We start from the raw sequence: 115,343 nt of genomic DNA on the forward strand, positions 1-115,343 counted from the left end.
ACCTAATTTGACTGCTTCAATGCCCGCATAGCGACGACGATCTTTTTCTGACAGTGACTGGTAATAACGCTGCATCTGGACTTCGATTTCAGCAGAATAGGACACAAGCATTGGTTCTCTGAAACTACCTATTTTTTAGGCTATCCTACCTGTGCAAATGTGGATACTATAAAATCCTTATTCCTAACAAGGAATCTCTACCAACCACGCCTCTGCGTTCTCAATCAGCTCTCCAATTCCGGCTAAAATGCTGCCATAGCAGTCACTATGGGCCAATCCCTCATCCGCCTATACCCACACTCCACGGCAAAAGCCAGCCAGGTCTGCACTGCCGCTGCCTTGGTCTCAGCCTCACTCAACTTGGCAATAAACGCTTCGTGATACCGTCGCTTACCCCAGGCCTCTGCCAGGTGGGCTGCTGGCCATAATCTGCCATCACCCGATCCACTGCTCCGTACCCGGTCTCGTACTGTAGACAGCCCAATTAACCGCTGCCCACCATTCTTTTTAGAGACAAAGAATCCCTTAGCCGGACTTGCTCGATAGCACTCACGCCTTAGCTGTCGTTGCATCTGCCCCAGTTGCTCATGAACTACCCCAGCAAAGAGATCGGTCGTAATGCCATCCACCCCCGCCGCCGGACTCCCCCGCTGAACTAGCCTCCAAGCCGCATGAAGGTGTTCTAAATAAACCTGCATGTATTTCTCCTTGTTAGTTGACAATTGCATCGTGCCAACTACCTACCTGAGGCCATACCTGAGTTAGGTGAAAAGTCGCCTGAGTTCATGCCTGAGTGGGAAGGAAGAGGGAGAGCGGATGACGGAGGATGGAAGACGGAGGGTGGAGGGCGGCAAGTTGAATGCTGAACCTTCGAATTCTAAAAAAAGCTAGAATAATAGACCGATGCAGCCAGGCGAACTCTGATGGTACAGGCTCCTTCTCAACCGCTTCTACTCCAGCTCCCTGATGAAATTGCTTTACAAGTGACCCGTGAGCAATTTGCAGCTCTGGTTGCTGCAAATCGGGATCTTAGGCTTGAACGCACTGCTACAGGACACCTAATTGTGAATCCACCCACTGGTGGCGAAATCGGCCATCGTAATCTCAGCATCACCGGGCAACTCAGTGTTTGGTTTGAAGCAAATGATACCCTCGGAAAGGCATTTGATTCATCTACTGGATTTGCTCTGCCTAATGGTGCAAATCGTTCTCCGGATGCGTCTTGGGTCCGAAAAGAGCGATGGGAAGCGCTCACTCCTGAACAGCGTGAGGGCTTTGTTCCTTTATGCCCTGACTTTGTTGTTGAACTGCGTTCTAAAACAGATAGTCTTAAAGATCTCCGAGAGAAGATGCAGGAATATATGGAAAACGGTTCACAGTTGGGCTGGCTGATTGATCCTAAAAATAAACGAGTAGAAATTTATCGTCCGGGTCAGGTGGTTGAGATATTGGAGAATCCCAGGAAATTATCAGGAGAGAAGATTTTGCCAGGATTTGTACTTACATTGAAGCGGATCTTAAACTAGGGAGCCAGAAGTCCGGAGGCTAATCAAACTTTTGTTAAACCAGCTGCTAAATCAGTCTCCCTCTTCCCTCTTCCCTCTTCTCTGATGCCCCGTTCCCTTTGTATTCTCCTGATCACCGTCCTTGTCGTGTCCCTGACGATTGGTGGCTGAGTCATCTGGAAGATTGGCAACGGTCTGCAGATGAACAGACAGCAGCGTTAGATATGAGATCGCTACCTGGTCGAGGAAATGACTGAAGGTACTCAGCTGCTGCTCAAACAACACAACCTCATCCGTAGTGTTTCCCTAGCTCACCTTAAACAATTGACATTTGATGAGGTGTAACCTTTTGCAAGATATGGCAAAGTATTCACCACTACAAGGCGTTGCATTTTCTGTAACCCAGCCAAATACTTTTGTATCCCTTCATATGCTGGACATGACGAGCAAAAGGATAGCGAATAATGGTTGCACGGCGTTGGTTATTAGGATTGGGCGCAATGGCACTCGTGGGCCTGGCCCATCAGGCCGAGGCGAATTTAGCTTCCGATCCGTCTGAAGTAGCCAATGTGCCAGTTATATCACTGGAGGAGAGTCCTCGCATTGTTCGCCGTCAGCAATTTGAAGACTACCGTCAAGTAATCGAACGTACGCGCTCAATGATCCATGACCAGCCCAGTCAAACCCTGGCAGATCGTTGGGGTTTGGATATCCTGGATGTCACTTGGGAAGATACCGGCCGCTACGACAACTCTGCGGTGGGTCCCAATATCAGTGATATGACCATTCAGATCCAACAACAAGATCCTGATACTGGCGACTACTCTCTACATTTAATGCCTGTAATTCGCTATCCCAATTTTGCGGATCTGACTGGGGATGTACCGATCGACCAATTTTATGTTTTGACGGGTAATGAACAAGGTAATGAACTAGAGCGGGTCTCACTTAAAGAAGTTCTGGGAGATTTACGCGACTATCTCAGTGAGCCAGGTTCATGGGCAGGTTCTGAAACCTCCCTATTAGCAGACCGTGATAGTCATGTGCTGGTTAGCGCTCAGGCGGCATTCTTGCCAATTCCTCAAGGTAATGAGGCGACTTTTAATCCTGTCCTGTTTAATTACCAGTCTTATCCTGGTGATCCAGCTGTCCTCACCTTGTTGGTGACCCGTGAAGGGACCAGTGTGACTGTTATCGATAATCAGCGAGACGGATTCTCGGCTGGCCGTACCTGGGGGCAGCGTTTGTTTTTTAACAAAAATGGTGAACGTGCTAGCCTGACGGGTCAGCGCCTGAGTGATTTTCAATCGGACGCTAGTGATGTGAGCCAACCATCCGAGCAACAATCTGCTAATCCTGAAGCTGAATCAGCCGGGCTGAATATGGTGATGCTAATTCAGGTGCCTCTCAAGCAAAAGCAGCCATTTTTACCGGCTGCACCCATGGCAGATGCTGTCATGCTTGAATCAGCCGCCATAGACTCAGTGCAGTACCGTAGTAATGTAGAGGCGGCTGTGATTGGTCATGGTGAAGTTGAAGGCCCCTTTACCGAAATCGATAATCTCGATATTGAGCGGGATCCTGATTTTCCTGTTCGTGTTACCGTCCAGTTTTACAAGGCCACCAGTAACGGTGTCGTGTCTGCTGACGATATGCGCGAAATCCATGAACAGATCCAAAAGGTCTATGACAATGCGGACTATGTGGGCAGTTTGGTACTAGATGGTCGCCAGGATCGACCCACTGAGTATGACGGTGAGCATACCCAACCCGATGACTGGTGGGAGAGATTTTGGGAGCATTCCCGTGAGCGTTTAGGTATGAGTGAAGAAGAAGCGAGAGAACTCTTAGAAAGGCTGCGACAGGAGTAAGCGTTGAGTGCCCTGTTTTGAGTTGTTGCTCTGGATAGGCTCTATGAACTAGTAATGTGGCTTTTACTCAGGATACAAAACTCAAAATTTGCGCTTTTTTTGCTGCCGTTGTTCGGTCAACCCGACTGAATCTTTATGGACGCTCTCAGTTTCCCTTTTGTAAGCTAGAAAAATACACCCCAATCTGGTTGAGTCATGGCTGCTATAGTGCCTTCCCACCGAGTTCAGAATCGAAAGACCACTAGCTATCTTCTGTGGGTAGGGTGGGTATTTGGTGTGGGTGGGCTGCACCGGATTTACAATGGCAAAATTGCGTCAGGTCTTCTGTGGATGGTGACCTGGGGATTTTTTGGGATTGGTCAGCTAGTGGATCTATTGTTAATCCCTGACATGGCTGAACAACGTCACCGTAAGTTATTTGGTGATCAACCTTCTGAGTTTGACCCGCAGTCTGTTGTGGCTGCAACAGTGAGCAAAGATACGCTGTCGGTAAAGCTGTTGCGTTTAGCCAGATTGCACGGTGGCCAGATTACTGTGACTCAAGCCGTGATGGAAACTGGACAATCATTTCAAACGATTGAAACTGAGCTTATGGCTATGGTCAAGTCTGGGTATGTAGATGTTACGAATCGTCCTGACTCAGGTGTGGTGGTGTATGAGTTTCCGGAATTGATGTAGGTCTACGATAGATGTTAGAAGGCAATCAAGGAGATTGCCTCATCTTTGATGCGATAGCTGTTCTTAGCTACTGGCCAAACAATAGACCTTTAACCCAATCTTTTCCTTGCTCAACGACTTCAGCACCCAGGATAAAGATGGATGCTACCAAGCCGAAGGCCAGGGTGCAGATTGTCAGCCCTGCTAAGCTAATTGCACCGTCGTCATCTAGTAAACCAAAGCCAATCACAAAGATGCCGATGGCAGGCAGGGTGTTGGTGCCTGGAATGGGAATCATCATGCAGATGGACATGAGCGCGATCGCAATTCCCAAAACGAAACGTCCCACCGGGCTGGTGCAAATGATAGACAACCTGGGTCGGGAAATAGCCTCAATTTTTTGCAGCCAGGGTAATCCTTTAGTGATAAACCCAGCGACTTTAGACCGCTCAAATCCCTTGGCCATCCAACCCTCTGGCATCCATGGCTTGGCCCGACCGATGATCAACTGCACGGCCAGCAGCAACATGACGATGCCAAACGGAATTGAGTAGCCCGGTGCCGGCACTGGCAGAGCTGATGGCAGCGATAATAAGACAAACAAAAAGCCGAATGTCCGTTCACCACCCAGGGTGAGAAGCTCATTCAAGGTGACTTCATTGTTTAATGTTGCCACTTCCGCTGCTGCGGTTTCATGGGGGGTGGGCGTCAGCGAGGGGGCATCTAAAAAATAACGCTGAAGTTCAGCGGATAGTTTAGCCATAGCGAGTCAATTTAGAGGTTACTTATAAAAGATTCACCAGAGATAGCGCAGGTCTGGAGGAAGCGAATTATGAGGGTTGAGTTTGTGCTTTTGACCCAGTCTGCCCCAGAAGGCCATGCCTACAGTAAACAACCAAGCGCCAAAACCTCAAATTACCCATTCCCAGCTTCTGCATGTTGACTAAGCAATATGCCACCAGGTTCCATCAGCTAGCTTAGCTGTATTCATTAGCCGCTGAATAATTTGTCAATGACTAACTCAATGACTAACTAGTCTAGGGCGTTTGGTGGATTTGGTCGCAGAATTGTTGGACGGCTTGAATGGCCTGCGATCGCAAATTTACCAGGGGTTTTGCAAACGGTGGCTGCCAGGCTGACAGACCCCATAGATCCGATGTGACCAGAACTTGACCATCGCAGTGAGGTCCGGCCCCAATGCCAATGGTGGGGATACCCAGGGTTTGGGTAATCGTTTTAGCCACCTCATGGGGAATATGCTCTAACACAATGGCAAATACCCCGGCGCGTTCCAGAGCCAGCGACTCCTGCAAAATTCGCTCGGCGTCTTCTGCTGTTTTGCCCTGTTTTCTAAATCCACCAAACTGGTGCACCGATTGAGGTGTCAGGCCAACATGCCCCATAACCGGAATCCCAATTTGGGTCAAACGTGCCACTGTGGCCGCCATGGCTGGCTGACCACCCTCCAGTTTGACGGCTTGCGCCCCTGTCTCTTTCATCACTTTGCCGGCATTGGCTAACGCCTGTTCCGGGCTGATTTGATAGCTTAAAAAGGGTAAATCCACCACCATGAATGCCTCAGACACGCCACGGCGTACGGCTTTAGCATGATGGATGATTTCATCCAAGGTTAGTGGCACTGTCGTGTCGTATCCCAACACTGGCATGGCGAGGGAGTCACCTACTAAGGCAATGTCCACGTCAGCTGCATCTACAAGCTGCGCAGAAAGATAGTCCCAAGCTGTCAGTGCGGCTAGGGCAGGCCCCTCGTCTTTCCTACGGGCTATCTGAGAAACCGTTATGGTCATGGCTAATCACACTGTCGTCATGTTTGGTCGGCTGGTGCCGATAGATGGTTAAACCATCCCTTCTACAATTAGGCCACAGCTAGACCATTTCGAGGCTAGGACGAACAATTTTATGATGTGCTATTTGGCCAAGACCAAGCGCCTATTCTGGCAATACCCTCTGACTAGCAAAGGCTTCATGGGTCGATGCTCGGCCAGTCGTCAGGCTGACCCAGCCTAGCCCTTCTGTCGTGCCCACCCAAAGTTTGTCGCTCACATCAGTTGCGATCGCCAGCACATGACTTGACGGTAAATTGGGCACCTGGCTGACAATTGCCCCATTGTAAGGATTGAGCTTAAACAAACCATTCTCGGTGCCAACCCATAGGCTTTGCGTATTATCAAAGGTAATGTCAGTGACACTTCTGCCACGCATTTGCGTGACAGAGCGCAGCAGTGCGCCAGTATTCGCATCAAACACAAATAGCCCCTGAGATGTCCCCACCCACAGCTGACCCTGGGGGCCAGTCGCCATACTTTGAATGGAACTCCCCGGCACATTAGAGACGCGGTTAAGAATAAAGGCGCTGGCTGTATCTACACGGACTAGTCCTGTGAGCGTCCCCACCCATAGCTGACCTGATTGATCAAGACTCAAAGCATTAGCGCTCACACCGGGTAGTTCTTGTAGCGTAGTCATCAACAGGCCCCGATCCGGGCTAACCATCGCCAGTCCTTGATCCGTACCCACCCACAAAAAACCTCGGTCATCAATCACCATATCCAACACCCGATTGGAGGGTAAGCGAAAGTTCTGAGCGGTAATTTGATTAATCCGTGGATCGACCCTAACAATACCGTTGTAAGTACCCAACCAAATGCGACCTACTTTGTCTTGGGTCATCGCATCAATAAACCGATTAGGCACGTTCACCTGAGATTGAATCACGCCTGTAGCTGGATTAATGCGGGCTAGGCCTTGGTGAGAGCCAACCCAAAGGCTACCCGTGAAGTCTGACTGGAGTGCTCCGACTCGAAAACTAGTGGCTAGCGGACTAACTTGAGAAGGCCGATCTGAGGGTAATGGGGTGACCCTTGGCGGTGGATCGGTATAGATAGGAGTACGGTCTGATTCTTGAGCGCCAACCGGTAGAACCATGCTCCCCAAGAGGGTTGCACCTACGGTCATTTGAATAAGGTGTTTAGCAGAAACCACAGTGACGTCTCCAATAATCCGTTAGCCAACAATTCATTTGCGCTGCAATACTCGTCAGCAAATAGCCTGGTGCCTTTAATAACTTGCCCAGGGGATTATGTCAATCTAAATTAGAGTACGCCAATCATTAGTAAATCTAAAAACTTTATTAGAAGAGAAAAGACTTTCTCAACATCCATGGAATATTAATTTTGTAGAAAGGGTGCTATGTGCTAAGCCTGTGCTGCTTTCAAATCGCCACATTCTGTATAAACAGGCTCATCTTTTGAAAACTTAATGCTAATGAACGTAGATTCATAAATAAAAGTTATGAATCTATACAGAACTTCCAAAATGCTACTTATCAGATCGCTGATAGTATTCTTAAAGCATTAGGTATTTCTCATTACCTAAGGGAAATAAGGAGAACAGTCAATTTGGCTGTCTGGCAGTTTTTGCTGCTCGATACCATTTTTGAACTCAGCCGCCTCAGGAGCTAAACCTTGTCCACGTCTAGAACTGACGTTTTGTCGTGGAGGAAGCGCCAGGTTTCAACTTGGACGTGGTTTGGTGGGTCTTCGATAGACTGCCCCTTTAGGCGTTGCGACAGTTCTAAACCATCTAGTTTGATTCACAGGAAGGGAGATATGTCTTACTCTCAGACGTCGACGCAGTCGAAGGCTGGTTATAGCGCTGGTGTAAAGGATTACAAGCTGACCTATTACACCCCCGACTACACGCCTAAAGATACCGATATTTTGGCCGCTTTCCGGATGACTCCTCAGCCTGGAGTTCCTCCTGAAGAGTGTGCAGCTGCTGTAGCTGCAGAATCTTCCACAGGTACTTGGACTACTGTGTGGACTGACCTTTTAACCGACATGGATCGGTATAAGGGTCGTTGCTATGACATTGAGCCCGTACCTGGTGAAGATAACCAGTACATTTGCTATGTTGCCTATCCTCTCGATCTGTTTGAGGAAGGTTCCGTTACTAACCTGTTAACTTCTCTGGTAGGTAACGTATTTGGCTTTAAGGCCCTGCGTGCTCTACGTCTGGAAGACCTACGCGTTCCGGTCGCTTACCTCAAGACTTTCCAGGGACCTCCCCACGGTATTCAGGTTGAGCGCGACAAGCTGAATAAGTATGGTCGTCCTCTACTAGGTTGCACCATTAAGCCTAAGCTCGGTCTATCTGCTAAGAACTATGGCCGTGCAGTATATGAGTGCTTGCGTGGTGGTCTTGACTTCACTAAGGATGATGAGAACATTAACTCTCAGCCTTTCCAGCGTTGGCGCGATCGCTTCTTGTTCTGTGCTGATGCCATCGCTAAGGCTCAAGCAGAAACTGGCGAAATCAAGGGTCACTACCTGAACGTAACCGCTGGTACTTGCGAAGAGATGCTGAAGCGGGCTGAGTTTGCAAAGGAACTCGGTCAGCCCATCGTTATGCACGACTTCCTGACTGGTGGATTTACAGCTAACACTACTCTGTCCCACTGGTGCCGCGATAATGGTCTGCTGTTGCACATTCACCGAGCAATGCACGCCGTAATCGACCGTCAGAAGAACCATGGTATTCATTTCCGTGTTCTAGCTAAGTGTTTGCGGATGTCCGGTGGTGACCACATTCACACGGGTACTGTGGTTGGTAAGCTTGAGGGTGACCGCGCTGGTACTCTTGGTTTCGTAGACCTGCTACGTGAGAACTACGTTGAGCAAGACAAGTCTCGTGGTGTTTACTTCACCCAAGACTGGGCTTCCATGGGCGGCGTTATGGCAGTAGCGTCCGGTGGTATCCACGTATGGCATATGCCTGCTCTAGTTGAAATCTTCGGTGACGACTCCGTACTCCAGTTTGGTGGTGGTACTCTGGGTCACCCCTGGGGTAACGCACCTGGTGCAACTGCTAACCGTGTTGCGCTTGAAGCTTGTGTTCAGGCTCGTAACGAAGGCCGTAACTTGGCTCGCGAAGGTGGCGACATCATTCGCGAAGCTGCTAAGTGGTCTCCTGAGCTGGCTGCAGCTTGCGAACTTTGGAAGGAAATCAAGTTCGAGTTCGACACTGTTGATACTCTCTAATTGCTAAGGCTAGAGCAGTAGTTGATGCGATCGCTAATCCCTTAGCAATGCCAGCATTAATATAAAACTGCTGCTCTGGTTACCGCATCGGCTGTTTGAAGCTGCTTTAATGCCTTTGATGCATTGAGCTAACCCATGGATTTAAAGCGAATTGCGAAAGATACGGCTAAGACGCTAACAAGCTATCTCACCTATCAAGCGGTTCGCATAGTCATGGGACAATTGAGGGAGACCAATTTACCTCGCTCCTACTGGTTCAACGAGTTTGCCACCCGAGATAGATTGCAAGATGGAGAAGCCTTTATCGCTGCACTGATGCAGGAGCAGGCTGATCTAGCAATGCGGGTAATGACTGTACGTCAGCACCTGGCTGAAGAAGTTACTGAATTTCTGCCAGAAATGGTGCTGACCGGCATTCAGCAGGCAAATATCGAGCATCGTAAACAGCATTTAGAGCGTATAACTCAAATGAGTTCAGAAGAGCTTCGCAGTAATACAGCTGATGGAGAATCCCAGTCTGATTAACCAACGTTGTAAACAGATACTACGAGTAGATTATGAAAACTCTGCCCAAAGAGCGTCGTTACGAAACGCTTTCCTACTTGCCTCCCCTCAGTGATGCTCAAATCGAGCGTCAGATCCAGTACGTTCTAGAGCAGGGTTATTTCCCTGCCATTGAGTTTAACGAGGATTCTGATCCTACGGCTTACTACTGGACCATGTGGAAGCTGCCTTTGTTTAACGCCAATAATACTCGCGAAGTACTTGATGAAGTTCAGGCGTGCCGTTCTGAGTATCCTGACTGCTTTATCCGCGTAGTTGGTTTCGACAACGTGAAGCAGTGCCAAATTCTCAGCTTCATCGTTCACAAGCCCGGTTCTGGCAGCAGCTACCGCTATTAAGTTTGATTGGCTAGAAGTCATCAATCTTTGAGAAAGGGTAGGGAGTTCAATTGCTCTCTACCCTTTTTGTTGATTTATCAGGGCTTTTAAACTTATTGCTTTAAACCTTGATAGCGCTGGGTTCGGCGGTGGCGGCAATAATGCGATGACAGCCAGATTCTGGATAGGCCCAGCCGCAGTAGCATTCTTTAGGGTTGCCCCAACAGAGGCCCAGGTATAGCTCACTGCGAGTGGCGCTAATATCGGCCCATTCCGTTTCTTGGATATAGCTTTCAACGGTGGCGGCATCAATTTCTATAGGATCATGACCGGCTGCCCACAGCCTTAACCCTTCACTAGAGGTACGCCAGAATTCAATAATGCTCGTTTTAGCAGCGGCTAGGGTTGCTTTATCGGCTGGAATTGCCGTTAGGTTTGGATGAATTTCTGGTAGCCGAATAGTTTGGCCCTTGAATGTGCAAGGATGCCACACGAGACCAGATACATTGTGTTCCCGTTGGTACTGATGAATCTGATCGCGAAAATCTTTAAGGGCAAAGACTTTACTTAGTTTGTCAGCGCCAATAGCTTTAGAGACGACGGGGTTAGCTAAGCGATCATCGGTGGATAGTAAGACTCGTTCTCCGCGCCAGGCGGCTTTGAGTTCTTGATCGAGGATGTCGATAAGTTCCTGGGTGGTGTAGGTCATTACTCTACCGGGCGGCTTGATGGCATTTTAGCAATGGTTGCTGGCTGGTGCCGTAAAGTAAAGGACTTGTTCAGGTATTGGGGTGAAAGGGAGTAGGCAATAGAGTAGGGGCTGGCCTTGTGCTTGCCCTCGCCATGCCCTGGACACTAGGCAAGCGGGGCTATAGTGTCCCTAAGGATTCGATGAGTAGCTCGTATATCCCTGGTGTATTCACAGAGGCGGCTACTTCTACATTGGGTGTTTTGTCTGTTTGTCCCCACCAGTCGATGACGGTGCGTCCTAAATTTTCTGGGCTGATGGTGTCAACAGTGGTGTAAGTGGGTCTAAAAGTAAATAGCTCTGGTTGTAGCAGATGGGCGATGACACAGGGATCGTGGAGCGGGGCCCCAGGCATACCGTAACGTTCGATATCTGAGGTGCCGTAATGGCTCAGGAGGTCGGCGGCGGCGATACCAACAGGGGTATTGAGTTGTCTAAAAGCGTCTAGATGTTTAGAGGTGGTGAGGACTTGATGTGTGGTATCGAGGGTAATCAGTTTAATGGGAATGCCTGCACCAAATACAATCTGGGCTGCATGGGGATCGACATAGATATTAAATTCGGCGGCAGGGGTCACATTGCCGTGGGTAATGGCACCACCCATGGCAATGATGTGGTCAATTTTCTGGGTGATTTGAGGGGCTTGGATGAGGGCAACGGCGATGTTAGTTAGTGGCCCCAGGGTGGCTAGGGTAATGGGTTCTGTTGCCTGTTGCAGAGTGTCGATTAAAAATGCAACAGCGTGTTGCACCATTAGTGTTGCCTTTGGTTCAGGTAGCTTTGTTCCTTGTAGACCGGTGGCTCCATGGACATGGGCTGCAGTGGACAGGGGCCGTAGGATGGGCCGAGGGCAACCTGCGTAAATTGGAATATCCACCTTTGTCAGGGCACAAATCTTGAGGGCGTTTTGACTGGTGTAATTTAAGGGGACATTGCCCGCAACGGTTGTGATGCCAAGGATATTGAGTGCTGATGGCTGGGCGATCGCAAGTAGCAGTGCGATCGCATCATCTACTCCCGGATCGCAGTCAATAATAATCGAACGGGGCATAACAGGCGGTAGTGAGATGACAGTAAGGAAAGCGGGGACGGCAAAGTTGCATGTTGATGATATACGCTAGCGTGGTAACGCAGCTTCTATGGAGCTTAGGCGCATGCAGTATCTCCCTCCTCGCTTTGTCAAATTATTAGGATTTACCCTGTGCTTGTTGTTGGCCAGTTGTGCAGGCAGCCCGCTGGGGGATTCTCTGGAGCAAAACCTGGAACCCGATCCGCGTTTACTAGAGGAAGAATCTGCGACTGAGGAAGAACCTGCAACCGACGAGCCAGTGGGTGCTTCAGATACGGAGGCTGAGTCAGCGCCTGCTAACCAGTCTGAGGGTGAGGCCAATGCTGAGGCTGAGGCAACGGAGTCTGACACGCCAGTCACGCCTACCTTTACCCAAGCGAGCTACACCGATATTGGCGAAGCACCGGAGGAGCTGCAACAGTACGTTGAGGACTTAGTGGCTCTGGATGTACTGCTGCTGATCGATGTCAATGCGGATGACAATGTTGAACGCAATCCCAATGAGTTTTTACCCAACCAAATCATTACACGGCGGGAGTATGCCCGTTGGCTGCTAGCCGCCAACAATCGATTCTACGGCGATCAGCGCACCAAAAGAATTCGTCCAGCGGTCGAGAGTGCTCAGCCCGCCTTTCAAGATGTGGGTAAGACCAACATTGATTTTTCGGCAATTCAGGGATTAGCTGAAGCGGGTATTATCCCCAGCCCGCTGAACGGTAATACGACATCCCTAAAATTTCGACCCAACGCCCCTTTAACCCGCAAGGATCTGATTCTTTGGAAGGTGCCGTTAGATACCCGCTCTGCACTGCCAGAGGCGACTGCGGCGGCTGTGACAGAAGCTTGGGGATTTCAAGATGCTGGTAAAGTTGATCCCGCTGCTCTCAAAGCCATCCTGGCTGATCACAGTAATGGAGAATTTGCCAATATTCGTCGAGCCCTGGGGTATACCACCCTGTTTCAGCCTGATAAGGGAGTAACCCGTGCTGAAGCGGCGGCTGTTCTATGGCGGTTTGGCAACAGCACCGAAGGCCTCACTGCTGCTGAGCTGTTGGCAGCAGATGAAGCTCAAAGCGCTAACCAACCACCAGATACGAATTCAGAACAGGCTGAATGACTTGATGAATTTTCAAGTAGATTAGGTTATAAGAGGGTGCTCAATCAGGTAAGCCATCAATTGAGGCATGCTCCAAGCTATCCGCACGTCAGTCTTCCTGTGATCTTGAAGATGACAACATTTTCCCAATACACCCATGACGTGGGAGAATGAAGCCCGTTTATTTTGTCAGGACAAAACGCTGTGAAGGCCATTGTAATTGGTAGTGGTGGGCGCGAACACGCCATGGCATGGACATTGTTACAGTCACCCAAGGTGACTGCAGTGGTGTGTGTGCCAGGGAACGGTGGTACGGCTACGCTGCCCGGCTGTAGTAATTTGGCCATGTCTGTTGATGATGTGGAGGGGATTGCTCGTTTTTGTCTGGTGCAAAATATTGGTTTAGTGGCAATTGGGCCAGAGCAGCCGTTGGCTGATGGGGTGGCAGATGGCCTTAAGGCTCAAGGGATTACGGTATTTGGTCCTGGCCAAGACGGTGCCCAACTGGAATCTAGTAAGGCCTGGGCGAAGGCGCTAATGCAGGAAGCTGGGGTGCCCACAGCGGCGAGTGCTGTGTTTAATAATGGTGAGGAGGCAACGGCCTATGTGGAAGCTCAGGGAGCTCCTATTGTGATCAAAGCTGATGGCCTGGCGGCTGGTAAAGGGGTGACGGTGGCGATGACCCTGGCAGAGGCTAAGGATGCGATCGCCAACATCTTTAGCGGTCAGTTTGGCACAGCTGGTAGCCAGGTTGTCATTGAAGAATTTCTAGCTGGTCAAGAAGCATCGGTGCTGGCGGTTACCGATGGCCTGACAATTCGTCCTCTACTGCCGGCCCAGGACCATAAACAGATTGGTGACGGTGATACTGGCCCTAACACGGGAGGCATGGGGGCTTATGCCCCCACTCCAGTTGTCCCCCCGGCACTGATGGAGCGCATTCAAATAGAAATCCTAGAACCGACGGTACAGGCGCTGCGAAATCGAGGTATTGACTACCGGGGAGTGGTTTACGCAGGGCTGATGATTACCCCCGAAGGGGACCCCAAAGTGATTGAGTTTAACTGTCGTTTTGGTGATCCCGAAACCCAGGTAGTGCTGCCATTGTTAAATACGCCTTTAGAGCAGATTATGCTGGCCTGCTGTGAGCAGCGGTTAGAAGACTTGCCCCCCTTTGAGTGGAAGTCGGGCTATGCGGCTTGTGTGGTGATGGCTGCTGAAGGCTACCCCGATAAATATCCTAAAGGAATGGTCATTGACGGTATTGAGGCAGCTTATGATACCGGCGCTATGGTGTTTCATGCCGGTACTCAGCTTGAGAAAGGGGTGCTCCAATCCAACGGCGGTCGGGTTTTAGGAGTGACGGCCCTGGGTGATGGCTTTGAAACTGCGATCGCAAATGCCTATAGTGCGATCGCAGCCATTCAGTTTGATAATGCTTACTATCGCCGAGATATTGGCCATCGGGTTAGGGATCAGTTTTGAGGCATGAATTTTGAATAATGAGTCGGGATTTGCCGAGGCTCTTAACCTGCTGGGATTTTGGTTACCCTGAACTTAACCCTAAGCACTTAACGTTCAAACCTATCTACAGCCAAACTCTATTGCCCATTCCTGAGCCCATTGCCCATTTGGGGATTCATGTCACAATAGCGTTGAGCGGGTTATGTAGTTTGAATGGTTGAGCTGTTTCAAAAAATTCGGACCCTGATTGCCGACTGGTGGAAAGACTTTACCCTCCAGACTCGGCTGATGGCAGCGGCCACCTTGGTTGTGTCTCTGATTATGAGCAGCCTGACATTTTGGGCGGTGAATACAATTCAGATGGATGCGCGTTTAAACGACACCCGATTTGGCCGTGATTTAGGCTTGCTACTGGCGTCCAATACGGCTCCTCTGGTTGAATCCCAGCAGCTGGATGAGCTGGCCTTGTTCTCACGGCGCTTTATGGAGAGCACATCGAGCATTCGCTACATGCTCTATGCCAATCCAGATGGTTCCATTTTCTTTGGCATTCCCTACTCTGATTCGGCGGTCCAAAACTCTCTGACCCTCAGCCGCCGCATGCAGCTCCCCGAAAACTACCTCACGAGTGTTGATCTGCCCATGGTGCGGCAGCATCTAACCCCGGCGGGTGAAGTCACTGATGTTTTTGTGCCGCTCAAATCGAAGGAGCACTATCTTGGCGTTCTAGCATTAGGGATTAATCCTAATCCAACGGTCGTAGCCTCTTCCCACCTTACCCGTGACGTCACCATTGCAGTGTTTGTCTGTATTTGGGTGATGGTGATTTTAGGGGCTGTGTTTAATGCTTTGACCATTACTCAGCCAATTAAAGAACTGCTAACTGGGGTCAAAAATATTGCGGCGGGTAATTTTAAGCAACGGATTGATCTCTCCCGTGGTGGTGATGAGCTGGGTGAGCTGATCCAAAGCTTTAACTACATGGCAGAACGGTTGGAACGCTATGAAGAACAAAACATCGAGGAACTAACGGCTGAAAAAGCCAAATTAGAACGTCTTGTTTCTACGATTGTCGACGGCGCTATTTTGATCGATGCCAACATGGAGGTGGTGTTAGCCAATACGGCGGCTAGTCGTATTTTTGGGTGGGATGCACACCTGCCGCCCGATGGTAATGTGTTGCAGCATTTGCCCACTGAAGTGAGGATACAAATGACGCGACCGCTATACCAGGCGGCTAAGGGTGATTCCTCAGAAAGTCAAGAGTTTCGCATTGCCCTGACTGAACCTAGCAGTCGTACGATTCGTGTCCTGTTAAATTCTGTTCTAGACCAGTCGGGAGCAACCGTTAAGGGGATTGCTCTCACCATTCAGGATATTACCCGTGAAGTGGCGCTCAATGCGGCTAAAAGTCAGTTTATTAGTAATATTTCCCACGAGCTGCGGACACCGCTATTTAACATCAAATCGTTTATTGAAACTCTCTATGAGTATGGGGATGATCTATCTGACCGGGAGCGGCGGGAGTTTCTAGAAACTGCCAATAATGAAACCGATCGGTTGACACGTTTGGTGAATGACGTGTTGGATCTCTCACGGTTGGAGTCTAATCGTCGCTATCAGTTCTCGGCATTAGATATTCATCAGCCGATTGAACAAACCCTGCGTACCTATCAGCTCAATGCCAAGGATAAGGGGATTGAGCTAATTCAGGAGATTGAGGAAGGGTTACCGCCGGTATTGGGTAATTACGATCTAATGCTGCAGGTGTTTGGCAATTTGGTGGGCAATGGTCTGAAGTTTTCTACGGCAGGTGGCTGCGTTGCGATTCGGGCCTATCGGGCTCCATCCACTGTTGAGCACCTGGACTTTGCAGGCAATGTCCGTATCGAGATCTCCGATACGGGGATTGGCATTGGGCCTGAAGACCAAGAGGCGATTTTTGATCGCTTCTATCGGGTAGAAAACCGTGTTCATACCTTGGAGGGGACTGGACTGGGGTTGTCTATTGTCAAAAATATTATTGCTAAGCACAGCAGTAAAATGTACCTGGTCAGTGAGGTGGGCCTCGGGACTACGTTTTGGTTTGATTTAGCGGTCTATGAGGCACCGCATTCAACGCCAGCAGTCGAAGCAGCTGTGGCAGATCAAGGCCAAGAAGAGGGTGCGATCGCACCCGTCGCCGCTCAGGCTACACCAAAGGAGTCAACCTAGCCCACCAGTGGGATAAGGATGACCAGACTCCCTGGTCGCGGATAGAAAAGTCAGATGAATTTAACCATTTAGGATTAATCGCTGCAGGCTTGACTGCGATTCCGTCGGCAATTGCTCTGCTGTCTAATCCTAAGGATTGAGCATATCTTTGCAGAAATCCCTTGACGTAGATTGCTTCGGGGAGCTGCACCCAGCTGCCTGTTTCAATGGCTTGCAATTGTTGAGGCTGAATATGGGTGCGCTTAGCTACCTGCTGTAATGACAACCCCTGGCGTGTGCGGATGGCCTTTAAATATCGCCCCACTTTCATCAACTGACGCTCTCGATAGTCCACACCCTGATGGTTTTCTACTGCCTTAGGAAAAACGCTCATCACTTTACAAATGGATACAACACACCTGGGAGTAGTGTATTGATCCCACTTTTCTGAATCAAGACAGTCCCATACTCTTTTTGCACCATAGAGTGTCTTCAGCAGCAGCAGTGATATTGCATCAAAGGCACTCTTGAGCTGATGGCCAATGGATCAATGACTGATTTAGTCAGGATTTCAGCATCTGGACTGGCTTACGTCTCAAGGCTCCATTGCTTTGATTACAATCAAGACTAGGCGTAAATACGTACAATTTATTAGCAAAGCATGACAAAAATAATCCGAGTACTCTAGGCGTAATTGCTGAGGGTAGCCATCGCCGCGATATATTAAACACCCTATCAATCTGAGTCAAACTACCAGTGGTTATTCCATAATCAAAGCAGGAGAGGAGTGGACAAGGATTCTTGTCTATGAGGTTTGTTATGGCCTTTTTTCCCTCTTCGGTACAGCAAGTATTGCAACAACGAGTTTCGCAGCTATGGCAGCGCCGACGCCTGCCGCAGTTAGCCCAGCGTACCTGTGAGCTATATCTCGATGCTCAGGGACCCAGGGCTCAAACCCACTGTCGAGAGATTTTGCAAACTCAGGTAAAGCTCGATTCTCAGAGCTTACAGCGATTTTTTCGCACAGAGATTGGTGAGTCACTGTTAGACAGACTCAGCCAGCTCATTGAGCTGCCCAATGATGCTGCAGGCCGTCACGCACTTGTTCAGCGCATTACCAAAGCGGACCAGCTGTCGATTATGAGTTTGCTATATCAGATTGCTGGTAATTTGCGGACCGATCGTCTGTTGGAGACAGCCCAGCAAATTGATCTGCTGCTCCAGACCACTGATCAGCTGTTGACTCTGCTTAAAACACTGATGTTGCAGGAATCCGTGGAACAGGAAGTACCTGCCGTTGATCCTCGGTTGCCGGGTCCCTGGGGGATACGCCAAAAAGTATTGCATTTACAGCGGCGCTCTCTACAGCCATTTCAGGTTTTTCTCTATGAACCTGTGGGCGATGTGGCCTGTCCTGTGCCCGTGGTGGTGATCTCCCATGGATTGGCAGCTAATCCCCAGGCCATGACTCACTATGCCAAGCATCTCGTTTCCCATGGTTATCTAGTGGCTGTTCCTCAACATCCAGGCAGCGACACCCATCAGGTGCAGAGCCTGCTGACGGGGAGTGTTGATGAGATTTTCTCACTACAGGAATTTTTTGCGCGTCCCCATGATGTCAGTGCTCTTTTAGATGAATTAGAACGTCGTAATGGCCGTGAGTATGATGGCCATCTAAATCTGACCGATGTAGGTATCCTGGGCGAATCATTTGGAGGCTATACAGCTTTAGCTTTAGCTGGTGCCACTATTGATTTTGAGGCTTTAGCTCAACGCTGCGAAAGCGTATCCGATAGTCTCAATGTGTCGTTGTTATTGCAGTGTCGAGCCCTGTCCCTATCGCCGACGGTTAAACCACTTCAAGATCCTCGAATCAAAGCAATTTTTGCGGTTAATCCCATTGGCAGCGGTCTGTTTGGAGCCGAAGGGCTGGCCTCCGTCACAATTCCTACAGTGATTGCCACTGGAAGTAGTGATAAAACTGCACCGATGGCGTTAGAGCCCTTGCAGATGTTCCCACAGCTGGCTAGTCAGGAACGATTTTTAGCTGTCATTCGCGGTAAATCCCATGTGCATGACCTGAGCAAATTGTTGTCTTCTTTGAAACTTGCTAATCAGAGCGATTTGCCCACCTTGAAGCTCTCGCCACCCATTATTGATAGTTACCTTTGCGGATTAAGTATTCTATTTTTTAAGCAACATTTGCAGCAACCAGACACCGCCAGTCTAGCGCTGTCTGCCTATTCCCGTTCTATTAGCCAGGCACCTTACGATTTGCATCTTATTAGTGCTAAATCTGCTCCTGCTTTACAGCCTGTTCTCAATGATTTTCAGCAGCGTCTGGCCCAGCTCAAATGGCAAACCATTACCGCCCAGTATCAAGATGGTCTATTTACAGCGGCTGATGGCTTAAGTCTCTACTACCAAAGCTGGTTACCGACATCGACTGTGAGGGCAACGGTGATTTTGCTGCATGGATTAGGGGGACACAGCGGCCTATTTCAAAATGTTGTCAAAGCCCTATTGCCTGAAGGGTACGCCCTTTACGGATATGACCTTCGAGGACATGGACGCTCCCCAGGCCAGCGGGGTCATATTAATCGATGGTCAGAGTATCGCAATGATCTGGCTTATTTGATTGCTATGGTGCAACAACAACATCCAACGGTTCCCTGTTTCTTAATATCCCATAGTTTAGGTAGCATTGTTGCCCTGGAATATGTGCTACACAGACAGATGAATCTAGGAGAATCCCACAGTACACCCTATCCAAAAATAAACGGTATTGTCGTGGCATCGCCTCCCTTTGGGAACCATGCCACCACTGACTTGCGGTTAAAGATTGGCCAACTTTTATCCTTGAGCTGGCCAAGATTTTCCATGTCCTTAGGATTAGGCCATATTCTGCCATCGCGAGATCGCTCGATTGTCTTGGCCTATGCCCATGATCCACTTAGACACCAGCGAGGCACGGCCCGATTGGCGACAGAGTTTATCAAAACAATCAAGTTTCTCCGTACTCATAAAACATATCTGACACTGCCGCTCCTTATCCTCCATGGTATGGCCGATAAAGTTGCTGATCCGAGCGTGAGCCAAGAGTTCTTTGAAGGGCTGCCCCAGAGGAATAAAACCTTTATCAGTTATGAAGGGGCCTACCATGAACTCTATAACGAAATTAATCAGACGGAGATTATGAAGGATATTAATAATTGGCTAGAAGATCATGTCAAAACAAATTAATGTTGGATTTCAATAACTATTAGATAAGGTCTTAATATTACAGCCATATTAAGACAACGCCTGTCTCATGGGCGATCCCACTATAATAGATGTATCGAAAGCTCAGCTAAACCAGCTAAGCTTACTTAAACAGCTTAGTTCACGAAAATCATATTGCTTAGTTAATTAGCTGAATGCTTGGCTTTAGGTTGCTATTTATCTGGTTACTTTTTCTTGTTATTAAATAGTTTACCTGAGTCATAGCCTGATGAGAAGTTACGACTTTAATCCCGTAAATGACTCCTATATTGGGTCTTTTTTCATGGATGTTTTTATATAGAAAATGCCATTTGACATGCGGGTGAGGCTGAGACTGATTGATGAGCGCTCTGAGTAGATTACCTATGGCTGTAGCCAGTAGTGGGCCGATGGTTCTGCCTTTATCCACTCTTCTCTGTTCCAGACAGGACTGTAGGACTGCTTGAGTAATTGCTCTGGGGTGATATCGATGGGATTCTCCAATTTGTTGAGGCAGAGAGCTGTGGTGCTCTCTTTAGGTAAATGGTTGATCGATGCCCTCTGTGCTGTTTGTTGTATGTTGCGCCAGCAACTAAGGGAGCTGTCCAACTTCACTACACCATTCCTGACTTATTGGATATGGGCTGTGCCTATGCTCCTATGCCTGTGCTACATCAGTGGACTGTCCATGGATGGAAAGCCTACACCTACAGTGAGTTTCGCACAGCTGCAGAAGAGCTGGCGCTGGGTCTGAATTCTGAAAGACTAACCTGGGCGAATGATGACCATGAGTTAGCGCGAATTGGCTTGCTGCTAGAGAGCGATATCCATTGGGCGTTAGTAGATATGGCAGGTGCGATCGCGCATCTAGTTACTGTGCCCATTGATAAGGGGCAGCCTGCAGATACTATCGGCTGGATAGTTGCCGATGCTGACCTGAAGGCCTTAGTTGTCTCTACCTGGAAAACGCTAAAGCGCTTTTATCATCAGGTACAGCAGGTCAAGCTGATAATTGTTGTCGAGGAGGCTTCACCGCCTGTCTGGGCATTATCACAGCCTGAAATTAAGACACTCACAGAGATTCGTCGTCAGGGACACCGGCTCTATTCGGCTGAGGCCATTCAAGCTTTGAGGCAGCAGCTTCATCCCGATGATTTAACCACCATTGTCTATAATCCCGATGCTAGCGGTCATGTCAAAGGGACGATGTTAAGTCACCGCAGTCTGACCGGCAATATTTGGGCAGCGTTTAGCAGCATGCCAGGGCTGATGCCAGGCACACCGGAAGTCGCCCTATCGTTTTTACCCCTGAACCATATTTTTGCTAGAGCCTTTCTCTACGGTCATTTTGGCTTTGGTCACCATATTTATTTCTCGTCGCCCAAACGGGTCTTCTCTCATTTGGCGACTGTTAAGCCGACTATTTTTATCACGGTGCCACGGCTGTTAGAAAAAGTCTATGAACGGGTTAATAGCCTGCGGCAACAGTCTCAGGGGCTCAAACAGTACTGGCTAAACTGGGGGTGGCATCTGGCTCATCGCGCCGATCTTCGGCGCGATGGCTGGCGTCGTCTCCGACCCTGGTTACTTGGTCATAGCGTTTTTAACACGTTGCGTCGGGCCTTTGGGGGGAATATGCGCTATCTCCTGTGTGGTGGAGCGGCGTTGCGGTCGGAAATTATGACCTTTTTTAATGGCATTGGCATCCCGGTTAAGCAGGGCTATGGCCTGACGGAGACAAGCTCTGTCTTGACCTATACTCGCGATCGCTGGCTGCGCTCGGGGACGGTTGGGGTGCCCATCCCTGGTGTCGAAATGCGGCTGGCGGCTGATGGTGAAGTTCTGGCGCACAGCCCTTACACAATGACAGGGTATCACCATGATCCAGAGGCTACCGATGCCGTAATTGACGCCGATGGCTGGTTCCATACCGGGGACTTAGGGGAATTTTCGGTGGATGGGCTGCTGACGCTCCACGGCTGTAAGAAGGAGTTATTTAAGCTGTCCACGGGCAAGTATGTCGCTCCTGCCGCCATTGAGGCACAGTTAGAAAAGTCACCCTTCGTAAAACGTGCCTTGCTGGTGGGGCCAGGGCAGAAGTTTTGTGGCGTGTTAATGGTGCCTGAGGTGAGAACGCTAAAGCAGTCTCTGCAGTCTCAAGGTGACAGTTGGGCTAGTCGGGAGCTGCCGTTAGAGGAGTTGTCGGATGCTGGAGGGGGGGCTGATGTAGTGCGATCGCACTATCAAACCCTCATCGATCAGATCAACAGTCAATTGCCAAGCTGGTCAACCATTAAGCGGTTTGCTTTGGTCAATGAAAAAGCAGGCACCAGCCGTCAGCAGCGTTATCAGCTTTACGCTCAGGAGGTTGAATCCCTTTATCAAGAGGCTGAGCCAGGCAGGCAGGTGCGGCCCAGCAGGTTTTCTCGTTTGTACCAGCGGTGGAGGCGTTGGGGTAACTGGTACCGCCATGACCAGCGGATGGCTTGATTTGGTCTTGTTGGGTTGTGTGAGGCCTAACCCAACCTAGGTTCTGTTTTTTGTGGGCGAGGCCCACCCCATATTTACCTTCTTTTGAGGAGATCCACCATGACTTTTCTTCCTTTCAAAACGGCTGCTGTGCTAGGGGCTGGCATTATGGGTACTCAGATTGCCGCTCATTTGGCTAATGCAGGGCTACAGGTGTTGTTGATGGATTTGCCTGCTCCTGAGGGTAACAAAAATGCAGTGGTAGAAGGTGCCTTTAAGAAGGCAAAAAAGCTATCACCGCCCATATTGTTCACGCCTGATGCTGGGCATCGGATTGAGCTAGGTAACTATCATGAACACTTTGCTCGTCTAAGTCAGGTGGATTGGATCATTGAGGCTGTGGTTGAGCGGTTGGATATTAAGCAACAGCTGATGGCTCGACTAGAGCAGGTAGTGCGTTCAGATGCTGTAATTTCCACCAATACCAGCGGTTTACCTATTGCACAGATCGCAGAGGGACGTGCCTTAGACTTTCGGCAGCGGTTTTTAGGAACTCACTTCTTTAACCCGCCTCGCTACTTAAAATTGTTGGAGCTAATTCCCACAGAAGATACTGATCCAAAAGTTGTACAACTGATAGAGTGGTTTGGTCGTAGCTATCTCGGCAAAGGGGTTGTTGTTGCCAAAGATACTCCCAACTTTATTGCCAATCGCATTGGTTTGTTTTCAACCTTTCTCGGTATCCATGCCCTGACTGACGAGGGGTACTCTATTGAAGAGGTGGATACATTGACAGGCACATTAGTAGGGCGGCCAAAATCGGCCACGTTTAGAACAGCAGACCTGGTGGGTCTAGACACTCTGCTCCATGTGGCTGAGAATATTTATCCAGCCATTCCCCACGATGAGCAAAAGGAAATGTTTAAACTACCGTCTTTGCTAAAGACTTTAGTGAAGACCGGCTCACGGGGAGCTAAGTCGGGACAAGGATTTTATAAAAAGGTAGGTAAAGAGATTCTCTCGGTGAATCCCAAAACCTTTACTTATGAACTGCCACGCCAATCTGATTTACCTGAGCTGGAAACGGTTACCCCCATATCTCAACTTATCGATCGAGTCAGGGCGCTCTACGCCTTGCCTGACCGGGCGGGCGATTTTTTCCGAAAACACACGATCGCCCTATTGAGCTACAGCGCCTGTCGGCTACCAGAAATTGCCGATAGCCCTGTGGATGTTGACCGGGCGATGCGCTGGGGGTTTGGCTGGCAGCTAGGTCCGTTTGAACTATGGGATGCCATTGGGTTTCACAAAATACTCTACGACATGCAGGCGGTCAATTTGCAGGTGCCGGAGTGGGTTAGCGAAATGGCCGCTACAGGTGAAGGGCACTTTTATCGCAGTCCCCACGGTGTTCCCAGTAATTTGCTGATGGCCAATGCCGTGCTGGGGCCGATGGGGGCACAATCGGTGACACAGCCTGCGGATGAGCTGCATCTACCGCTGATTAAAACTGCAAAGAGTAAGGTGTGGGAGAACCCAGAAGCGGCTTTGTTTGATATGGGTGATGGGGTTGTGCTCTACGAGTTTCGCTCTAAAGGGAATACCCTGAGCACGGCTGTTGTCGATGGGTTGCAGACGGTCTTAGATTTGTTGGCTCAAGACGATCGCTACCGCGGGTTGGTCATTGGTAACAACAGTGCTCATTTCTGCGGTGGTGCCAACCTGGTAGAAATGGCGACGGCTGCCCAGACAGGTAACTGGCAGATGATTGCTGATTTGTTGGTCAAATTTCAGACGCTGCTGCAGCGCGTGCGATACTTTCATAAGCCAATTGTGGCAGCTGTGCAGGGACGGGCCTTGGGGGGTGGCTGCGAGCTGGTGATGGCCTGTCCCCACGTGGTGGCAGCAGCTGAGAGCTATATCGGCCTGGTGGAACTGAGTGTGGGGCTAATCCCCGGTGCGACGGGCACAACACGCATGGCTAAATGGGCGTCCCAGCAGGCTGTTAGTGGATCTGTTCAACACATTCAGCCTTTTTTGAACCACGTGTTTAAGACGGTGGCCACGGCAACTGTGGCAGGCAGTGCCTATGAGGCAATTACACTGGGCTTTTTGCCAGCCAACACTCACATTGTGATGAACAATGACCAGCGTCTTTATATCGCTAAAGAAAAGGTGCTGTGTCTGGACCGGGCAGGGTATCGTCCTCCTGTTCATGACAGTTTCTGGGTGTTGGGTCAGCAGGGACGGGCTGTGCTTGATCACATGGCCTACACCATGCAGCAGGGCGGTTTTGCCAGTGACTATGATCGGTTCCTGGCGGGACAGCTGGCCTATGTGATGACGGGAGGGCAGTTGACGGCCCCGGCCCGAGTGTCTGAGGAGTATTTATTGGGGCTGGAGCAGGAGGTCTTTTTGCCGTTGTTGCAACAGAAAAAGACACAGGAAAGGATTGTGCATTTGTTGAAAACGAAGAAACCGTTGCGTAATTGATGATTTGAAGGTGTTTTTTGGGGCGGCTGGATTGTTTGTTGTTGCTTTGAGATTGATTGGAGATTGATTGGGGATTGATCCAGACTGTTGGATTTTGTGATTTTGGTTTGGTTGAGAATTTGTCGGAGTTTTGTGGTTTTGATTAGTTGGAGGGTGTTTGGTTTTGTGGCTCAACCCAACCTACGTTTCATTTTTTGGAGAACATTATGCAAGACACTTATATTGTTGCGAGTGTGCGGACGGCGGTTGGGAAGGCTCCGCGCGGGGCTCTTCGTCATATGCGACCGGATGATATGGCGGCAGCGGTGGTGCGTGGTGCGATCGCAAAACTCCCGACTCTATCCCCAGACCACATCGAGGATGTGATCATGGGCTGTGCCATGCCTGAGGCAGAACAGGGGTATAACCTGGGCCGGGTAGTTGCCCATCGGGCTGGTCTGCCACCTGCTGTACCGGGGATGACGGTCAATCGGCTGTGTTCGTCGGGTTTGCAAACCATTGCCATGGCTCACCAGGCGATTAGTCTGGGGCAGGCGGATGTCATGGTGGCGGGGGGAGCGGAGTCCATGAGCCTGATTCCCATGGGGGGAGATCGTTGGAGTCCTAATCCGGTCATGATGGCTGAAACGCCTCAGGTTTATGTGTCGATGGGGCTGACGGCTGAAAATGTGGCGCAGCAGTTTGAGATTTCGCGCTCAGATCAGGATGCTTTTGCTTTGCGATCGCACCACAATGCCCTCAATGCGATCAAATCTGGTCGCTTCAATGACGAAATTATGCCCCTAACCGTGACGGAAACGGTTTACAAAGACGGCGATGTCCACACCGATGAGACCCAATTTGCCATTGATGAAGGCCCCAGGACCGACACTAGCCTGGAAGCGCTAGCAGCCTTACCGCCTGTTTTCCGTCGTGGTGGTAGCGTCACAGCCGGTAACTCCTCCCAGATGTCGGACGGAGCAGCCGCGACCATTCTGATGAGCGCCGCCAAAGTGCAGGAGCTAAATCTGACTCCCATGGCCCGGTTGCTAGGGTTTGCGGTGGCTGGTGTACCGCCTCAAATTATGGGCATTGGCCCGGTGGAAGCAGTACCCAAAGTGCTAGAGCAGGTCGGCCTCAGTCTGAAGGATATTGGCCTGATCGAGTTAAACGAAGCCTTTGCTTCCCAGTGCCTGGCGGTAATTCGGAAGTTGGGTTTGAACCAGGACATCATCAATGTGAATGGAGGTGCGATCGCACTGGGCCATCCCCTCGGCTGCAGTGGTGCGAAACTAACAGCAACATTGCTCCATGAAATGAAACGCCGCCAGATCCGTTACGGTATGGTCACCATGTGCGTTGGGGGTGGTATGGGGGCTGCCGGTGTGTTTGAAAATTTGTTGCTCTAATTCATAGAGAGTGACAAAACAAGATTAGGCTTAAGAAGCATAGGGTGATGTTTGTTACCAATAGTGCTTAAACAAAATTACAGATTCTTCTTCATGGCGCTGTAGGGGCATTCCATGGAACGCCCCTACAAGTCGGGGTAAATAATTATGGCTCTCTTGACCGTTGGTTTAATTGTTGGCTTATTCGGCCTGTTTGTTGTGCTGGCATATATGAACGTGCCAATACTGGCTTGGTTTGCCTATGGTGCCTTAGTGTTGGGCGTTGTCCAAGCTCCGGTTTGGCTATGGTGTCTGTTTGGCATGATAGCCATTGTTTTTAACGTGCCGTTTATTCGCCAGGTGGCAATTACAGCACCCATTGTTAAAGCAATCCGATTCTTTAAGCTGTTGCCAGCCATCTCAGATACAGAGCGGGCCGCCATTGAAGCAGGTACCGTGTGGGTGGATGGCGAGCTATTTTCCGGCAAACCCAACTTTAAGCGGATTCTCGCCGAGCCCTACCCTGCGCTTAGCCCTGCAGAACAAGCGTTTGTCGATGGCCCAGTGGAGCAGGTATGTCGCATGGCCACGGACTGGGAGATTCACCAGCGCAAGGATTTACCCCCAAACGTGTGGGCCTATCTGCGGCAGGAACGCTTCTTTGGCATGATGATTCCGTCGGAGTACGGCGGTCGCGGCTTTTCCAATACAGCCTATAGTGCGGTGATGACCAAGCTGGCATCGCGATCCTTTACCCACACGGCGACAGTAGGGGTAACCAACTCTCTCGGCCCAGCTAAGTTGCTGCTGCGCTACGGTACTCCTGAGCAAAAGCAGCGCTATCTACCGAAACTGGCTACGGGTGAAGAAATGCCCTGCTTTGCCCTGACTGAACCAACGGCGGGGTCCGATGCGGCCAGTTTGCAGTCCAGCGGTACGGTGTTTAAGGGCAAAGACGGTGAGCTGTATCTGCGGTTGAACTGGCAGAAGCGATACATAACCTTGGGTGCGATCGCAACCCTTATCGGTCTAGCTGTTCGCCTCCGCGACCCCGATCATCTCCTGGGCCAGGGCACCGATGTCGGCATCACCTGTGTGCTAGTACCTGCAGACACTCCCGGTGTGCAGCTGGGTCGCCGTCACGACCCCATGGGCGTACCCTTCTACAACTCTCCTATCGCTGGTCGAAATGTAGTGCTACCCGCTAGCCAGATTATTGGTGGTATAGAACAGGCTGGCAAAGGTTGGACCATGCTAATGCAAAGTCTCGCTGCTGGTCGCGGTATTAGCTTCCCGGCCACCGCTACAGGTGTGGCGAAGCTAGTCTCACGGGTGACCAGTGCCTACAGTATAGTGCGAGAACAGTTTGGCCTATCCATTGGCAAGTTTGAAGGTGTCGAAGAACCCTTAGCCCGGATTGGTGGTCTTACCTATCTAATGGATGCAGCCCGGCTATATACCTGCGGTGCTGTGGATCAAGGTGAACAGCCTGCAGTAGTATCTGCCATTGCCAAGTATCAGTTTACCGAGCTGTCCCGCCACATCATCAATGACGGTATGGACATTCTTGGCGGTGCCGGTATCTGCCGTGGTCCTCGCAATCTGTTGGCCAACATTTACACAGCTACCCCCATCCCGATCACTGTCGAAGGAGCGAATATTCTTACCCGCAGTTTGATCATTTATGGTCAGGGTGCAATTCGTTGTCACAGTTATATTGTGGATGAAATTGCCGCTTTAGAAGACAACAATGTTGCCGCCTTTGACTATGCCTTTTGGCGACATGTGGGGCTGATGTTGCGGAATCTCACCCGTGCCAAGGTCTTGGGCTGGACCCATGGGCATGTGGTGAAGTCTCCTGTGCGAGGAGAAACGGCTCGCTACTATCAGAAACTAGCCTGGGCCTCTGCTACCTTTGCCGCCCTGTCAGATCTTGCCATGCTTACCTATGGCGGTCGTCTCAAGCGCCATGAGAAAATCACCGGGCGTTTTGCCGATATGCTCTCCTGGATGTATCTGGCGACAGCGACGCTGCGTCGGTTTGAGGCAGAGGGACGGCGAGAAGCTGATTTACCTCTGGTGCACTGGGCGATGAACCATAGCCTGGGTCAGGTACAACACGCTTTAGAAGGTCTGTTGGCAAATCTCAACATACCTGTGTTGGGCAGTCTCATGCGGGCGACTACGCTGCCCTGGTTCCGGTTAAACCCCATTGGTGTGATTCCTACTGATGCGCAGGGCCATGCGGTGGCTCAGTTACTCCAGTCTCCTGATGGACGTAATCATCTGACGAGAGGTGTACATGTGCCTACTGATGCGAAGCAGGCGCTGGGACGTTTGGAGCGTGCGTATCAGCTGTCAATTGTGGCGATGCCAATATTTAAGAAAATCAAAACGGCGTTGCGCAATGGTCAACTGAATATTACTCCACCTGTAGGTCGGGTAGAAGCGGCTCTGCGAGCTGGGGTGATTACGGGGGCAGAATCGGACCTAGCGACAACGGCAGAACGGGCGCAGCTAGATGCGATTCAGGTGGATTCGTTTACTTTGGCTGAGTATCAGCGCATCGGCAAAGAATATATTGAAGAGGAAATAGCAGAGGCTGAATAGTGGTCGTTTCTGATCTTTTGCTAGGTTTAGCGATCGCGTGGAAAAGGAAATTTCTGCTTGACACGTCCACGGCTTCATCATTCTTCTTCAAGTGACTTAATTTCAGCAATACTAGCTGGATTCACCACTCAGTTGGCCATAGCAACTTGCTCCAATGTTCTGTGACAAACCCTGAAAATCCGGCTTCATATGCTGTGAAAATGTCTGAGCAAGGATATAGAGAGTTTAATTGCTTGGCCCGTGCGTCAGGTGGAAGCCACAGTTTGTCATCTTTTAACAACAGCTCCTTCCACAGAGCTAACAACAGAATAGGTTCGCCTGTGAACATCAATGCCAACAAAGATCTTTTTGTCTTTGTTGCAATCAGCATTAGAGGATACAGCCAATAATATTTAATTATTAGCATTGGTTGGGATTTGTTTTGTATTTGGTCGTCTTCCCCAAGGTTTCAGCACAGAGATACCGATAATCACTGTAAGCAAGAGAACCTGTACTAAAGTTCCGACTAAAACTCCCTTAGCATCAAAGGTGTAGATAGGATTAGTAAACGCTTGTAACCCTTCTTGAGCGGAAATATCTTCGGCCGCGTTTCCCCAAGGGAAAAGCCAGAAAGTGCCAAATATTACTAGTCCAGTGGTCAAAAACCACTTAGAGATTACCCAGTAGAACTTAGTGAATCCAAAATTAGTAGTCCAACAGAGTAGCGTCGCTGTCAGCACTGAACCAATTGCAGCGGGAATCACGATGTAGTCATCGAGTAAGGTGATCGCTGAATTGATTGCATAAAGCGCATCTGCATTGACAGCTTTTGTGTTGCGAAGTGACAACAAGAACATGCTCAAAACGGCTCCAGTCCAAAGTGCTGCAAATCCTATGTGAGCAGATAAGATCCAGGTTTTTTGCTTGATACTTGCTTTTGGCATGGGTTCCTCCAAGAAAATCTTTAGGGTCAAGCGACTTCTGGCTTTGATTGATTGGCGAAAAACCAGATACTTAATATATTAATAGTTAATGTATTAAGTATTTTCCAAAATGGCAACCCCAGGAGGTTAATTTTTCCTACATCATATTGTCCATTACTCGATCCAGTAACGCTGAAAGACTCTCCTGTTCTGCCTTTGAGAAGCCCTCGGTGGCTTGATTAATCGTTTCCGCACCAATAGGTGGAAGAGTTTTCATTAACTGTTTGCCTTCATCGGTTAGCCAAATACGAACGATCCGGCGATCTCTAGGATCACGCTCTCGATAAACAAGGTTACGACTCTCCATTCGGTCAACGACTCCAGTTAGTGTTGCCCCAAGCTGTTTAAGTTTGTCTGCAATCCCAGAGGTTGACAGTCCATCCTCTTCCCATAAACAACATAGAACCAGGTAGTGAAATGGGGTTAGCTTATATGGCTCTAGCCGCTCTAGAAAATCTCGATACATTAATTGAGATATTAGTTTGACTTTGTACCCTATGTTGTAGGGAGCAAGGGCATGATGCCATTGCTCAAGAAACTTGGCTTTTGAAAAAGAATCAGGCATTACGCTCGAAATTTGCCCCCAAGTCAAATAGTTAACGCATTAACTATTCTATGCCGAATATCTCTCCGCCAACTTCGAATTCAATACTCTACTACTTAGCAGTACAACCAGCATCACCGGGCCGCCGTGAATGATGCTCTATTTTAATTGAATTTGCGGCTCCGGTGCATGCGCTTGCTCTGCCACTTTTCTACTGGAATTTTCACCTTTTCATTCAGAGTACGATTCCATTTCTTGTAGATAGGTTGTTAGCCCTCGCTAATAGGATCCACTATCGGTATAGCAAAGGCATTGCAGACTGTCTGAAGCGTAGCGAACAACGTTCTGAAATCATCAAACTCATCGTCATCTAAGGACTCACAATTCTCAGCAAAAGCCATTTTGTTGCCACAAACTTCGAATACATCGGTCCCAAGAATTCCATCTCCCTTTAGTCCATTAGAAGAAAGAATGTGGTTTCGAAAATAGTGTTCGATTGAAAGATATCGATGATTGATATTTGATTCTGTAACAAACTCTTCTCGCCCTGGAACTATTGGTAATAGGATTCCCCATACGGAAGCCGTGCGATGTTTTCGATAAGATGCTGTAATGCTCCAATCCTCAAACGCTTCCTTTTTTAGCCCTTTGAACTGAGCATTTCCTTTTTGATCATTATCGAACAGCCCAATGATTGCTCGTTCACTCGTTGTGGCTAAGAACTCAATGTTTCGACGCAATTGCTCTGCGCCGCCATCGCGTTTATCCTGATCAGCTTCTATGCCAGCAGTTTGAATATCGAACGGTGGTTCTGATCCTGTTCCGTATAACTTTTGCCACGCCACCCGCAGGATTTTTTTATCGCTGCGCCCCTCAACAACCAGCAACGGACGATGGGAATGCAACACAGCCGATTGCACTGATTCTCTGTAACGTATTGTTTCCTGGAATGCTGCGTAAGCAGAATCAAACTCGCTGAATTCCTCGACGGCAATTGGTTGTCCGTTTGGCATGCTAATGATTTGGGCTGAGTTCGGGGCAAATGCATCCTGTAGCCCAAGAAGAAACAGTGGTGAGTGTGTCGTAATAAGGAACTGCACACGTTCAAACATACGCAACAACTTTGGCAAGACCTTCCGTTGTAGATCAAGATGTAGATGGGTGTCTATCTCGTCAATAACAACAATGCCTGCCACATTTTGGATTGTCGAAAATGTGGCACCACTTCTATCGAAATCAAATAAGATTGTTGCAAACAGTGCAAATAAAGAACTTTCTCCGGATGACAGCGAGAAGATATTCTGAATGGTCTTCTTTTTCCCATTTCCAAACGTGATACTAATACCGATTTGGCGGTGGTGCTTATTTCCTATGACCAATTGCACCTGACTTTGCTCGTCAGCAAATATCAGCTTCAATATGTCAATGATCGCCTTGATTATTTGAGAATTAGGTCCATCAACATCCTGGCGCATCATCACGATCTCAGCTGGAGTGGGCGGTTCCTGGATATTTACCGGCACATTCTGAACTTCCGTAGTCAACTTGTCGAGTAGAACATTAAGTAACCAATCGCATGTCGCGGCAACTCGCCGTTGACAGAAAATTAGGCGCTCCGATAACCCTTTGATATTTTGACGTTGCTCAAATGTGGCATTACCGGAGAGATTTGTTTCGTTTAACCACGCAGGTTTTTCAAAGCGATTCGGCGGAAAATACAGTACGCAGCCGTCGGAAAATGCTTTCTTGACTACCGAAATATTTGCAGCAGTATTATCTGGGATTGGAATCTGTCTATAGTGGCTATCCTCTGACAGGGGGATCTGATTCCAAGACTCGAATGCCGGACAGTGACCTAGCTCTGCTTCAAATTTCTCCCGAGACCGATCGAGCACCCATTCTTCTATTTCAATGCCATCCGTGAACTGAACGAGAGTATGGTAATAATTTTGACCTTGATGAATGAACTGCCGACTTCGCAGACGATACACTTTACCTTTCTCAATTTCTGCATCATCAAAAACGCCAGCCTTCGTAACAACCATTCCATTCACGATCGTGGAGACTACCGTCGATTTACCTGAACCGTTTCCACCTACGAAGCATACCGGCATTGGTCGATCGTTGATAAACGGAAGTTCTCTTTCAAGATTGGGTACTGGTCCCGTGTACTGGATGGAAACTCGTTTCAAATACAATTGACAGAACTCCTTCCTCTAAGCCATGTGTACCAGCCGACATCGTACATTTAGAGGGAATAGTGTGACAAGGGTTCGTATCAACGTGGTTACTACAAACTTAAAATGACTGACGAACAAGATGGGTTTACGCAGTCATTAGCCTTTGTTGCGGTAGAACTTGTAATTCAGCAGCAGATCTGCGTGATAACACCCCTATTCATAGAACTTATACCGAATTTTTGCCATATAACTCCGGGAATCCAAGGTGTTATCCAGCACTTTTGACAGTTAAGTATGGGAAATAGGAATCTTATCCAGTACTTTTGACAGATAAGCACCCCTATGAGGGAGTTATACAGCATTTGCCATGGCACCACCCAAGCCGCCGCGCTTGCTAGATCAAGTTAGGGAAGTCTCTCGCTTAAAGCATTTCAGCCTTGCAACTGAAATCTTATATCCACTACATTCGAGATTTCATCCTGTTTCATAACAAGCGACATCCAAAGGATATGGGAGTGCCTGAAATTAGGACTTACCTATCCCATCTAGCGATTCACCGTAATGTGGCGGCATCAACTCAAACCGTTGCTTTAAGTGCCCTGCTGTTTTTGTATCGTCAGGTTCTAAATATAGAGCTACCGTACATAGACGATATTGAACGAGCTAGACGACCTCAGCGCTTACCGGTTGTATTTACCCGCTCAGAAGTAAAGCGAATTTTAACTAACCTAGACGGCATCCAACATCTGATAGTCCGTCTGCTTTACGGAACGGTCATGCGCTTGATGGCAGGGCTACGCCTACGTGTCAAGGACCTGGATTTTGATTACTACCAAATCACAGTACAAGATGGCAAAGGTCAGAAAGATCGTCGCACCATGTTACCCAATTCACTAGTTAATCCATTACAACAACAGTTACAAAAAGCTAAAAGCTTCCATGAACAAGACTTAGCGCTGGGTTATGGCACAGTAGAGCTGCCCTATGCGCTTGCGCGCAAATATCCTAACGCCCACAGCGAGTGGAAATGGCAATTTGTGTTTCCCTCCTGGAAGCGTTCCATCGATCCCCGTACGAAGATTGTGAGAAGACATCATGTGTATAAACAATCTATACAGCGGGCAGTAAAACAGGCTATTCAGCGTACTGGTATCACTAAACATGGTGGCTGTCATACGTTTCGCCATAGCTTTGCCACCCATCTCTTGGAAGATGGCTATGATATCCGAACCGTACAAGAGCTGTTAGGCCACAAGGATGTAAAAACAAACCACGATTTATACTCACGTGCTAAATTGCGGTGGACGGGGTGTGCGGAGTCCATGCCGTATTTAGCGGTTTTCCATGATGCATACCAAAAAGTGTGACCTAATGGCCACGGTTCACCCGTGAAAAATTAACTCAGCACCTCAAAAATGCTGGGTTTTCGGGTGTCAACCCAGCCTACAGCGATGAGCGATCGCACTCAACAACATAATCTCGATCAAACTTATCAAAAGAGAGAGGAATAGTAGAGATCATCCCACTGATTTACTATTATTCCGTTGTCGATTAGGACGTAACTTTTTACTAAAGAATTGAATGAGAATATCTGCAAAATACCAAGTCACAAGAAATGCTAGGCATTCGAGTGAAAAGCTGTGAAACTTATAGAACAACTCTGCAATCAGCAATGAAACAGTAATTGCAGGGACTTGTTCACTCAGTAATTGGCGAAAAGATAGTGCTCGAATCAGGGTATACATAGCCACCTCTTGAATCGTACATATAAGGTGTGTAAGGGGGATATTTCAGTCTTTTTCTCTTGATTTTCTAACTCTGCAACAAAAATGTGAGGATCTCATGAAGAAACAAAACAAACTGGCAAGATAGTAATGTCCTACGGTTCAGCATAACTTCGTTGCCATACTAGAGATTTTAGTCGACCACCGGCGGCGGACATAAATCGGGGCAGTCATTACGGATGGGTTCGTTTCGATCGTTCAAGGCCGGATCAGTGAGGAATTCCACTGGATGAATCTCGTTCCAGCCATGATCTAGATCAATTACCCAACGGCCAGTTACCGCTATGCAAGTGTTAGCCTGGATTGCTTCAAATTCATCTCCTGCGCCGCTGATAGTATCAATGAGATAACCCACTAGATGACCAATCAGAGCGCCGATGTAGGCTCCCAGGTAGGCAACAGCAGCAGCAATCAGAAAGGCAAGAATCACGCAGAGAAAGATAAAAGGGCCGCAGAACGCTGATGCAGCCAGTAGTGGTACGAGGACTGCTATGCTAATCGCAGCACCAATCGCAGCACCAATCATTGCACCAATGCATCCGGTTGTTTTAATAGCCGAATCAATTTCGCAGTGCAATAGGCCACGATTCTCGTCATTACAGCGTGGGTGCGTCGCATTATCAAAGACAAAACGGATATGGGCTCCGATGGGAATGAGGTCCCAAACAAAGTCAGGATCCCATAAAAAGGGAGCAAACCACACCCTGAAAAAATTTGTCCGGCCTGGATTGACGACTAATCCGGATGCACATATTTCCTCCTGATGTGCCTGCAATCGACCAAAAAACCGGGCCAGGCAGTATCCCCAAATGGCACCTGTAACCAGAATCCCGCCATTCCATGCTCCACCCAGAATCAGACTGCCTGTAATCGCTGAAGCGGCAGCCCCAGCGATCAGTCCTCCAAGTCCGCCGAGGCCGATGGCCGACTGGGCCGATCGGGCGTCGAGCAGTGGCTTGTCTCTGCAATTACCATTCATAATTAGCCCCTCCTATTAATTAGAAGTCATTGGGAGGATGTCGGCGCGATCGCATAGCCAGCAGAGGAAAAAGCCCACAGCAAATCCCAACATAGCCGCAACAATGTACCAGGGTAGGACTCCCACCAATACGATCACCCCAGCTGAGCTGATCAAGCCTGCCAGGCCACCAAGGATAAGTCCCAGTAGGGCAAAGGCTCCTAGGAGCTGCTCCGTGCGAGATAGCCCAACAAACAAGAAGGCTATGATACCGAGCACGATACCGAACAGAAGACCTACCATCAGGATGCTCCCAACGGGCTCGGCCAACTTCATGCCTGCATGGGCCATATACCCACTAACGCCGCCAGCAGTGAGCCCGATGAGTCCACATGTTATATGTTCACCCATTGCAGTACCTCCTCTCAGATGATCTGGATATAGTAGGTCACCCCACCAACCAGTGTTTCTGGCCCGTCAAGTGTCGGCAGTGCGTAGGCCGTCAAGTGGGAGATGTGGTTAACTCCAACCGGCACCGTGTCAGGGACATTCAAACCCAATCCCGACAGATGACCGTCAATGATATGGGATAGGGAATCAGGGAGTTCCCCTACCGGCAGAAAGTCATCAAAACGACCAATGACAATTTCGCTTTGGGGGAACCACTTCTCAGGACCTTCCTCTAAAATCAGAACCTTTATAAACCGCATGCCACTAAAGGGATTCCAGATCGGAAAAATCGGGCTTGAGCTGTTGCCCGGTTCCTGCATGTCGACGCGGACGATGTGCCAGCCTTGATTGTTGATGGTGTTTACATCATGGGGGTGTGATACTCTCGCCAGGAACGCTACGCTGGTGGTGGGGTTAACCCAGACGGTGTTTACAGTTTGAGCTGCTCCAGGTGGAATATTGACCAACGACTGTGATAAAGGAATGTGTGTTAGTCCCACCACTATCCCACCGATGCCAAAGGGCGCGAAGAAAAGCTCGACCCTAGTGTTGTGAGCCACAACGTCGGCTGAGCAGTTACGAACATCCACCTCAATTCTGTAAGAGCTACCTTCCTCAAGGCCAAAGGTAGAGCGAACGAAACCTCCTGTACCAACGTCAAAAAGGCGGATATTGATATTTTCCCACTTGATTTGTTCTGGGCTGGCTGTAAGTTCATCCTGTGAGTAAATACAGGGATCGGGCTTGCGCACTATGTTCTCAGGAACATTTATACATTTCGGATAGCGTTCCTTTACAGGAGGATTTTTCAATCGACAAATTTTCTGGAGTAGCGTCATAGTAAGACCCTCCTTGCGCATCGTTTCTAGATTGCCTATCTAGTGGTGGCTAGCAAAAGTCTGCAGCGATGCGTGATGCAATTTTTAAGTTTTTGGTCGATAAACCAGCACTTTGCTCAGGCAGGACACGCCAGCCTGTTTATCGTCTCTTAACTCTACGACAAAAAGATGAGGATCTTATGGGAAAATCAAAGAAACTACCAGGATACGGTGAAATTAATTGAGCCATAGGAAACGCCTTTTTTGTTTTGATGTGTGCTTATACCTGTTTTAGGCATCGGTCCCGTTGTTATGTATTCCCCTCACAAATGGGATAAATTGCTATGACTGATGCCGATCACTTTAATTTAGAACAAATTTCTCCAGAAAGAGACTTAAAGTCTTTATCTCAGTCAGATGTACAAAAGACTGATGAACTTTCCGAGGACCTGACTATCAGTCAATGTATGCGCCAGATTCAAGCCAAACTTGAGAAACAGGAATTACATCCCAAAGTTCAAGAAGAGCTTGCCATGCATTTGGTTATGTTGCAGGATGATCAATATAAGGACTGTCATGACACACTTAAGATGACGTCCTTAGCTCTGGTCAATAGCAACCTAATTCCATCTCAAGACTCTCATGGCCAGCAGGAAGCCCAGCCCAAAAATCTGGTGTTTGCTGAAGAAATACGAAAACGGATCAAACTGTCTAAAGGTCAGGAGAGTCCCTATCACAAGTTAGTTGCCGGGTTAAAAATGTTTTTATTCTGGTGTGTGCTGGTGCCTGTTGTCGGTATTGGCATGCCGTTTGTCATCCGAAACTTATTTGCAGGTTCTGGTGCGTTTAGCAGTATTGCTAAACAACAAAATATTTTACTAACCGATGTAAGTGAACAGCTTGAGCCTGTGAGCACTTATATTACTGAGGAAGATGTTCAACAGTCCCGACTCATTGCTTATTCAGCCTCTGTTAACCAAAGTGTTCAGAAACTGCTGGAACAAAGTAGTGTAGCTACGTTAACTGATAATCAACTTGAGACATTAAAGACATCTACAGCGACGCTGACAATGCTGCAGCAAACAATTGAATCAGCGGCCAATATTTCGGCAGAGCAGCGTACAAGTATTACGCAACAACTACAGGTGATCAATACTTTAATTACTCCAGCAACGTCCACGACCTCTGCTGCCGAACTAAAACAGCTGGTTTCAGTACCCGTTTCTGCCTCAGCTACACCTGCAGAACTCACACGACGATTAACCAGCATTACTCAGGAAATTGATCGTCTAGTGGCACAAAGTGATTTATATCGTGAACTACGCCTCAGGCAAGATGAGTATCAGACGATTCTTAATTCAGAGACAAATCGAGAAACATCCGGAGATGCGGGTGAACAAATCAATCGTTTAGGGCAAATCCAGACTAGGATTGCTAATGTAACAGCTCAATTGGCTGGAGAATTGCCCGCAACCCAGGCAACTGGAGCTAATGCAACGATAGAGGCCAATGGTGAAATTAGTGAGGGGTCTAGTCCAGTAATTTCTCCTCAGACGCAACTATTGGCTAGATCCCTGAATATCAACTTGCCTCAAATCGGTCTGGTTGTTGCGTTTGGTGCTCTGGGAAGTGTGGTTAGCATTATCGTTCGCTCTCAAGAAATTATTGAACGGGCTGAAACGGAGAAGAAAGATTTGAAGATTGTTGGGTTATCACGACCGTTTGTTGGTATGGCCTTTGCGATCTTTGTATTTGCCATCATTGAATCGGGTGTGCTGGGTAACTTTATCCAGCTGAAAGGGGCAGATTCTGTGCAGAATACTCACCTGTATATTGCGATCGCGTTTTTAGCAGGCTTTAGCGAAAGTCTGGTGCTGGGTGTCGTTGCCCGAACGGAAAGTTCTTTTCATCCTGGTAATGCCAGTCCGATCAGCCGGATAAAATAATGGCTGACTTGGGTTAAGTTTAGTCGACAAGACTGAATGCGTGATAGGTACTATGGGTATGTACTTCTTCCGTGTCAATTTATTAAAGCCCAAGGCTATTATTGGCTTCTAGCCAGTTCACGACAGCCTCTAGCGATCGCACCCCATAGTCTGCATAGTCTGACCATATAAATTCCCCTGCGGTGTCAATGTAGACCGTCGCTGTTCCAGCCCGCTGCCCGGCCATTAGATCAAACTTATAATCTCCTACCATCACAGCAGCGGTGGGTGCAGCCTCCCAGCTATTCAATAACGCTAAAATGCCATCCGGTTCTGGTTTGGGGAGATGGCAATCACGGCTGAGGACGAGGGTAGGATCAAAAAAGTCCATGAGGCCACAGGCTACCAGGGTTTCATGGGCAATATCCTTGCCGTTACGGGTGAGAATACCAACTTGTTTGCCCTGGGTACGGAGCAGTGCTAACAGCTCATGGGCACCTGGCTGGGCAGTAGCCTGACGTGCCAGTTCTAATTCAATTTCTCGGAGCTGTTCATATTTAGCAGCTGCAATCTCTGTAGGCAGCTGGCGTAGTGACTCTAGAATTGGCATCCCTACGGGTAGTTCTAAGGTTGCTCGAATTGCTTCAAAATCATGGATGCCTAAAGTCAACGTGCCATCCATATCAAACACCCAGCAGGTCCGATTGGCCAGGTTCTTGCTACCATTGAGCTGCATTGTACACTCCTGTTTAACTGTTGTTGTCAGTACGGCGATATTACTGAATGCCGTTGTTCAAATATTCGGTGAGGACGATGAGACAGTTGGCGATCGCACCTAAGTCCGCAATCTCATACCCATGGGTATTCTGTGTGGGAAAGCTCAAACAGGCTCCCTTGGGCACATGACCAAACTTCATGGCAATCGATGCATCACTACCAAACTGTGAGATCACCGCCTGCTGTAAGTTAATCCCAACTGTAGACGCGGCTGAGAGAATCTCCTGATTGAGCTCCTCATCATACAGACCATAGCTATCTTGAGCAAACAATACAGGTCGCGGACCGTCGGCAATTGGGTACTCCTTAGACAGTGGACAAATTTCTAAGGCGATCAGCCGACTTAACTGCTGTCGCTGGCTAAAATATAAGGCCCCAATCGCACCCACCTCCTCTTTGGCAGAGGCCACCAGATAAACATCCACAGGAGGATTTTTGACCTGTTCAGCCAGACCCAACAAAATAGCCACTGATGCTTTGTTGTCTAAGGTGTAGCTAGCAATATGGTCTCCCAAACGAAAGGGACGTTTGCGATGTTTGCCAACCACCATCCGTGTGCCAGCTCGTACTCCCGCTCTGATTAATTCTGGAGTCGAGAGTTTAGTCTCTACCCAGGCAGTTTCCCAGTAAACTGCCTTACCCTCTTGCTGAGACTTTTGTGGAGACTCATGGGAAACATGACGGGAGCCAAAGCTGAGAATGCCTGAGATCGTCTCTTTGTCCCCCAGCAGGTCTACTACCCCTTCACCATAGACCCAAGGGTAGGCTCCCCCTAGCCGTCTGACCTGTAGCCTGCCGCCAGATTCTATTCCTTTGACTAAAGCGCCAATCTCGTCCTTGTGGGCAGTGACGGCAATTGCTCCTTCACTGGTGCGACCTGGAATTTTGATAACAATGTTGTCAGCGTCGTCTTTCCAGTGGTCAACCCCAAGATTATCTAACCATTGTTGGATATAGCGATTGACTTCACCCTCCACACCACTAGGCGAATGACAAAGCACTAACTCTTCTATGACGCTAAAGAATCGGTCGGCATCCCAGGTACTCATGCTATACCTCCGCTTGCGATCGCACCAAACCCTGGACCAGATTCTCTAGCTTCTCCTCAGAGCAGCATTCAATCAGAGCCTCAAAAGCATCCAATAGTTTGGCAGCTTCATCCCCGTGCATCGGGCTGAGGCCCCAAATGTCTTGTGCCCAATCTTTGGGCGCTGTTTCTTCAAAAATTATCCGCTCTAATAGCTGTTTTGATTCCGCCTTGGACAGGGCCATAAAATTTGCTCACTAATGCAACTGTTTTATCCTGCCACAGGTCTGCTGACGGCGCGTTTTTTACAACCCACGCTACAATAGTTCAAGATTTTCGTACAAGGCAGTTAGCCATGATCGACCTTTATTATTGGACGACTCCCAACGGTCACAAGATCACGATTTTTCTCGAAGAAGCTAATGTCCCTTACACCATCCATCCTATTAATATTGGTAAAGGCGAGCAGTTCCAGCCTGAGTTTCTAAAGATTGCGCCGAATAATCGGATTCCGGCCATCGTCGACCAGGACCCAGTAGATGGGGGTGAACCCATTAGCTTGTTTGAGTCAGGAGCCATTCTGCAGTATTTAGCGGAGAAAACAGGGCAGTTTCTACCTACGGATCTACGCGGTAAAAATGAGGTGCTGCAGTGGTTGTATTGGCAAATGGGTGGTCTGGGTCCCATGCTAGGGCAAAACCATCATTTTTCTGGCTATGCTCCCGAGAAAATTCCCTATGCGATTAATCGTTATGTTAAGGAAACGGCGCGGCTCTATGGAGTGCTAAACCAGCGTCTGGCCGATCGTGAGTATGTGGCTGGTGCCTATTCCATTGCTGATATGGCCATGTATCCTTGGATTGTGCCCTATGCCAAGCAGGGACAAGACCTCAATGATTTTTCCCACCTTAAACGCTGGTTTGAAGCGATGGCCGAGCGTCCTGCGGTAAAGCGAGCCTACGATCAGGCTAAAACTGTGAATCCTGCACCGCAACCATTTTCAGATGAAGAGAAAAAATTATTGTTCAACCTGGAAAAATAGAAATCACTCGTAGGGGTAATCCCTTGTGATTGGACGCCTTGCCGGAATTTTTTGCGCCAGGGCAGGCACAAGGTCAGCCCCTATATAAAGGCCCTGCCATAAAACCATCCCATGGATGCTATCAGGCGATTCCATAGGTGAATTGCCTACAAGTTGTCAAAATGGTGTGGGTTACTCATTATGCACGCCATGGGTCAGGATCGCTTGGGGCAGCTAAAACCGTCGCAGTTGCGAGTGCTGATTGCGGTGGCGGATAGTGGCAGCTTTAGTGAGGCGGCCCTACAGCTGCAGTTATCGCAGTCGGCAGTGAGCTATGCCATCGCTACCCTGGAAGAAGAGCTGGGGGTGATGCTGTTTTCCCGTGGTCGCTATGGGGCTGTGTCAACGCCGGTGGGACAGCAGATTGTTGAGCGTTCTCGCCATGTGCTGCATCTGATTGCGGATATTTATCAACAGGCAAATTTGGCCAAAGGATTTGAGGGGGGGCGTCTACGGATTGCGGCGTTTCGCAGTGCGGCCACCCATATTTTGCCGGAGGTAATTGCTCAGTATTGTCAGCGGTATCCTGCGATCGCAATCACCATTGCTGAATACGATGACCGACCCGATGTTGAAGCGGATTTACGCAAGGGCAAAGCGGATGTCGGCATTACCTATCTACCCCATGCACCAGATTTAGAAGCCTCAGAACTAACACGGGATGAATTTGTGGTACTGTTCCCGCCCGATGCAGTTTTGCCTGCTCCTCTGACCTGGGAGGCGTTAACATCCCACCCATTGATTATGGCCCCTGATGGCGATAGCTGTGATGCCATGGTGATTCACCATGGTCGCCAGTATGGTGTGGAACTCAAGCCCAAGTATCAAATTCGCTCGGATGCCACCATTGTTAACATGGTAGCTAAAGGTCTAGGGGCGGCTATTTCGCCACGACTAGCCGCCGAACCGATCCCTGCGGGGGTACAGGTCTACAGTTTGCCAGAACCGTTCTATCGTATTATCTGTGTCGCGACATTGGCTGATGCCTTACTACCACCGCCTGTATTTGCCTTTATGGATCTTTTAAAGGAACTTGGCTGATGGGCCCTATTGTCTTCTATGGCTGTAGATCTGAAGCGTTTTGTTTTCAGAGCTGACTCAGTGAGACTGTGACTCCATAATCAAGAATCTCCTGTGCTATAAGAACGATGATGCTTATAAAAAATCTCCTAAACTAACGTTCAGGAGATTATTGACAGGATATTTAGAGACACTAGGATAAACTGTCAGGCTTAACCCAATCGGGTAAACCCTTTGCTGAAGATACTGGTGACCCTCTGTAGCAAGAGCTCACAAGTCCTAGTGTAACTCTAGGGTTTAGTTTCATCTATGAATGTATCCAATTGTATTGATGCTTTACATTGTCCAAAGGTAGAGTATTCTCGATTTTGATGATAAGTCAGTTTTCATAGTATTGCTGACAGGCTCTTTAAAAGCTGCTGGTGTTGGTCTGGGGTGCCAATGGTAATGCGGAGCTGGTGGGTCCTGCCGAGTTGGTGTATTGGACGTACCCAAATGCCCTGGTTTTTGAGGCAATTATGTAGCCTTTGGGCGTCTGAGTGGGTGGCTAGGACAAAATTGCCCTGGGAAGGAGGGACCTGAAATCCTAATTGTTTCAGGGCCACGCTCAGGAGCTTTCGATCAGTTTTGATCTGAGCTACACAAGCTTGTGTATAGGGTTGATCTGCGATCGCAGCAGCGGCAACACGGGTTGCGATCGCATCCACCCCATAGCTATCCTTCACCTTAAATAAACCCGCCAGCAATGGCGGCTGGGCAATGCCAAACCCAAAGCGAAGCCCTGCCAGACTATACCCCTTAGATAGGGTACGGAGAACCATGACATGCTCATAGGCTTTGACCAAACTGAGGGCGGAGCCTGCTGCAAAGTCCACATAGGCTTCATCAATGACCAAAACACCTTGGACTCTAGCGGCTAGCTGGTGCAGCTCTGCGAGGGGGATTTGATGGCCAGATGGACTATTAGGGGAGGCAATGAGTGTTAGGGCTCCTTGTGCTGCGACAATTTTATCAATTGGTAAAGAGGACCGGGTATCATAGCCAATCTCTACAATCGGGACCCCACAGAGTTCTGCCAAGGTGTGATACAGACCATAGGTTGGCGTTGGATAAACCACCGGACGTGTTCGATCCGCACAAGCTCTAATGACGATACTGAGCAGATCATCACAGCCATTACCAACAATGATCCAGTCTGGAGGAACACCTAAAACAACTGCAGCTGCCTGACAAAACTCCTGGGAGTAAGGATCAGGATAACGACGTAACCATTCTCCATCCAATGTTTTTAATATGGCTAAAGTCTGGGGTGATGGCGGATAGGGGTTTTCATTGCTATTGAGCTTAATAATGGATGTCTCGGGCGACAGATAAGGGCTGGGATTATGGCCAGCAACAGTGTTGATCAGCGGTTGAAAGTATTGCATCCGATTATTATATCCACGGCTATTTCAGCAATGATTTGATGGGGTGTGATCAGTGTTTCTGCCGAAATGTTTGAAGACCAAATGCTAGACGTATGAACCGTTTACCCTGTTGGGAATACTGTGGGTAATTAAAATAAACTCGCAATTACCGATAAGATTTTGTGCCTTAATCTCTAGGGCAACATGTTTTTTCAATTGTGTTGCCATAAATTCTGTTGTATGGGCTATCTACCGTGCCATCAAACTGTTCATGAAAGTCGCCATTGATAACGTTGTATTGATCAACAAGTTTTTAAAGGGAGAAGCCTCACTGCTGGCGAATCGAGAACTGCGCCTAGAAAAAGCGCTCGATGAGATTCAGCTTTTGACGACACAGGGACTCTTGTTGGCCAAAGGACGATTTACGTCCAATCTCCCAAATGTGATGATTCGCATCAGGTCTGACTATTGGGCCTTGATCCATCAACTTGCCATTGACGCCGGTTTGCTCCCACTCAATTTAGAAGCGGAGCGAGCAGCGGGGGCAACGTTTGCTCAGTACGATTATCACAGTGTGCCCGCGGGTTATCAGATTCATTGTCAAGCCGCCTCAGCCTTCTGGAAAACCTGGTGGGTAAACCACCGCAAGATGCAGCTGATGGACATCTTGTTGCTGTGTAATCGACGATGGTATCCGGTCAAACATATGCTGTGTGACACTGGCACCATCTATGTTAAGACCTGGCGAGGAGAACAAACGTTAGCACTCTCGGATACAGTGGTGTGGCTTGATCGGAATACCCAAGCGCGTCGACCCAAGATCACGGTACGAAAACACCATACACAGAATAAACTCCCTACCACGGAGTATCCCTACCACGATGATTTACGCACCACTCAGCTGAAATCTCAACAACCTAGAGTTCCGGCTGACCTGCAGCAGGTGATTCAGACCGATGACAATCGACTTATTGTCCACACTGTTTTGGGACCAGTGGTGATTGGGGGCCATAACCTGACCTGTACCCTAGCTCGCAAAATTACAAAAATTTCTTGAGAGCAGCCCTCGTGGCGACCGAATTTAGTTACTAATATCAATCCGACCGACGGATGTATTCGGGTAGTAAGCCGATAAAATTTCGTAGTATTGATAGCCTTGCTCGGCGAGATCCAGTGCACCGGTCTGGCTCATGCCATACCCACTGTGGGCATCATCGACAATACCCTGATTGGCTGCATATAGCGACTCAACGACGCCACCGCCATAGCTAATAAATTCGCCGGATGTATTATGAACAGCTTGTTGGGTAGAGTTGGCTTCAGTGGTGATGCCCTTATAGGCCTGGTAGCGCTGGGTATCATCCAAATCATAGGCTCGTCGCTGATGACGGATAGTATGCACGATGGCGTAGGAGCGAGCAGCTACGGCCTGGGCTTTTAAGGCTTCTAGAGACCAGCTGGCAGACATTTCAGCGCCAACTACACTGTACAAATATTCTTGGAGCATCACGTAGTTGATGGCCATGACGCCGCCATTTTGCCACAGTAGCAGCAGTCTGCCGCGATACCAGCGATCGCCGACGGCAACATACCCTGTGTCGGGTTCTAGCCAGACTGCAGTGGATACTGGTTGATCATTGATTAATAGACCGCGATCATTTGCACTGATTTGATAGCCAACTCCAGCTGTTAGAGACTGGATCAGTTGACCATCTGTACCAACCATAACGCCGCCTTGGGAGGCTGCTACTGTAACGCTGGAGGCCTGTCTGGTCAGGGCAACGCGCATTTCTGTATAGGTGTCAATCGTTGGATTGCTAGACGGTGCTGGGGGGAGGGCAGAGACTTTAGGCGGGGCCGGTGATGACGTCGTCTGTGCCGTTGGTTCTGGTTTAGTAGGCCTTGCTGCTGGACTCTGAGCTGGTGACGCTGCTGGTTTGGTGTCTTTATCCGGTTGGAGGGCACTGGTGGCAGGTTTATCGACCAGATTTTTGACGGTTTTGACCACTAACCACTGCCCCAGGGCAACCGCATCTGCTCGAATAAAGGGTTCGATTGGAGCCGGAGCGGCTGCATTTCTTAAGGCTTTGGATAGTGTAGGTTCAGAGACGGCTTTAGATAGGCCTGGCTCTGACGGGGTTACTCGTTCACGGGGCTGCTCAACCTTGGTGTTGTCGGGTATAGCTGAATTTTCAGCCTTGGCTAACTGACGATCTACTCCAATCAGTGAAGTGGCGAGGAGCACGCCAGACAGCAGTATGCGGGTGGTGTTGGCGAGTCTGGGGGACATGTCAGTCTAATAATAATAATTAAATCAACTAATTAAATTCAGCAGCCGGTGCTCAGACCCAGCCAACTATAAAAAATGGTCTATGTTTAACTGTTTGCAGCAATTATCCATTCAAAATAATCGTTTACATATGCCAATGCCCTCACTATATAGCTGTGTGCTGTGGTCGTTTTTGCTCAGGCCAGCCAGTTTCTTAGGATGCCCTGGGTGATGGTTCTATTGATCAGGTCTGACCTTCTACTTTAGTTGTATTTTGCTGGAGGGCTAATTGTCTGGCTACCCGGCGCTAGGAACAAATTGATCCCAATGAGTGATGGCGTTGATTTGGGGAGGGGCTGACGATGATGTTGTTCGTTCCGCTGAGCGGTCGAAGTAAATCGATTGCATTCCCAAACGCTTTGGCGTGATCGCATCGTTAGTCAGATGGTCGCCAATAAACAGTACTCTTTCAGGGGCTGGGTTTCCGGCCACTTCTAGGGCGATTTGATAAATGGCGTCACCAGGCTTGCGTTTGCCATACTCAGCGCTGTCTAGCACAAACTGGAAGTAATGCTTGAGGCCATAACGTTCCAGCATTTTGGCAGGCCAATGGGCCAGAAAAAAGTTTGATATAACCCCCATGGAGACTTTTCCCTGCCAGCGCTGTAGCATACTTTCTACCCCGGTCGGAAGCCTTAAGGTGGTTGGAAAGCACTCTATAAACTGTATTTCCATCTCATTGAGTACCCGCTCCACGATGCTGCTGCTTGCCCCTGGCCGGTAGATGGCAAGCAAATTACGAAAGCGCTCCTGCAGCGTTTGCTCATAGGGTTGACCTGCAATGTACTCCAGCCGCCACCGATGATAGTCGGTGCGTACGGCGTCAATATCTTGATAGAGCCCGGCGCTAACCAGGACCTGGTACATCGGTGCTAACCCTGCTTCACAGCCAGACGTATCAAAGTCGTCAACTAGGGTATTGAAACAGTCAAAAAAAATCCAGTCGATTGATGTGCTGAGGACCATAGTGAATGTTGCTGTTAATCCCGCTCTACCGAGAGTTCTTCACTAGATTAGCGCCATTGGGTGCCTTCTCCAGATAGAACGTGAATGGCAGACTAAGTCTCGACCAGGGCCTCAAACTGGGCAACACTCTGCTCGACAATTTTGAGGCTGGCTTCCCAAAACTGGGGGTGTGAAATATCTTGCTGCAGATGGTGGGTAACCAACTCTTCTGCTGTCATGCTGCCAGTGTCGCGCAAGATATTGGTATATAGCTCGTTAAAGTTTGCGCCATAGTGTTTTTGTTGGGCGTAGATCCCCAAGCTAAACAGATAGCCAAATAAATAAGGATAGTTGTAAAAACCGAGCTGAGAAATTGAGAAATGTAGTTTGGTAGCCCAAAACATGTCGTCGTATTCCGAGAGGCTGTCTTCGTACCATAACTGCCAACTATCAGCCATCATGGTTTTTAGCTTGGGTGCGATCGCAACTCCCTGTTTACGGGCCTCGACCAGTCGTTTTTCAAACTCAAACCGAGCTGGAATATTGAGTAAAAAGACGGCTGCACTCTGGGCATCTTGCCAAAGAATTTCTAGCTTTTGAGCGGATGTTTTTGCCTGCTGCAGTAGTGCATCACGTACTAGGGTCTCAGCAAAGATACTGGCTGTCTCGGCCAGGGTCATGGAGTAATAGGTGCGCATCAGCGGCATGTCACGCATTACCCAGTTATGCCAGGCATGCCCCAGCTCGTGGGCCAGGGTAATGACATTGCTCATGGTGCCTTCATAGGACATAAAAATGCGCGGTTCACGGGGCTCAGCAAACCGGGTGCAATAAGCCCCCGTAGCCCGATTGGGGGTGGGTTTTCCGTCAATCCAGCCCTTTTCAGCCATCATGACTGCAAAGTCCCCCATGGCTGGGGTGAGCTGGCGGAAGGCCTCGGCAATCAATTCAATGGCTGATGCAAAGGAAATTTCAGGCGTTTCCTCGGCTGCCGGGGCTGGAGCTTGCAGATCCCATGGGGCCATTTGGGGGATTGTTAACATCTGGGCCATTGCCTTTAGCGCTCGCTGCCCAATCTGTCGCTGCTGATAGGTGGTTTCCATCAGGGCATCAAGGGTGGGGCGCTTAATCCGGTTTTGGTGGCAGCTGCGCTCCAAATAGTGCAGTTCTCGAACTGTAGCTCGCTTCTGGGTTTCTTCAAGTCGCCAGCCATTAATGGCATTGAGAATAGTGGCTGCTGTTTCCTGGTGACCAATCCAGGCATTACGGATTGCCTGCCAGGCGGCCATGCGTGTCTCTCGTTGTGGGCTACCAAGCAAATTTGCTGCTTTTGCCAGCCCTATGGTCTCGCCGTTGACGGTGCATTTTAGCGTGCCAGCTAATTCTGTGTAGAGATTGCCCCAGGTGTGTAAACCATTAACTGCTAAGCCGGTAATCAGGTTTTCTTCGGCAACACTGAGTAATTGATCTCTGAGTTTGCGTTGATGAGTTAGCAAAAATGCCATTTCCATCAGTACTGGATCGACTACCAGGGTGGTGATAAATTCAGGCCGTACCCGATTTAAAAACACTTCCATTGGTGTCATGGCCTGACTTAGCTCTGAGCCCACCTGCTGTAGCGTTGGCATGAGAGTACCGGCATTGGCATCCTTGGCATCTACGCTCAGAGCTGATGTGATGTAGGTCCGTACATTGCTGAGCTGTTTGTTTAGGGCTGTGCGGGTTTGATGGATGTTGCGTAATGCCTCAATCAAGGGGGGAAACTCGTCTTCCGGCAAAGTTTCAGCTGTTTCAATATAGTTTGAAAACAAGGCGCAGGCCGATGCGAGCTGGGCGATCTGATCCCTGATGTGGGTAATGGTGGTAGCAATTTCAGGATCGTCGGTGCCTTTGAAGAAATGTTGGTTGTCCCAAGTTTGACGCAGTTGCAGCATGGTGATGATGGGGGCAGGTGGTCTTTAATTTTAATCGGCTGTCTGGGGGCTCGCTACCCCCAACGGTCTGCTTGAGCGCCTGGTTAGTTTTAGGGTTAACTGAGGATGAGACGTTTATTGCGATCGCAGTGTCTAACATTCAGCAGCTCTTAATCACTGGTGCTACAGGGGGTGTCGGTCAATTAGCCGTCGCCTATGCTCTCAAGCAGGGGTATCAGGTGCGAGCGAGTACTCGAAATATAGCTAAAGCACGCCCATTATTTGATGATCGAGTCGAGCTAAAACAGATTGATTTGCGACAGCCCGACACCCTGACCCCATCACTAGACGGGATTGATGCTGTCCTCTGCTGCAGTGGCACAACCGCGTTTCCCTCAGATAAATGGCAGGTCGATCTACCCTCCCAGCCCTTTGAGCAGTTGCTTACCTGGAGCCGCATTTTCTTAGATGCTGACTATCGCCAGCGCCATACCAAAAACTCTCCAGCAATTGCTGATGACCAGGGGGTGAAAAATCTCATTGCAGCGGCCAAAAACTCTTCAGTATCGCGCTTTGTGATGGTTTCATCGCTGGGGATAGACCGTAAAGACCAATTTCCCTTTAATTTGCTCAATGCCTATGGGGTACTCGATGCCAAGCAGGCTGCTGAGCAAGCCCTACGTGACTCGGAACTAACGTATACCATTGTTCGACCCGGACGCCTGATTGACGGACCCTACACATCCTATGACTTAAATACTTTGCTCAAGGCATCGACCGATGGTAAACAGGGCATTGTTTTAGGTCGTGGTGATCAGTTACTGGGGCAGACCAGCCGTAAGGATGTTGCTGCTGCTTGTGTGGAGTGTTTGCAGAACGCCACCACAGAAAAAACAACATTTGAAATTATCAATCAGGGGGAACGGCCAGTCAACATTGCTTGGCCAAAGCTGTTCACTGAAATGGCCCAGGCGGGTTGAGGAGATTCAGTCGTTTGAATAAGCATGCCAAAGCTGTCGCCTTGGCATGGAAATCACATCCGTTGAGATATTGCTAACGATCATAAAACATGGAGACAGAGGTGCTTCTATGGATCATGCAAATAAGGCATCAAACAGATGAGATTTAAGCATCCACAGTCTCTTCTTCTCGGCTGAAGAGACAGATAATAAGATCTCTGTGAGTGAGTTATTGTCGCCTGTACTACCTGGCGGCCTGTTTGAGTTCTGCTAAAATCTCCTCCGTTGGATTAGCCGCGTTCAGCGATGCGTTTGTGGCTGCGGTTACTGTGACCCAAGGTTCGAACTCATTGCCGTTAACCCAGGCGGAGTAATAAGTAATCTCTGTAGTTTCCGGGGTCAAGGATAACAGTTCAATCTCTCCTCGCATGGTTTGCCAATCAACCACATAGTTATAGCCACTGTAATCATCTGGCCCAATTCCTTGGGGGCCACCTCCCACATAATTTGTTGCGACCTGATCCCAGGGCCGTACAAAGCGTTGGCCGTTCCAGCTCCAATCTCCTCCAGGCCACCAAAAGTATCCATCCTCTGGGCTGTCTCCTGGGCTCACGTAGTAGTCTGCTCCCCGGTTGAGTTCGATAGTGATCCCAGGGGCGTAACTAATTTCATATCGCACTGAGGCATCTGGCGTGCTGATAGCGGTGTCCGCCAGCCATAGCACTTCTACAGGCTGATCGCCATCAAACTGACCCATTGGGGTTGCAGCTAGCAAACTGGCATACAAATCCTGGCTAGCTGGCACATCGACCATGGTGGTAAAGCGCCAGCAGGCCCAGCTATCACTGGTATCAATGGCGGCCCAATCTACCTCACATACCCCGTTGGCGGTAGCAGCCCACAGATTTTCACCCTCGCTCCAGAGTCGAGTGGGGATGGCTCCAATCAGCGGGCTATTGGCAACTGTATAGCTTTCAAGTGAGTCGTCGTCAGGACGATAGGCTACCAGCCCCTTGGCTGGCAGATAGGGATTGCCCTCGCCTGCAAATTGGGTGCCGAGCCAGAGAATGGTTTCATCGTTGGCTGTGGTCAATGCTAAGTCTGTAATTTGAGCGCTGCCCAGTTCGGAGGGTTGCCATAGGACAATCTGATTGGACTCAAGCTGATATTGCACCACTGTAGCGATACCGCTAGCCCCTTCGCTCTGTTCAAACCCAATGGACCACCAGAGGGCATCGGCGGTAACCGCTGTGCCAGTGATGGTGGGGACACCTGCACTAACGCCAAGTTCACGCTCGATAATGTCAGTATTGGTGTAAAGCACCTGGGCAGTGGGCTGGCTGTCTCCTGGTTTAATCAGTTCAAAGATGACCTGTTCTAAGTCATTGTCAGAGGCTGGTTCCTCATCCACCCACGCGGCATCCAGACGCACCCGTGCTTGATAGGGCTGATCTTGACTAGTAACGGTTTGATAGGCTGGGTCGCTCAGGGCTGCAAAATATGCGGCGTAGTCTTCTTCTTCGCTGGGCTCGGGTTCTAAAGCTGCTACACCCCAGGTGCGATCGCCTTTGCAAAAGGTAAAGCTGTAGCGACTGCCCTTGAAGGTCAGCGTGCTATCGGTCGCTTCTACCGCTGTTGGCCGGAAATTAAAGCGCTCAAACGGTAATTCGATATCTGTAGCAGGCTGCAGCGGTACCTGGCTATCCATTGGGTCACAAGCGGCAGCGGTCCCTGTGGCGTCAATGGCTTCGGCAGTTTCTGCTGAGGGAGCTGCTTGATTAACGGGTTGGCCTGGGGTGCAGGCACTAATTGCTACCTGACAAGTCAGTGCTGATGCGATCGCAAGACCCATATGTTTCCAACGCCAGATTTTCATAGATACCCCCATAATGAGCTATCAAGTTGCCTTGACTGGAGTAACAGGACTGCTCCTCCCCAATCATCTATAGGGTAGCGACTCCGACAACCGGCCAATACCTAGCCTCTCCACCTTTGGAAGTGGCACGGATGTAAGCAATACAAGCCAGTGACCTTTAAAAACAGCTGTGCGGATTTTAGATATTACTTCTAAAATCGTAAAAGTTCGCATTAATGTGACGATTACTACCTACGCATTCCCCTTTGCCAGCTGCCACCACCCATGACAGACTTTGACATTCAGGCCCCGTTTGAACCCAAAGGCGATCAACCCAAAGCAATTGACGGTCTACTTAGCTATGTCGAGGCTGGAGGCCAGTACCAAACCCTATTAGGGGCCACCGGTACTGGTAAGACCCATACCGTGGCTCGGGTGATTGACAAAGTCGGGCGACCCACCCTGGTTCTAGCCCACAATAAAACGCTGGCAGCCCAGCTCTGCAACGAGCTGCGGGAATTTTTCCCAAATAATGCTGTTGAATATTTCATTAGCTATTACGACTATTATCAGCCGGAAGCCTATATCCCAGTAACGGACACCTATATTGCCAAAACCGCATCGATTAATGAAGAAATCGATATGCTGCGCCACTCGGCGACCCGTTCCCTATTTGAACGACGGGATGTGATTGTCGTAGCATCCATTAGCTGTATTTACGGTTTGGGAATTCCGACCGAGTACTTAAAGGCATCAATCCCACTGCGGGTAGGGATGGAGCTGAACCAGCGCCAGGTACTGCGGGATCTAGCGTCGGTGCAATATACCCGCAATGATATTGACCTGGGGCGGGGACGATTTCGCGTTAAAGGTGATGTATTAGAAATTGGTCCTGCCTACGAAGATCGGATCATCCGAGTTGAATTTTTTGGTGATGAAATCGACGCCATTCGCTATGTGGACCCGGTAACTGGCGCAACGTTGCAGAGTATGGAAGCGCTCAATATCTATCCAGCGCGTCACTTTGTCACTCCTGACGATAAGTTAGAAGCTGCCTGCAACGGTATTCAGCAAGAACTGCGGGATCAGTTGGAGCTGCTAGAACGAGAAGGCAAACTGCTAGAGGCCCAGCGGCTAGAGCAGCGCACTAAGTACGATCTAGAAATGTTACGGGAGGTAGGTTACTGTAACGGCGTGGAAAACTATTCTCGTCACCTGGCTGGACGAGAGGCGGGTGCACCCCCGGAATGTCTTCTCGACTATTTCCCAGAGGACTGGCTGTTGGTGATCGATGAGTCCCATGTCACTATTCCGCAGCTACGAGGAATGTACAACGGTGACCAGGCGCGTAAAAAAGTTTTAATCGATCATGGTTTTCGGTTACCTAGTGCCGCCGATAACCGTCCCCTCAAGGCAGAAGAGTTTTGGCAAAAGGTCAGAAATTGTATTTTTGTATCGGCGACACCCGGAGCGTGGGAGCTAGAAATTTCTGAAAATAGGGTCGTTGAGCAGATTATTCGTCCCACTGGAGTGTTAGACCCCGAGATTTTTGTAAGGCCCACCACCGGACAGGTAGACGATCTTCTGGGTGAGATTCAAGAGCGGGTGCAGCGCGGTGAACGCACCCTAGTCACCACGCTAACAAAACGGATGGCAGAAGATCTCACTGAGTATTTTGACGAACATGGGGTGAGAGTCCGTTACTTACATTCCGAGATTCACTCCATTGAGCGGATCGAGATTATTCAAGATTTACGCAATGGTAATTTTGACGTGTTGGTGGGGGTGAATTTACTGAGGGAAGGGCTGGATTTACCTGAAGTATCACTGGTGGCGATTCTTGATGCGGATAAAGAGGGTTTCTTGCGAGCCGAGCGTTCTTTGATTCAGACCATGGGTCGGGCTGCTCGCCATGTGCAGGGACAGGCGATTCTCTATGCTGATAATTTGACCGATAGCATGGCCAGAGCGATTGAGGAGACTGAGCGTAGACGCGCTATTCAACAGGCCCATAACGAGAAACATGGGATTGTGCCGACGCCAATTGTCCGTCGCAAGAGTAATGCTATTCTCTCGTTCTTAGAAGTGTCGCGTCGTCTCAATGCTCAGGAGCTGGAGGAGGTGTATGAGCACAGTGACGATCTAGCCCTAGAGGATATTCCTGAGCTGATTGGTCAATTAGAGAAGCAAATGAAGGCAGCCGCTAAGGAACTGGACTTTGAAGAGGCAGCTAAGTTTCGCGATCGTATCAAACACTTACGTGAAAGGCTGCTGGGTAAACGCACCGCAGCTGATTGAGCAGCTAGAGCGCCGACTGCGTAGTTCTACATAGATAGTTGCTTATTGCTGGTGTAATAGCGATACAAAGATACCAGCATCACCTTCAGAGCCCGATTGAGTTCATTCGAGGTTTCCAAGCAGTGAGCCAAAATTGTTAGCTTACTTTCAAAATCACTGTAGGTAGGACAGTAGTCAAAGGTCTCTTCCAGCAAGTCGCGAAGCGTTTTGGTTTGCAGAATTTGTCGTTGCAGTGGGCTATCAGCATAGGGGCCATAAAGCACCGAATACAGCAGCACCCTTACCTGATTGGCGTCACACTTTTGGGTCAGGTCCTGTTCCAGGTTAGTCAGGCTGTTGGGGGTCGTAACCACAGGGACAGGAGCTGTCACATAAAGTGGCCGAAAGGCTCTTAAAATTTGCTTTGCGATGAGCTGGGCACTAGCCAACGACGACTGATGCTTTAATATCCTTAGCAAATTTTGTTTAAGCTCAAGCGGTGTAGGGGCCTGGCGATGAGCCAGCTGGACTAAGCTCAATAAGTCAGTGCTGGCAGTATCAGCAATTTTTCCAGGTCGCTGACCGAGATAGCCCAAAAAAGTCTTAATGACTTCTAGATTATCTGACTTGGATAATTCATTGATGACCGGCCTATATTGCTCTGACGTGGCCCGTGATTGTACCGATGCCGATAGATTAGCGACTTGTTGATCGGTGGATGGTGAGAGTTCAACCTGCGGTCGAAAGATAAAACGCAGATAGTATATGATGACGTTTGCGATCGCAGTGTACACCTTTTTTCGATTCAGGTGATTAGCCCGTTGATAAAGGCTTTCGCGACATTGACTAAGTGTTGAGTAACGTCCCAACAGGATCGTAATCAACGACTGCATTGGCACACTGTTTAATGCAGAAACCTCGTTCTCCCACGTCCCATAACAAACGCTAAATAAGAGTTTTTTAATTCGTAGATGCTGGGAGTGCTGTACTAGATTCTCTACCACCTGCTCGATCGCATCTTGCTTTGTAGCAAAGGTTGGTTGAGAATAGCTAATCGAAAGACCGTCAGGGGACATGGTATTTGGCGGCTGATTACGCTTGTATTAACCTTGACTAATATTCACATCTTAGGACTAAATTGGCTAGTTCAATTCACCGACTCTTGATTAGAGCACAGGAAATTACTACGGTCAGATGTTCATAACTTCATATCCTAGTATTTTCACGTAAGAAAAAGTGCGGTGGAGTACAAAAATTCAAAACAAAGTAATACCTAGGAACCTGCATAAACTACGGTTGCAAAAAAAAGAAAATATAGGTTGCAGTAATAAAGCCAGCCGTTCCAGAGAATATGGCGCTGTCTAAATTGTTTGCTCTGTTTCGGTATCAAATAAATGGATACGCTTGCTGTCGATCTGTAGGGTAACGGTTTCTCCAGGAACTAGAGAAGCCCTCGGATCGAGACGCGAAACAATCTCACTGCCATCGGCTAGGGTGGCATAAACGATTAATTCATGACCCATCAGTTCTACTACTGACACCTCGGCTTGAACATCTACTGGCATAATGCCAGGAGGTAAATAGTGGGGGTGGTAAATGCTTTCCGGGCGAATCCCCAGGACAACGGTCTGGTCGATATACTGACTGATGCTATCTGCATTTTTGGACAGGGGTAGGCTGAAGTTGGCCGCTTTGACCCAGAACTGGTTGTTGTCCCCCGTGACCTGAGCCTGTAAGAAATTCATGGATGGACTACCTAAAAAACCGGCCACAAAGATGTTGTTGGGCTGTTCGTAGATGGTCTGAGGGGTATCCACCTGTTGCAAAATACCCTGATTCATAATGGCGATGCGGCTGCCCATCGTCATGGCTTCTACTTGATCATGGGTCACATAAATAAATGTGGTGCCTAATCGTTTGTGTAGCTTGTTTAATTCAGCGCGTGCCTGGACGCGCAGTTTAGCATCCAAATTGGATAACGGTTCATCCATTAAGAAAGCCGATGGGTTGCGGACAATGGCACGACCTACAGCCACTCGCTGACGCTGGCCGCCAGAGAGTTGTTTAGGTTTACGCTCCAAGAGGGTTTCAATGCCAAGCTGCTGGGCGGCCTGCTGAACTCGCTGACGAATATCTGCTTTGGGGACTCCCTGGAGTTCAAGGCTAAAAGCCATATTGTCAAAAACACTCATATGGGGATACAGCGCGTAGGATTGAAATACCATGGCGATGTCGCGATCCTTAGGCGGTAAATCATTTACCCGACGTTCATTAATATATAGATGGCCGCTACTGATGGTTTCGAGTCCGGCCAGCATACGCAGCGATGTCGTTTTACCGCAGCCTGAGGGACCAACCAGGACTAAAAATTCGCGATCGCAAATTTCCAGGTTTAGATCCTTGACGGCAACGAAGCCATTGTCATACTGCTTAGTAACACGTTCGAACCGAACATTTGCCATCGCTTTTCGTTTCTGCTGGGTTGCTCTCACCCCAAATAGTAACGGCAATCATGATAAATAGTAATGAAAGTAAATAAACCCAAGCGGAAGAACCCCAAGGCTATGGCGGAAAAATCAACCCTGTTTAAACAGGTGGAATCCATGGTGAATACCATTATGGGGGTGCGTACGGAAGACGAGAAACAGCTGAATGCTTTGCCGAATGGTCAGGCTGACTGGAAGGCGATGGCTATCTACATTGCGGGAACTCTGGCCCAAATTGGGCTGATGCTCTTGAGTTTGTGGGGACTGCAGCAATTGACTCAAAGTTGGCAAGGGATGCCCCGAATTGGCGTTGCGATCGTATTTTTTACGGTGGTAGCTATTCGTTCCCGTCTGTTCTCTCCCCTCAACAATGCCCGCACTCGCACCACCTACAGTCAGGTCGAACGACCTGGCTGGGCTCCCCCACCCATCGCATTTCCCATCATTTGGATGAGTATTGGTGTTTTGCGCGTGATTACTGCCTACATGGTATGGCAGGCTTTAGGGCAAACATACTGGACATGGCCCCTAGCAATCTTGATGATTCATCTAGCCTTAGGGGATACATGGAACACTATCTTTACCGTTGAGGGGCGACTGGGGTTAGCAGTACCGGTTGTCATTTTTGGCCCCTTGACCTCGGCAGTGGCGGTGGTAGTTAGCTATTGGCAAGTTTTTCCCCTGGCTGGGCAGTTATTGGTGCCCATGGTGATTTGGTTGAGCGTGGCGAGTGCGTTGGTTATTTCCATTTGGCAACTGAATGGTCGTGAACCCTGGTACCCCATGGTGTTGGATGAATCGACTGCCAGCTGATGTGATGCCATGTGAGAGTTAGAGATATCCATAAGAAAAACTTGAAAGTCTGTAAGACCTTCAAGCCCAGGGTGTTTTATTTGTTGCGAAGAAGATTATCGGTAGCCAGGTGATTATACGCTGGCGGTGATGGTGTCTGACTGTTGGCGATATGTCTTTTTGATGATGAGAGCTGCTGCTCCTAGACCCAACAGTAACCCTGGTTCAGGTACACTGGTCGGTTCTTGGGGATCTTCAGGCCCATTATCCACTTTGACAACACGGGCAAACATACTAGCCTGGCTGGTGCCATTTTCTTGGGAGATAAAGTCGGTGACAGCGCCAGCGTCAAAGTTAGGAGTGTCATTAAATCCTACTAGCTCTAGGGTATATTGCTCTCCCTCAAATTCAAAGCTGTTTTCAGAGTCGATCGCAAAGTCCCAGGTGATTTTGTCAGAACATCCACTACCAGTGGTCTCGTAGGGGCAAACCCCATCAGCGTGATTGCTAGCACTGTTGCTAGTTTCATCCACGTTGAGAGCAAAGTTAAAAGTTTGTTTGCCAATACCGGTTTCACCGAAGTCTAAATTAAGGCTGAAATCAGTTTTGGTGGCGGCACGACCATCTGACCAAATAGTGTTGTTGTAATGTTTGAGTGTACCTAGATTAAAGATCTCTCCTACACCAAGATCAACGTTACTAACACCGATAAAGCCGAGACCACTCTTTTGGGCGGTGCGATCTTTATGGGAGCCATAATATTGCGAGCCATTTTTTTTCCGATAGGAGCCATAGTCTGAGATTTTCTTATGACCGGCTTCCTGGGTTTTGTCATAGCTGTAATAATCGTAAACTGGGTCGCCCCAACGTACTTGATTTACTCCGTTATAGTCAAAAAATTCGACGTAGTTATCAGAGTTGTCTGTAAAGGCTGCTTGCTCGTAGTTAGTGAACTCATTGTTAGTGGCAGCTCGACCAACGGTGGTGCCATTTTTTAACTGTGCATTATCAAATCTTGCCGATGTGCCGTTTAACGTAAATGCATAACTGGGCGCAGCTCCTAAACCACTGACGACGGCAGCAATCGTCAGTGCAGCGCAAGGATTGAATTTGTTCATAATTACTTTTGTTGATTTCGACGTGGCATATCCGTGTCGTTGACCTTTGTATGTCAAATTTAATACTTAAAACTCGCGTCGAAATGCTGGAAAATACTTATCTTTTTCTTGAAGAGTTTGTGGCTGCCATGGCTTGTAAGGGTTGCTTAGAACAGACTTCCATAAAGAGAGTGAACTTGTTCTCTTTTGTTTTAGGTGGTCTTACGGAGAATGCTAATGTTGCAGTGTTGTTATCTAATGCACATCCGCCAAATGGCTGCTGGATGAGTAATTACTGGGTGCTCAATTCTCGTCTGCCTCTGAAACTTAAAACGTAAATACCAGCTTAAGTGTCCAGGTTTGGTTGTGGCGCAGGATCTGAATTTCGCGGATAAACTCTCGGAAGAAAAAACGGCGCTCAGGTTCTGATAAGTCTTCCCAAAATTGAGGAATACTAACAGCTTGGGTAAGTTCTTTGAGATTGACTGGGGGCAGCTGGGCGAGTTGCTGATTGAGGTGAGCAATTTCTGTGTGTACACCATAGGCCCGCAGGTCAGCAGTTGTTTGGTCTAAGATACCTTGGCTGACTAGCTGGGGCAGCTGTTCGAGTATGGATTGCTGGGTTGCGATCGCAGCTTTTAATGCAGTTTTAGGATGCTGAGCAGGTGTTGAGAGCTGACTAACTGCTTTAGGAAGTTCGGTACAAATCGCCTCAATCGTTTGTTTAAGTAAAGTCTCGTAGGGAATGGCTTTGCATTTGGCTGAGCATGGGGCCCGCATGTAGGTATAGCTATTGGCCCGGTGAGGCGTACTCACCCGACTGACAGTTAGTTTAGTCTGACATTGTTGGCAGGTAACCAGACCCGCTAAAGAACGTGGGGCGCTGGCCGTTTTAGCGGGCAACGAGCTATTGCGCCGCAATAACCGATCAATTTGAGCCGCTTCAGTAGCGTCTAGGATGGGGCGATGAGTATTAAGCGCAATACCACCGTCGCCATAGCGGGTATGGCCTCGATAAATGGGATGATCTAGCCATCGCCGTCCCGTTGAAACGGAGATCTGCTTACGGTATTGCTTGGCAATGTAACGTACGGCACCCCGAAGCGAACCATATAGCAAAAACTGTTCAAAGAATGCTTTAAGTATTGGGGCCGTGGTTCGATCGATCACATACCCCTGTTTGCCACGACGGTAGCCATAGGGAGCCTTCCCAGGTGGAGGTAAAGCCTTTAATCGGTTCGCTGCATGTCCTTGGCGAATCCGACGTTGACGCTGAGCTGTCTGGACTGCTGCTAACACAACCGGTAGTGGAGTATGAGAATCTCCTGGGGCTGGAGTTTGATAGGCTTCTTCCGTGGCAATAACCACGGTTCCGGCGGCTTCTAAAGTGGCTAAATTTTGAGCTACTGCCGACAAAGAATCCCCCAGCTCAGCCAGTCGTCGTAATAGCAGATAGTCAGGGGCCTGGGCCTGATTCAGCAGTGCCTGTAGCTGAGGGCGCTGTGCTGTTAGCGGCGTATCGTGATAAACGCGATCAACCTCCCAACCCCACAGAGCACTACTGTCCACTGGTGGGTCTAGAAGAGGATCTGTGTAGAGATAGGCGACAATGTGCACAGGAGACGATGAGAATGAGGGACGAAAGTATGAGTACGGAGGAGTGGGAAAAGGTCTGAAGTATTTCTGAAGTATTAAAGTTTCAGGGGGCTGAATTGCCCTAGCCAATCCTGCATCTGTTATGCAACCTACCCAGCCAGACAAACGTGTGAAGGAAGCTGGGGGTGCCGCAGCTTAAACCCAGTCTCTAAGTCCGTTTAATCTACAGCTTCCAGTAACACCTACGGCTAGAACTGCTGAATAATCTTTAGATTTGCCATGGGCTGAAGATGGGTGCGCTACACTCCAATGGAGCAAGCTGGTGTCATGTGATCATGAGTAAACCAACCTTAAACCTATTCTCTTTAGTGCTGATCTTAGGGTTAGTCGGCTGTGGACAGTCTCCGTCGGTGACGGCTCCTGAAGAATCCGCTGGCACAACTCCTGAATCCACTGAAGTTGCCCCCCCAGAGACTGATGCCCCAGAAAGTCAGGCGACAGAAACTCCGAGGACTCCTTCAAGTGCTTCCCCCAGCGGGACAGAGACTCCGTCTGCATCCCAACCGTCCTCGCGCTCTTCACCTGTGGCGCTTGCTAAAAAAGACTGTGGGCAGCTGACGACCCAGCAGGAGATGAATCAGTGTGCTGCTGAAAACTATGCCATTTCGGATAAAGCCCTGAACCAGGTATACCAGGAGGTGCGCCAGGGGCTGGATGATGCAGCTAAAGCGCGATTAACTGCTGCTGAAGAACGTTGGATTGTGTTTCGGGATGCTCAGTGTACATTTGAGAGCGATCGCTTTGAGGGGGGCTCCATGGCTCCATTAATTCAGGCGACTTGCATGGAGCAAATTACAGATAATCGGATTGCTGAATTGCAGCAAACGGTCAAAACTGAAATCGGTTTGGCTGATATCGATGCTCAGCTTAATGAGGTTTACCAGAATGTGCAATCCCTAGCGAGTGAAGCGACCGGAGAAGCATTGGTAGATGTGCAGCTGTCGTGGCTTGATTATCGGGATGCCCACTGTGAGTATGAGGCTAATTTGCCAGCGGCACCTGATGTTAAGGCGTGTTTGGCGGTAACTACTGAAACCCGTGTATGGCAGCTAGAGGCGCTTGAGGAAGAGTGGTCTTTATAATTGACCATTGGTTTGAGCTGCTACCGACATTGCCTATGGGTTTGGGGCATTATTGCCAGTGGCTGTTGAGTTTCTAGATTGAGGCTGTAAATGATTGCTTATAAAGGTTTTCAGGCGCTGGTTATAGCGATAGCTGGCGTTTATGGAACGATATGTGTGGCATTGTATTTTTATCAAACGAGACTGATCTTTAAACCGACGCTGCAATTAACTCAGACCCCAGAAGAACAGCAGCTAGATTATGAAGAGGTTTGGATTAGTCCAGAAGGCAAGGCTTCACCGGGGCAAGGCTTGCATGGCTGGTGGTTGCCAGGGTTACAGGGAAACTTGGCTGACTATGGACTAACACTCCTATACTTACATGGCAATAGTGAAAACATTGGGGCCAATTTAGGGCTGGCCCATCGCTATCAGCGGATGGGATTCAATGTATTGCTGGTGGATTATCGAGGATATGGGCAGAGTATGGGACCGTTCCCCAATGAGCAGCGGGTGTATGACGATGCGATCGCAGCCTATCGCTATCTCGCAGAAACCCATCAGATTCCGGCACAGCAGATTTGGGTATTTGGCCATTCCCTGGGTGGAGCTATTGCCATTGAGCTATCTACACAGCGTTCGATGGCAGGGCTAATTGTCCAAAGTACCTTTAGCTCTATGCTGCAAGCCGTTCAATTTAGCGGTCAATATAATTGGGTGCCAGTGAACTGGATTTTGACCCAGCGGTTTGATTCCATAGCCAAGGTTCCCCAGCTGGAGGTACCGGTGCTATACATTCATGGTCTGGAGGATGACACAACCGCCGCTGTAATGTCAGAACAACTGTATAAAGCATCCCCCTTGCCTAAACAGCTTTGGTTAGTCCCAGAAGCAGGACATAACAATGTGGCGGATACGGCTGGACTCAAATACGTTACAACTGTTGAAACGTTTGTTGAGCAAATGCAACCCACTGTGGCTATTCAAGCCCCCGCGTCTCCCGTAGAATAGACGTTGGAGTTATCAAGTAATAGCCAACTTAAGGCTCGTATTTAAGGAGAACGGCAATGCCCGAGGCAGTAGGATCGCTAGAAACAAAAGGGTTTCCCCCTGTACTCGCCGCCGCAGACGCGATGGTTAAAGCAGGACGAGTCACATTGGTTAATTACATTCGGGCAGGTAGTGCTCGTTTTTGCATCAACATTCGGGGGGATGTTTCTGAGGTGAAAGCGGCGATGGCGGCTGGAGTTGAGGCTGCAGAAAATGCCCCTGGTGGCGTTCTGGAAACCTGGGTCATCATTCCTCGTCCCCATGAAAACGTCGTCGCTGTACTACCCATCGACTTTGGGGAAGATGTTGCACGATTCCGAAATGCGGTAGAGCAGCCTATTCTGCCGGGACGTCGTTAAGGCTAATTTTGAGGCCTCTGGATTCAGGAGAAAGGGCTGATCCACATGGACGGTTATGTGGGTACTTGGGGAGCCGCTTCAGGTTCCCACAGACATACGGCATAGCCTTTGGCAGTAGATGCGATCGCGCTGTCATGTCCACGCCATGTTAGCTGAGTGGACAGGTCCAATGCCTCATCGGCCTCCAGGCTAGTTTGGTAAACGCTGTAAAATCGATCCTCATACTGTAGGGCTACCAGCGGTTCGATCAGGTCAGGGACCATGACATAGCACTGGTGATATTGTTTAGCATCTCCCAGTATTAAGCAGGGGGCAGGGCTATGGGTGGGCCATTTACGCCCATCCTTCCTAGGCCCTTTGAAGACCTGGGCCTCAAGTTCTAAGGCCCACATGACATAGCCTTGTCGGCCTTGTTTTGTTAAGGCCAGCTGTTCATCAACATTTTGAGCCAGTTTGATCAATGCCTTAATCACCTCCTCTGCAGTCTCAAACCGACGAAACAGGCTGTAGAGTTGGTTACCTATCTTGACAGCGGTTAGTTTGGTCTCAACATCTGGCACTTTAATTTGGCAATTGCTGTACTGACCCTTGTAGATCAGTAGTTTACAGACAGCGACAGGCATCAGGAACTCACAGAGATAGACAGTTTAAATTCTAAAGGCTGAACGTATGGCCCACACCATCGAAGTTGCTTACTTTCATGGGCACGATTGCTGAAGAGCAGTGATACATTAATTATTACGTTGAGTAGAGAGAAAAGATGCAGGTCCTTGCGGATACGCCCATTACATTTCCACTCATGGCTGTGGTTGGCCAGGATGCAATTAAATTAGCGTTACTATTGGCTGCGATTGATCCTGGCTTAGGAGGGGTGGTAATTGCAGGGCGTCGTGGTACAGCTAAATCTGTATTAGCGAGAGGTTTGCACCAGCTATTGCCGCCGATTGAAGTGATCGACGGCTCTTGTGCCAATGCTGATCCAACTAATATGCGCGAGTGGGATGATGCTACCCTCGATCGTTTTGGTAATTGTGGGGAACCGCCCAATTTAGATGATTTGCCGACTAAGGTGATTCCAGCCCCTTTTATTCAGATCCCATTGGGGGTAACGGAGGACCGGTTGCTGGGCTCGGTGGATGTAGCTAAGTCGATTCAAACAGGAGAATCGGTTTTTCAGCCGGGGTTATTGGCTGAAGCCAATCGCGGTGTCCTCTATGTCGATGAGGTCAACCTGCTGGATGATCAGATCTCTAACCTGCTGTTGGGCACGTTAACCGAAGGTCGGAACCAAATTGAACGGGAGGGGATTAGTTTTCAGCATCCCTGCAAACCGCTCTTGGTGGCCACCTATAACCCTGAAGAAGGGGTTTTACGGCAGCATCTGTTGGACCGGATTGCGATCGCTCTATCCGCCGATCGGGCTCTCACAATGGAAGAACGGGTAGATGCCACAGACCAGGCGACTAACTACGCCAACGATCCAGAAGGGTTCCTAACCGGATACACCGAAGAAATTGACAACCTGAAAACTCAAATTATTCTGGCCCGTGAATGGCTTAAAGACGTCGTGATTACCTCTGATCAGGTGCAATATCTAGTTACCGAAGCAATTCGTGGCGGTGTGGAAGGCCACCGTGCAGAACTATTTGCAGTAAGAGTTGCCAAGGCCAGCGCTGCCCTCGAAGGACGCACTGAAATCAATGCCGACGACCTCCGGCGAGCTGTGGAGTTAGTGATTATTCCCCGCGCCATGAATATGGATCAGCCGCCGCCGGAAGATGAGCAGCCCCCGCCACCGCCGCCGCCAGAAAATCAGCAGGAAGACGATCAAGACGATTCTCAAGAGAACAACGACGACGACAACGATGATGACGATACTGATGAGGAACAGGAAGAGTCTCCTCCCAGTATCCCTGAAGAGTTTTTGTTTGATCCTGAGGGAGTTGTCTTAGATCCGTCGCTCTTGTTATTTGCTGAGAGCATGAGCAAACAAGGCAACTCAGGTAGCCAAAGTCTGGTTATTTCTGAAGATCGGGGGCGCTATATCAAGCCAATTTTGCCCCAGGGACCAGTCCGTCGGATTGCCGTTGATGCTACATTGCGGGCGGCGGCTCCTTACCAAAAAGCTCGCCGAGCCCGTCAGCCCGAGCGAAAAGTGATTGTTGAACAAGGGGATATCAGAGCAAAGCGTTTGGCCCGCAAAGCCGGTTCATTGATTATTTTTGTTGTCGATGCTTCAGGCTCGATGGCTCTAAACCGGATGCAGTCAGCCAAGGGCGCTGTTCTGAGTTTGTTAACTGATGCTTACCAGAATCGTGATCAGGTGGCCCTGATTCCGTTTCGTGGTGAACAGGCAGATGTGTTGTTGCCCCCCACACGTTCCATTACCTCTGCCCGTCGTCGATTGGAGACCATGCCCTGTGGTGGAGGTTCGCCCCTGGCTCACGGTCTTAGCCAGGCCGTCCGTGTGGGTGTCAATGCTCAACAGTCTGGTGATGTGGGCAACGTGGTGATTATTGCGATTACCGATGGTCGGGGGAACGTACCCTTGGCTCGTTCATTGGGAGAACCGATGGAAGAGGGTGAAAAGCCAGATATTAAAGCGGAACTGCTAGACATTGCTGGTCGTATTCGGATGACTGGTTTCCAGCTCTTGATTATCGACACCGAGCGAAAGTTTGTGTCAACTGGTTTTGGCAAAGAGCTGGCTAAGACGGCGGGCGGCAAGTACTATCAGCTGCCCAAGGCGACGGATAAAGCGATTGCCAATATGGCTCGCGGCGCACTGGCAGATTTGCAAGGTTAAGTGCATAGCTCACAAACAGTTTTACAGATTTTTGTGACCTGATTAGATTTTCTGAAAGTTATTGAGGACTAGTGAATGTTTTTTATTAATCGATAGCAAAACCACTAAATTGACGTTTAAAGGGCGACTGAAAAGCAAGGACAATATCATGCTTAGGAATGCCATGCTCTACAAGCTCATTGGCAATACCACCTTCAGTGCCATCATGCTGAATCCAGATTTTTGCATCTTTAATATCTAGGTGAAGAACGCACCCGTAAATACGGCGCTTATTAGACCAGCCGACATGCACAACCTGATATCGATCTTGGGCAAGGTCAAAGATGGTTTCAGCCTCTACATCTTCGTTGCTAGCTTTAATTTCGCTGTAGTCCTTTAAGAGCTTTTGTACAATCTGTCGATAGTTCTCTACGGTTGCCATTGCACGATAACCTCCTCCTCTGGATCATAAACAATCAAGCTAACTTTGTATCGCTCGACTAGGCGGCGCGTCAGCTCTAATGAAAAGAAGGTTCTATAGGTATCTTGTGGTACCGCTAAATAAAGCTTGCGCTCGGGCTGCTCTTCTTCAAGAGCAAGTTGATATTTCAGAAACTGGCCCAAAGCCATACTAAATTCAGTAGTTTCGGAAGGGCCGATAAAACTTTTAATTTCAACCGCAATTTTTTGATTATTACGCTCAGCAGCAATAATACGTTCAGCCCCGAGATCGATGTACATATCAATCCCTCCAAAGCGGATGAATAGGGGATCATCGGTGACATGCCAACCATCTTTTTCAAGAGCATATTTGACAGCATTATGAAAAACGTCTTTGGCAGCCATGAAGCGTTTCATATATTAACAAGCTTCAGCCTAATAGTACACCATTACTAAGACTGACACCTCTGTTTTATTGATACTTTCCTATCGCTCTAGCCTCGTGAGACTACTATGCATTAATTTTGTGGGGCAATTTTGCCTGGCTCGATACACGTACGCTATCAAAGTTGACAGGGCACTACGGTGTCTTTGACGCTAAAACAGGGGTATGCATTCTGAAACTTTTTGGCTTCAGGTGTAGCCTCTGTTGTTGGTTAAGATGAGCCTTTCCTGAAGATTTATGACCACTCGTGTTACGGGCGCTATGCCGCTAAGTTTAGACTCGGCGATTATTCGAGAGCCGTTGGTGGTTGCCCCAGATACGTTGGTGATTGATGCGATCGCTAAAATGGCCCAGCTGCAAAATCAGGAAAATCTATCCCAACCTGTAGGAGTCAGTAGCTTACATAGGCAGATTTTGGCAGAGCGGTCGGACTGCGTAGTGGTAGTAGCGGCTGAGCAAGTATGTGGGTTACTGACGGCGAGGGATGTGGTACGTCTGAGTGCTCAAAAGTCTTCCCTGAATGGGGTGACGATGCATGCAGTCATGACGTCGCCTGTGGTCACTTTATCTGAAGCTGACTTTACGGATGTAGGCGAGACTCTTGAATTGCTCCAACGACATCGTGTGCGCCATTTACCACTACTAGATGAGCAAGAGCGTTTGGTAGGGTTGGTGACTCAAACCACCTTGCAGTCATTATGCATATTGCAACCCCTTGTTGACCATGAGCCATCTCAACAAGAGGCAGAAGTTCAACAGCATAGCCAGGAAGAGATGGCAAAAAAACAGAGTGCTGATCCTACGGCTGCAGTGAGGCATATTGAGTCTGTTTTGGATCGGGGAGAATTTATAAAACAGGCAATTTTGTCAGCGATTCCAGATTATTTATTTTGTGTGGATAGGCAAGGTATCTATCGGGAGGTGATAACGTATAAAAAAGAGATTACGTTATTTTCTGAAAATTTAGACCCTGTTGGCTTACCGATGGCAGAGGTGCTACCAGGAGAAGTTGCTAAACAACAACTATCCTATCTAAAAGAGGCGCTCTGTACAGGACACTTGCAAACCTACGAGCAGCAAGTACAGCTAGAAGACCAAAGCCGCGATGAAGAAGTCAGGGTAATCAAAATTGCGGAAGATGAAGTTCTGTTTATTGTGCGTGATATTGGCGATCGCAAACAGGCTGAACGACAGCTACAAGAATTGATTGAGGCGACTGCTGCTACTACTGGGAAAGACTTTTTTCCCGCCCTGGTCCGTCACATTGCGGCTGCCCTGGACGTCAACTATGCAATTGTGACTGAGCTGGTTGGTGATGAGCTACGAGCATTGGCATTTTGGGCAAATGGTACGCTGCATTCACCCATTTCTTATCATCCAGCTAAAACCCCTTGCGAACTTACCCTGCGTCAGGGCCGTTTTTATTGTGCGGCTTTGTTGCAGCAATATTTCCCTGAAGACTTAGATTTAGCTGAGATGTGCGCAGAGAGCTATTTAGGAATTGCGCTGTACGATGTCCAGGGGAATGTCATCGGTGATTTATGCATTCTTGATCATCAACCTATTCAATCACCTCAGCGAGCTGAGGCAATATTGCAAGTATTTGCAGCTCGGGCGACTGCCGAGCTGGAACGTCAGCGAGCCCGCATGTCTTTAGAGCAGCTAAACCAGGCACTAGAGGCCAAAGTGGCAGAACGGACAGCAGCACTACAGGAGCGAGAACAATTTCTACAGACTGTGCTGGATACGTTTCCGCTATCGATTTTTTGGAAGGATCGTAATTCTGTTTATCTAGGCTGTAACCGTAATTGTGCGCAAGATGCTGGCTTAGCTTCTATTGCAGACATCATCGGAAAAACTGACTACGATATGCCTTGGGGAGAAGCTCAAGCAGAAGCATACCGGGCTGACGATCGCCAGGTGATGACTTCTAATATGGCCAAGTTAGGCATTATTGAACCCCTGATCAATGCAGAGGGTAAACGTGTCTGGTTGGAAACAAATAAATTACCTCTTTATAATCTGTCAGGCGAGGTGTTTGGTGTGTTAGGAACCTACCAAGATATTACGCCCCGCAAGCAATTGGAACTGGCTTTGCAAAACTCGCAACAACAGCTCAGTGAAGTTCTAGATACTGCGATCTCAGGTATTACTCGCCTGCGACTTTACCCAGATGGCGAGATCCAATATGACTATATCTCGCCCCATTGTGAAAAAAACTTTGGTTACGCCGCTGATGAACTCTTTCTCGATGTAAAGCTATGGCAATCTCGGATTGATAGCGATGATTGGGCGCTGGAAGTCCTGCCTGTGTTTCAAGCGATTCTGGCTCATCGTGGTACCTCAACCCATCGGATGGAGTATCGGTTTAACCGCAAAGATGGGTCCGCCTGCTGGATTTTAACTAATTGTTTTGTGCAGTGGAATGAGGTTAGAGAATGCTGGGATCTGACCATTGTAGATACGGATATTAGCGATCGCAAACAGGCGGAATCCCAATTGCAAAACCTGATAGCTGGGACTGCCGCGACAACAGGTCAAGATTTTTTTTCTGCGTTAGCCAGGCATATTGCCGAAGCCTTAGAGGTCTCCTATGTTTTTGTGACTGAGTGCTGTGATCACAAACTTCAATCCTTAGCTGTTTGGGCTAACGGTAAGTTGCAGCCAAATGAGTCTTATCCTTTGCCTGACACACCCTGCGAACGGTCAATGCAAGAGGGGTTTTTCTATTGTGAGCGAGCTGTTCAGCAACAATTTCCTAACTATCAATCGCTTTTAGACATGGGTGCAGAGAGTTATTTGGGAATTGCTCTACGAGATATTAAAGGAAACATCACTGGCATCCTATGTATTTTCCATCATCAGCCATTGCAAGATGTGCAACGGGCAATGCAGATTCTTCAAGTCTTTGCTGCCCGAGCAGCGGCTGAACTAGAGCGTCAAAGAGCCAATCATGCCTTAGAGCAGCTGAATCAGGCTTTAGAGGCTAAGGTGGCTGAGCGCACGGCTGAATTGCAAGAGCGGGAGCAGTTTCTACATACCGTTTTGGATACCTTTCCGCTAACGATCTTTTGGAAAGATCGGAATTCAGTTTATTTAGGGGGTAACCGCAACTTTTTGGCAAATGCAGGGCTACAATCTTTGAGCGATATCCCAGGCAAGACAGATTATGATCTGCCCTGGACCCTAGAGGAAGCTGACGCCTATCGTGCTAACGATCGCCAGATTATGGAATCGAATACCGCTAAGGTTCGTGTTCTGGAAACCCAGCAAACAGCGGACGGCAATCAAATCTGGATAGAAACGACGAAACTGCCTCTCCATAATCTAGAAGGGGAGGTGATCGGAGTGTTGGGGACTTGTCAAGATATTACTGATCGCAAGGCTGCTGAAATGGTGATTAAGCAGCAACTGGCTGCCATTGAAGCTGCGATTGACGGCATTGGTATTTTGCAAAATGACGCCTATATCTATGTGAACCAGGCACATCTGAATTTATTTGGTTATACGCATCTTGATGAATTATTGGGTAATTCCTGGCGGATCTTATATGCTCCCGCAGAAATTGAACGATTTGAGCAAGAAGTTTTCCCAATACTCGAACGCAATTATGCCTGGCAGGGAGAAGCGATCGCAACCCGCAAAGATGGCTCAACCTTTGCTCAGGGAGTTTCTCTGAGTTTGATGGAAGATGGACGTATCATCTGTGTCTGTCGAGACATCAGTGAACTCAAACAGGCGCAAGAACAAAGCATTCACAACGCCTTGCACGACCCGCTGACCGGTTTACCCAACAGGCGATTGTTGTTAGACCGACTGTGAACTAGCGCTACAACGGGCTAGACGGCTGCAAGTTTACCAATATGCCGTCCTATTTCTAGATTTGGATAGATTCAAAATTATTAACGACAGTTTAGGGCATTTAGTCGGCGATAAACTCCTGATTGAAATTTCTAAACGTCTCAAACAACATCTCCGAAATACTGATATGGTTGCCCGACTGGGGGGCGATGAATTTGTTATTTTGTTAGAGGATGTCAGTACCGTTGAAGATGTTATTCAAGTCGCTGAGCGGATTCTGGCAGATTGTCACACGCCAGTTCTGATTGATGATCACAAAATTTTCGTGAGTACCAGCATTGGTATCGCTATTGGTAGTGAAGCCTATCATGAGGCATCAAATCTGATTCGAGATGCTGATATTGCCATGTATCGCGCCAAAGCCCAAGAGAATAATTCTTATAAGTTCTTTGATGGCGAAATGTACTTAGAGGCAATGAATCGGCTTACTTTAGAAACCGATCTGCGTAAGGCCCTCACCCAGCAAGAATTTATTATTTACTATCAACCCATCATCCGTTTAATTGATAACCGATTGATTGGATTTGAGGCATTAGCCCGATGGCAACACCCAACCCGTGGGCTCATTTGCCCGAGTGAATTTATTCCGATTGCTGAAGAGACTGGTTTGATTACGTCGCTAGATAGCTGGATGATTCATCAAGTTTGCGAGCAAGTGGCCGACTGGCGAAACCGATTTCCCAATCATTTTCCTATCAAAATCAGTGTTAACCTCTCGGTTCAAGACTTACACAGGGCGAGCCTGCTTCAGGACATTGATCAGATTCTTAACTCGACTCGTCTAGGGGGAGACATCATTGCCCTGGAAATTACAGAAAGTACACTGATTGAAGATATTGATAAGACCATTGATTTGTTAACTCAGCTAGCATCAAGACAGATTCAAATCAGCATTGATGATTTTGGTACTGGCTACTCATCGTTGAGTTATCTTCATCGTCTACCCATTCATACCCTCAAGATCGATCGGTCTTTTGTCGGTAATATGCATCTGAAAAACCCTAACTATCAGGTTGTTAATACTATTCTTGCTCTCAGTAAACAGCTAGGACTAACTGTTGTAGCGGAAGGCATTGAAACTCCCCAACATCTGCAACAGCTACAGACATTAGGCTGTGAGCTAGGTCAGGGGTATTTATTTTCAAAGCCGCTCACTGTCTGTGATGTTGAAACCCTTTTGACGGGTTCAACCATCAAAGTCGAGACTCTGAAGGCGTTAACAGAAGAGGCTTGATGGAACGTTCATTAGCGCTGATTGGTATTCTCTGATAAAAATCCAGGTAATGGTACGTTTAATCTCCATTGTTTATCGCCATAGAACAATACCTGGTAGATGTGCATACTGCCATCTCTGAATGATGCCTCAAAGGATTGCAGGTAGAGATACCACATCCGCTGGAATCTTTCATCGTAATTAGGAGCAAGGGATGCAATAATCTCGCGATTGGCGGTGAAATTCTCACTCCACCGTTTGAAGGTTTCTGCGTAATGAGGCTTAAGATTTTCACAGTGGGCTACGGTTAGTTTGGCTGAGCGTAAATCCCGGCAAATTTCAGAGAGTTGGGGAGCATAGCCACCAGGAAAAATATACTTGTCAATCCACGGACCATTGCGCTCAGAGCTTTCAGTAGTAATCGTATGGAGCATGCCAACACCATGGGGTTTTAGTAAGGCCCTGGCTTTCTCCATAAAGGTGGAAAAATTACCTTTACCCACATGTTCAAACATGCCGATACTGACAAATTTGTCGTATTCTCCGTTTGTTTCTCGGTAGTCTTGAATTTGTATATTGATTTTGTCTGTTAGACCCTTGTCTGCGATGCGTTTTTTGGCAAGTGCTGCCTGTTCTTCACTCAGGGTGATGCCAGTACCGGTAATGCCATAGTGCTCGGCAGCATAGAGCAGCATGCCACCCCAGCCACAACCAATATCGATCAGAGTTTCACCGGGTTTAAGCGCTAACTTCCGACAAATTACCTCATATTTTTGGTTTTGCATGGTTTCTAGACTGTCCTCAGGGGTGACCTGATACCCGCAGGAGTAGGTGAGGGTGGGGTCTAGAAAGAGCTGATAAAAGTCATTGCCAAGGTCGTAATGGTATTGCACATTTTTACGACTGTTTTGGATCAGCAGCGGTATGGTTTTGAGGCGCTGAGAAATGATTTGTAGGGCCAGGGGGACTGTCAGTTTCTGACTAGCTTTAGAGTAGACCCGGTTGCGGTAGAGCATGCTGATGAGTTCCGTCAGCCGATTCTCTGCTTCGTCCCACCAACCGTCCATGTAAGCTTCACCAAAGCCCAGGGAAGCAAAGGTGATGATGCTGGCGTAGGTACGCTGGTCGTGGATTTGGAGATGCAGATGGGGCTGGGTCTCTGGTGAGCCAAAGTGAAAAACCTGACCGCTGGGGTTGGTGACGGTCAAGTAGCCATCGCTAATAAAGCTAAATAGCTCATAGAGATAGCGTTCAGCGGTGGGTAGGTTGTCCATGGCTGCTGCGTAGTAGAGCAAACCTAGCCTACCAAAACTTCTTGCTGTGTGTTGTTAGTTTTGCACCTATGGCTCAGGGAGAGTGGTCCGGTGCAAAGTTGTATGGTGGGTCTGAAATCTGTTTTCTATCTGTGAAGCTAAGACATAGCTACAATTTGCATCTACTATGCCTCAACTCTATGCCTTACCGCGTTGGTCCAATGGTCTACGGGCCGAAGCGATCGCATCTCTGAAGCTGGCAGTGCCTTTGATGCTGATTCAGCTGTCAGAGGGGGCGGTCAATTTTGTGGATACCCTAATGATGGGTGGTTTAGGCACATCGCTGCTGGCGGCTGGCGGTTTGGGCGCGACGGCGTTTTGGATGCTGCTGTCCCTATGTACGGGGTTATTGGAAATGACGGGTGCGATCGCAGCTGAAGCCCACGGTGCCCAAGACCATGCTCGGGTCAGTCGCATCAATATACAGGGTCTGTGGCTGAGCTTTGGGATTTCCCTACCCACCATGGTTTTGATCTGGCATCTGGATTCCATTCTGAGGCTTCTAGGCCAGCAGGCCGCTATTGTGGATGGAGCGACGGCGTATTTGCATGCCATCGTTTGGGGGCTGCCTGCGGCCCTAGGGCTGTTTGTGTTTAAAGAAATTTTGACAGCGCTATTACGACCGCGTTTGGTAATGCTGCTGCTGCTTGTGAGTATTCCACTTAATATTGCTCTCAACTATGGGTTAATGTATGGCCACTGGGGGTTACCAGAGCTAGGTCTGGCTGGTATTGGCTGGGCTAGCACGATAGTTTTCTGGTGGAGTTTTGTGGTGGCGGTGCTGTGGTTAAAGCTGCATCCATCCCTCAGACGACTGCGGTTATTAAGACGATGGTGGCGGTGCGATCGCACCATCCTCTCCGAAATCATCCACCTGGGCTGGCCTTTGTGTGTGGACTATGGCACAGAGATGGGTGCCCTCACGGCAGCGGCTTTACTGATGGGGCTGTGGAGTACAGAACTGCTGGCGGCCCATCGGATTGTGATGACTACTACAGAGCTATTGTTGATGTTTTCCTGGGGTTTTGCTTATGCCGCTGCCATGCGAACAGGACACAAAATTGGCGCGGGTTCTCCTCGGGCAGCGCGACGGGTGGCCCATGCTAACTTGTTGATGAATTTACTGCTGGTGGTGATATTGTCAATTCCCCTATGGGTTTTACCTCAGACTATTGCCGGATTTTATCTCGATGTGAATAGTCCGGAGAATGCTGCAACGGTTGCGATCGCGGCAACGCTATTCAAAGTCGGTGTAGTGTTTCAGATTGCCCAAGGTATACGGTTAATCAGTGCAGGCACGCTACAGGGACTCAAAGACACTCATCTACTGGCAACCGTTGATGTGCTGGCCCACTGGGGCATAGGTCTGGGGCTGGGCTACCTGGCAGGCCATTTGCTGGGTTGGCAAGGGATTGGCCTCTGGTGGGCATTAGCCCTGGGACAATTTGTTGCGGCTGTGGTGTTGACTAGACGATTTCAGCAGTTAATTAACGCTCTCATTATGAGAACTGTCCAGTATTGAAGTTCACAATTAGCAAGACACATCGAGTACCGCAAATAGTGATTGAATCAGGACTACTCCTCGCCAGATTCGCTTAAAACATTAATGAGTTCTGCTTTTTTCATTTTGCTGTAGCCAGTGATTCCCCGTTTCTTGGCCATTTTCTTTAGCTCTGTTGCTGTTAGACCTTTGAGGAGTACTGGATCAGTAATGACTTCAGGCATGGGCTGAGGCGTTAAATAGAAGACCGACTTTAGCGTATTTAATTTTTTGCCTCGTGTGATGCCGCACTTTAGATTAGCAATGGGATCTAATGTTTTCCAATATTGGCGGGGGGCTTCTTCAATACGATTGACAGCAGTGGCTAGCTTCACTTTCTTTAAATCGCTACCAGGTAATTCAATCAAGTATTGCAGCGCTGCGGTGATCTCATCATGAGAAGCTTTGGAAAGATTGATCCTGGGGATTTCTTCACCTGATAATACTCGGGCTACTTCGGCTGTTTCGTCGCTATCGTCAGCAACAACACACCATACTCTTTCCAACCCTGCTTCTTCAGCGACTGCGTAGATAAATGAGTTGCCAATAACCTGGTACTGATCTTCGCCTGTTTCTTTAACAATGATAGGAACCCAGTTGCGATCGCACTTCTGATTCAAGACTTGTGCTGATGCCTGAATCAAGAACTCTGGGGCTGGGGTTGCCTCACCTGGTTCAATTTCATCCAGGTAAAGATGCATAAGATTACCAATATCACTAAGACTAGCCATGTAGAAAATATTCCTTCGCTAAACTGATGTAGTACTCACGGGCAGATTTGTCTCTGTAGACTGCCGGAATGCGTGCAAATGCAGCATTGGCTATGTTTGCATAGCTTGGTAATTGAAAAATATGCAGATCCTTTCTAGCATTTGTATATCTTGGAAAAAAGTAAGGCTGTAAATCAAACTTAGGTCTCTCACTTTGTATCTTCTTAGCTTGCTTAATCATCTCGATTAAGGCTTTTTGCGCTTCTTGCAATTGATAAGGAGTGATCTTTCCTCCATTAAAAAAGATCGGTAGTGCTATTGGAGTTGCATCCCCTTTCATAGATTGAACTTCAGGGATAAAATCTCGAATAACTGAAACAGCATTTTCTAAGGAGAAAAGATTGTTATGCTTAGTTGGTGTTAGAACAACCTCTGCTGCGTATAGGGCCTGTTGGCTAAAGATCCGCCAGTTTGGTGGGGAGTCGATCAGGATGTAATCGTAAGCGTCTTTTAATTCAGCCAGCTTTCTATGTAGCGTATGTTTTTTCCATTTTTGGCGTAAGTCTGACTCATCAATGTCATGGACTAATACTTTATCAGCAGGAAGAATGTCAAAACCCAAATCATTCTCAGCAATTTTCTTCAGAGGTGGTACATAACGTTGAATTGCATCCCGTATATCAGCATCACGATCATCTAATGCTGTATAAACTTGACCGTTACTTAAGGGGATACCTAAAGCACTCGTCAGATCTTGCTGATTGGGATCGAAGTCTACAACTAATACTCTTTTTTTAGCCAATGCTAGGATACTAGCTAAATTAACTGTTGTAGTAGTTTTTCCCACGCCTCCTTTATTGTTATAAATGGCTACTGTTAGAGCTTTGATAGGATTTTCAATCTTTTGTCTGATGGTTTCAATGACAGTATCAATAGTCTCAGGAGATATTTCTAAGCAAGGAGTTGCGGGATGAATGACCTTATTGTGCTTTCTAAATAGTTGAATATGACAAGAGTTAGTAAGCAGTCCCCATTTGGCTGACCGACATTTAGGAGCTAAAAGGTATTTTTTGTGGAGTTGTTGAACAGCCCTTTTATATTGAGCTGAACCTTCTTCTAAATTAATATCCCGTCCTTTTAACTCGCATATCATATACGGGTTGTTACGAGTATGTAGAAAAATATCATCACCAATATTTTTCCGAACGGCATAGTCTGCTGCGCCTTTCCCAGTGTCAAACTCTGGAATGACCTCTCCATTACTTTGAGAAAAACCAAGTTCCTCTAAAACGTGTGGAACAAAGAAGGTTGCGCTGACAACTGCTTCAGGCGCATCTTCGGGGAGTTTACTCAGTGCTGCTGGCAGGCTTATTTCTGACATCATAGGACTATAAAAAAGTCGATTTAGAGAAAAGCTAAAATCCTAAAATTTCTGCTTTCCATATATTGAAAGATAAAGTTTTCGCTTTAGAAGTAAGAGCACCGAAGCATTAAATGGTTCCTGGGATTTCCACAATTACGACTCTTGTATGATTCATTCGTAATTGGAAAAAAGACGTTAGCTCTTAGTTCTGGATTCTTCTAGGCTTACGCGATCCAAAATCGTGCCTCAGGATACTCAGTAGAAATATCAAGCCAAATTGATTTTTTTACGACTTAAGTCGAATAACCTCAGCAAAAAATGTGTTTATTTGTTAAGGCAAGTTTAGTCTCACTTACGGATTACAACTCCAATCCGGCTTGTTCAAATGCTCGCATTAAGGTATCCATGAGCTAAAAAATCAGCTCATTCTTGTCAATCGTCAAGTTCAAGAGCTGTACCCTGTACTTTCAAAACTTCCAATACAGCTCGCCACTGCTTCGCAGACTGATTATCCCGTCTCCACCGCAGTTTATTCAAAACCACATCCTCAGACAATGCCAGATAGATGCCATTCATCAAGCATCGTCTTTTGAACTTGAGAGTATCCTAATTATCGATAAATCAATCACGCGCTTAAGCCTAGCCTGACTATCACACATCAGGATCACATAGCCGAAAATTTACATATTCCCCTGCCCCTGACGATACTGATGCCCAACCCTCTAATTGTCTTTCTCCTGAACGTTGTTCCATCGAAAGCCATTGGCGTCCTGTTTCATCCGTCATGATTAATGCTGGTAAACTGAGCGAAAAGACTTCAGTGCCATTTGGCAAGAAATCAATCTGTCGTGAAGCAATACTTCTCTTGTCCCTCACCCTTAGCCCGCCACCCACGTCTGTATTCACCCGCAAACAGTACGGCTCATCTATACCCATCAGCACAGCTGTACTCCTGTAGGTAGCAACAACTTCATCTCCCATCTGGCATTTATTCTCCACCTCGCCCGTTCCTATTGCCAAAACAAGATCGCTGAGGCGGTACCAGTAGGTAAAGGGTTCCTGGGCAGCACTAGCTGCTTGGGCACAAATGTCTTGATACTCTAAATAGCCTCCCAGTTCTAGATTTGAGAAACCAGAACTGTAGGGTAATGGCTGATCAGACCCCGTAATTTTGTGCCAGTCTTGCCAGCCTGGTTGTGATTGTGCCATGACGTTAGGCACCATAGTCAAAAGCAGACTACCAGTAAACCCAAGCGAGTATAAAAATTGACAACTTATGTTAAATCTACAGTTTTGCATATATGGCAGCTCCAGTAGTTGGGAAGGATAGCTGTCTAGTTTCATCTAGATGGATTGCTAGGATGAACTTATGATTGATTGCAACGTGCTGATCCCCAAAGTTAAACGTTATTGGTGGGGCTGGTGAACTCGTCATTAGCAAGTGAGTTTAGCCTGTTTAAATTGCATTAAAAATATGAGCGGACAATATTAAGCCGAATCATTATTAGCCGAAATGGCCCTCTATATCATGCCTATTAATCAGCTATTGCCGAGACATTTTCCAAAGAATATATATCAGAGTTCTAGGGCTTCACTATCTCATTATTTAGTTGAGGCTATCGATTTAAATATCGTTCCTATTTTAGGAATGAGTTTTTTCCTAAACATACTGGGGATCTGGTGGGGATTACCGAGCTGGGAAGGCTGGGCTCCAGATGAAATCATCCCAAAAGATGTTTTACTAGGGATTTCTGATCTCTTTTCTGGTAATTGGTATGATACCTATCCTCCTTTCCATTTCTATCTTCTAGCTGTACTTTACTTGCCGTTAAACCTGCCTGCAATTATATGGCGTGAGCTTGGGTTTATAGATTTTTCAGGAGTGCTTGTAGATAACTCAACAACTAATATATTTCACCTCACCTATCAAATTTCTTATTTTGTGGGCAGGATTGTGTCTGTGCTAATGGGCACTGGGACCGTCCTAGTTGTCTATCTATGTGGAAGAGAAATATCTCCTAAGCAAGAATCATTACTAACAGCTTTAATCGTTTCTTTGCTGACACCTTTTGTCTACTATTCAAAAATAATCAATGTTGAAGTTCCATATGTTTTTTGGTTTTGCCTTTCTTTGCTGTTTTATATCCGTATATTAAAAGCGCATAGGTTAACTGATTACTTGCTTTTTTCTGCGGCTGCTGTACTTTCTATTTGTACTAAAGATCAAGCCTATGGACTTTATGTTTTAACGGCACCCTATATTTTGATTTCTAAATGCATCCACGATAGAAGAACTTTGCGAGTAGGTTGGCTGCAATCCCTTACTGATAGAAAAGTCCTATACTCTACAGCGCTGTCTGTTATCTTATTTTGCGCAATCCATAACATTCTATTTAATTACTCTGGCTTTCTATCTCATGTTCAATTATTAATTGGTCCAGCCAGCTATGATAGTGCTGACTTTTTTACTAGAGATGATAATAACTGGTCCCAACATTGGCAGCTACTATTGCAGTCGTTGAGAAACGTACAGTTTTCTTTTACATTACCTGTGTTTGGGATCTGTTTGGCTGGCTTGGTAATGAGCCTATTTAAAGTCTATAGAAACGGTTTTGGTAGGGATATAAATAATTACTGTAAGCTTTCTCTGCTAGTTCCGGTTATTTCTTACTACTTGTTTTTTGTGAGTGTTATTCTATATAGCCGGACTCGGTTTCTTATTCCGGTCTGTATCATACTTGCTTTTTTTGGGGCGCAGTTTATTTCTGATGTTTTGCTTAGCCGCAAAAGATATTTAACCTATAAAGTGCTTGGCCGTAGCTTTGTTTTTATTCTGTTTTTCTACATGTTTGTCCAAGCTTTTTCGGTGGACATAGTCATGATCAATGATGCAAGATATGTGACTGAAAAAGAGATGGATCTCACTATTCCTAAAACCTCTTATGTCTTGGGGATAGGAGACGTAGAATATCTTCCCAGGTTTGAATATAGAGGTTTTGATGCCTATGAAACAACTCATAGACTATCAGAAGAGGAGATTGATGCCGGCATCTATGATTACATCATCACTACAAGCGCCTATGACATCTTGGAGAGGCATAAACAATATAAGTCCAAGTCAACGACTTATAAGATGGTGGACAAAATAGTCAATGGTGATACTCAATATCAGGTGTTTTATCAGAACAGCTATCAGCCTAAGTGGAATCTTCTGAATTTTGAAGGGGTCAGTAGCAATCTAGATAAAATAAATCCTGAAATCATAATTTATGTACATAGCAGAAATATCACCAACGCCTACAATGAGCCTGAGTTGTCTGGTTTAATCAGCAGCATGCCTATGAATGACATCGGCTCAATGATGGGTGTTCTCTCGGGGCAGGACAATAAGCAGACGTAAAAATCAAGTCTGATCACGCTCAAGCCAGCCCCGCATCTTGCCAGGATTCAATAACCCATAGGGATCGACTTGGGCCTTAAATGCCACCTGAGTTTCATTAATTTCCTTACGACCACCATCTTCCAGAATGTAGGTATGAGGATTGGCGATAAATGCTCCCTGGGTTTCGTGGTAGCGAATAATTTCGTTCAGACGCTCTTCGGTGGTATAGCGCACTAACTGCAGTGCCGCCGGACAGACCTGTCCATGCACTCGAAAGAATTCCAGATGCATCATTACCTCATCGCCAAAGTGCTGGTACATGTGCTCCAGCAGCTTCATCTCGGTGTCGTAGGGAAACAGTGTTTGTAGATAGGTGAGGCTGGTATCGACATTCCGGGCATGGAGCGTCGTGTGATTCCAGGTGAATTCTGCTAAAGCTGCACCTTTTTTGGCTTCTTGGGCGGTTTTTTCATAGGTGATGGTGCCGCCAAATTCTTTTGCCAGTTCCCGCAAGGGCGCTAACGATGACTCTGCAATCATCAGCAAGGCAGCGGTTTTACCTTCTGGTAAGGCATCCTGGAGGGCCGCAAAATAGCTGGGAATCGGCCAGGCGTGAATGCTAATTAGTTTTTTGATGATGCCGTCAGCCTCACCCAGGGTGTAGCCAAACCGGGCCGCCGTCATAAAGTCATCAAAGGTGACAATCACTTCTGCCCAAGGGTAGGCCGGACCCAATGGAATTTCTAACTCGGTAATGATGCCATTGGTGCCATAGGCATGATTAACCTTTTGTACCTCATCGCCCCGTAGCTCCAGAATCCTCGGCTCGTCTTCCATGGTGACTACCCGGACAGCGTGGAGATTACCGCGATCGGCCAGCTGTCCATAGGTGATTGAGCCAATACCGCCACTGCCACCACCAATAAACCCACCAATCGTGGCAGTCCGGTAGGTGGAAGGAACCATGCGGATCTCCCAACCCTGTTCACGGGTGATTTTATCAATGGCCGCCAGTTTAGCCCCTGCTTCCACACAGGCCAGCCCCGGCTTAACCCACTTCACCCGGTTGAGCTGGCTCAGGTCCAGAACCACACCACCTTCTAGGGGAATGCATTGGCCATAGTTGCCCGTGCCTGCGCCCCTGACCGTGAGCGGCGTTTTTGTGGCAACACAGGCTTTCACCACCTGCATAACCTCGGCCTCACTGGACGGTCGAACCACTAAATCTGCTACCTTATCGTCCAGCAGAGATGTCAGCACTGGGCTGAAGTGATAGTAATCCTTAGAAAGCTTGGCTACCTGAGTAGGGTCTTGGATCAGGTTGAGCTCATTAAGCAGAGGCAGAATGGCAGAGGTGGGCATAGAAATTCAGCAAACAAGGAAAGCAGCGAAGGTCGTGGGAGATGCCGTAGGTTGGGTTGAAGTATGAAACCCAACCCCCTCAGAAAATCCAAGGCTAACCCCCTCAAAAAATCCGAGGCTGACGCCCCCACCGTAGCAGTAGTGTGACAAGAATTCCCAACCGAATCAAGGCAAATTCTGGCCCAGTCCGCTAAACACAAACAATAAAACAGCGGCAGGAATACCGCTGTTTCAAACGCTGTATGGACTTTGCAAATGGCTGTGTCTAACCGATAAGACGCTCAGTCAGGCTCTAATGCAAGGTGGTCAAAGCGACACAGGATAGTAGCCCGGCTAGTAAATAAAACACGCTGACCACTTGAATCTCAGACCAGCCGGATAACTCAAAGTGATGGTGTAGAGGGGCCATCTTAAATAGCCGCTTGCCTTTACCATCTGAGCCTTTGGTTGCTTTGTAGTAGCTAACCTGCATGATCACTGACAGAGTCTCGGCTACAAAGAGCAGGGTAATGATAAAGAGTGCAAACAGGTGACCGCTCAAAATACCGACAGCTGCTAAGGCTCCACCTAAGGCTAAAGAGCCGGTGTCGCCCATGAAAACTCTAGCGGGGTTACGATTGTGGGTAAGAAAACCGACGCAAGCGCCACTCATGGCTGCGCAAAAGACCATGAGCTCGGGATAGTCGGGGGCAATTAATGCGCCTAACCCTAAAAGCGCGATCGCACCTGTACCGCCCATCAGCCCATCCACACCATCGGTTAGATTAGTGGCATTGCTTTCGGCCACCATCGTAAACCCGGCTAAGGGCCAAAACAACAGCCCCAGAGGCAGCAGAATGCCGAAGGGTAGAGCAAGACTAGTAATTTCAGTAGGCTGGGTGGTCATAGCCCAGGCACAGAAGACAATGGCAAAACCAATTTGCAATGCCAGCTTCATCTTGGGGGAAATTCCCTTATTGGAACGACGCTTTAGTACCTGCCAGTCGTCCAACCAACCAATAAAACCGTAGGCCAGGGTCAAGACACAAACTGCCAGCGTATTCACGGCTCCACCGGAGGCTAGAATCGCTACCAACAATGCCACAGGGACAAAAAAGATGCCCCCCATGGTAGGGGTACCTGCCTTTTTTAAATGTGCTTTAGGGCCTTCCTCTCGAATAAACTGACCTGCTCTGAGTCGCTTGAGTAGCGGCACTACACCGTAACCAAGTAAAGCGGCACCCACAGCTGAAAATAGAAATGGCATCAGTAGGCTCGACTGGGTGAACCAATCGCGACCTACCCACAAATCTAAACCAGCTGCTAAACATGACAGGGTGCCCATTAGCAGCACTGAAAGGCCTGTACCTGTTAGGGCCGTTGCCCTAGAGGTAAAGAATTTAGCATCCACAACTCACGTCCTTCACACACCACACACTTCAAGCGTTTAGCCCCACTTTCCGTACAGAATCGTCTGTCGATAAGGAGTGCTAAAAGTAAAAAAAGGCCTCACTTTTATAGATTCTCTAGCGAATATCACTAAAAGTCCAGGGACTTAGGCTACAAATCTATTGGTTTATGTGAGCCTAAGGAAGTACTTGGCTTTATTCGCAGAGCACGTTATTCGTCAGGCTCGTCGCTATCATCGCTATCGTCAGAGGTATCATCCGAGTCATCAAAGCTAGCGTCATCACTACCCATCAGATCGGAAATTTCCTCACTATCCGCTTCGTCACGGACAACTTCTGCGGGTTCACGGGGGATCAAACGTCCTGTACTTTCTAGCCAACGTAAAATAGATGAGTCGCCCCGTTCGGGGATAACCATCGCATGCTGTTGACGAGGAATTTGCCGTACGGAGGGATTGTATTTAGTCATACGCGTTTGTGGTTGAGATTGGACTTGGGTAAATAACTATACCCAACTCACATGGCAAAAAAGTAGATAGAAAGTTACTAAATGCAATGTCAAAACTACTTTTTTCTACATGGAGATTAGAAATCTCTGCATCAAAATATACAGTACTTCAGTAGCCACCACGAATATGGATGGGCTCAAGCTGGATATTAAGAATTGCCTGCCATGCCATGCCAATAAAGTATGAAAGGATGCTGATGTCAAGTCTTTGATGCCAAGAATTCGTTAGCCCTTGAAATAGGGGACCGTATGGTTAGGTATCTGTTTGTTTCCCGCCGCCGCACCACCAAATGTGCCCATGTTTGAGAAAACTGACCTTTTAGATGCGATCGCACCCACCAACCGTGGATTACTAGCGGCTCCTGAGCAAAAAGCTGACATCTTATCTAAGGTTGTCTGTTTAGAGGCGCGTAATCCCACCGCTAATCCCCTGGCAGCAACGGAATTACTCAATGGCAACTGGCAGTTGCTCTACACCACTAGTACTGAATTACTGGGCATTGACCGATTCCCGCTGCTGGGGCTGGGCAATATCTATCAGTGTGTTCGCATAGACCAGCAGCGCATTTACAATCTGGCGGAAATCAAAGCTGCCCTAGGGGGGCTGGTATCTGTGACAGCAACGTTTGAAGCCGTCTCTGACCAGCGGGTGAATGTCCGCTTTGACCGCGCAATTTTTGGCTTGCAATCTACCCTGGGCTATCAAAATCCTGACCAGTTTATTCAGGCGATGCAGCAGACGAGTAAGTTCAACCTGATGCGCGGCATTGACTTTACCGTCAGCTCAAACCGAGAACCTGGTTGGTTAGAGGTGACGTATTTGGATAGCACTATGCGGATTGGTCGCGGTAATCAAGGCAGTGTATTTGTGCTGAGGAAGGTTTAGAGTCGGCAACAAGCCCTGCGAGAGCAGGTCCCCCTACGGCAATTACTCATTGAGATGTGCTCATCTATTGGTTTGTGTTATGGCATTGCCTGTTCTTTCCCTATCCCAGACCCATCTCACCTTGTTAGAGACCTGCCCACGTCGGTTTCAGTACATCTTTGACCAGGCTCTAGCCGTCCCACCCTCACCGCAAGGTCAGGAAGCGGCTCTATGGGGGAATCAGTTTCACTTACTGATGCAGCAGCAGGCTCTAGGGTTACCCATTGCTGTTATGGCCCCTGCCCATGGAGAGATGGTGGCTAAAGTTGAAGCTTTGCGACAGCAGGCACCCCAGCTATTTCAAGCGGAGCCTGGAGAATGCCTCCGTCAAAGTGAGCATCAGCGTACTCTAGCGTTTAATGGCTACGTGTTTACGGTGATTTATGACCTGATTGTGTTGACAGAGAATTCGGGGCTAATTGTGGATTGGAAGACCTATCTCAAGCCACCTGCAAAAGCTCGCCTGGCTGATGATTGGCAAACCCGTCTTTACCTATATGTGTTAGCCGAGACCAGTCAGTTGCCCCCTGAGAAATTAACTATGGTCTACTGGTTTGTGAGACACCGGGATGCGCAGGGCAAGGATCTGCCCCCCAGCGACTATCGCTTTATCTACAGCCTGTCACAGCATGATCGCACGAGAGCCGATCTGTTGCGGTTGACCGATCGCTTGTCGGAGTTGCGTGAGTGTCAGGTGTTTCCTCAAACGGATATCCTAGAACGCTGTACCCGCTGCCCATTTCAAATTCGCTGTCAGCGAGCGGATGAGCCTAATTTATTGATCAACCTTGATGCAATCGAAGAGGTGGCGCTGCATTGAGGTAGATAAATCTATCTGAACAATTACATTAAAAATGCTCTATTGAAATTCTGGCTTTTTGACACCTAATTAACTAAACTTAAATTATAAATAGACTTAAGTAAATCGTTTCCGAATTCAGATAGACTCAGCTAAATGATCTTTTGAATTCACTTTGTCAGGGTTCAAAATCTTCTGTTGGGGCTGGGGATACTCCAATGGCGGTTTTTGCATCCACGATTAATGCCTCGGATTCAGATGTTAAGTCCCTAGATGTTGCTTTTGAAGTTGCTCCATGGCTGAGGTTTGCTTACAAACGGGATGGTTAATTCCGCTTTATCCATTGTTAGGAATCCTGTTTACGATTCCTTGGATGACTGTTCGGCGTACAGGTCCACGTCCTGCGGGGTATATTAATCTTTTGACGACGACCATAGCCTTGGTGCATGCAATATTAGCTTTGCAGGCGGTCTGGGGGCAAGTACCGCTGCGTTGGTCCTTAGATTGGATGCAGGTTGCCGATCTCTCAATTGAGCTGCCGTTTGAGCTGTCTACCTTGAATTTAGCTGCGGTTGTAGTGGTAACAACACTCAACTTGCTGGCGCAGATTTATGCCATCGGCTATTTGGAGATGGACTGGGGCTGGGCTCGCTTGTATAGCTTGCTGGCCTGGTTTGAGGTGGGGATGACAGCGTTGTTGCTATGTGACTCGTTGTTCTTTAGCTACATGATGCTAGAGATTTTGACCCTGGGCACCTATTTGATTGTTGGCTTCTGGTTTAACCAGCCTCGGGTGGTGACTGGAGCGCGGGATGCATTTTTGACTAAGCGCATCGGGGATTTAATCCTGCTGATGGGGGTGATTGCTCTCTATCCGCTGGCGGGTACCTGGAGCTACTCTGAGCTGGCCCAGTGGGCGTCTGGTCATCCGATTGAGGGAACGACGGCAACTTTGTTGGGACTAGCGCTGTTGGCGGGGCCAATTAGTAAGTGTGCTCAGTTTCCTCTACATCTATGGCTTGATTCGGCCATGGAGGGGCCTCTGCCGACGACGATTTTACGGAATTCTGTGGTGATTCCGGTGGGGGCCTGGGTGTTGATTAAGCTGACGCCTGTGCTGGCGCTGTCTCCGGTAGTTGATTCTGTTGCTGTGGCAATTGGTACGGTGACGGCCATTGGTGGAGCCCTGATTTCGATTGCTCAAATTGATGTCAAGCGGGTGCTGTCTTATTTAACCAGTGCGTTTATGGGGTTGGTGCTGATTGCGGTCGGCACCTCTCAGGTAGGGGTAGCATACTTTTTGTTGATGGCGTTTTCGGTTGCGATCGCAACCCTAATTGCTAGCACGGGTTCTGTGGTTCTCACCTGTGTTACCCAGGACCTCACCCTGCTGGGTGGCTTATGGTCTCGTCGCCCAGTGACAGCCCTCTCTTTCATCTTCGGAGCCCTAGGGATACTGGGTCTACCTCCGTTTGGGGGGTTTTGGGCCATGCGTTTTCTAGAAACAGGATTGTGGTACGACGGTCAGATTCTTCCATTTGTGATTGTTTTAGCCATCAATACTCTTTGGGCCTTTAGCTTGGTTCGCATGTTCTGTCTGATGTTTGCGGGACAACCTAAGGCAATGAGTAGCCGTGCGCCAGAGCCCATCTGGTCAGTCGTGTTACCCATGGCTGCGATGGCGGCATTAACCTTGCACATCCCCATTATTCTGCAGACCCTCAAACTATTGCCGATTATGCAAACTGCCATTGGCGAGACAGGTTTGCTCTTAATTTGGTCCACAGGGCTGGGTTTGGGTTTGGGCTTTGCATTTTATGGTATTCAGCGAGAGAAGTTGCCTGTTGACTACATGCCTCGGTGGTTTTCAAGTCTGCTGGCCTACGACTTTTACACTCCTAGCCTTTACCAAAATGTTGTGATTTGGCCCGTGGCTAGCGTGGCGGGGGGGTTTAACTGGATAGAACGCTATGTCATTGATGGCTTTGTCAATTTGATTGGAGTATTCTCCTTGCTGAGTGGAGAGACTTTGAAATATAGCAACCCTGGACGGTCTCAGGTATATGTTTTAACGATTACTATTTGTGTTGTGCTTTTGGGTCTCTTTATGACCTGGAGGTACGTACCAAATCTAGGCTAAATTTCTGCAGCGTTTTAGTCTCACATTCTGATTGTGTTCTGCAAATTGTTTAACCCATTCAAGCCATGATGTTAACTCTGTTGATGGGGCTGCCAATTCTAGGAGCCCTGGTGTTAAGTCTTTTTCCACCGGCTAAGGCGAAGTTGGTGGCTTTAGTGGGCTCAGGGGTTACTTTGCTGTTGACCCTATTGCTGTTTAGTCGGTTTGATTTAAGCAACAGCGGGTTCCAAATGGTGGAGTCTTTGCCCTGGCTACCGACACTGGGGTTGAACTATGAGCTGGGCTTGGATGGATTGGGGCTGCTGATGGTGGCCCTAAATACCTTGCTGACCTGGATCGCGATTTATAGCGCTCGACCTGAGCTAGAGCGTCCGCGACTGTTCTACAGTTTGATGCTAATTACCAGCGCTGTGATTTCAGGCGCGTTTCTGGCTCAGAACTTTCTTTTATTCTTTCTTTTCTACGAAGCCTGTTTAATTCCCCTGTATTTGTTGATTAACATTTGGGGGGGTGAAAAGCGGAGTTATGCGGCCACCAAGTTTCTCATTTATACAGCTATTTCAGGAGCGTTGATCCTGTTCAGTGGCTTCGGTTTGTTATGGCTGGGTGGTGCTGACAACTTTAGCTATGCTGCCTTGTCTCAAACTGACTTGTCTGCACGCTTGCAGGTATTGCTGCTGATTCCCTTGGCGATTGGGTTTGGCATCAAAGTACCAATGGTACCCTTGCATACCTGGCTACCAGATACTTATGTGGCTGCATCCACACCAGTGGCGATTTTGTTAGGTGGTGTGCTGGCAAAACTAGGGACCTATGGTTTGTTGCGGTTTGGTCTGAGTTTGTTGCCTAAAGGTTGGACAGTGATTGCCCCCTGGATTGCGGCCTGGGCAGCGGTTACCATCATCTACTGCGCTTTTTTGGCCATTGTGCAACAGGATATCAAGCGTATGGTGGCCTACAGTTCTGTTAGTCACATGGGCTATATCCTACTGGGTAGCGCAGCGGCTAGTAGTCTCAGCATCTCGGGGTGTATTGCTCATATGATTGCCCATGGTTTAGTCCTGGCAATTTTATTTCACCTAATTGGCGTCATCGAGGCGAAGGTGGGCAGTCGAGACTTGGACAAGCTCAATGGCTTGATGAATCCGGTTCGGGGGTTGCCTTTTGTCAGCGCTACGCTGTTGCTAGGTGCCATGGCCAGTGCTGGTATCCCAGGCTTGGTTAACTTTGCGGCTGAGTTTGCTGTTTTCCAGGGGAGCTTTCGTGTATTTCCGTTGCAAACCCTGATTGGGATTGTGGGCACGGGGCTCACGGCGGTTTATTTTGTCATCTTGCTTAATCGCACCTGTTTTGGTCGCTTAGATAATGAGCGAGCTTATTTTCCAAAAGTCTCTTTCAATGAGAAAGCACCGGCTCTGGTGTTAGCTGTGCTGATAGTTGTGCTGGGCCTCCAACCCAATCTACTCATGCGTTGGAGTGAGCCCACTGATGTGAAGTCGGTTGCGATCGCGCCGATGCAGCAGGTGCAACTACAACCGCTTAAGATGGGCAGCCGTGTACTGAATAAAACCTCATCCTAACCGGCTAGTTGGGGTGACTAATTCTCATCCAAGATTCTACTTGTTTCCGTATTTTTGCTTTCTTAAATACCCATGGCAACCACTACTACTATAAAGCTCCCCCCTTCTACCCATATCCATGCTGATGTCATTCATCGGCTGGAGGCTGGCGGCTCGATGCTACCAGATACCCCAGAAAATCTGATGCAGATTATTGGTATCTACAAAGCCTATGCCGTCCCCATGGACTTTTACTGGCGAGATTTGTTGTATATCGGTGAACGAGTATTTTTACAGCCGCTGCCATTCTTTAAGTACTTTATCTCGCAAGAATATCTAGATCGCCAAAATACCTACTCTGGCGACCAATCGCCTCTGAGGATTTGGCGGGGACGAGGTGAGGCTCATCCAGAACTATTAGAGTTCATGGAGAAAGGGGAGACTAGTCGTTTGCCTCGATTGCTGCACCATCTGAATCATGATCGCGTCAACATGGAGTTCGCGGAAGCCTGCATGCGGGCAATGTTTTGGCATACGGATATTAATCCTAGATTTAACGAATATCTATATAGTGAGCCTTACAAGGAGGCGGCAGATCGGGCGATTAAGGCCTATTTCAAAGGCAATCCAGCTATGTTGGCTCTCTACAAAGTCTTTCCTGACCTATTCCTAGAACAGGTTCGACAAATGTCTTACTACGCCAACCTGGGATTGTTTTGGGAAGTCATGGCTCCGGTATTCTTTGAGATGTCGGATATCTATGATGAGGGTGGATTTAAGGGCGTGCCCGATGCCATGAATTTCTTGGTTAATGGTATTTTTGCTGTAGCTGGTCGCCCTATTTATCACCATGTCTATGTTGGTGATGAGTGCATTGAGGTGATTCCTAAATCAGTTGGTTTCACCTGGCTCTATGAAGCTGCTCTACCCTATGTGGAAGCGGTATTTTATCGCACGGCCCCCTTTCGCGGCACCAAGTCCTATGATGCTCAGTTGCATCAGGTGCCCAGTGAACAGCCAGACTTCCACTATGGCATTCTCTATGCGGATGTCTTTCCGGTGGGCAGCGCGGGTATTCCACCCACCTTGCTGATGCAGGATATGTTGCACTTCTTGCCCCCTTACCTCCAAGACTATTACAAAGAGCACTGTCGCGGAGAAGACGACCAGTTAATTCAGTTAGGCATTACGTTTCAACGGTCGATGTATAACGTGACATCGGCGGTAATTCAGGCGTTACGAACGGCATTGCTCTATCCCCTTGATGATCCCAATCCGGAGCATCTGATGGCTAACCGTCAATTTTTTGAAGCTCAGATGGATCGGCTGACGCGGCCAGAAGCGCGGCTACGTCAGATTCAAACCCCAAGCTATCGATGAAAATTGTTGTAGGGGTGTTCCATGGAACACCCCTACAACGACCACGATAAATTATTACACGTCCCTAAATTGTGCTTGAATCATGCCAACGATTGTCGACATAGCCGTTAATACACCGGGATTTGAAACGCTAGTGGCGGCTGTACAGGCGGCTGATTTGGTGGAGACTTTGCAGGGGGAAGGCCCCTTCACCGTTTTTGCACCCAACGATGATGCTTTTGCTAAGCTGCCTCCCAACACGGTGAACAACTTGGTGCAAAATCCTCCGCAGCTTGGTCGTATTCTCTGCTATCACGTGGTTGCTGGCACCTGGGATTCTGCCCAGCTGCGTCAGGTTGATCAGGTGGTCTCGGTAGAGGGGTCGCCAATACCGATACGTAGCCACAGTCCTCTGGAAGTAAAAAATGCGACTGTTCTCGCTGAAGATATTGAAGCGAGCAATGGCATCATTCATGTGATTGATACTGTTATTTTGATGGGCTAACCAGCATTATTTGTCGATTCGGCCATAAGAGGGGCATAAAAAATATCAAATGTGCTGCTGAAACTTTTTAATCCCTCTAACTTTTTGGGATTTTGCGTTCGATTCTCCTTAAATATGCAATCAGGGTGGTATGGCTAAGTCATGCTTTGCAGACATCCTCCTAGAGGCTTCCTAGAGGCCTATTTGTGCTTGAACTACAAATGAAGAAATATCTCGGTTAAAAGCTTTAAATAATCCTTCAGGGTGAAGATAAAAGAGAGCTGTATGGGTTTTCTAGAATAGTTAGAAATACAGCAGTTTCAGATACGCATAGTTTTCACACACCGCGTAATACACACTTTTCTTCAGGAGATAGTTAATCATGGGTAATAAGATTTTGCAGGACCTTGATCCATTTTTTTGGATGGTTGCTGTACTAGTGGGTGGTATCACGATCGTCGATGTCGCCAATGTACAGATGGTGAGCCCCTACAATGACTTTGTTCAGGCGATGACTGAACCGGTGGAGCAGGCTCAATAAAATCCTTTAATCAGGCTTGCTGCGATCATCCCGCGCTATGCTCTAATTTTCATGTAAAAATGTAAAGCGTGTGGATTACTTCATCTCCTACGTCAGCGAAAAAGCTGACTAAAATTGCTCTTGGTAACTTTGACGGTGTGCATCTTGGCCACCAGCAGGTTATTGAGCCTGTTTTAACCCATAAGGGTGGCCTGCCATCTTTGGTTTTGGCTGAAGATATGTGTCTGCAGGCTGCTGAGGCGTCCGGCTATAGTCATTTGCCAGGAATCCTTTCCATAGACCGAGCAGAGATACTGTCGTCTGAATTTTCTGAATGGACGTCGGTAGTAACCTTTTTCCCCCACCCTCGGGAATTTTTCTCAGGGCAATCGCGTCAGTTGCTAACGCCCTTGGCAGAAAAGAGTCGGCAGCTGGCCTGTTTGGGGGTGGATCAACTGGTGCTGTTGCCGTTTAATGCAGAATTGGCCAATCTGGATGCGGCTGTGTTTGTGGAGCAGATATTACTTCAAGAGCTGCAGGCTACCCATATTAGTGTGGGTAGCGATTTTCATTTTGGGAAAAACCGTGGGGGTAATGCAGAGTTGCTGTATGCGATCGCAACCCGCCATCACATCCCCGTCACCATTGTGCCCCTCAAAAATGATGTCGAGGGTCGTATTAGCAGTTCCCGCATTCGTCAGGCCCTGACTGATGGTGAGCTAGATAAAGCCAATCGACTTTTGGGGCGGTCCTACACCCTCACCGGTGTGGTCACCCCAGGTAAACAGTTAGGGCGTACTATTGGTTTTCCAACGGCTAATCTGAAGCTGCCCGGTGATAAATTTATTCCTCGACAAGGCGTTTACAGCGTCAAGGCCCGTGGTGTCCTATCGGAGCATAAACCCATTTTAGGGGTAATGAATATTGGCAACCGCCCTACCGTTGCAGGCCAAGACTTGAGTGTGGAGGTGCATTTGTTTGACTGGAGTGGTGATTTATATGGAGAGACTTTGACAGTTAGTTTAGAGAGCTTTATTCGTCCAGAACAAAAGTTTGATTCTTTAGATGCCTTAAAAGAGCAAATTTCTCGGGATTGTCACATTGCTCAGGAGACTCTCAAATCAGTAACCAAATTAGCTGCTGAGCCATAATACGATGGGTAGCGTGCCCAGGCTAAGCAGTGTTGATACCACAATTGTTCTGGCGACTCGCACCGTGTCGCCCCCCAGTTCAGTGACCCAGATCAGGGAATTAACGGCTACGGGCATGGCGGCTTGTAAGATAACAACTTGGCGATCAATGTCACTGAGGCCGACTAAATTGGCAACATTAAAAGCTAGTAGCGGTGATACGATCAGCCGTAAACCTGCACCCATGAGCTCATAGCGACCGAAGACAAAGGGGGTTTCTGAGAGTTGAATGCCTAGCATCAGCAGGGCAACTGGAATTGCCCCCTCGCTGAGGAGAGTAACCCCGCGTTCAATGGGAAGAGGGAGCGTAGTATGGGTGCTTTGTAAGGTTATGCCTGCGATCGCAGCCCACAATACTGGTAGACAGGCCGTATAGCGCAAGCCTTTGAGAATGCCTTCCCCTTTGAGCACAATGGGAAAGACACTGGCGGTCATCAGGCTAGAGCCCACAAGATATACGATAGCTCGTTCTAGGCCTGCTTCCCCCAGGGAAAACAGGACAAAGGGAAGACCCATATTACCGACGTTGGCAAAGATTGTTGTGGCAATTAAACTCTTTTTTTGATCGGATGAGAATTTAAAGAATCCGCCCAGAATAATGGCCAGTAAATAGAGGAGGGATGTATGGAGAATAAAAGCGGTGAGGATGGCGATCGCATTTCCTAATGCCAGGGTGGTTTGAGCCAGGCTGTGGAGGACTAGAGCTGGCACTAATGCATAAATGCTGAGTCGGGCTAGGGTTTGGCGCTCCAGTGCAAAGCGATAACCCACCCAAACCCCCACCAATGCCACCAGCGCAATGGGCAGCACGGCTGAAATTAAAATTTCCATAGCCAAAAATCAAAACCCTGAGTATCCTAACGCAGCTTCTCAGGCTGCTGGCCACTGGGAAATTGGCGAGATAGTCAGGCGCTAGCTGCCCATCAAATCCCCTGGTATCCTTAACTGATGGATTTTATCTAAATCACTGATCCCAATAACGAAAATGGCTAACCCAATCCCCAGGCGTGGCTTTCGACACCTAGATACTATTACGGCACTATTTGTGACTGTGTTGTTGATTTCCAATGTAGCGTCGACCAAGATTGTCGATTTTGGCTTTTTCACCTTTGATGGGGGTACCTTACTGTTTCCCCTGAGCTACATTTTTGGGGATATTCTGACTGAGGTGTATGGGTATGCCCGTTCCCGTAAGGTAATTTGGACCGGGTTTATGGCGGCCCTGATTATGTCGGTCACCTTTATTGTGGTCGGAGCACTGCCTGCTGCGACTGATTGGCCATACCAGGAAGCGTATGATCAAATTCTGGGGCTGACGCCACGAATTGTCATGGCTAGCCTGATTGCCTACATGGTTGGGGAGTTTTCTAATTCGTTTATCTTAGCCAAGCTGAAGGTTGCTACCCGTGGGCGACAGCTTTGGATGCGAACGATTTCATCTACCCTGGTGGGTCAGGTGCTGGATACGGGGCTGTTTATTGCGATCGCATTCTGGGGACTTTTCCCGCCTGGTTTAATGGTGACCCTGATCCTATCTAACTATGTTTTCAAGTGTGGAGTAGAAATTTTCTTTACCCCCATCACCTACGTTTTGACCCATTGGCTAAAGCGCCAAGAAAACGAAGACTTTTACGACCGCCATACCAACTTTAATCCGTTTCATCTATTGGCTGGCCCCACGTCCCGATAACCTGATGGTTCCGCTTTAGATCCTGTGAGCTATGTTGTCTATGAATCGCCGAACCGTCCCTCAAGAACGCGTTAAATTTTGGCGTGATTCAGCGCTGCGTGGCTTAGAAATGCTTCACGCCACCTACATTACCTACGCCTTTGCTCGACATGCCCATGAAGGATTTGGCATTGCCATTGTCGAGTCAGGAGCCATGGAGTTTGACTATCGCGGTGCGAGTCATATTGCCCCAGCCGGGAGTGTAGTGATTACTCAACCAGGTGAAATGCATACAGGGCAAGCCGTCTTAGAAACCGGCTGGACCTATCGTACACTTTTGCCAGCAACCGACTGGCTACAGCAGGCAGCAGCAGAGTTGAGCGAACGCTCAGGCACAATTCCGTATTTTTCATCTCCGGTTATTCACGATCGATGTTTAAATCAACAGCTGATCAGCCTACATCGCGTCCTCGAAACGTCCCCTTCATCCCTGGAGAGAGAATCTCGTTTTCTGTGGGAAATGGCCCAACTCATTCACGGCTATGCTAGCAATCGCCCCATTACCAAAGCAGTTGGCCAAGAAAACAACGCTGTACAGCAAGTACGAGACTATCTGACTAGCCACTATACCTGCAATATTTCCCTGGATGAGTTAGCAACACTTGTAAATCTGAGCCCATTTCGCTTGCTGCGAGTATTTAGAAAACAAGTTGGCTTACCCCCCCATGCTTACCTCAACCATGTCCGGGTCCAACGCGCTAAACGACTGTTAGCTACAGGGCATCCCATAGCTGAAACAGCATTAGCCACAGGTTTTGCCGATCAAAGCCACCTACATCGCCACTTTAAAAAAATGCTGGGTGTTACACCAGGGCAATATGTCCGAGGTTGTCACTAGAGCAATAGGAATTAGGTTGTAGCCTATGTCTTAAATCAACGTATCTCCATGCAGGCTCACTTACGCATAAAAGCGTTAATCATGCCTTGAGCGTATGGACGAACTCTGTTCTTTTCATCGGTTTCTAACCTACTTAGGATTTCATTTATCAACAAAACAGTACCGTCAGCAGTCATGTCCCATGGAATTTTCAAAGTGCTGTTGACTATTGCACAAAGTGTCAGTAACTCTTGCTCGATCAAGATAAAATTTCCTTCGAGTAGGCTGATCCACAGGTAAACCTGGAACATATCAAAGTCTCGTATGGAAGAATGCCGGGTGGCTGGATGCTCTATTGCACCTCTGTTGCCGTAGTAAATTGGGAAAACATGCTTCCATTTGTTGTATGTTGCGACTGAAATCTCTCTTGTGCTTGGCAATAGGCGTTCGACAAGCTTAAATAGTGGAGAATTAGAGGAATGATCTGCTGCAGCTGAACACATACGCTGCCAGGGTAATGCTACTTGTTCCTCAAGAAAATTAAAATAGCAGTTGAGAAAAACTTGCTCTACAGGGTCGAGCCGTTCAAGCAATATAGCGTTACTCAGAGTAATCTGAGTGGTGATAAATCCTGCGGATTGCCAGTTCTTGGCATGACTGTGCCAATCTTGAAGTTCTTTCAAAAATGGACTTAAGGCAGTAACGACTTCGCCAATTGTTGGTATCCCCCAAATTGCTAAAGAGGAATCTAGTAGTAAATTTTCTTGGTTTTTCTGAGAGGATGATACAACTGATGTTGTTTCTTGATAAATTTCGAGCAAGCGCTCATAAATGCGACTGGTTATTTTGGCTAGATTAGCAGTCTCTTTAAAGTATGAAGCACCGTGATGAGAGTAAAGGTCTCTTGTTCTAACAGCGGCAAGACTACATGCTTGATCAATCACTGGTTGTTTCAATTTGTGTGCTGTATAGGTACGTCCTTGCTTCGACACCGTATTCAGCAATTGCCTATGATGGTAAAAGTCTTCTGGCAGCGTAGTGAGATTAGGAAAATATCGTCCAACCCACATGTTTACAAGGCATTTGACGGTGTCAGCTTCAGAGGGATCCAAAATTTTTAGCATAAAAGTATATTTAAGTTCGAGATATCAAAAGCATTTACTAACTCGATGTCAGTTAGCTTTATTTGCTATAGATAATGTCAAATCAGCTACTTCAATGATATAGAAGATGATCTCTGCTATGTCTCTTTGTCTAAATTCATGACTGATTCAGTTTAGTTGAAGACTGAAAAATATTGCAGAATTCAAAAGCTAAATTAGCTAATAAGAAAAAACATTCATGCTTTTTATCTCTTCAGTCTTCAAGACTATTGTCAGAGACTAATGGTTTAAACTGAACTATTATCCTAATTTATTAAAAAAACCGCCTATTAGTACAGACCTTAGTCGTATTAGATCAAAAGCATTCCAATATTTCTAAGTAGTAATAGCTTTTATATCATGTATAAATATACAGCCTCATTTGCTTGATTCTACATACTGAAAACTACGTCCTTAACCTTTTAATACTTATTATTTTTTAGTTCTTGCACTCTTCAGATCAGACAAGGTATCCATAATTTAATCTATTATTAACTGGAGAAAAATCTCATTAGACATCAAATTGTTTAAATAAGCGTCAAATCTTTGAGACTTACCTAAGTACATAAACCTATTATTGATTATTGTTTTTATAGGGTAATAGACATAGTTATGGAAAATAAATTTGTCAACCAAGACTTAGATCTAGGATTTATTGCAATTTATACATCTGTCTTATGATGTAAGAAAATATTAGTCAAATAAAAATATAAATGCTTTCAATTTTAGAAGTTGAACTGTGATAGGTTAATGTAACGAAATATTGCCTGATTCTATTTGTAGGTGCCTATTCATGAATTTATTGTGAATTCGTAGCATAATCAGTCTGTACAATAACGTCCAAATATATCGTCGTACATGCATAAATAAGATCGTAATGACTTGCCAAACAAACGCTATCGATATCTCATATTTATATGATTGATTTCTGGGTTTATATCCACATGTTCAATCTGTTGAATAAATAGAGTTGATGGCTGGTATTTGCTTCGTCGATTTGGACTCCTCCTTCTATGGTGATTGATTACTCAAGTCTTCGAAAATTAGATCTTAATCTGCTACTTGCTCTTAATGTTCTGATTGAGGAAGTGAGTGTTACCAGGGCAGCAGAAAAGCTCAATATGAGTCAATCTGCCATGAGCTATGCGCTAAAACGACTACGCTTACTTCTGGATGATCCTATTTTGATCCGCTCGTCTCGGGATATGGCAACGACTCCCTACGCTCGTGAAATCAGCGTTTCAGTGCGTAGAATCTTGACGGATATTCAAAGCAATTTGCTCGAAAAGAAAACTGTTGGCTCTAGTGAGAATTTCCAGGATTTTCGAATTGCATCTAGTGATTATGTTGAATCTATCCTGGGTAAGACTTTTTTGGAAAATCTTGCTAGTCAAAACGGTACTATGCGAGTCAAAATTAGTGATGTCAATCGTGCTGCAGTTTTAGGCTCTCTAGATGATGGCAGTATTGACTTACTCATTGATGTTAATCTGCAGCATAAAAATTGGCATCTGAAGCAAGAGCTATATCGTGAAGAACTAGTGTGTGTAGTTCATCACGATACTGATGTTGCTGAGACTATGCTTGAGCAGTATCTTCAAAGATGTCACATTCTAGTACCTGTGCAAGACGGGTTTGATACATTAATAGATGATTTCTTGGTGAGACAACAGTTGACTCAGAACATAATTTGGTCAACACCTCATTTTATGGCACTTTCTTTTTTGACAACTAATTCCGACTATGTTGCCTTGTTGCCTAAACGTATGGCTCAAAAATGCGCACGTTTGTTAGGACTGAAGATTTTATCGTCACCTTTTGAGGGGCCAGAGTTTCCAATTTTCATGTTTTGGCATCAGCGTAATGATAATCAAACCCATCACCGATGGCTGCGTAACCAGCTAATGGAAATAGCTCAGTCTCTTTAGTGGTAGTTGAGCGGTGGGTAACTGCATCTTTCTGCTTTGATAAGATGCGTACAGGAACTACCTGAGAATGGCCTGAGTACTCCATACATAATTGGCGACCATAGTGACCGATGTGGTCAAAAAGCTTTCTGTGTATTTTCTAGGCGGAGTAAAACCAGCGCAAATCCGATTGCTGGACCCATTTGCGCTGGCTGCCTCGGCAGTGACCACTATCCCAAAGCGAACTGCCGGTTCTAAATATGTATTAAAGCAATGATATGTAAGCAGGTCTTAAGATAAATGTGAGTTTGTTCTTATCAACCTAAGAAAACATTTAATTTCCTTAATAAGGGCCAGTTAGGTGGAGTATAACAACATATATACCCCAGAAATGGGTGAATGACGTTAAAAGGTGTCGAACTCGACCATTGGACTTATCTTTTCTAAGAAAACGTCTATTTGCACCATTGTATGCCAGCTTTATGGTGTTGATTCTCCTGCTCTTAGCCCAGGATCTGTTGGGGCTTGTAGTGGGTATTTCTAAACAGCAGACGACCGATGACATTAACCAGGCGTTTCAGATTAAACGTGAAAGCGAGCGGTTATTGAGATCGGCACTCGAAGAAAAAGTTGCGTTGCGTGGATACTTACTAACCGAAAATAAAAGGTTTATAGATCAATATCAAGCAGGACGTGAGACATTTGAATTAAGCTTGGAGCAACTATCGCAATTGTTAGCGAAAAATAGCTCACAGCAAGAGACGTTAGCTAATATTGAAACCTTTCATGCCGAATGGCTTCGTAAATTTGCTCAACCTATTCTAAATGGTACCTTTGATGAGACAATTTTAGATGCTGAGGAAAGTTCCCTAGATACTCTGCGAGAAGCAGTTGATCGTATTTTAACTTACGAGCAATCTATTATTCTCAAACAAAATGAGCGAATAAAGCGGTTAGATCGGCTGATTGTTTTAGGAGTAGGTCTCAATATTATTGGTATTGCCCTCATTGTTGTGGGTGGCAGTCTCAACTTTATTTTGCTACAACAACGTGTACTTATCCCATTGCAACAGTTAATTGAGGTCGGTCATAAGTGGCATGGCGGTCAATTAGAGAGAAGGATACACCACACATCAGAAGATGTGATGGGTCAGCTAGCGACTACACTTAATCGCATGGCAGCGGATATCGCTGTTCGGCAAGCGCGTATCCAAAAGCGAAATCAGCAGCTAGAAGATCTGATTAGTACCCTTTCCCATGATTTACGCACGCCCCTGCTGGCTAATCGGATGACGTTCAATGCGATGCTTAATGGTGCTTTTGGCTCGCTTAATGAGAATCTTCTCGATGTCTTAAGAGACTATTGTGAAGGTAATGAGAATTTAATCAAATTGGTGGAAACGCTGTTGGATATCAGTCGCTATGAAGCGGGGGGTAGTCAGTTGCTCAATCGTGAACCCTTGCATTGGACTAAATTGTGTGAGCGTGTGCTCACATGGATTCAAACTAGCACTGAGGGTAAATGTGATTTCAAGACACATATTGCTTCTGACTTACCGACGGTGTACGGGGATGCTATTGAAATTCAGAGAGTGCTGCAAAATTTAGTAGATAATGCCGTACGTGTTAGTGATTTTGGAAAAACGGTTTTAATTAAGGTCTTATCACCCGATCGCAAAAACGTACAGGTGGCTGTTTGTGATCAAGGCCCAGGTCTCAATGCCCAGGAGAGTAGTCAAGTGTTTTATCGGTTTTCTCAAGCGACGGGACGTCAGGGCCGAGCCGGGTTAGGGTTATACTTATGCCGTCAAATTATTGAAGCTCACGGAGGTAAAATCTGGGTGGATAACCATCAGGCTCCTGGGGCTACATTTTGGTTTAGTTTGCCGACGCATGATGGTTAAATTTGCGTTTGCGCTAGCATAAAGGTTGGTGTGTGAACTGTATGTCAGAGTCCGTCACTCCCATTCGTATTCTTTTGGCAGAAGACCATGCTCTTATGCGACGTGGATTAGTTGGCCAATTTAGTCTGGAACCTGATTTTGAAGTAGTGGGTGAAGCTGAAAATGGGCAACAGGCTATTGACCTTGCTACTCAGCTACAGCCAAATATTGTTTTAATGGATATTGAGATGCCTGTTTTAGATGGTATTTCTGCTACGCAATCTATTAAAGCGTTGGAAACTGAGATTCGAGTGCTGGCCTTGAGCGCCTTTGGCAAAGATAACCAGGTTGTCGGTATGTTAGCGGCTGGTGCTGATGGGTACTGTCTCAAGAGTATTGACTGGCAACAGCTGGTGGCTGCCTTACGCTTGATTCAGGGGGGAGGAACGTATTTAGATCCCCAAATTGCTCACAAGCTAGCATCAATGTTGAAAGCAAACGCAACCATAGCGTCATCTCAACTTCAATCATCATCTACTCTGACAGAACGTGAACGCGAGGTTTTACAGTTAATTAGCGAGGGGGCTTCTAACCAGGACATTGCTAACCAACTCTACCTATCGTTAGGCACAATTAAATCTTATGTCCGTAACATTCTGAGTAAACTGAGCGTTCATGATCGTGTGCAGGCTGCTGCTAAGGCTGTTCGTGAAGGTTTGATTTGAATTAGTCAATGATGCTTGATGATATTCCTAACTAGTCAACTGGATACTGTCAGTTGGTGGTCGAAAAATAGCCGATAGGTAGTATTGGTAATGGTTCTATTTTAGCCATACTAGCTAAAGACTAAAATAATACTTCTAATTATGTGGCTGCATTGTGTCGAATATTGGCTTCATATCACTAGCTCAGTTTCTTGTTGGTACTAATTGGAATTGTTGGGCAGAATGTCAGCTCAATATGGCCACGAAATCACTACTTTATTCTAAAAAACTGTTTAGTAATGTCTTACTATTTATGGGTTTAATAAATGCTTTAGTTTGCTAATGATGAAGGGTGGCAGTCTGTACGCCTTTTATTTCCCCTCGTTGTGTATTTCTTCCTATGAGCCGTATTGTAATTGTTGAAGACGCGCTGCGTGTAGCAGAGTTTATTGAGAAGGGACTGCGTGCTAATGGCTTCTCTACAACGATCATTGATAATGGTGACGATGCGATCGCAGTTTCCCTAAATCAAGACTTTGACCTGATGATTCTCGATTTAGGACTACCCCAAATGAGTGGTTTGACCGTGCTTGAACGGCTGCGGGGGCAGGGAATTGTCATGCCAATCATTATTCTCTCGGCGCGTCATGAAGTTGATGATAAAGTTACCAGTTTTGAGCTAGGTGCTGACGATTATCTGACCAAACCATTTCGCTTTGAGGAGCTGCTGATGCGAATCCGCGCTCGTTTACGAGAGACCGTTAGCTATCAGCCTGCCCCAGCTATTCCTTATACGATGAGTTTTCGCGAGATCGAACTCAATCTGCGTTCCCGTGAAGTTCGAGTAGGCGATCGGATGATTAAAATTTCAACCAAAGAATTTATTTTGCTTGAAACTTTTATTCGGCATGCAGGGCAAATATTAAGTCGTGAACAATTGCTCGATCATGTTTGGGGGTATGACTATGATCCGGGTTCAAATATTGTTGATGTCTATGTTGGCTACTTGCGCAAAAAACTGGGCCGTACTTTTATTGAAACCGTGAGAGGTATGGGCTACCGTCTGAAAAATGAGTGATCTCTCATTTCGCTATCATTCAGGCTTTAACATTCGTTCCCATACTTACAAACAGCACTTTGTGAACGAACGGTAGCTTTGAGACATGGCTAAAATACTGCTTGTGGATGATGAACCTCGGATTGTTGCATTTTTAGAAAAGGGGCTAAAACGGCAGCATCATGATGCTGAGTCAGCTTTTGATGGTCGTCAGGCACTGGATAAGGTGCTTGCTGATAACTTTGACCTTGTTCTTTTGGACTTGGGGCTACCTAAAATTGATGGCTTTGATGTACTCACAGGGCTACGTAGAACTAACCAGTCAATCCCAGTCATGATTATTACTGCGCGGGGTGAGGCAGATTGTGCTCGAGCCATTGCACTCGGCGCGGATGACTGCCTCCATAAGCCTTTTCGATTTGGTGAATTGTTGCCTAGGATCAAACGCCTCTTAGGTGAAAACCCTCATAATTCCCCAGAATCAAAGGCGTCTTGATATTTAAACAGTTCTCTGAGGCCAGCTTTGTTCCGTTATCTCAGGAGGATTAAAAACGATATTGCTAATGTGCTCTGGTTACACCATGCCCACTGGCTGCTTCAGGATTTGTCCCAACGGGTGAATGTCTAACCTATTCAGGATAGAGCTGCTAGCTGTGAATCATGGGACTCGGGTAAAGGGCTGAAGGCCTTGCAGTGTGTTGCCGTGCTAGCTGTCCTTGGTAGCTAACCCTAAGTCAGTAGCCAGGCTTTTGCTTGTTGAGTATTAGAGAAGATTTGTACATTCCAGCCCCTGTTTTGACTGACTAGCTGATAAAAACCAATCATTTCGTCATTCTCTTGATTCAGATTGATTAACGCCAGTCGAACGGGACGATTACCCCCCATGCGTTCACAAAGCTCAGGCATGTCGTAGATAAATACAATAGATACTCTAAGAGTTGCGGCTGTAAAATTACTAATGGCATAGGATGCTGCATATTTTGCTGCGATCGCACAACTTTCCAGCATTTGTGCCTGCATGTCTGCTTCGTTAATAATTCCCTTAAAGATTGTTTCAACAGCGTTGAATTCGGAATTATACCTAACTGAGAAGGGCATCATCTTTTTCTCACTAAGCCTTGTAGAATCATCGTTCGCAGATAGCTGTATGCCAGTGAATGCGTCTCCTTGTCGGTATCTATGGTTATCATTGATGTAATATGCAGGAATGACCAACGGGGTCATACTACTGGTTGCAGTATCTCTTGTTTCTTCACAATGGTCTCCAGCCCTTGGAATCATCCAAAAGGGCAGTAAAAATTCTCCTTATGGGGTCAAATAGGGTGAGCATTTTTTGATCTGCTGTCTAGGACATATTGATGGATGTGACACTCGTGTACATCGCCATTATCCGTTGGCTATATTGGGGTATATGTCTGGAAACGGTTGCCAGTGAGCCAGGTCATTCCGCAATCTTGAACTCTATGGGTAAGCTGTAGTCAGTTCACCTAAGGGCAGCTATGCGCGATCGCATCGATCAAATCGTCCAGAACCTCAATAAAACCATTGTTGGTAAAGAAGACCCCATTCGACTAGTGCTGGTGGCACTTCTCTCCGGTGGTCATGTTCTGCTCGAAGATGTGCCCGGTGTAGGCAAAACTCTGCTAGCCAAATCCTTAGCCCGTTGCATTGATGGTAAATTTCAGCGCGTTCAATGTACTCCAGACCTTCTTCCCAGTGATGTAACAGGAACCAATATTTGGAATCCCAGCAGCGGTGCGTTTCAATTCATGCCAGGGCCAGTCTTCGCCAACATACTACTCACCGATGAAATCAACCGGGCGACACCGCGCACCCAATCAGCACTCTTAGAGGTGATGGCAGAACATCAGGTCACTCTTGACGGTGTCTCGCGTCCGGTGCCCGACCCATTTTTTGTCATTGCTACCCAGAATCCGGTGGAGTATCAAGGCACGTTTCCGCTACCTGAAGCCCAAATGGATCGCTTTGCCCTGTCTCTGAGCCTGGGTTACCCAACCGCTGCGGAAGAACTCAAAATGTTGCACAATCTGGGGCAGCCCGTAAAACCCGCCGACCTACAACCCTGCATCACGCTAGACGAAATGCATAGTCTGCAGCAGCAGTGCCAGCAGGTTAAAGTGGAAGAATCGGTCCAGCAATACATGATTAACCTGGTCCGCGCTACCCGTGTTCATGAAGATGTTGCTCTGGGTGTCAGTCCACGGGGCACAGTGGCCCTTTATCGTGCGGTACAGGCTCTAGCCTTTCTAGAAGATCGAAACTATACTTTGCCGGACGATGTTAAGGCCCTAGCCATACCCGTCTTAGCTCATCGAGTTATTGCCAGCGGTGGTCACAAGAGTGAACCCATTATTGCTCAGCTATTGGACACCGTTGCCGTCCCATAAAAAGTTTTCTCAGGTTGTTTTTACAAAAATTGAGTACCTTTAAACCGTTGCTATAGTACCTGCAAGCAATGCGCAAACTGTTAGGTCTTGCCTTAGTTACAGCTTTACTAGCCGTTGGCTGTGCCTTGGTCAATCTTCCCTCATCGAGTCCAACTCCTGCCGATAACCAGAGTAACGCTATGGCAGAACTCCACACAGACGATGCGCCTGTGGCGTCTCCTATGGCAAAGGATGTTGACCCCGATTTGGTGGTCGCAGAAGATGTTACCTACGGCACCTTTAACGACGTTCCTTTTGAGGGGTATCTGGTTAAGCCGGTTAATGCCGCCTCTCCTCTACCAGGTCTGATCGTGATTCAAGAATGGTGGGGGCTCAATGACAATATCCGTACTATGACCCGTCGGCTGGCGGCAGAAGGCTACGCTGCTCTAGCTGTTGATCTCTACGATGGTCAAGTGGCAGAAACCCCTGATGAAGCTAGAACCCTCGTCCAGGCTGCCATTCAAAATTCAGAGCGACTTACTCAAAACGTAGTCGCCGCTCACAACTATCTGGTTGACGCCCAGCAGGCTACGAAGGTCGGCAGTATTGGCTGGTGTTTTGGGGGCTCTTGGTCACTGAATACCGCCCTTGCCTTACCTACTGATCTCGATGCAGTTGTGATTTATTATGGCGGTCAAATTTCCACCGATCCAGCTATCCTTGAGGCACTGCAAATGCCTATTCAAGGGCACTTTGGAGCCTTGGATACCAACCCTTCTCCTGATACGGTTCAGGCATTTGAGACAGCGTTAAATGGTCTAGGTAAAGATACTGAGATTTATATGTATGAAGGGGCTAACCATGCCTTTGCTAATCCATCCGGCACCCGATATAACGCTGAGGCTGCAGACCTTTCCTGGCAAAGAACTGTGGCGTTTCTAAAACAGCATTTACAGGATAATAGTTAGCTGGGCTTTCAGGGTGATGGTTTAGTGGTTTGATGTATCTATTGCCACAACACCGGATAATATCACTTAGGGAGTCAACCTTGAATAAGGTCTGAATTTTGAGCATGACTCATCCGTTCAGAACCTCTTCACTCCTAAGTAAGCCCCTTAACCTGTTCCCATTGGTTATGCCTACAACCCAAGATCTGATACCTGAGCTGGAAGCTGCTTGCGAAGGCTTGTTATGGCGCAGTGAAACAGACTATCCCTTTGAGGTTGCGATCTTATCAGCTGGTGCTCAGTGCCCCAAGGTTGATAGTCTGCTTAAGAACTACCCAGACGATACTCCGATAGTCACCGTTAGCCTTGATGATTTTTTTGGACAAGCGACCGTAGAGCGAGCCTGGTTTGATTCTCGTGAATTAACTCTGGTCGAACGCTATCGAAATTTGCGAGATTTACTTGAAACTACCTTAGAAAACCTCCAAGTCTACCGTATCGGTAATGGGGAAATGGATGTTTATCTCATCGGAGAAACTGAGGATGAGCAGGTGGTTGGAGTAAAAACTAAAATTGTGGAGACTTAACGACTACTACGCTGAGCTTCAATTACTGCCTGTACTGTATCAGGAACGTCCGACAACAAGTCATAACCTGTAGCTAGCTCAATCCGATCAATTGAGGTTTGATACGTCTGCCATTGTTCGTCGAGTTGAGCACTGTTAGGCATATCCACAGCAATCGTTTCAGTGTTATAGGTAACGTTGTCCACAGTCGGTTCATCGTCAAAAAGAACAATGACTTTCCAGGTCCGACTGGGGGGAATAATCCGCCTCTTCGCAATGGGTTGCTTTTGACCATAGACACCACCAATGATGTAAAGCGTTTTCCTTTGCTCATAGACCAAGTCACGACCATAATTTTCCAGCTCTTTCCATGGTCCGCGATTGTTCTCAGCGATCTGGGGGAAAATATTGGTCATTAGAAATGTTGCTGAGTTGTCTGGCTGGCTGGCCGTACGGTCGGCAGAAGGCACCATATGTCCTCGGTCGTAGCCACTGTTGGTGTAGTCTCCAGGGGTAACTTGGTATGCTCCCTTGGGTAGTACTCCATCAGGACGAAAGTCATTTTGTCGATCGATACTGCCCATCCAGTCACGATTCAATACCCAGCTGGCCCAGTGCAAAATTCCACGACTTTGACTATATGCCAGCACATACTGCTCTCGATCAATTAAGTAATTATCAATATTCTCTTGTCCTGCATGACTAGGATTTCCTAGGGCAATATGGGGATTATTGGAGAAATAGGTCTCCCAGTCTAATTCAGGTGTGATTTTGGGTAGCTGTTCGCAAGCAAGCCCGTTGCCATCACCATCTAGGTTATGGGGGTCGCCTGTGAAACCATCAAGAACTCGCTGGGCTAATTCTTGACTAATAAAGTCACCACAGTCGCAGTTTTGTTCAGCACATGGGGGCAAATGGGCATTGGGGTCGGCTGTCTGCGTGACTAAATTATCGCAGCCTGTGATGGCCAGCAATAAGAGTGCTGTTTTGGCGGTATCCGATAACCAATCTGGCCAATGGCCTAAACCTTTATATCTCAACGATCTGACTAGGGTAGTTGCTTTGCTCCCATGAGTTTACCCCGGTAATAGTACAAAAATATTATAAATATTGCAAAATAAATCCTTATACGTCCTTTGGTATCCCCCAGAGAGGGATGGGAAAACGGCAGTATACTGTTAACTGCGCTGGACGATTTCGCTGAAGGATTTTTCCGACGAAGCTTCTGGCAGACGACCCATCAAATAATTAACCGATTGGTGACTATGCTCAACAACGCAATTGCATTACTAAACGCCTGGTTCCCGGCTACTGAGGTCCATGCCCACTGTGATGGTCCCTGTGGTGTTTACGATCCGTCTGCTGCTCGCATCACCGCTGAAGCTGTGCTCTCAATGACTAAGAAAATTTTGGCCCTTGAGGAGCCAGCTGATGCAGCTGGTAAAGCAGCCTACGCGAACACTCTTTCTCGTTACATTGCGATCAAGGAAGAGCAGGCTCAAAAAACTAAGGAGGATTTGCTGATTCTGTGGACTGACTACTTCAAGCCGGTACACCTAGAGTCCTATCCCGACCTGCACGATACCTTCTGGAAAGCTGCTAAGCTTTGCTCCGCTTGCAAAGTAGAAGTTAGCCAGCAGCATGCTGAAGAACTGATGGCGGCTGTTGAGAAGATTCACAACATCTTCTGGGCAACCAAAGGCCGTGATGTGGCTTGGTATACGGCTAGCTAGTGGCTGTATAGTCAGTATTTAAGATGTCCCGCAAAGTGTTTGCTTTGCGGGATTTTTATATCTGTATGGGGCAATGACAATGGGCGGACGACGTCCTCTAGTAGAAAACCCAATTCCTGATTCTGGATGGAGAGAGTACATTCAGTGGTTGTTGAGGCGACGACAGCGGTTTATAGTGCGGGAAAATTCTATGGTGCCGACTTTAATGCCAGGGGATACGGTTTTGGCAGAGATAGGCGGCGCTATCAAAGTAGGAGATATTGCAGTTGTACGCTGGAGCAGTTATGTCAAGCTATCAGGAGTGTCTGAGCAGTGTGTCAACCAGGGCTCTGCTCTGCCTTTGTTGCTGGTTAAACGAGTCAGCGAAATCTTCTATGACGGTAGTGTATACCTGATCAGCGATAATGCTCATGAGCCTAGTGCCCGTGACAGTCGACACTTTGGTGTCATCGAAGCAACCTGCATTCTTGGTCGTGTTACCAGTCGTTTGGCTTCATCGCTTTAGTCATTTTTTATCTATTTTTCACTAATCACTCAATGGCAGCCCCCATTAATATTAGCCCCGCAATCCGTGATGATGTCCCCTTACTGTTTGAACTTGTCATGGCTTTGGCCGAATATGAGAACCTGGCCCATGCCGTGAGTGGCGCACCAGAAGATTTGGAGAAATATCTTTTTGGTGATCACCCAAAAGCCCACGCTATTGTTGCTCGTATTGATGGGGCTCCTGCTGGTTTTGCGCTTTATTTTTTTAATTTCTCCACGTTTTTAATGAAACCAGGCATTTATTTAGAAGATCTATTTGTTTTGCCTGGGTATCGGCGACGAGGTATTGGAACTGCCATTTTTCAATATCTCGCCCAGACTGCTTTAGCTAAAGGTTGCGGACGTTTTGAGTGGAGTGTTTTGGATTGGAATCAACCTGCCATTGATTTTTATATGTCCAAAGGTGCTGTCATGCTTAATGACTGGCGTACCTGTCGGGTGGCTGGTGAAGCACTAGAAGATTTAGCTGTTAATGACTAAGCTGCAAAATACTCCACCAGTGAGTCAAACATGGGTTGTAATTTGGTGGGTAGCCGTCGGGCAATTTTCCGTTTAGTCATGTCGATAGGCACTAGTAAGGCATGTCCTGTAATACAAAGCTGAGGTGTTTCAGGCGTTGTATTGTAAATCTCATACAGCCAAGTCAGCTTGACCCGTTGTTTCACGTCTAGTCGAGTTCTGACCAAGCCTTCAGTTCCTAATGTGAGGGGTTGGTGATACCGTAATTGGAGATCGACAACGGGTAAGTCGTAGCCTGCTTCGACGAATTCCTCAAATGCAAATTCCAGGGAACGGAGGCACTCTACTCGTGCTGTTTCCATCCATTGAATATAAGTGCCATGCCAAACAACACCGCTATAGTCTGTGTGATGAGGCTGTACTCGAAACCTATAGTCAAACCAGCGGTGAGTCATAGAGAAAATATTTACCAAACTACGAATTGTGAACCCTACTGTAGTTTACAAAAACGGGATGCGTATCATAGGTATTTAACATCTTTGAGAGTTTATCCCATAGGGTTTATTCAATGATCGAAAAGATTTTGCTAGCTAGCTCTGGTCCAGGCAACACCGAGACCATGTTTAAAGCCCTGCTGGAAATTCCAATGATTCAGCGGGCTCAGGTGACCGTGTTGAAGGTCATTCCACCTCAAAACAGTGCGGGCAAAATGGACAGTCAGCTGGCTGATAGTGAGCAGCAGCTTGCAGAGACAGTGGCTCGTTTAGGAATTGAAGACTCAAAGGTTAACCCGATGTTACTTGAAGGTGAACCTAAGGATATGGTCTGTAAGGTGGCTGATGAAACTGACGCTAACCTAATTATTATGGGGTCTCGTGGCCTGGGTGGACTGAAGGCAATTTTTAAGAATTCGGTCAGTCAGTATGTGTTTCAGCTGTCCTCAAAGCCGATGCTACTGGTGAAAGATGATCTTTACAGTATTCGCCCGATTAAGCGCGTCCTAGTGGCCCTTGATAAATCAGATATGGCCAGGGAGTCGCTGAGGGTTGCTATCGATTTAACCCGTGATATTAAAGACAGTGAGCTGGTCTTTGTGCATACATTGTCTAATTTACGCAGCTCCATTGATGAGGCCATTAATGCCAATCCGGAAACTGATCCAGTGCTGGCTCCTGCGATCGCAGAAGCGAAACGGTATCGTATCAACTATCGTTGCCTGGCACCAGAAGGCAAGCCCGGTCAACGTATTTGTGCGCTGGCAGATGAACTCAATGTGAATCTGCTGATTTTAGGGTCTCCCGATCGTCGACCTTCTATTGCCAAGGGGCTTCCGGATATTGATCGTTTACTCGGTGGCTCTTTATCTGACTACGTGCGCATCAATGCCCCCTGCCCAGTTTTGCTGACTCGTATTGCTGCCAACTAATGGTGGCATGAAGCCTAAGGTGGGGCGTTCTAACTTGGAATCTTGGGCATCCATAAGTGATGCCCCTGCGCTATTCTTGACCCACATTTGCAAGTAGTTGTAACTATGGCGTCTTTATCCCACACCATTGAAGCAATCTTATACCTCAAGGCAAAACCTCTTAACATTGCCCAGATTGCCGAGTATGCCAAGTGCGATAAAGATACTGCTGAGGAAAGTCTGATTCAACTGATGGGCGACTATGCTCACCGGGATGGAGCTTTGGAGATTGCTGAGACTGAAAATGGATATAGCCTGCAACTACGACAACCATTTAAGCCCCTCCTAGATGAGCTGATTCCTCTAGATATCGGATTAGGTGCCCTGAGAACTCTGGCAGCAATAGCGATGCGAGGACCCATTAGCCAGACGGACTTAGTCGATTTACGCGGGTCAGGGGCCTATGGCCATGTGCATGAGCTAGTCGATCAGGGGTTTGTGCGTCGCCGTCGTCAATCCGATGGCCGTTCTTTCTGGTTGCAAGTCACCGAAAAGTTTTATCAACGGTTTGAAATTGATAAACTTCCACAAATTAATTTACCTGAAGCCACGCAGGAGCCCTCAGAATCCATCGAAACAACCCTGGAGAAAACTACGGAACATGCTGATGATTTATCTGCCAGTTCAGAGGTTCCGATAGTCTCAAGCGCTTTACCTGATAATGATTCAACGATTGATTCAGTAGTGCTCTCAGAGCCTTGACAGGTTTATCAAGGAGTTAATAGCCTATTAAGCTATCGTTAATCTAACGAGTATGTTAGGGCATGTTGAAGATATGTCGTTCACACTGATGATTCGTGGAAGTGCTAGCTGAAATCGGCTTTATCACGCTAAGGTAATTAGAAGCAATACATAACCATTTATGTTTAACCCTGATAGCGCCCAATTCATCGGCATGGGTTCTGAAGATACGCAAGTCAACCAGTTACTGAAGTATCTGCAACATCAGCCGCCTGAGGTCCTGACCCGTGTTGCTCAATCAGTGAGTGGTGAGATCAAGCAAATCATTTCTCAAAATGTTCAGGGGCTAATTGGAGTGCTTCCCTCTGAAGGGTTCAATGTCCAGGTGACAACTGACCGTGAGAATCTAGCTGGGTTGCTCGCGTCGGCGATGATGACAGGCTATTTCTTGCGTCAAATGGAGCAGCGCATGGAGCTTGAATCCAGTCTTGCTGGAGTATCGGCTTTAGATAATGACTTGGATAGCGACCTTTCGGATGTAGACAGCTAGCCTGGCCTTTAATTCTCCAAATGCATGGGTTGTGCAAAACAGTGTGTTATGCACAACAATAGTCTGAGGTGAAGTTGAGCTAGCTGACCAGGCCTTGTCTAATGGAGTCCATTAGGCATCTTAGTTGGTTTCACTTCTAGTGTTTTTAATTCACCATTGCGATCCACCTCAACCTTAAGAGATTTACCGATGCTGCTTGATTCTACTTGGGCTTGCACATCGGTAGCAGTGGCGACCTCTACTTCGTTCACCTTGCTGATCACATCACCCCGTTTGATACCGGCAGCTTCGGCAGGTGTGTCTTCCATAACGCGAATAACCATAACCCCTGAGTCGGCCTCAATGGCAAAGTCCATGTCTTCGCTTGCATTAATGCGCTGACGCATATCCGGATCAAGATTGACCATCTGGATACCCAGGTAAGGATGCTGTACTTCCCCATCTTCAAAAAGCTGATCACCAATTCGTTTAGCAGTTTCAATTGGGATCGCAAAACCCAAACCTTGAGCACCAGCACGAATAGCGGTATTCATGCCAATAACTTGGCCTTGGGCATTCAGTAGTGGCCCGCCAGAGTTACCTGGGTTGATAGCTGCATCGGTCTGAATAAACTGGACGCGCTTATCAGAGATGCCTACTTGAGAACTGGTCCGACCTAAGGCACTAATAATGCCAGCGGTGACAGTATTGTCTAATCCCAAGGGGTTGCCGATGGCAATAGCCCATTGCCCTGCTGCCAGATTATCGGTTGAGCCCAGGGGAGCCGTGGGTAGCTTTTCTCCATCAATTTTGACAATAGCCACATCGGTCACCGGATCGGTACCCACAACATCACCTTCAAAGGTGCGGCCATCGTTAAGAGTAACGTTAACCGTCTGTGCGCCTTCGACTACATGGGCATTGGTCATGACCTGACCATCGCTACTGAGGATGAATCCAGAACCGGTGCCTTGTTCTAGGCGCTCAGGCAGTTCTGGTTCTACTGGAAACTCGTCTGTAAAGAATCGTTTAAAGAGAGGATGCTCAAAGGGTTCGGATACGCCTCTCACCGATCGAGAAGCATCAATACGAACCACAGCAGGCCCTACCTGCTCAGCTGCAGCTGCAATAAAATTAGGATTATCAATCGGAGGATAGCTACGCGGCTGAGGTTGAGCTACAGCTTCTGTAGGCTCAGCGGTCGTTTGCAAAATCGAAGTAGCGATAGGTAGCTCGCTATCCGGTTCCTCAACGACGGGCTTGAAAAAATAGCTATGACTGGCCCAGCCAGCACCGCTGCCAACCAGAAGTAAGCCTGCATATAAACCGATTTGCTTGGGAGAAATTTTCATTATTGCTGCCTCATCAACTGGAGATGAGGGTTTTAATGACCTTACCTTAGCGAAGATTAGTTCGAAAATGTATGAGCTGAAGCACACACTGTTAAATGCCTCTGTCCATGGTACTGAATCTCGGTGCTGTGCTCAGGTAAATTTCCTTACCAAAGTGACGAAATGCAGGTTTGCTGTTGTTTACAATCCTGGGTGCTCCAAGAATGCATGTATTCCAAAGATTTCATAAATATCTGCCAATATTGTCTGGATTTGCCTTGGTTGCTACTGGCTTCACCCTGCCTGCGCAAGCTTTACCCTGTCCGCAAGCAGCCCTTTCCCAGGTGGTCCGCCATCGCACTGAGGCTGGAGAAACCCTAAGCACTGTTGCCGCCGAGTATGGTTTGCTCCCGACAACGCTGATTGCTATGAATCCTAATCTGCCTGCTCAGGGAGCTTTACCGGTGGGTCAGGTCATTGAAGTCCCTCCATTTAATGGTGTAGTTGCCCAGGTGGAGGCTGGTCAGACCTGGCAGTCGTTGGCCGAACGCCATGGCACAAGAGCTGATCTATTGTTTGAGATTAATGGATGCCCGGATACCTTGCCTCGGCGTGTGTTTATTCCAGGGAGTAATCAGATCGTTGCTGACCCGGTATCGATCTCTTTGCGCTATCCGTTGCCAGCACCGGCAAAGCTAATCCTCAGCTATGGTTGGCAGCCTCATCCTCAACGGGATGAGCTTGTTTTTAACAGTGGTATTGCGCTGGAGGCTATGCCAGAGACTGAGGTGATGGCAGCGGCAGATGGCATTGTGGCATCTGTTGGAGAGAATAATGGCACCTTGATGGTGGTCGTTAATCATCGCAATGGCCTTCAGACGCGTTATGGCAACCTCGAGAATGTTGCTTTGCGGGTCGGGGATGCGGTTAGTGAAGGTAGTCGGTTGGGTACTGTAGCAGGGCGCGCTTCAGAGTCCTTTATGTATTTTGAAGTGCGCATCAACTCTAATGAAGGTTGGGTTGCCCGTAATCCGGGGCTATACCTGGCTGAATTAAGTCTGCAATAGTGGCTTGTTTTATCATGTGGGGACGGCACAACACTAGTCCCAGTTTTAAAGATGGGTAATAGGCAGAAAAGGTACTTTTTGGGGTGGCAAACGCTTATATATTGGGCAAACTTGTCAGATATCTGAAGAATTGCAGCGTAAAGCTAGTCATCTCGATAAAGAAGCCGTACAATGCCGATATTCTATGTTCGATACCGTAAGTGAGGGTGCTGTTGTAAGGAACGTATTGTGCTATGGCTAGGCATCCAATCTTGTTTAAGCGACTATCTAAGAGATTAGAAGGACTTTTTAATGGGTCTTCAGGGCGGGTTACGCGTTCTCAAAGCAGACGGAAGACTCGATCTGCTGCGGCCAAGTTGGAGGTCGCCAGTACTAAGCTATCTGAGCCTAAAGCCACTAAGTCTTCAGTCGATAAGGTGAGTATCTCTCAGAAAAAGGTGCTTAAGCGCGGGAAGTTTTGGTCAAATTTATTGTGGGTCAGACCCTGGTTGCTGGTAGTGGTCCTATGGCTAACGTTCGTTTTGATGATTGCGATCGCACTGGCCGGTCTTTCTAACCCCGGTCGGGAAATGGCACTGGAGCCCGTAAAAAGTAGCATTGTTGGCCAGCCATTAAGTGCGCCGGATGCGGCAGCAGTTTCCCGTCTCATCCCCCGTGACCAAGTCGTTTTGGCTCAGCGAGACCCAGCTGCCACCTTGCCTGGTGCCGTAGAACAGTCGATGCCTGCCTGGCCATTGTTAGTCATGGTGGCGGCCTGTGCAGGAGGCTGTATGCTGATGTCCAGCCAGGGGACATTAACCCCTGAGTCACGTCGTGGTCGCAGACGGGGAGTAACGACGGCTCAAACTGGGCCGCGTCCTGTCGGGCCTCGTTCTGTCAAGCTGCGACCTGTGCGTAATGGCAGTGGCAAGCGCCGGGCTAAGTATCGTCGTAATGCTCAGCGGAGTACGACTACTCCAGTCGTGGCGATTCGTCCCCCAGGTCAAAAGCAGCGACCAGCGCCGCAGCAATCAGTGCCGAGTAGATCGCAGCCTGTTGCCTCTGCCAATGGTGGAATGGCCTCTGCTGTCACAGTGGTACCCGATAATGAAACCTCTCCGCTAGATTGGAAAGAGGGGAGTTTGGCCCATAAGCTAGATGTGCGTCAGACCCGCTCAATTAATTCGTTTTTATAGGTTTGTGTTGATCCGTATTGGGCGAATGGTCGGAGCTGCAATGTTCTGGGTCATGTCATACCCGCATCATTTTGTACTATCTATATTGAGCTGCTTTCCTTAGAGAATAATTTTGACGGGTCTGCCGGTGATTTATCACCCTGATTACATCACACCTTTACCTGCAGGGCATCGGTTCCCGATGCCAAAGTTTAAGATGCTGCGGGATTTATTGGTACGCGACGGTGTCATTCGTGAAGATCAGATTTATCAGCCAGGACGTCCGCCCCAAGCCTGGCTAGAGTTGGTGCACAAGTCGTCCTATGTTGAGGCTTATTGTGAGGGCAAGCTAGATGCAAAGGCCCAACGACGGATAGGCTTACCCTGGAGTGAGGGGTTGGTGCGACGGACCTGTACGGCAGTAGGGGGAACCATCCTGACAGCAAAGCTAGCGCTAAACCAGGGCTTGGCCTGCAATACTGCTGGGGGAACTCACCACGCCTTTCCAGGCTACGGATCAGGGTTTTGTATTTTTAACGATATTGCGATCGCCATCCGTTTGCTCAAAGCCCAAAACTTACTGAGCACTGTTTTGATTGTTGATTTAGATGTCCATCAAGGTGACGGTACCGCCTGGATTTTCTGCCACGATCCCAGCGTATTTACCTTTTCTATGCACTGCGCTGTCAATTTTCCAGGGCGCAAGCAAACCAGTGATTTAGATGTGTCTTTAGATGAGGGCACTGAAGATGATGAGTACTTAGCAAAGCTAGAGGCACACTTGCCAGATTTACTGGCCCAGGTCAAGCCAGACTTGGTTTTGTACGATGCTGGCGCTGATCCCCACCGCGATGATCGTTTAGGTAAGCTAGCCTTAACTGACGAAGGGCTGTATCGTCGCGATCGCTATGTGTTAGAAACCTGTGCTCAGGCCAGATGTCCTGTTGCCTGTGTGATTGGCGGCGGCTATGGCAAAGACATGAACGCTCTGATTTATCGACATTCATATCTGCATCGTGCTGCCAGCGAAATCTATCAAAAATATTGCTAGAAATCTAGGATAGAGTTGTATAGCTTTAAGCCTCACGACCTCTTTCCCATGTCCTGGACCGTAATTACCTTCTACAAATTTGTTCAGCTCGATGATTTTGCTGATTTGCAGCAACCTTTGCGAGAGCTGTGTCAGGTCCACAATATTAAGGGCACAATCTTACTGGCGCTGGAGGGGATTAACGCCACAGTGACGGGCACCGATGAAGGTTTAGATGCGTTACTGTTTCACCTTAAGCAAGATCCACGGCTGTCTGATCTCACCCACAAAACATCATGGGCCGAAGAACAGCCGTTTGCTCGTATGAAGGTAAAGCTCAAAAAAGAGATTGTTACTTTAGGACAACCAGAGGTGAGCCCTACTAAAAAAGTAGGGACATATATTGAGCCAAAAGACTGGAATCAGGTGATTGCCGCTCCAGATGTGGTGGTAATTGACACGCGAAATAACTATGAGGTGGATAT

100 protein-coding genes and 1 pseudogene (1 of these 101 running past the window's edge) are annotated in these 115,343 nt (G+C 47.8%); 59 read left to right on the forward strand and 42 right to left on the reverse strand.

Annotation, left to right across the window (positions count from 1 at the left end):
* Nucleotides 1–242: 242 nt before the first annotated feature.
* Nucleotides 243–698, reverse strand: a complete 456-nt coding sequence (locus N836_RS59325) for a four helix bundle protein (RefSeq protein WP_023074309.1) — start codon at nucleotides 696–698, stop codon at nucleotides 243–245.
* Nucleotides 699–923: 225 nt separating this feature from the next.
* On the opposite strand from N836_RS59325, the gene N836_RS59330 reads away from it, so the two are divergent.
* The gene (locus tag N836_RS59330; RefSeq protein WP_023074310.1) at nucleotides 924–1,526 is read left to right on the forward strand and encodes a Uma2 family endonuclease; all 603 of its coding nucleotides are present in this window, start codon (nucleotides 924–926) and stop codon (nucleotides 1,524–1,526) included.
* A 51-nt stretch (nucleotides 1,527–1,577) separates the two neighbouring features.
* On the opposite strand, the gene N836_RS76640 is transcribed toward N836_RS59330, so the two are convergent.
* Nucleotides 1,578–1,790 (reverse strand): hypothetical protein, encoded by a 213-nt coding sequence (locus N836_RS76640; RefSeq protein ID WP_023074311.1) that lies wholly within the window; start codon nucleotides 1,788–1,790, stop codon nucleotides 1,578–1,580.
* 179 nt (nucleotides 1,791–1,969) lie between these two features.
* Here N836_RS76640 and N836_RS59340 point away from each other — a divergent pair, with 179 nt between their 5' ends.
* Entirely contained in the window at nucleotides 1,970–3,376 is a 1,407-nt protein-coding gene (locus N836_RS59340) for a hypothetical protein (protein WP_023074312.1), read from the forward strand.
* A 195-nt stretch (nucleotides 3,377–3,571) separates the two neighbouring features.
* Complete coding sequence (locus tag N836_RS59345) at nucleotides 3,572–4,054, forward strand: TM2 domain-containing protein (protein ID WP_023074313.1); 483 nt, start codon at nucleotides 3,572–3,574, stop codon at nucleotides 4,052–4,054.
* 67 nt (nucleotides 4,055–4,121) lie between these two features.
* On the opposite strand, the gene N836_RS59350 is transcribed toward N836_RS59345, so the two are convergent.
* The 3 genes from N836_RS59350 to N836_RS59360 form a co-directional block, all read right to left on the reverse strand.
* The gene (locus tag N836_RS59350; RefSeq protein ID WP_023074314.1) at nucleotides 4,122–4,796 is read right to left on the reverse strand and encodes an exopolysaccharide biosynthesis protein; all 675 of its coding nucleotides are present in this window, start codon (nucleotides 4,794–4,796) and stop codon (nucleotides 4,122–4,124) included.
* A 274-nt stretch (nucleotides 4,797–5,070) separates the two neighbouring features.
* On the reverse strand, nucleotides 5,071–5,841 hold the full coding sequence (gene panB, locus N836_RS59355; RefSeq protein ID WP_023074315.1) for a 3-methyl-2-oxobutanoate hydroxymethyltransferase: 771 nt from the start codon (nucleotides 5,839–5,841) through the stop codon (nucleotides 5,071–5,073).
* A 142-nt stretch (nucleotides 5,842–5,983) separates the two neighbouring features.
* On the reverse strand, nucleotides 5,984–7,036 hold the full coding sequence (locus N836_RS59360) for a ligand-binding sensor domain-containing protein (RefSeq protein WP_036053912.1): 1,053 nt from the start codon (nucleotides 7,034–7,036) through the stop codon (nucleotides 5,984–5,986).
* A 626-nt stretch (nucleotides 7,037–7,662) separates the two neighbouring features.
* Here N836_RS59360 and N836_RS59365 point away from each other — a divergent pair.
* From N836_RS59365 to N836_RS59375, 3 genes are all read left to right on the forward strand, one after another.
* Entirely contained in the window at nucleotides 7,663–9,093 is a 1,431-nt protein-coding gene (locus tag N836_RS59365; RefSeq protein ID WP_023074317.1) for a form I ribulose bisphosphate carboxylase large subunit, read from the forward strand.
* Between the two features lie 135 nt (nucleotides 9,094–9,228).
* Nucleotides 9,229–9,618 carry a RuBisCO chaperone RbcX gene (gene rcbX / locus N836_RS59370; RefSeq protein WP_023074318.1) on the forward strand — a complete coding sequence of 130 codons (390 nt, stop codon included), beginning with the start codon at nucleotides 9,229–9,231 and terminating at the stop codon, nucleotides 9,616–9,618.
* Between the two features lie 32 nt (nucleotides 9,619–9,650).
* On the forward strand, nucleotides 9,651–9,995 hold the full coding sequence (locus N836_RS59375; protein ID WP_023074319.1) for a ribulose bisphosphate carboxylase small subunit: 345 nt from the start codon (nucleotides 9,651–9,653) through the stop codon (nucleotides 9,993–9,995).
* A gap of 100 nt (nucleotides 9,996–10,095) precedes the next feature.
* Here N836_RS59375 and N836_RS59380 read toward each other — a convergent pair whose 3' ends face one another.
* Nucleotides 10,096–10,683, reverse strand: a complete 588-nt coding sequence (locus N836_RS59380) for a hypothetical protein (protein WP_023074320.1) — start codon at nucleotides 10,681–10,683, stop codon at nucleotides 10,096–10,098.
* Nucleotides 10,684–10,843: 160 nt separating this feature from the next.
* Entirely contained in the window at nucleotides 10,844–11,773 is a 930-nt protein-coding gene (locus tag N836_RS59385; protein ID WP_023074321.1) for a nucleoside hydrolase, read from the reverse strand.
* 103 nt (nucleotides 11,774–11,876) lie between these two features.
* Between N836_RS59385 and N836_RS59390 the strand changes: the two genes are divergently transcribed.
* The 3 genes from N836_RS59390 to nblS all read left to right on the forward strand — a co-directional run bounded on the left by N836_RS59390 (nucleotide 11,877) and on the right by nblS (nucleotide 16,565).
* Entirely contained in the window at nucleotides 11,877–12,908 is a 1,032-nt protein-coding gene (locus tag N836_RS59390) for an S-layer homology domain-containing protein (protein WP_023074322.1), read from the forward strand.
* 183 nt (nucleotides 12,909–13,091) lie between these two features.
* The gene (gene purD, locus N836_RS59395) at nucleotides 13,092–14,372 is read left to right on the forward strand and encodes a phosphoribosylamine--glycine ligase (protein ID WP_023074323.1); all 1,281 of its coding nucleotides are present in this window, start codon (nucleotides 13,092–13,094) and stop codon (nucleotides 14,370–14,372) included.
* 192 nt (nucleotides 14,373–14,564) lie between these two features.
* Nucleotides 14,565–16,565, forward strand: coding sequence for a two-component system sensor histidine kinase NblS (nblS, locus tag N836_RS59400; protein ID WP_023074324.1), 2,001 nt, complete (start codon nucleotides 14,565–14,567; stop codon nucleotides 16,563–16,565).
* Here nblS and N836_RS59405 read toward each other — a convergent pair.
* Nucleotides 16,543–16,938 carry a helix-turn-helix domain-containing protein gene (locus tag N836_RS59405; protein WP_023074325.1) on the reverse strand — a complete coding sequence of 132 codons (396 nt, stop codon included), beginning with the start codon at nucleotides 16,936–16,938 and terminating at the stop codon, nucleotides 16,543–16,545. The two genes, nblS and N836_RS59405, sit on opposite strands and share 23 nt — an antisense overlap.
* A 425-nt stretch (nucleotides 16,939–17,363) precedes the next feature.
* On the opposite strand from N836_RS59405, the gene N836_RS73600 reads away from it, so the two are divergent.
* From N836_RS73600 to N836_RS59430, 5 genes are all read left to right on the forward strand, one after another.
* The gene (locus N836_RS73600; RefSeq protein WP_023074326.1) at nucleotides 17,364–19,787 is read left to right on the forward strand and encodes an alpha/beta fold hydrolase; all 2,424 of its coding nucleotides are present in this window, start codon (nucleotides 17,364–17,366) and stop codon (nucleotides 19,785–19,787) included.
* A gap of 540 nt (nucleotides 19,788–20,327) precedes the next feature.
* Entirely contained in the window at nucleotides 20,328–22,274 is a 1,947-nt protein-coding gene (locus N836_RS59415) for an AMP-dependent synthetase/ligase (protein WP_023074328.1), read from the forward strand.
* Between the two features lie 99 nt (nucleotides 22,275–22,373).
* Nucleotides 22,374–24,746: a 3-hydroxyacyl-CoA dehydrogenase/enoyl-CoA hydratase family protein gene (locus N836_RS59420; RefSeq protein WP_023074329.1), complete on the forward strand. Its 2,373-nt coding sequence runs from the start codon at nucleotides 22,374–22,376 to the stop codon at nucleotides 24,744–24,746.
* A gap of 206 nt (nucleotides 24,747–24,952) precedes the next feature.
* Nucleotides 24,953–26,134: an acetyl-CoA C-acyltransferase gene (locus N836_RS59425; protein ID WP_023074330.1), complete on the forward strand. Its 1,182-nt coding sequence runs from the start codon at nucleotides 24,953–24,955 to the stop codon at nucleotides 26,132–26,134.
* 147 nt (nucleotides 26,135–26,281) lie between these two features.
* Nucleotides 26,282–28,723, forward strand: a complete 2,442-nt coding sequence (locus N836_RS59430) for an acyl-CoA dehydrogenase (RefSeq protein ID WP_023074331.1) — start codon at nucleotides 26,282–26,284, stop codon at nucleotides 28,721–28,723.
* 392 nt (nucleotides 28,724–29,115) lie between these two features.
* Here N836_RS59430 and N836_RS59440 read toward each other — a convergent pair whose 3' ends face one another.
* The 3 genes from N836_RS59440 to N836_RS73605 form a co-directional block, all read right to left on the reverse strand.
* Nucleotides 29,116–29,646 carry a hypothetical protein gene (locus tag N836_RS59440; protein WP_023074333.1) on the reverse strand — a complete coding sequence of 177 codons (531 nt, stop codon included), beginning with the start codon at nucleotides 29,644–29,646 and terminating at the stop codon, nucleotides 29,116–29,118.
* A 136-nt stretch (nucleotides 29,647–29,782) separates the two neighbouring features.
* The gene (locus N836_RS59445) at nucleotides 29,783–30,250 is read right to left on the reverse strand and encodes a MarR family winged helix-turn-helix transcriptional regulator (RefSeq protein WP_023074334.1); all 468 of its coding nucleotides are present in this window, start codon (nucleotides 30,248–30,250) and stop codon (nucleotides 29,783–29,785) included.
* Between the two features lie 248 nt (nucleotides 30,251–30,498).
* Entirely contained in the window at nucleotides 30,499–32,421 is a 1,923-nt protein-coding gene (locus N836_RS73605; protein ID WP_152532209.1) for an ATP-binding protein, read from the reverse strand.
* Between the two features lie 425 nt (nucleotides 32,422–32,846).
* Here N836_RS73605 and N836_RS59450 point away from each other — a divergent pair, with 425 nt between their 5' ends.
* Nucleotides 32,847–33,776, forward strand: a complete 930-nt coding sequence (locus N836_RS59450; protein ID WP_442785777.1) for an integron integrase — start codon at nucleotides 32,847–32,849, stop codon at nucleotides 33,774–33,776.
* Between the two features lie 550 nt (nucleotides 33,777–34,326).
* Here the strand turns inward: N836_RS59450 and N836_RS59460 are convergent.
* The 3 genes from N836_RS59460 to N836_RS59470 are packed head-to-tail and all read right to left on the reverse strand — an operon-like array spanning nucleotide 34,327 to nucleotide 36,440.
* A complete protein-coding gene (locus N836_RS59460) occupies nucleotides 34,327–35,172 on the reverse strand; it encodes a hypothetical protein (protein WP_023074339.1) in 846 nt (281 codons plus the stop codon).
* Between the two features lie 15 nt (nucleotides 35,173–35,187).
* Nucleotides 35,188–35,562, reverse strand: coding sequence for a hypothetical protein (locus tag N836_RS59465; protein WP_023074340.1), 375 nt, complete (start codon nucleotides 35,560–35,562; stop codon nucleotides 35,188–35,190).
* Between the two features lie 14 nt (nucleotides 35,563–35,576).
* Nucleotides 35,577–36,440 (reverse strand): hypothetical protein, encoded by an 864-nt coding sequence (locus tag N836_RS59470; RefSeq protein ID WP_023074341.1) that lies wholly within the window; start codon nucleotides 36,438–36,440, stop codon nucleotides 35,577–35,579.
* Between the two features lie 323 nt (nucleotides 36,441–36,763).
* Here N836_RS59470 and N836_RS59475 point away from each other — a divergent pair, with 323 nt between their 5' ends.
* Nucleotides 36,764–38,365, forward strand: coding sequence for a hypothetical protein (locus N836_RS59475; RefSeq protein ID WP_023074342.1), 1,602 nt, complete (start codon nucleotides 36,764–36,766; stop codon nucleotides 38,363–38,365).
* Nucleotides 38,366–38,447: 82 nt separating this feature from the next.
* On the opposite strand, the gene N836_RS59480 is transcribed toward N836_RS59475, so the two are convergent.
* Genes N836_RS59480 through N836_RS59490 form a run of 3 tightly spaced genes read right to left on the reverse strand, consistent with a single transcriptional unit; the run spans nucleotide 38,448 to nucleotide 40,393 of the window.
* Nucleotides 38,448–39,080, reverse strand: coding sequence for an HAD family hydrolase (locus N836_RS59480; protein ID WP_023074343.1), 633 nt, complete (start codon nucleotides 39,078–39,080; stop codon nucleotides 38,448–38,450).
* 40 nt (nucleotides 39,081–39,120) lie between these two features.
* A complete protein-coding gene (locus N836_RS59485) occupies nucleotides 39,121–40,170 on the reverse strand; it encodes a M42 family metallopeptidase (protein ID WP_023074344.1) in 1,050 nt (349 codons plus the stop codon).
* Nucleotide 40,171: 1 nt separating this feature from the next.
* Entirely contained in the window at nucleotides 40,172–40,393 is a 222-nt protein-coding gene (locus N836_RS59490; RefSeq protein ID WP_023074345.1) for a hypothetical protein, read from the reverse strand.
* Between the two features lie 110 nt (nucleotides 40,394–40,503).
* On the opposite strand from N836_RS59490, the gene N836_RS59495 reads away from it, so the two are divergent.
* Nucleotides 40,504–41,190: a glutathione S-transferase N-terminal domain-containing protein gene (locus N836_RS59495; protein WP_023074346.1), complete on the forward strand. Its 687-nt coding sequence runs from the start codon at nucleotides 40,504–40,506 to the stop codon at nucleotides 41,188–41,190.
* Between the two features lie 189 nt (nucleotides 41,191–41,379).
* Nucleotides 41,380–42,270, forward strand: coding sequence for a LysR family transcriptional regulator (locus N836_RS59500; protein ID WP_023074347.1), 891 nt, complete (start codon nucleotides 41,380–41,382; stop codon nucleotides 42,268–42,270).
* A 365-nt stretch (nucleotides 42,271–42,635) separates the two neighbouring features.
* On the opposite strand, the gene hisC is transcribed toward N836_RS59500, so the two are convergent.
* Nucleotides 42,636–43,676, reverse strand: a complete 1,041-nt coding sequence (gene hisC, locus N836_RS59505) for a histidinol-phosphate transaminase (RefSeq protein WP_023074348.1) — start codon at nucleotides 43,674–43,676, stop codon at nucleotides 42,636–42,638.
* 250 nt (nucleotides 43,677–43,926) lie between these two features.
* Here hisC and N836_RS59510 point away from each other — a divergent pair, with 250 nt between their 5' ends.
* The gene (locus N836_RS59510; RefSeq protein ID WP_023074349.1) at nucleotides 43,927–44,712 is read left to right on the forward strand and encodes a hypothetical protein; all 786 of its coding nucleotides are present in this window, start codon (nucleotides 43,927–43,929) and stop codon (nucleotides 44,710–44,712) included.
* 24 nt (nucleotides 44,713–44,736) lie between these two features.
* Here the strand turns inward: N836_RS59510 and N836_RS59515 are convergent, their stop codons facing one another.
* From N836_RS59515 to N836_RS59525, 3 genes are all read right to left on the reverse strand, one after another.
* Nucleotides 44,737–45,945, reverse strand: a complete 1,209-nt coding sequence (locus N836_RS59515; RefSeq protein WP_023074350.1) for a SpoIID/LytB domain-containing protein — start codon at nucleotides 45,943–45,945, stop codon at nucleotides 44,737–44,739.
* Between the two features lie 276 nt (nucleotides 45,946–46,221).
* The gene (locus N836_RS59520; protein ID WP_023074351.1) at nucleotides 46,222–46,950 is read right to left on the reverse strand and encodes an HAD family hydrolase; all 729 of its coding nucleotides are present in this window, start codon (nucleotides 46,948–46,950) and stop codon (nucleotides 46,222–46,224) included.
* 92 nt (nucleotides 46,951–47,042) lie between these two features.
* Entirely contained in the window at nucleotides 47,043–48,863 is a 1,821-nt protein-coding gene (locus N836_RS59525) for a M3 family oligoendopeptidase (RefSeq protein WP_023074352.1), read from the reverse strand.
* Nucleotides 48,864–48,880: 17 nt separating this feature from the next.
* Here N836_RS59525 and N836_RS59530 point away from each other — a divergent pair, with 17 nt between their 5' ends.
* Nucleotides 48,881–49,822: an SDR family oxidoreductase gene (locus N836_RS59530; protein ID WP_023074353.1), complete on the forward strand. Its 942-nt coding sequence runs from the start codon at nucleotides 48,881–48,883 to the stop codon at nucleotides 49,820–49,822.
* A gap of 223 nt (nucleotides 49,823–50,045) precedes the next feature.
* On the opposite strand, the gene N836_RS59535 is transcribed toward N836_RS59530, so the two are convergent.
* Nucleotides 50,046–51,677, reverse strand: coding sequence for a hypothetical protein (locus N836_RS59535; RefSeq protein WP_152532210.1), 1,632 nt, complete (start codon nucleotides 51,675–51,677; stop codon nucleotides 50,046–50,048).
* A gap of 264 nt (nucleotides 51,678–51,941) precedes the next feature.
* Here N836_RS59535 and uvrB point away from each other — a divergent pair, with 264 nt between their 5' ends.
* Nucleotides 51,942–53,954, forward strand: a complete 2,013-nt coding sequence (uvrB, locus tag N836_RS59540) for an excinuclease ABC subunit UvrB (protein WP_023074355.1) — start codon at nucleotides 51,942–51,944, stop codon at nucleotides 53,952–53,954.
* A 26-nt stretch (nucleotides 53,955–53,980) separates the two neighbouring features.
* Here uvrB and N836_RS59545 read toward each other — a convergent pair whose 3' ends face one another.
* Both N836_RS59545 and N836_RS59550 read right to left on the reverse strand, forming a co-directional pair.
* Nucleotides 53,981–55,009, reverse strand: coding sequence for a hypothetical protein (locus N836_RS59545; RefSeq protein ID WP_023074356.1), 1,029 nt, complete (start codon nucleotides 55,007–55,009; stop codon nucleotides 53,981–53,983).
* 285 nt (nucleotides 55,010–55,294) lie between these two features.
* Nucleotides 55,295–56,395 carry an ABC transporter ATP-binding protein gene (locus N836_RS59550; RefSeq protein ID WP_023074357.1) on the reverse strand — a complete coding sequence of 367 codons (1,101 nt, stop codon included), beginning with the start codon at nucleotides 56,393–56,395 and terminating at the stop codon, nucleotides 55,295–55,297.
* A 63-nt stretch (nucleotides 56,396–56,458) separates the two neighbouring features.
* Here N836_RS59550 and N836_RS59555 point away from each other — a divergent pair, with 63 nt between their 5' ends.
* Nucleotides 56,459–57,232 (forward strand): TspO/MBR family protein, encoded by a 774-nt coding sequence (locus N836_RS59555; protein ID WP_235071127.1) that lies wholly within the window; start codon nucleotides 56,459–56,461, stop codon nucleotides 57,230–57,232.
* Between the two features lie 113 nt (nucleotides 57,233–57,345).
* On the opposite strand, the gene N836_RS59560 is transcribed toward N836_RS59555, so the two are convergent.
* Complete coding sequence (locus tag N836_RS59560; protein WP_023074359.1) at nucleotides 57,346–58,329, reverse strand: choice-of-anchor K domain-containing protein; 984 nt, start codon at nucleotides 58,327–58,329, stop codon at nucleotides 57,346–57,348.
* Nucleotides 58,330–58,379: 50 nt separating this feature from the next.
* Here N836_RS59560 and N836_RS77630 point away from each other — a divergent pair, with 50 nt between their 5' ends.
* Nucleotides 58,380–58,646: a hypothetical protein gene (locus tag N836_RS77630; RefSeq protein WP_023074360.1), complete on the forward strand. Its 267-nt coding sequence runs from the start codon at nucleotides 58,380–58,382 to the stop codon at nucleotides 58,644–58,646.
* Here the strand turns inward: N836_RS77630 and N836_RS59570 are convergent.
* Nucleotides 58,636–59,925 (reverse strand): recombinase family protein, encoded by a 1,290-nt coding sequence (locus tag N836_RS59570; RefSeq protein WP_031293388.1) that lies wholly within the window; start codon nucleotides 59,923–59,925, stop codon nucleotides 58,636–58,638. The two genes, N836_RS77630 and N836_RS59570, sit on opposite strands and share 11 nt — an antisense overlap.
* Nucleotides 59,926–60,239: 314 nt before the next feature.
* On the opposite strand from N836_RS59570, the gene N836_RS73610 reads away from it, so the two are divergent.
* The 3 genes from N836_RS73610 (at nucleotide 60,240) to N836_RS59580 (ending at nucleotide 62,434) form a co-directional block, all read left to right on the forward strand.
* Nucleotides 60,240–61,046 (forward strand): lysozyme inhibitor LprI family protein, encoded by an 807-nt coding sequence (locus N836_RS73610; RefSeq protein WP_161635001.1) that lies wholly within the window; start codon nucleotides 60,240–60,242, stop codon nucleotides 61,044–61,046.
* A gap of 156 nt (nucleotides 61,047–61,202) precedes the next feature.
* A complete protein-coding gene (locus N836_RS59575; RefSeq protein WP_200867448.1) occupies nucleotides 61,203–62,036 on the forward strand; it encodes an alpha/beta hydrolase in 834 nt (277 codons plus the stop codon).
* Between the two features lie 56 nt (nucleotides 62,037–62,092).
* Nucleotides 62,093–62,434: a carbon dioxide-concentrating mechanism protein CcmK gene (locus tag N836_RS59580; protein ID WP_023074364.1), complete on the forward strand. Its 342-nt coding sequence runs from the start codon at nucleotides 62,093–62,095 to the stop codon at nucleotides 62,432–62,434.
* 53 nt (nucleotides 62,435–62,487) lie between these two features.
* Here N836_RS59580 and N836_RS59585 read toward each other — a convergent pair whose 3' ends face one another.
* Nucleotides 62,488–63,057: a hypothetical protein gene (locus N836_RS59585; protein WP_023074365.1), complete on the reverse strand. Its 570-nt coding sequence runs from the start codon at nucleotides 63,055–63,057 to the stop codon at nucleotides 62,488–62,490.
* Nucleotides 63,058–63,194: 137 nt separating this feature from the next.
* Between N836_RS59585 and bchD the strand changes: the two genes are divergently transcribed.
* Nucleotides 63,195–65,240 carry a magnesium chelatase ATPase subunit D gene (gene bchD / locus N836_RS59590; protein WP_023074366.1) on the forward strand — a complete coding sequence of 682 codons (2,046 nt, stop codon included), beginning with the start codon at nucleotides 63,195–63,197 and terminating at the stop codon, nucleotides 65,238–65,240.
* An 85-nt stretch (nucleotides 65,241–65,325) separates the two neighbouring features.
* On the opposite strand, the gene N836_RS59595 is transcribed toward bchD, so the two are convergent.
* A complete protein-coding gene (locus tag N836_RS59595; RefSeq protein WP_023074367.1) occupies nucleotides 65,326–65,661 on the reverse strand; it encodes a XisI protein in 336 nt (111 codons plus the stop codon).
* Nucleotides 65,649–66,065, reverse strand: a complete 417-nt coding sequence (locus N836_RS59600; RefSeq protein WP_023074368.1) for a XisH family protein — start codon at nucleotides 66,063–66,065, stop codon at nucleotides 65,649–65,651. The genes N836_RS59595 and N836_RS59600 overlap by 13 nt, the downstream gene beginning before the upstream one ends.
* Before the next feature lie 277 nt (nucleotides 66,066–66,342).
* On the opposite strand from N836_RS59600, the gene N836_RS77145 reads away from it, so the two are divergent.
* Together N836_RS77145 and N836_RS59605 are read left to right on the forward strand one after the other, a co-directional pair.
* Nucleotides 66,343–69,927 carry a PAS domain S-box protein gene (locus tag N836_RS77145; RefSeq protein ID WP_023074369.1) on the forward strand — a complete coding sequence of 1,195 codons (3,585 nt, stop codon included), beginning with the start codon at nucleotides 66,343–66,345 and terminating at the stop codon, nucleotides 69,925–69,927.
* 13 nt (nucleotides 69,928–69,940) lie between these two features.
* Nucleotides 69,941–71,200, forward strand: a pseudogene (locus N836_RS59605) (putative bifunctional diguanylate cyclase/phosphodiesterase); the annotation flags it as partial.
* A gap of 11 nt (nucleotides 71,201–71,211) precedes the next feature.
* Here N836_RS59605 and N836_RS59610 read toward each other — a convergent pair.
* Nucleotides 71,212–72,453, reverse strand: coding sequence for a class I SAM-dependent methyltransferase (locus N836_RS59610; protein ID WP_023074371.1), 1,242 nt, complete (start codon nucleotides 72,451–72,453; stop codon nucleotides 71,212–71,214).
* A 166-nt stretch (nucleotides 72,454–72,619) separates the two neighbouring features.
* On the opposite strand from N836_RS59610, the gene N836_RS59615 reads away from it, so the two are divergent.
* Nucleotides 72,620–74,014 (forward strand): MATE family efflux transporter, encoded by a 1,395-nt coding sequence (locus tag N836_RS59615; RefSeq protein WP_023074372.1) that lies wholly within the window; start codon nucleotides 72,620–72,622, stop codon nucleotides 74,012–74,014.
* Nucleotides 74,015–74,067: 53 nt separating this feature from the next.
* On the opposite strand, the gene N836_RS59620 is transcribed toward N836_RS59615, so the two are convergent.
* The 3 genes from N836_RS59620 to N836_RS73620 all read right to left on the reverse strand — a co-directional run bounded on the left by N836_RS59620 (nucleotide 74,068) and on the right by N836_RS73620 (nucleotide 77,314).
* Nucleotides 74,068–74,763, reverse strand: a complete 696-nt coding sequence (locus N836_RS59620) for a Rho termination factor N-terminal domain-containing protein (RefSeq protein WP_023074373.1) — start codon at nucleotides 74,761–74,763, stop codon at nucleotides 74,068–74,070.
* Nucleotides 74,756–76,126, reverse strand: a complete 1,371-nt coding sequence (locus N836_RS59625; RefSeq protein ID WP_023074374.1) for a ParA family protein — start codon at nucleotides 76,124–76,126, stop codon at nucleotides 74,756–74,758. The genes N836_RS59620 and N836_RS59625 overlap by 8 nt, the downstream gene beginning before the upstream one ends.
* A gap of 630 nt (nucleotides 76,127–76,756) precedes the next feature.
* On the reverse strand, nucleotides 76,757–77,314 hold the full coding sequence (locus N836_RS73620) for an SH3 domain-containing protein (protein ID WP_152532212.1): 558 nt from the start codon (nucleotides 77,312–77,314) through the stop codon (nucleotides 76,757–76,759).
* A gap of 304 nt (nucleotides 77,315–77,618) precedes the next feature.
* On the opposite strand from N836_RS73620, the gene N836_RS59635 reads away from it, so the two are divergent.
* Nucleotides 77,619–79,505: an ArnT family glycosyltransferase gene (locus N836_RS59635; protein WP_081716926.1), complete on the forward strand. Its 1,887-nt coding sequence runs from the start codon at nucleotides 77,619–77,621 to the stop codon at nucleotides 79,503–79,505.
* Between the two features lie 3 nt (nucleotides 79,506–79,508).
* Here N836_RS59635 and N836_RS59640 read toward each other — a convergent pair whose 3' ends face one another.
* From N836_RS59640 to N836_RS59650, 3 genes are all read right to left on the reverse strand, one after another.
* On the reverse strand, nucleotides 79,509–80,849 hold the full coding sequence (locus N836_RS59640) for an FAD-binding oxidoreductase (protein WP_023074378.1): 1,341 nt from the start codon (nucleotides 80,847–80,849) through the stop codon (nucleotides 79,509–79,511).
* Between the two features lie 292 nt (nucleotides 80,850–81,141).
* Complete coding sequence (mraY, locus tag N836_RS59645) at nucleotides 81,142–82,239, reverse strand: phospho-N-acetylmuramoyl-pentapeptide-transferase (RefSeq protein WP_031293396.1); 1,098 nt, start codon at nucleotides 82,237–82,239, stop codon at nucleotides 81,142–81,144.
* A 209-nt stretch (nucleotides 82,240–82,448) separates the two neighbouring features.
* On the reverse strand, nucleotides 82,449–82,706 hold the full coding sequence (locus N836_RS59650; protein ID WP_023074380.1) for a DUF3134 domain-containing protein: 258 nt from the start codon (nucleotides 82,704–82,706) through the stop codon (nucleotides 82,449–82,451).
* A 337-nt stretch (nucleotides 82,707–83,043) separates the two neighbouring features.
* Here N836_RS59650 and N836_RS59655 point away from each other — a divergent pair, with 337 nt between their 5' ends.
* The 8 genes from N836_RS59655 to N836_RS59685 all read left to right on the forward strand — a co-directional run bounded on the left by N836_RS59655 (nucleotide 83,044) and on the right by N836_RS59685 (nucleotide 91,682).
* Nucleotides 83,044–83,631 (forward strand): PAP/fibrillin family protein, encoded by a 588-nt coding sequence (locus N836_RS59655; protein WP_023074381.1) that lies wholly within the window; start codon nucleotides 83,044–83,046, stop codon nucleotides 83,629–83,631.
* 79 nt (nucleotides 83,632–83,710) lie between these two features.
* Entirely contained in the window at nucleotides 83,711–84,490 is a 780-nt protein-coding gene (locus N836_RS59660; protein ID WP_023074382.1) for a PD-(D/E)XK nuclease family protein, read from the forward strand.
* Between the two features lie 274 nt (nucleotides 84,491–84,764).
* A complete protein-coding gene (locus N836_RS59665; RefSeq protein WP_023074383.1) occupies nucleotides 84,765–86,609 on the forward strand; it encodes an NAD(P)H-quinone oxidoreductase subunit F in 1,845 nt (614 codons plus the stop codon).
* Between the two features lie 65 nt (nucleotides 86,610–86,674).
* Nucleotides 86,675–88,189 carry an NADH-quinone oxidoreductase subunit M gene (locus N836_RS59670; protein WP_023074384.1) on the forward strand — a complete coding sequence of 505 codons (1,515 nt, stop codon included), beginning with the start codon at nucleotides 86,675–86,677 and terminating at the stop codon, nucleotides 88,187–88,189.
* Nucleotides 88,190–88,261: 72 nt separating this feature from the next.
* A complete protein-coding gene (locus N836_RS59675; RefSeq protein WP_023074385.1) occupies nucleotides 88,262–89,548 on the forward strand; it encodes a CO2 hydration protein in 1,287 nt (428 codons plus the stop codon).
* Nucleotides 89,549–89,630: 82 nt separating this feature from the next.
* Nucleotides 89,631–90,032, forward strand: coding sequence for a fasciclin domain-containing protein (locus N836_RS59680; RefSeq protein ID WP_023074386.1), 402 nt, complete (start codon nucleotides 89,631–89,633; stop codon nucleotides 90,030–90,032).
* 361 nt (nucleotides 90,033–90,393) lie between these two features.
* On the forward strand, nucleotides 90,394–90,552 hold the full coding sequence (locus N836_RS76645) for a hypothetical protein (RefSeq protein ID WP_023074387.1): 159 nt from the start codon (nucleotides 90,394–90,396) through the stop codon (nucleotides 90,550–90,552).
* A gap of 68 nt (nucleotides 90,553–90,620) precedes the next feature.
* Complete coding sequence (locus N836_RS59685) at nucleotides 90,621–91,682, forward strand: bifunctional riboflavin kinase/FAD synthetase (RefSeq protein WP_023074388.1); 1,062 nt, start codon at nucleotides 90,621–90,623, stop codon at nucleotides 91,680–91,682.
* Here N836_RS59685 and N836_RS59690 read toward each other — a convergent pair.
* On the reverse strand, nucleotides 91,665–92,552 hold the full coding sequence (locus N836_RS59690) for an AEC family transporter (protein ID WP_023074389.1): 888 nt from the start codon (nucleotides 92,550–92,552) through the stop codon (nucleotides 91,665–91,667). The genes N836_RS59685 and N836_RS59690 overlap by 18 nt on opposite strands.
* Before the next feature lie 154 nt (nucleotides 92,553–92,706).
* Between N836_RS59690 and N836_RS59695 the strand changes: the two genes are divergently transcribed.
* Together N836_RS59695 and N836_RS59700 are read left to right on the forward strand one after the other, a co-directional pair.
* Nucleotides 92,707–93,411, forward strand: coding sequence for a queuosine precursor transporter (locus N836_RS59695; protein ID WP_023074390.1), 705 nt, complete (start codon nucleotides 92,707–92,709; stop codon nucleotides 93,409–93,411).
* A gap of 40 nt (nucleotides 93,412–93,451) precedes the next feature.
* Nucleotides 93,452–94,288 (forward strand): AraC family transcriptional regulator, encoded by an 837-nt coding sequence (locus N836_RS59700; protein ID WP_023074391.1) that lies wholly within the window; start codon nucleotides 93,452–93,454, stop codon nucleotides 94,286–94,288.
* Nucleotides 94,289–94,344: 56 nt separating this feature from the next.
* Here N836_RS59700 and N836_RS59705 read toward each other — a convergent pair whose 3' ends face one another.
* Complete coding sequence (locus tag N836_RS59705) at nucleotides 94,345–95,391, reverse strand: hypothetical protein (RefSeq protein ID WP_023074392.1); 1,047 nt, start codon at nucleotides 95,389–95,391, stop codon at nucleotides 94,345–94,347.
* Between the two features lie 1,031 nt (nucleotides 95,392–96,422).
* On the opposite strand from N836_RS59705, the gene N836_RS59710 reads away from it, so the two are divergent.
* The 5 genes from N836_RS59710 to N836_RS59730 all read left to right on the forward strand — a co-directional run bounded on the left by N836_RS59710 (nucleotide 96,423) and on the right by N836_RS59730 (nucleotide 101,456).
* On the forward strand, nucleotides 96,423–97,337 hold the full coding sequence (locus N836_RS59710) for a LysR family transcriptional regulator (RefSeq protein ID WP_023074393.1): 915 nt from the start codon (nucleotides 96,423–96,425) through the stop codon (nucleotides 97,335–97,337).
* A gap of 461 nt (nucleotides 97,338–97,798) precedes the next feature.
* On the forward strand, nucleotides 97,799–99,220 hold the full coding sequence (locus N836_RS59715; protein WP_023074394.1) for a sensor histidine kinase: 1,422 nt from the start codon (nucleotides 97,799–97,801) through the stop codon (nucleotides 99,218–99,220).
* A gap of 41 nt (nucleotides 99,221–99,261) precedes the next feature.
* Nucleotides 99,262–99,924, forward strand: coding sequence for a response regulator (locus N836_RS59720; protein ID WP_023074395.1), 663 nt, complete (start codon nucleotides 99,262–99,264; stop codon nucleotides 99,922–99,924).
* A gap of 379 nt (nucleotides 99,925–100,303) precedes the next feature.
* Nucleotides 100,304–100,981 carry a response regulator transcription factor gene (locus N836_RS59725; protein WP_023074396.1) on the forward strand — a complete coding sequence of 226 codons (678 nt, stop codon included), beginning with the start codon at nucleotides 100,304–100,306 and terminating at the stop codon, nucleotides 100,979–100,981.
* Between the two features lie 85 nt (nucleotides 100,982–101,066).
* Entirely contained in the window at nucleotides 101,067–101,456 is a 390-nt protein-coding gene (locus N836_RS59730; RefSeq protein WP_023074397.1) for a response regulator transcription factor, read from the forward strand.
* 233 nt (nucleotides 101,457–101,689) lie between these two features.
* Here the strand turns inward: N836_RS59730 and N836_RS59735 are convergent, their stop codons facing one another.
* A complete protein-coding gene (locus N836_RS59735; RefSeq protein WP_152532213.1) occupies nucleotides 101,690–102,184 on the reverse strand; it encodes a hypothetical protein in 495 nt (164 codons plus the stop codon).
* A 275-nt stretch (nucleotides 102,185–102,459) separates the two neighbouring features.
* Between N836_RS59735 and N836_RS59740 the strand changes: the two genes are divergently transcribed.
* The 3 genes from N836_RS59740 to N836_RS59750 all read left to right on the forward strand — a co-directional run bounded on the left by N836_RS59740 (nucleotide 102,460) and on the right by N836_RS59750 (nucleotide 104,884).
* On the forward strand, nucleotides 102,460–103,368 hold the full coding sequence (locus N836_RS59740; protein ID WP_023074399.1) for an AAA family ATPase: 909 nt from the start codon (nucleotides 102,460–102,462) through the stop codon (nucleotides 103,366–103,368).
* Between the two features lie 68 nt (nucleotides 103,369–103,436).
* Nucleotides 103,437–104,318, forward strand: coding sequence for a dienelactone hydrolase family protein (locus tag N836_RS59745; RefSeq protein ID WP_023074400.1), 882 nt, complete (start codon nucleotides 103,437–103,439; stop codon nucleotides 104,316–104,318).
* Nucleotides 104,319–104,485: 167 nt separating this feature from the next.
* Nucleotides 104,486–104,884, forward strand: coding sequence for a nuclease A inhibitor family protein (locus N836_RS59750; RefSeq protein WP_023074401.1), 399 nt, complete (start codon nucleotides 104,486–104,488; stop codon nucleotides 104,882–104,884).
* Here N836_RS59750 and N836_RS0138760 read toward each other — a convergent pair.
* Nucleotides 104,881–105,903 carry a DNA/RNA non-specific endonuclease gene (locus N836_RS0138760; protein WP_023074402.1) on the reverse strand — a complete coding sequence of 341 codons (1,023 nt, stop codon included), beginning with the start codon at nucleotides 105,901–105,903 and terminating at the stop codon, nucleotides 104,881–104,883. The genes N836_RS59750 and N836_RS0138760 overlap by 4 nt on opposite strands.
* 96 nt (nucleotides 105,904–105,999) lie before the next feature.
* On the opposite strand from N836_RS0138760, the gene sodN reads away from it, so the two are divergent.
* The 3 genes from sodN to N836_RS59765 all read left to right on the forward strand — a co-directional run bounded on the left by sodN (nucleotide 106,000) and on the right by N836_RS59765 (nucleotide 107,622).
* Nucleotides 106,000–106,596 carry a superoxide dismutase, Ni gene (gene sodN / locus N836_RS59755; protein ID WP_235071128.1) on the forward strand — a complete coding sequence of 199 codons (597 nt, stop codon included), beginning with the start codon at nucleotides 106,000–106,002 and terminating at the stop codon, nucleotides 106,594–106,596.
* A 79-nt stretch (nucleotides 106,597–106,675) separates the two neighbouring features.
* Nucleotides 106,676–107,101 (forward strand): S24/S26 family peptidase, encoded by a 426-nt coding sequence (locus N836_RS59760; RefSeq protein ID WP_161635002.1) that lies wholly within the window; start codon nucleotides 106,676–106,678, stop codon nucleotides 107,099–107,101.
* Nucleotides 107,102–107,133: 32 nt separating this feature from the next.
* Complete coding sequence (locus tag N836_RS59765; RefSeq protein ID WP_023074405.1) at nucleotides 107,134–107,622, forward strand: GNAT family N-acetyltransferase; 489 nt, start codon at nucleotides 107,134–107,136, stop codon at nucleotides 107,620–107,622.
* Here the strand turns inward: N836_RS59765 and N836_RS59770 are convergent.
* A complete protein-coding gene (locus N836_RS59770) occupies nucleotides 107,619–108,056 on the reverse strand; it encodes an acyl-CoA thioesterase (protein ID WP_023074406.1) in 438 nt (145 codons plus the stop codon). The two genes, N836_RS59765 and N836_RS59770, sit on opposite strands and share 4 nt — an antisense overlap.
* 113 nt (nucleotides 108,057–108,169) lie before the next feature.
* Between N836_RS59770 and N836_RS59775 the strand changes: the two genes are divergently transcribed.
* The 3 genes from N836_RS59775 to N836_RS59785 all read left to right on the forward strand — a co-directional run bounded on the left by N836_RS59775 (nucleotide 108,170) and on the right by N836_RS59785 (nucleotide 110,297).
* Nucleotides 108,170–109,027, forward strand: coding sequence for a universal stress protein (locus tag N836_RS59775; RefSeq protein ID WP_023074407.1), 858 nt, complete (start codon nucleotides 108,170–108,172; stop codon nucleotides 109,025–109,027).
* Between the two features lie 105 nt (nucleotides 109,028–109,132).
* A complete protein-coding gene (gene scpB, locus N836_RS59780) occupies nucleotides 109,133–109,768 on the forward strand; it encodes an SMC-Scp complex subunit ScpB (RefSeq protein ID WP_023074408.1) in 636 nt (211 codons plus the stop codon).
* A gap of 160 nt (nucleotides 109,769–109,928) precedes the next feature.
* Nucleotides 109,929–110,297: a DUF760 domain-containing protein gene (locus tag N836_RS59785; RefSeq protein WP_023074409.1), complete on the forward strand. Its 369-nt coding sequence runs from the start codon at nucleotides 109,929–109,931 to the stop codon at nucleotides 110,295–110,297.
* Nucleotides 110,298–110,395: 98 nt separating this feature from the next.
* On the opposite strand, the gene N836_RS59790 is transcribed toward N836_RS59785, so the two are convergent.
* Entirely contained in the window at nucleotides 110,396–111,628 is a 1,233-nt protein-coding gene (locus N836_RS59790) for an HhoA/HhoB/HtrA family serine endopeptidase (protein WP_023074410.1), read from the reverse strand.
* Between the two features lie 257 nt (nucleotides 111,629–111,885).
* Between N836_RS59790 and N836_RS59795 the strand changes: the two genes are divergently transcribed.
* From N836_RS59795 to trhO, 4 genes are all read left to right on the forward strand, one after another.
* Nucleotides 111,886–112,674: a LysM peptidoglycan-binding domain-containing M23 family metallopeptidase gene (locus N836_RS59795; RefSeq protein ID WP_161635003.1), complete on the forward strand. Its 789-nt coding sequence runs from the start codon at nucleotides 111,886–111,888 to the stop codon at nucleotides 112,672–112,674.
* A gap of 233 nt (nucleotides 112,675–112,907) precedes the next feature.
* Entirely contained in the window at nucleotides 112,908–113,849 is a 942-nt protein-coding gene (locus N836_RS59800; protein ID WP_031293405.1) for a hypothetical protein, read from the forward strand.
* Nucleotides 113,850–114,030: 181 nt separating this feature from the next.
* Nucleotides 114,031–114,879, forward strand: a complete 849-nt coding sequence (locus N836_RS59805) for a histone deacetylase family protein (RefSeq protein ID WP_023074413.1) — start codon at nucleotides 114,031–114,033, stop codon at nucleotides 114,877–114,879.
* 48 nt (nucleotides 114,880–114,927) lie between these two features.
* Nucleotides 114,928–115,343 carry the start of an oxygen-dependent tRNA uridine(34) hydroxylase TrhO gene (trhO, locus tag N836_RS59810; RefSeq protein ID WP_023074414.1) on the forward strand. It continues 490 nt past the right edge of the window, so only the first 416 of its 906 coding nucleotides appear in the window; it begins with the start codon at nucleotides 114,928–114,930; its stop codon lies beyond the right edge, outside the window.

The sequence above is a fragment of the Leptolyngbya sp. Heron Island J genome, from assembly GCF_000482245.1.
Lineage (GTDB): Bacteria > Cyanobacteriota > Cyanobacteriia > Phormidesmidales > Phormidesmidaceae > Leptothoe.

Coding starts and splice junctions, on each gene's coding strand:
- N836_RS59390 (WP_023074322.1), top strand. CDS start 11,877: ATGCAGTATCTCCCTCCTCGCTTTGTCAAATTATTAGGATTTACCCTG.
- N836_RS59785 (WP_023074409.1), top strand. CDS start 109,929: ATGTTTAACCCTGATAGCGCCCAATTCATCGGCATGGGTTCTGAAGAT.
- N836_RS59650 (WP_023074380.1), bottom strand. CDS start 82,706: ATGACTAAATACAATCCCTCCGTACGGCAAATTCCTCGTCAACAGCAT.
- N836_RS59635 (WP_081716926.1), top strand. CDS start 77,619: ATGGCCCTCTATATCATGCCTATTAATCAGCTATTGCCGAGACATTTT.
- rcbX (WP_023074318.1), top strand. CDS start 9,229: ATGGATTTAAAGCGAATTGCGAAAGATACGGCTAAGACGCTAACAAGC.
- N836_RS59715 (WP_023074394.1), top strand. CDS start 97,799: ATGGTGTTGATTCTCCTGCTCTTAGCCCAGGATCTGTTGGGGCTTGTA.
- N836_RS59325 (WP_023074309.1), bottom strand. CDS start 698: ATGCAGGTTTATTTAGAACACCTTCATGCGGCTTGGAGGCTAGTTCAG.
- N836_RS59730 (WP_023074397.1), top strand. CDS start 101,067: ATGGCTAAAATACTGCTTGTGGATGATGAACCTCGGATTGTTGCATTT.
- N836_RS59500 (WP_023074347.1), top strand. CDS start 41,380: ATGGGTCAGGATCGCTTGGGGCAGCTAAAACCGTCGCAGTTGCGAGTG.
- N836_RS73610 (WP_161635001.1), top strand. CDS start 60,240: ATGAGTAAACCAACCTTAAACCTATTCTCTTTAGTGCTGATCTTAGGG.
- N836_RS59480 (WP_023074343.1), bottom strand. CDS start 39,080: ATGCAGCTCAATGGTAGCAAGAACCTGGCCAATCGGACCTGCTGGGTG.
- N836_RS59490 (WP_023074345.1), bottom strand. CDS start 40,393: ATGGCCCTGTCCAAGGCGGAATCAAAACAGCTATTAGAGCGGATAATT.
- N836_RS59485 (WP_023074344.1), bottom strand. CDS start 40,170: ATGAGTACCTGGGATGCCGACCGATTCTTTAGCGTCATAGAAGAGTTA.
- N836_RS59710 (WP_023074393.1), top strand. CDS start 96,423: ATGGTGATTGATTACTCAAGTCTTCGAAAATTAGATCTTAATCTGCTA.
- uvrB (WP_023074355.1), top strand. CDS start 51,942: ATGACAGACTTTGACATTCAGGCCCCGTTTGAACCCAAAGGCGATCAA.
- N836_RS59600 (WP_023074368.1), bottom strand. CDS start 66,065: ATGGCTGCCAAAGACGTTTTTCATAATGCTGTCAAATATGCTCTTGAA.
- N836_RS59415 (WP_023074328.1), top strand. CDS start 20,328: ATGGTTGATCGATGCCCTCTGTGCTGTTTGTTGTATGTTGCGCCAGCA.
- N836_RS59375 (WP_023074319.1), top strand. CDS start 9,651: ATGAAAACTCTGCCCAAAGAGCGTCGTTACGAAACGCTTTCCTACTTG.
- N836_RS59460 (WP_023074339.1), bottom strand. CDS start 35,172: ATGAATGGTAATTGCAGAGACAAGCCACTGCTCGACGCCCGATCGGCC.
- N836_RS59695 (WP_023074390.1), top strand. CDS start 92,707: ATGGCTAACCCAATCCCCAGGCGTGGCTTTCGACACCTAGATACTATT.
- N836_RS59800 (WP_031293405.1), top strand. CDS start 112,908: ATGGCTAGGCATCCAATCTTGTTTAAGCGACTATCTAAGAGATTAGAA.
- N836_RS59680 (WP_023074386.1), top strand. CDS start 89,631: ATGCCAACGATTGTCGACATAGCCGTTAATACACCGGGATTTGAAACG.
- N836_RS59610 (WP_023074371.1), bottom strand. CDS start 72,453: ATGGACAACCTACCCACCGCTGAACGCTATCTCTATGAGCTATTTAGC.
- N836_RS59560 (WP_023074359.1), bottom strand. CDS start 58,329: ATGAACAAATTCAATCCTTGCGCTGCACTGACGATTGCTGCCGTCGTC.
- N836_RS59580 (WP_023074364.1), top strand. CDS start 62,093: ATGCCCGAGGCAGTAGGATCGCTAGAAACAAAAGGGTTTCCCCCTGTA.
- N836_RS59550 (WP_023074357.1), bottom strand. CDS start 56,395: ATGGCAAATGTTCGGTTCGAACGTGTTACTAAGCAGTATGACAATGGC.
- hisC (WP_023074348.1), bottom strand. CDS start 43,676: ATGCAATACTTTCAACCGCTGATCAACACTGTTGCTGGCCATAATCCC.
- N836_RS59525 (WP_023074352.1), bottom strand. CDS start 48,863: ATGCTGCAACTGCGTCAAACTTGGGACAACCAACATTTCTTCAAAGGC.
- N836_RS59720 (WP_023074395.1), top strand. CDS start 99,262: ATGTCAGAGTCCGTCACTCCCATTCGTATTCTTTTGGCAGAAGACCAT.
- N836_RS59765 (WP_023074405.1), top strand. CDS start 107,134: ATGGCAGCCCCCATTAATATTAGCCCCGCAATCCGTGATGATGTCCCC.
- N836_RS59510 (WP_023074349.1), top strand. CDS start 43,927: ATGAAAGTCGCCATTGATAACGTTGTATTGATCAACAAGTTTTTAAAG.
- N836_RS59775 (WP_023074407.1), top strand. CDS start 108,170: ATGATCGAAAAGATTTTGCTAGCTAGCTCTGGTCCAGGCAACACCGAG.
- N836_RS59495 (WP_023074346.1), top strand. CDS start 40,504: ATGATCGACCTTTATTATTGGACGACTCCCAACGGTCACAAGATCACG.
- N836_RS59465 (WP_023074340.1), bottom strand. CDS start 35,562: ATGGGTGAACATATAACATGTGGACTCATCGGGCTCACTGCTGGCGGC.
- N836_RS59475 (WP_023074342.1), top strand. CDS start 36,764: ATGACTGATGCCGATCACTTTAATTTAGAACAAATTTCTCCAGAAAGA.
- N836_RS73600 (WP_023074326.1), top strand. CDS start 17,364: ATGGCCTTTTTTCCCTCTTCGGTACAGCAAGTATTGCAACAACGAGTT.
- N836_RS59735 (WP_152532213.1), bottom strand. CDS start 102,184: ATGACCCCGTTGGTCATTCCTGCATATTACATCAATGATAACCATAGA.
- N836_RS59535 (WP_152532210.1), bottom strand. CDS start 51,677: ATGAAAATCTGGCGTTGGAAACATATGGGTCTTGCGATCGCATCAGCA.
- N836_RS59445 (WP_023074334.1), bottom strand. CDS start 30,250: ATGCCTGATTCTTTTTCAAAAGCCAAGTTTCTTGAGCAATGGCATCAT.
- N836_RS59675 (WP_023074385.1), top strand. CDS start 88,262: ATGGCAACCACTACTACTATAAAGCTCCCCCCTTCTACCCATATCCAT.
- N836_RS59665 (WP_023074383.1), top strand. CDS start 84,765: ATGGCTGAGGTTTGCTTACAAACGGGATGGTTAATTCCGCTTTATCCA.
- N836_RS59700 (WP_023074391.1), top strand. CDS start 93,452: ATGAATCGCCGAACCGTCCCTCAAGAACGCGTTAAATTTTGGCGTGAT.
- N836_RS59330 (WP_023074310.1), top strand. CDS start 924: ATGGTACAGGCTCCTTCTCAACCGCTTCTACTCCAGCTCCCTGATGAA.
- N836_RS59725 (WP_023074396.1), top strand. CDS start 100,304: ATGAGCCGTATTGTAATTGTTGAAGACGCGCTGCGTGTAGCAGAGTTT.
- bchD (WP_023074366.1), top strand. CDS start 63,195: ATGCAGGTCCTTGCGGATACGCCCATTACATTTCCACTCATGGCTGTG.
- N836_RS59515 (WP_023074350.1), bottom strand. CDS start 45,945: ATGTCCCCCAGACTCGCCAACACCACCCGCATACTGCTGTCTGGCGTG.
- N836_RS59405 (WP_023074325.1), bottom strand. CDS start 16,938: ATGAGCGTTTTTCCTAAGGCAGTAGAAAACCATCAGGGTGTGGACTAT.
- N836_RS59385 (WP_023074321.1), bottom strand. CDS start 11,773: ATGCCCCGTTCGATTATTATTGACTGCGATCCGGGAGTAGATGATGCG.
- N836_RS59520 (WP_023074351.1), bottom strand. CDS start 46,950: ATGGTCCTCAGCACATCAATCGACTGGATTTTTTTTGACTGTTTCAAT.
- N836_RS73620 (WP_152532212.1), bottom strand. CDS start 77,314: ATGGCACAATCACAACCAGGCTGGCAAGACTGGCACAAAATTACGGGG.
- N836_RS59345 (WP_023074313.1), top strand. CDS start 3,572: ATGGCTGCTATAGTGCCTTCCCACCGAGTTCAGAATCGAAAGACCACT.
- N836_RS59640 (WP_023074378.1), bottom strand. CDS start 80,849: ATGCCCACCTCTGCCATTCTGCCTCTGCTTAATGAGCTCAACCTGATC.
- N836_RS77145 (WP_023074369.1), top strand. CDS start 66,343: ATGACCACTCGTGTTACGGGCGCTATGCCGCTAAGTTTAGACTCGGCG.
- N836_RS59430 (WP_023074331.1), top strand. CDS start 26,282: ATGGCTCTCTTGACCGTTGGTTTAATTGTTGGCTTATTCGGCCTGTTT.
- N836_RS59790 (WP_023074410.1), bottom strand. CDS start 111,628: ATGAAAATTTCTCCCAAGCAAATCGGTTTATATGCAGGCTTACTTCTG.
- N836_RS59380 (WP_023074320.1), bottom strand. CDS start 10,683: ATGACCTACACCACCCAGGAACTTATCGACATCCTCGATCAAGAACTC.
- N836_RS59595 (WP_023074367.1), bottom strand. CDS start 65,661: ATGGCAACCGTAGAGAACTATCGACAGATTGTACAAAAGCTCTTAAAG.
- N836_RS59660 (WP_023074382.1), top strand. CDS start 83,711: ATGGCATTGCCTGTTCTTTCCCTATCCCAGACCCATCTCACCTTGTTA.
- N836_RS59770 (WP_023074406.1), bottom strand. CDS start 108,056: ATGACTCACCGCTGGTTTGACTATAGGTTTCGAGTACAGCCTCATCAC.
- N836_RS59555 (WP_235071127.1), top strand. CDS start 56,459: ATGAAAGTAAATAAACCCAAGCGGAAGAACCCCAAGGCTATGGCGGAA.
- N836_RS59620 (WP_023074373.1), bottom strand. CDS start 74,763: ATGGCTAGTCTTAGTGATATTGGTAATCTTATGCATCTTTACCTGGAT.
- N836_RS59625 (WP_023074374.1), bottom strand. CDS start 76,126: ATGATGTCAGAAATAAGCCTGCCAGCAGCACTGAGTAAACTCCCCGAA.
- N836_RS59745 (WP_023074400.1), top strand. CDS start 103,437: ATGCGCAAACTGTTAGGTCTTGCCTTAGTTACAGCTTTACTAGCCGTT.
- N836_RS59690 (WP_023074389.1), bottom strand. CDS start 92,552: ATGGAAATTTTAATTTCAGCCGTGCTGCCCATTGCGCTGGTGGCATTG.
- N836_RS59655 (WP_023074381.1), top strand. CDS start 83,044: ATGTTTGAGAAAACTGACCTTTTAGATGCGATCGCACCCACCAACCGT.
- N836_RS59750 (WP_023074401.1), top strand. CDS start 104,486: ATGCCTACAACCCAAGATCTGATACCTGAGCTGGAAGCTGCTTGCGAA.
- N836_RS59350 (WP_023074314.1), bottom strand. CDS start 4,796: ATGGCTAAACTATCCGCTGAACTTCAGCGTTATTTTTTAGATGCCCCC.
- N836_RS59615 (WP_023074372.1), top strand. CDS start 72,620: ATGCCTCAACTCTATGCCTTACCGCGTTGGTCCAATGGTCTACGGGCC.
- N836_RS59340 (WP_023074312.1), top strand. CDS start 1,970: ATGGTTGCACGGCGTTGGTTATTAGGATTGGGCGCAATGGCACTCGTG.
- N836_RS59470 (WP_023074341.1), bottom strand. CDS start 36,440: ATGACGCTACTCCAGAAAATTTGTCGATTGAAAAATCCTCCTGTAAAG.
- N836_RS59365 (WP_023074317.1), top strand. CDS start 7,663: ATGTCTTACTCTCAGACGTCGACGCAGTCGAAGGCTGGTTATAGCGCT.
- scpB (WP_023074408.1), top strand. CDS start 109,133: ATGGCGTCTTTATCCCACACCATTGAAGCAATCTTATACCTCAAGGCA.
- N836_RS59670 (WP_023074384.1), top strand. CDS start 86,675: ATGATGTTAACTCTGTTGATGGGGCTGCCAATTCTAGGAGCCCTGGTG.
- N836_RS59425 (WP_023074330.1), top strand. CDS start 24,953: ATGCAAGACACTTATATTGTTGCGAGTGTGCGGACGGCGGTTGGGAAG.
- N836_RS59440 (WP_023074333.1), bottom strand. CDS start 29,646: ATGCCAAAAGCAAGTATCAAGCAAAAAACCTGGATCTTATCTGCTCAC.
- N836_RS77630 (WP_023074360.1), top strand. CDS start 58,380: ATGTCAAATTTAATACTTAAAACTCGCGTCGAAATGCTGGAAAATACT.
- N836_RS59545 (WP_023074356.1), bottom strand. CDS start 55,009: ATGTCCCCTGACGGTCTTTCGATTAGCTATTCTCAACCAACCTTTGCT.
- N836_RS76645 (WP_023074387.1), top strand. CDS start 90,394: ATGGGTAATAAGATTTTGCAGGACCTTGATCCATTTTTTTGGATGGTT.
- N836_RS59740 (WP_023074399.1), top strand. CDS start 102,460: ATGCGCGATCGCATCGATCAAATCGTCCAGAACCTCAATAAAACCATT.
- N836_RS59705 (WP_023074392.1), bottom strand. CDS start 95,391: ATGCTAAAAATTTTGGATCCCTCTGAAGCTGACACCGTCAAATGCCTT.
- N836_RS59420 (WP_023074329.1), top strand. CDS start 22,374: ATGACTTTTCTTCCTTTCAAAACGGCTGCTGTGCTAGGGGCTGGCATT.
- N836_RS59760 (WP_161635002.1), top strand. CDS start 106,676: ATGGGCGGACGACGTCCTCTAGTAGAAAACCCAATTCCTGATTCTGGA.
- N836_RS59585 (WP_023074365.1), bottom strand. CDS start 63,057: ATGCCTGTCGCTGTCTGTAAACTACTGATCTACAAGGGTCAGTACAGC.
- N836_RS59805 (WP_023074413.1), top strand. CDS start 114,031: ATGCCAAAGTTTAAGATGCTGCGGGATTTATTGGTACGCGACGGTGTC.
- panB (WP_023074315.1), bottom strand. CDS start 5,841: ATGACCATAACGGTTTCTCAGATAGCCCGTAGGAAAGACGAGGGGCCT.
- nblS (WP_023074324.1), top strand. CDS start 14,565: ATGGTTGAGCTGTTTCAAAAAATTCGGACCCTGATTGCCGACTGGTGG.